This is a genomic window from Pseudomonas sp. WS 5078 (genome assembly GCF_012985745.1).
GTDB classification, from domain to species: domain Bacteria; phylum Pseudomonadota; class Gammaproteobacteria; order Pseudomonadales; family Pseudomonadaceae; genus Aquipseudomonas; species Aquipseudomonas lundensis_A.
Map to the genome: position 1 here is coordinate 57,672 of NZ_JAAQWX010000011.1, position 115,343 is coordinate 173,014.

Sequence of the window (115,343 nt, forward strand, 5' to 3'; positions counted from 1 at the left end):
GCATTAAAAACCAAGTCATTGATTTATATAGATTTTTAAAAGTTGGCACGGCTTCTGCTATCTCTATGGCATAACAAGAATAAAAACCGCAGCAACATAATAAAAACAATACGAAACGACTCTGGCATAACAAAAACAACACGGCAGAGACGCAGCTAACTGATTTTTTTGGAGAAGGTTTACTTTTCCGAGGAGCCAAAAGCCACCTCGCAACCGGGCAGAGAACAATAAAACTACCTTCAGGTAGCACCCGTTCAGGTTGGATCACAGGTTTCAATGCCGGTGATAAAAGTGGATCAGCGCTCAAAAAAATACGTTTGCTCTTGATCCCGGATGGGGATCGCCAAAACAGCAGTGAAGGGCCACGGTTACAAAAACAACAACAGACCGCCCCTCAATAATAAAAAGAGCAGGCAACAACACATTAAAGGGGAGCTTCGGCTCCCCTTTGTGTTGCTCAGGATTTGTCTTGCGCCTGCTTCCCAAGCTCCTGAATGCTGACTTCACGCATTTTGAATTTCTGGATTTTGCCGGTCACGGTCATCGGGAACGTGTCGACAAACTTGAAGTAACGCGGGGTTTTGAAGTGCGCAATACGGTCCTTGCACCAAGTCTGCAACTCCAGTTCGTTGGCGCTGTGGCCGGGGTGAAATTTGATCCATGCGACGATTTCTTCACCGTACTTCTCATCTGGAATGCCCACAATCTGCACATCCGCCACCGCCGGGTGGGTGAAGAAAAATTCTTCCAGCTCACGCGGGTAAATGTTTTCGCCGCCGCGAATAATCATGTCTTTGTTACGCCCCACGATGCGCACATACCCCTGCTCGTCCATTTGCGCCAGATCCCCAGTGTGCATCCAGCCTTCGCTGTCGATAGCGTCCCGCGTGGCGGGCGGGTTGTTCCAGTAGCCGAGCATCACGCTGTAGCCGCGTGTGCACAGCTCACCGATCTCACCTCGTGCAACGATCTGTCCTTGAGCGTCAATTAGCTTGTTCTCCAGGTGCGGTTGAGTGCGCCCGACAGTGGTCACGCGCAATTCCAGCTCGTCTGCAGGACCGGTCTGAATGGATACAGGGCTGGTTTCAGTCATGCCATAAGCAATTTGTACCTCGCTCATGTGCATGTCGCTAATGACGCGGCGCATCACTTCAATCGGGCAGGTGGCGCCCGCCATAATGCCTGTGCGCAAGCTCGACAGGTCAAAACCGGCACGCTGCGGGTGATCAAGCAGGGCAATAAACATGGTGGGCACCCCGTAAAGCCCGGTCGCACGTTCATGCGCGATGGCCTGCAGGGTCAGGCCGGGATCAAACGCTTCGCTGGGGTAAATCATCGTGGTGCCGTGGGTGATGCACCCCAGGTTGCCCATGACCATGCCAAAGCAGTGGTACAGCGGCACCGGGATCACCAGCCGGTCATTGGCCGTCAGCCCGAGGCTTTCGCCTACCATAAAACCGTTGTTGAGAATGTTTCGATGGCTGAGGGTCGCGCCCTTGGGAAAGCCCGTGGTGCCTGAGGTGTATTGAATATTCACTGGCTGCTCGGGCATCACCGTAGCCTTGCGCGCCTGCAATTGTTCAAGCTTGACACCTGCCCCCAGCGTGGCCAGTTGCGCCCAAGGCAAAAAGCCGGGCGCCGGGGCTGCGGCGAGGCTGATTACCCCCCGCAAATCCGGCAGGTTCGCACTGCATAGGTGGCCAGGCGAGTGCGCACTCAGCTCCGGTACCAACGCCTCAATCATTGCGTGGTAGTCCGAGGTTTTGAACGCCCCTGCGCACACCAGCCACTGACATGCCGATTGCTTGAGCACGTAGTCCAGTTCTGAAAGTCGATACGCCGGGTTGATGTTGACCAGAATCACGCCGATCTGGGCGCTGGCAAATTGGCAGATAAACCACTCAAGGCAATTGGGCGCCCATATCCCCAGCCGATCCCCGGCTTGCAGGCCCAGCGCCATGAAGCCACGGGCATGCAAGTCGACGGCACGGGACAATTGCGCCCAGCTCAGGCGCTGGTCTTGATGGCGCACAATCAGCGCCTCGCGCTCGGGGTAACACGTGGCCGTGCGATCGAACGCCTGGCCGATGGTCAATGCCAGCAGGGCTTTGTCCTGTGCCCCGCGGCTATAACTGGGAACGGATTGCGACGTCATGACAACTCCTCTTGTGATTGTTGTTGGGAGTATGGGAAAGCGCACGCACGCGCCCTCTTCATCAGAAGAATAGCAATCACTCTGGCTCAAGTTGACGTTAACGTAAAGGTCATTGACAGGCTCAGGTGCCAAGTTTACGTTTACGTAAAGCTTCTCCCGGGGCGACGCCGTCGCCGCCTCTTACAAGAACAATGAACAAGGTGCCCCATGAGCTACCCGACTTTGAACTTCGCCCTGGGCGAAACCATCGACATGCTGCGCGAACAGGTCCAGTCATTCGTCGCCGCTGAACTGGCGCCCCGTGCAGCGCAAATCGACAAGGACAACCTGTTCCCGGCGGACATGTGGCGCAAGTTTGGCGACATGGGACTGCTCGGCATCACGGTCCCGGAAGAATACGGCGGCACCGGCCTCAGCTACTTGGCCCATGTGGTGGCGATGGAAGAAATCAGCCGTGGCTCGGCGTCGGTTGCGCTGTCCTACGGCGCACATTCAAACCTGTGCGTGAACCAGATCAACCGCAACGGCAGCCACGCTCAAAAACTTCGCTACCTGCCCAAACTGATCAGCGGTGAACACATCGGCGCGCTCGCCATGAGCGAACCCAACGCCGGTTCTGACGTGGTTTCGATGAAATTGCGCGCCGACAAGCACGGCGACCATTACGTGCTCAACGGCAGCAAAACCTGGATCACCAACGGCCCCGACGCCGACACTTACGTGATCTACGCCAAGACTGACATCGAAAAGAAGGCCCACGGCATCAGTGCCTTTATCGTCGAGCGCGACTGGAAAGGCTTCAGCCGCAGCAAACATTTTGACAAGTTGGGCATGCGCGGCTCCAACACCGGCGAGCTGTTTTTCGACAACGTCGAGGTGCCTGAAGAAAACCTGCTGGGCCCTCTGAACGCCGGGGTCAAGGTGTTGATGAGCGGCCTCGATTACGAGCGCGTCGTACTGTCGGGCGGGCCGACCGGCATCATGCAAGCGTGCATGGACTTGGTAGTGCCCTACATCCATGACCGCAAACAGTTCGGCCAAAGCATCGGCGAGTTTCAGCTGATCCAGGGCAAAGTGGCTGACATGTATACCCAGCTCAATGCCAGCCGTGCCTACCTGTATGCGGTTGCGGCCGCCTGCGAGCGTGGCGAAACCACCCGCAAGGACGCCGCCGGGGTGATTTTGTACAGCGCCGAGCGCGCTACGCAAATGGCGCTCGATGCCATCCAGATCCTCGGCGGTAATGGCTACATCAATGAATTCCCGGCCGGACGTCTGCTGCGCGACGCGAAGTTGTACGAAATCGGAGCGGGCACCAGCGAGATCCGCCGGATGCTGATTGGCCGCGAACTCTTTAACGAAACCCGCTAAGGAGTGGCCCATGTCTATCTTGCACAGCACCATCAATCCGCGTTCCCCGGAGTTCGCCGCCAATCGCGAGGCCATGCTCAAACAAGTGGACGCCCTGCACAGTTTGCTCGCCCATGTGCAACAGGGTGGCGGCGCCCGCGCTCAGGAGCGGCACACCGCCCGAGGCAAGCTGCTGCCGCGCGAGCGCATCGACAGGCTGCTCGACACGGGCTCGCCTTTCCTCGAACTGAGTCAGCTGGCGGCGTACGAGGTGTACGGCGAAGACGTTCCGGCAGCCGGCATTATCGCCGGGATCGGTCGAGTTGAAGGTGTGGAATGCATGATTGTGGCCAACGACGCTACGGTCAAAGGCGGTTCGTACTACCCGCTGACGGTCAAAAAGCACCTTCGGGCACAGACCATTGCCGAGCAAAACCGGCTGCCCTGCATTTACCTGGTGGATTCGGGCGGCGCCAACTTGCCGCGTCAGGATGAAGTGTTCCCGGACCGCGAGCACTTTGGGCGCATCTTCTTCAATCAGGCCAACATGAGCGCCGCGGGGATTCCGCAAATCGCCGTGGTCATGGGCTCGTGCACAGCGGGCGGCGCCTACGTGCCCGCGATGGCGGACGAAGCCATCATGGTGCGCCAGCAAGCCACCATTTTTCTCGCCGGGCCGCCGCTGGTCAAAGCGGCGACCGGAGAAGTGGTCAGCGCCGAGGACTTGGGCGGCGCCGATGTGCACTGCAAGATCTCCGGGGTGGCCGACCACTACGCTGAGAGCGACGAGCATGCACTGGCGCTGGCCCGGCGCAGCGTTGCCAACCTCAATTGGCGAAAGCTGGGTCAAGTGACCCGGCGGACGCCGGTGCCACCGCTGTATGCCAGCGACGAGCTGTACGGCATCGTCCCGGCCGAGGCCAAGCAGCCGTTTGATGTGAGAGACGTGATTGCCCGGCTGGTGGACGGCTCGGTATTCGATGAGTTCAAAGCACTGTTCGGGACCACGCTGGTGTGCGGGTTTGCCCATTTGCAGGGGTATCCGGTGGCGATTCTGGCCAACAACGGCATTTTATTTGCCGAGGCGGCGCAAAAAGGCGCGCATTTTATTGAGCTGGCCTGTCAGCGCGGGATCCCGTTGGTGTTCCTGCAAAACATCACCGGTTTTATGGTCGGGCAAAAATACGAAGCTGGCGGGATCGCCAAGCATGGCGCCAAGCTGGTTACCGCCGTGGCGTGCGCCAAGGTGCCGAAATTCACAGTGATCATCGGTGGCAGTTTTGGCGCGGGCAACTACGGGATGTGCGGACGGGCCTATGACCCGCGCTTTTTGTGGATGTGGCCCAACGCCCGCATCGGCGTGATGGGAGCGGAACAGGCCGCTGGCGTGCTGGTGCAGGTCAAACGCGAACAGGCGCAACGTACCGGCGATGCCTTTAGCCCTCAGGACGAGGCCGATATCAAGCAGCCGATCCTCGACCAGTACGAACATCAGGGCCACCCCTACTACTCCAGCGCCCGGCTGTGGGATGACGGCGTGATCGACCCGGCACAAACCCGTGACCTGCTGGCACTGGGGTTGTCGGCAGCCTTGAGCGCGCCCATCGACACGACGCGCTTTGGCGTGTTCCGCATGTAACCCGCTACCGGGGCAGGCCTCTGTCGGCGCGAGACCTTGAACCCGCCGCGCCGCTGCCTGCACCCCATGCGCACTCATCTACACGTACAGCCATCCAAGGACTGACGGACATGATCGATTTCAACACCCTTGAACTGCACACCGACCCCCGGGGTTTCGCCACCCTGTGGTTGAGTCGCGAAGCGAAAAACAATGCCTTCAATGCCGAGATGATCCGCGAGCTGATCCTCGCGCTGGACGCCGTGCAAAGCGATGCCAGCCTGCGGTTTCTCGTACTGCGCGGACGCGGCAAACATTTTAGCGCCGGGGCCGACCTGGCCTGGATGCAGCAGTCGGCCGAACTGGATTACAACACCAACCTCGACGACGCCCGGCATTTGGCTGAACTGATGTACAACCTGGCCAAGCTGAAAATGCCAACACTGGCCGTGGTGCAAGGCGCGGCCTACGGCGGCGCGCTGGGCCTGATAAGCGCCTGCGACATGGCCATCGGCACGGATGACGCGCAGTTCTGCCTGTCGGAAGTCCGCATTGGCATCGCGCCTGCGGTCATCAGTCCGTTTGTGGTGCAAGCCATTGGCGAACGCGCCGCGCGCCGCTATGCACTGACCGCCGAACGCTTCAGTGGCGAACGCGCCCGTGAGTTGGGGTTGCTGTCCGAAAGCTACCCGGCGTGCGAACTCGATCAGCAGGTCGCTCGCTGGATCGACACGCTGCTGCTCAACAGTCCATTCGCGATGCGTGCCTGCAAAGACCTGCTACGCGAAGTCAGCCATGGCGCACCGACGCCAGCCATTCGCCGCTACTGTGAAAACGCTATTGCGCGCATTCGGGTCAGCCCCGAAGGCCAGGAAGGTCTGCGGGCGTTTCTGCAAAAGCGCGCGCCCAGTTGGCAGATCGACTCACCCCAACAGGAGCCGCGCCCATGAGTGCCTCGACCATTACAACCGTGTTGGTGGCCAACCGTGGCGAAATTGCCTGCCGTGTGATGCGCACTGCCAAGTCCCTCGGCCTGACCAGCGTTGCCGTGCACAGTGACACCGACCGCGACGCCCGCCACTGCCGCGAAGCCGACAGGTGCGTGAATTTGGGGGGCAACAAAGCGGCCGACAGCTACCTGCAAATCGACAAAATCATTGCCGCGGCCAAGGCCAGCGGCGCGCAAGCGATTCATCCAGGTTATGGATTTTTGTCCGAAAACGCCGGGTTCGCCCGAGCGGTTGAACAAGCCGGCCTGATCTTCCTTGGCCCCCCTGCCTCGGCCATTGACGCAATGGGCAGCAAGTCCGCCGCCAAAGCCTTGATGGAAGTGGCCGGAGTGCCTCTGGTGCCGGGTTATCACGGCGAAGCGCAAGATCTGGAAACCTTTCGCACAGCGGCTGAGAAAATCGGCTACCCGGTGTTGCTTAAAGCTACCGCCGGGGGTGGCGGAAAGGGCATGAAAGTGGTGGAAGATGAAAGCCAACTGCCCGAAGCACTGGCTTCGGCTCAGCGTGAAGCGCGGTCGTCGTTTGGCGACGCACGCATGCTGGTCGAAAAATACGTGCTCAAGCCCAGGCACGTCGAGATTCAGGTGTTTGCTGATCAGCACGGCCATTGCCTGTACCTCAACGAACGGGATTGCTCGATTCAGCGCCGTCACCAAAAAGTGGTCGAAGAAGCCCCCGCGCCAGGACTCAGTGCCGAACAGCGGCGCGCCATGGGCGAGTCGGCCGTGCGAGCTGCGCAGGCCATTGGCTACGTGGGCGCCGGTACTGTGGAGTTTTTGCTGGATGCGCGCGGCGCGTTCTTCTTTATGGAGATGAACACCCGGCTGCAGGTGGAACACCCGGTCACGGAAGCCATCACCGGGCTTGATCTGGTGGCCTGGCAAATCCGCGTCGCACGCGGCGAAGCGCTGCCCATCACCCAGGCGCAGGTGCCACTGCGAGGGCATGCCATCGAAGTGCGCCTGTACGCCGAGGACCCGAGTCATGATTTCCTGCCCCAGACTGGCCGTCTGGCGCTGTATCGCGAATCGGCGCCGGGCCCGGGCCGGCGGGTAGACAGCGGGGTCTGCGAAGCCGATGAAGTCTCGCCGTTTTATGACCCGATGCTCGGCAAGTTGATCGCGTGGGGTGAAGACCGCGAACAGGCACGTTTGCGCTTGTTGGCGATGCTTGATGAGTTCGCTATAGGCGGCTTGAAAACCAACCTGAGTTTCTTGCGCCGAATCATCGCTCACCCTGCGTTCGCGGCGGCCGAACTGGACACGGGCTTTATCCCGCGCTATGAGGCGCAATTACTGCCAAAAGCTGAACCCTTGTCTGACGCGTTTTGGTCAGCGGCAGCCTCTGCATTCGTACAAACCCTGCCGCCCGATTTTCGCGAAGACGATGCGGGCTCCCCGTGGGCGCAGCGCAACGGGTTTCGCAACGGATTGCCCGCGCAAACACTGCTGGCCTTGAACTGTAAGGGTGAACACAACGTTGTTGCCCTGACCGCAGAGCAGCCTAAGGTGCAGGACGATCTTCTGGTGATTGAGCAACACGGCGTACGCACTCGGCATAGGGCCATTCGTCGCGCAGAGACGGTGTATGTGCAGTGGGACGGCGAACTGCAGGCCGTGAACGCTTGTGATGCGTTGGCGTTGGCCTCGACCAGCGCCCGGCAGACGCAGGAAGGCGGATTGAGCGCGCCCATGAATGGCAGCATTGTGCGCGTGATGGTGGCCGTCGGGCAAAACGTGGCAGCGGGTGCACAACTGGTCGTGCTCGAAGCCATGAAGATGGAACACAGCCTGCGGGCGCCACGCGACGGGGTTGTCAAAGCCGTATTCGGCCAGGAAGGTGACATGGTTGGAGAAGGCGCGGTCCTGATCGAACTGGAATAACATTGCGCGCATGAAAAAGGCGGCTACCGGTTTCGGTCGCCGCCTTTTTAGTGGATGTCTGGAAGCTGCGCTTCAGAACTTGGTTGTGGCCTGCACCACTACGCCAAGAATGCGGCAGTCTTCATCAAACAGGATTTTGGGATAGGTCGGGTTAAGCGGCTTGAGGTAACGCTGGCCACTGTCTTCGATTAGCTGACGGAACATGGCGCTTTCAGAATCCGGGGTGCGTACAACCACCATTTTGCCGGGTTCGACCTCGATATCCGGGTCTACCAGAATCATCATGCCCTGAGAAATGCTGAGGCCCATCGGGGCAGTCATCGCATCCCCTGTGACCTGCAACCAAAAGGCATCGCCTTTGGCGTAGTGATCACTCATTTCAAATACCGTGGCGGCCGAGTACCCCTCCTGGGGCGTCTCATTGATCTCGCCTGCCTTGTCCCACTCCCGCACGGGATAGCGGAATGCTGAGGTGATGACGTATGTGTTTTCTTCAGGGTTGTGGTCGTCGTTACTGGCCTTGCGTTCACGCACGACCAACGCCACCTCAAGGTGCCCAAGCCCAAGGGCATGCAGCACTTTGTTCATGGTTTCGAGGTCGGGTTGACGACGTTTGTTAAGCCAATGACCAACGCCGCCCTGGGAAGCCCCCACGCGTTCGGCGAGTTTTTCTTGCGTGAGCTTGAGCTCGCGCAATTTCGTTCTGACTAAAGCGATCCATTTATCCATTCGCCGAACAATACGGATTGCCCGCCACGCAACAATACACATGTTGTATTATTTATTTCTGTAGATGAAATACTATCTGTACTAATCTGCAGCCTGCTGATTCGATTAACCCCAGAAACGCAGACAAATCATGACTCCAATAACAAAAATACCGCTCAAGATTGAAGCTGATACAGAGCTTGAAGCCCTCAAAGACAGCGCCGCAACCCAGCGCGCGCTGGACTATTATTTGAAACCATCTGTAACTCAGCGCTGCAATGAGCAAAAAGTGTTCAATGTCAGCGACGATGTGAGCCAGGAAGAAGCCTTGGTACACGCGTCCGAGTTGCTACGATTTGCATTGACTTACTCCCAAAACGGCGCGGGGAATGTACAAGGCCCTCAACTGGACCTTATCAGGGGCATGGCGCACTTTGTGGAAATGGCCAAAGACCTGATCGACAAGACTGTCGACAAGCAAAAAGTACCCGCTCACTGAGCGCACGACCGGGTTGATTTGCGACAGGCTGCGCCCGAAGGTGCAGCCTGGGGTGATGTGTTACATCAAGCGTTGAGCCGTTCGTGGGCAAGGCTGTCGGCAATCAGCGTGGTGTTGCGATCTTCAGCCTTCGCTCGCTCAAAAATCTGACGTAGTGTTTCCCCAATGCCTTGAACGTGCTGACGCACCTGCTCAGGCGTCCCGCCGTTGTACTCGTAAGACACGTCGATAATGCCCCCGGCATTGATTGCGTAATCAGGTGCATGCAGGCAGCCCCGGCGCCACAGCATGTCGCCGTGTTCGGGACGGGCCAGCTGGTTATTGGCTGCTCCGGCAATTACCGGGGCGCGCAGCAATTGCAGGGTCTCGTCGTTGATCACCGCGCCCATGGCGCAGGGCGAGAACACATCGACATCAAGTCCGTAGATGTCCTGTGCACTGACCGCGTGGGCCCCCAGCTCTTCCACGGCGCGGCGAACGTTGGCCTCCTGAATATCGTGCACCCATAACTCGGCACCGGCTGCCTTGAGCTGTTGGGCCAGATTGAACCCGACTTGCCCGAGGCCTTGAATCGCAACGCGCAGGCCACTGAGGTCGGATCGCCCCAGACGCTGGCGCACCGCCTCGCAAAGGCCGATGTACACACCCAGCGCCGTGGCAGGCGACGGATCACCGCTGCGCGTGCCGCCGCCCAATTGTTCGCGCGTACCGGCACCCACCACGTGGCGGGTGCGTTGGCCCATCTGCGCCATTTCAGTTACACCGGTGCCCGAGTCTGCGGCGGTGATGTAGCGACCGCCCAGGCTTTCGACAAAGTCGCCCATGGCCTCAAACAACGCCTCGGTCTTGTCCTTGCGTGGATCGCCGATGATCACGGCCTTGCCGCCACCCAAGGGCAAGCCGGCCAGTGCCGATTTGTACGTCATGCCCCGTGACAGGCGCAGCACGTCATTCAGCGCCTGTTGCTCATCGCCGTAGGGCCACATCCGGCAACCGCCCAGAGCCGGGCCCAGACGCGTATTGTGCACCGCGATAATGGCTTTGAGGCCGCTGGCCTTGTCATTGCAGAACATGACCTGTTCGTGTTGATCAAACTCGGGATGAGCAAATATCGGCATTTCATTTCTCTCTTGTTGTTAGCGCGTAGGGCGTTAGACCAGAAGGTCAGTTTTCGACCCGCTGAAGGGTTGCGAAGTCAGTCTCAAGAGAGTGAAGGGTTGCAGGAGGATTTTTCTTTCTAATTTTTAGGAAATGCAGTGCTACGCTGCATGAATCATTCAACAAAAATAAGAAATTCGAAAAAGTCATGCCGATTAAATTAAGCCCCATCGACCGTAAGATTCTGCGCCTGCTGCAACATGATGCCGACCTGTCTGCCGCCGAGGTCGCCGAACGCGTCGAACTATCCCAATCGCCCTGCTGGCGAAGGATTCATCGCTTGCAGGAAGAAGGCTTGATAGAGCGCAAAGTCGCCCTGCTCAGCCCGAAGAAACTGGGGCTCAACGTCGTGGTATTCGTCAATGTGCGGTTATCGGGGCACGGGCGCCGTCACCTGACCGAATTCGAAGAAGCCATCACCCATTACCCAGAAGTCATCGAGTGCTACACCATGGCGGGAGATATGGATTACCTGCTGAAGGTGGTCACCCACGACATCGACAGTTACGAGCGCTTTTTGCGCGACCATCTCTTGCAGAAACCGCACGTGCAAGAAGCTCACTCCAATATCGCCATGAGCGAAGTCAAACGCACCACTGAGTTGTTGCTCGATTAGCGGGCTAGAGCCTTGGGCGGGGAAAAGAGAGCAGAATTCAGAAAAACGCAGAAAAAAACACTTGCTTTGCAAATGATAATGATTACTATTGCATGCAGCTGGTCGCGAGATCAGCCGATCATTCAAGGGACCTTAGGTCGGTGCTTTGAATAATCTCCTCATCAGGCTAATCACGGTTATTTGACCCGGCTTATGGCCGGGTCTTTTTTTTTGTGGCCAGTTATCTGGCTCAGCTTGCTTCAGGCTAATGAAGTCGGGTGTGCGACCGGTTTTTTTTCGGTGGTCGCTACGATGCCGGCGATGATAGCAAAAGAACATCGACCGAAGAAAGCCTGAAGCCTATGACTATAGGGTAATGGCAATTTAGCACTTGAGAATCACTCGCAAAAACACTAAAATTGCGCCGCGTCAGGGATGACGCCCCCCCTCCGCTTATCTCCCCCCCTTCTCTCTTCAAATACCTGCATTTTCGTATTGGCCACACGCCATGGCGAGTTAGAGTAACGCCCACAATTCTCAACTCAGGGATCTGGACGATGACTGTGGCGCCCTCTTCACTTCACATCAGCAGTGACTTCGACAGCGGCAATATTCAGGTGCTGGATGCCAGCGATCCGTTCGACGTGAAACTGGCGATCAAATCCGATACTAAAAGCCCACACTTCCAGTGGTTTCATTTCAAGGTCGACGGCCTCACGCCCGGGCAAACCAAACCCATCACTTTCATCTGACCAACGCCAGCCAGTCTTCCTACAACAAAGCGTGGGACGGCTACCGCGCGGTCGCTTCTTACGACCAGGAACACTGGTTCCGAGTGCCTACAGACTTTGATGGTACTGCGCTCAATTTCAGCCTTGAACCTCATCAAAGCACAGTCTGGTTTGCCTACTTCGAACCCTACAGCCGCGCGCGTCACGAGACGTTGATCAGCGAGGCGAAACAATGGGCCGGTTGCGAAGTGCTGGCGGTGGGCAAAAGCGCCGAAGGGCGTGACATTCCATTGTTGCGCAAAAGGAACGGCCCCCCCCATAAACGCGCAATCTGGATCATTGCGCAGCAGCATCCCGGCGAACACATGGCCGAGTGGTTCATGGAGGGCATTTTCAAGCGCCTGGAGCAAGGCAGCGACCCGCAACTGCGCAAGCTACTCGATTACGCCGATTTGTACCTGATTCCTAATATGAACCCGGACGGCGCGTTCCACGGGCATCTGCGCACCAATGCAAACGGCCAGGACTTGAACCGCGCCTGGCAAAACACCAGCCCCCAGCTCAGCCCTGAGGTGTTCTTCGCGCTAGAACAAATGAACACATACGGCGTCAGCCTGTTTCTGGACATTCACGGCGACGAAGAAATCCCCTATGTCTTCACCGCAGGCTGCGAAGGCAACCCGGGCTATACCGACCGGATTGCCAGGCTCGAAGAACGTTTTCGTTCGCACCTGAGCCAGCTGACAAAAGACTTCCAGACGACCCATGGCTACACTCGCGACGAACCCGGCCAGGCCAACATGACCTTGGCCTGCAACAGTGTTGGTCAACGCTTCGACTGTTTGTCACTGACGCTGGAGATGCCGTTCAAGGACAACAACGACGCGCCCGACCCCATCACGGGCTGGGATGGCAAACGTTCGAAGCAACTGGGCATGGATGTACTGACCACACTGTCAGCGATGGTCAGAGAGCTGGATTAAATAGCGCGATGCACACAGGCCGGGGCAGTGGCTGCGGCCTGTTACGCAAAAGCCGGACAGCCGCCGCGACAAAGGCTGTATTGCCTGAATCTTGCGAGCGATAAATCGCTATCATGCACGGCACTTCTACTGATCGACACGAGTGCACATCGCCTGCTTATGGACACCCTCGCTAAACTGCGCGCCGGTCAACTGACGGGGCTGAAACGTCTGGATCTGTCCTGTGGGCTGACCGAGTTTCCTGAAGAAATCTTTCAACTGGCGGACTCGCTGGAAATCCTCAATCTGAGCGGCAACGCCCTGCGCAGCCTGCCCCACGACCTGCATCGCCTGACGCATTTGCGGGTGCTGTTCTGTTCCGACAATCTGTTCACGACCCTGCCCGAATGCCTGGGCCAATGCGCGACACTGAGCATGATCGGCTTCAAGGCGAATCAGATCTGCGAGGTGCCAGGCAGCGCGTTGCCACCGCGACTGCGCTGGTTAATCCTCACCGACAACCACATCAGCCAGCTGCCGGATGAACTGGGCCGCCGTCCCTTGCTGCAAAAATTAATGCTGGCGGGCAACCGTTTGCAGGCGTTGCCGCGCAGCCTGGCTGGCTGCGAGCGTCTGGAGCTGATTCGTCTGGCCTCCAACCAACTCCGCGAACTGCCGGACTGGTTACTGGCGATGCCCGGCCTGAGCTGGCTGGCTTATTCGGGCAATCCGTTGGCGGACGAACTGAATGCCGAACACACCCCTGACAGCACGGCACACATCGACTGGTCAGAACTGGAACTGGCGCAGCAACTGGGCGAAGGTGCATCCGGGGTGATTTACCAGGCCAACTGGCGGGCACCGGGTCAGCCGGTACGCCCGGTGGCAGTCAAACTGTACAAAGGCACTATCACCAGTGATGGCTCGCCGCTTCACGAAATGCACGCCTGCATTGCTGCGGGCCAACATCCAAACCTGATTAACGTATTCGGGCGTGTGGTGGGCCATCCGCAACAACAGGCCGGGTTGGTGATGGAGCTGATTGCGCCCTCTTTCCGCAATCTGGCCGGGCTGCCGAGTCTCGACAGCTGCAGCCGTGACGTCTACGCCGATAGCACAGGTTTCAATGCTCAAAGCGCACTGCGTCTGGCACGTGGCATTGCATCGGTCGCCGCGCACCTGCACGCACAAGGCATCTGCCACGGCGATTTGTACGGGCACAATATTCTGTTCAATGAACGGGGGGACTGCTTGCTGGGCGACTTCGGGGCCGCGTGCTTCCACGCCACCGACAACAGCCCGCGCACACGCGCCTTACAGCGTATCGAGGTGCGCGCGTTCGGCATTCTACTGGGGGAGTTGCTGCACAGGATCCACTCGGGGTTGAGCGATCAACAGCGTGCAGAATTGCAAGACTTGCAAACGCGCTGCATTCAGCCTGACGTCCTCGCCCGGCCGGACTTCATTGAAATCTGCAGCGCCCTGGGCTGAGGTCAGCCCGATCGCCACCTCGTACCTCGTCAGCAACACACTCATCGGCAGTCGTTGACGAGGCACGAGGCCAAGCCCGACGACATACTGCGTCGTAAACGGGCCAATTAAATGACGGGCTCGGGTTCAGGCCAGCGCTACAAACATATCCTGCACGTCGTCCTGCTCTTCCAGCTTCGCCAGAAACTCCTCTACTTCGACCATTTGCTCGTCAGTCAGCCCCGTCACCGGGTTTTTAGGTGTGTAGCCCAACTTGGCCGACAACACGGTAAAACCCTGCTCAGGCAGCGCTTTTTGCACGGCATCCAGGTCAGTGGTCTCGGTGATGAACAAGGTCGTGCCTTCTTCTTCACCGTCTTCAAAATCCTGGGCGCCCGCTTCAATTGCCGCCATTTCAGGATCAGCATCCGGGGTATCAGGCTTGGCTTCGATCAGGCCGACATGGTTAAAGTCCCAGGCCACGGAGCCCGACGCGCCCAATTGCCCCTTGCGGAACGCCACACGGATTTCAGCCACGGTACGGTTGACGTTATCAGTCAGGCACTCGACGATCAGCGGCACCTGGTGCGGGGCAAAACCTTCGTAGGTCACACGGTGGTATTGCACAGCCTCAGTGCCGATCCCCGCGCCCTTGTTGATTGCACGCTTGATGGTGTCAGCCGGCATGGATGCTTTTTTGGCTTGTTCGTACACCAGACGCAGGTGCGAGTTCATATCAGGGTCGGCGCCGTTACGGGCTGCAACGGTCAGCTCTTTGGCCAGTTTGCCGAAAACCTTGCCGCGGCTATTGGCGGCTTCCGCTTTGTGTTTAACCTTCCACTGTGCGCCCATTTCTCACTCTCTCAATCGTGTGTGTCGCGGCACGCGGGCCGTCGAAAGTGCGCCAGTTTATACGCCCGCAAGTTCTCAATCGACCAAAAAATCCAATCCTGCCCGGCTCAACTGCTATCGGCCCGGTGCAGTGCTACGAACGCGGCGACTGACGCCTACGCGGCGGACGACGGCGCCAGTGACATGAACGCCTTTATCAGCCGCAATTGGGCACGTCGCTCCATACAGCCAAGCATGTGCCGATTGGTCAGGCCGTGCCCGTTGATCGGTACGGCGCACACCCGCGGGTCCTGACTGACTTCCGCCGACGAGACAATGCCCACCCCGAGCTGTGCTGCCACCGCTTCGGTCACCGCTTCGCGACTGTCCAGCTCCAGCAACACACGAGGGCTTACCCCTGCCTGCTTGCAGGCTTGGTCAAACGTGCGACGGGTCGTGGACGCGGGTTCGCGCAAGACCATGATCACCTGATCCAACTGCGCCATCTCAACCCCGCCCGTGAGCGCCTGCCAAGGATGACTGGACGGCACTAATGCACAGATATGCGATTGCTTCAGCGGCCGTAACATCAAGCCATTGCGCGGTTCGACCTCGGTCAGCACGGCCACGTCCGCGTGCTCTGACAGCAAGGCGGCCAGGGTTTCCTGTGCATTGCCCAAGCGTAAATTCACGGTGATACCGGGGTAACGCTCGCGCAGGCTCGCCAGCATGGGCATCACCAGATGCGGGCCATCTGCCGCCACTTCGAGGCGTCCGGTGAGCAATTGGCGATTGGCTTCAAGCATGACCTGCGCTTCATCCACCAAACCAAACATGGCACGGGTGATAGCCGCCAGTTTGATGCCCTCTTCGGTCAATTCCACACGCCGGGCTGTGCGGCGCAATAAGGTGATCTGGTAATGCTCTTCGAGGGTTTTGATATGCCCGGTGACCGCTGGCTGGCTGATGAACAACCGGGCGGCTGCCCGGGTGAAGCTGCCTTCACGTGCCACCGCATCGAAGGCCCGGAGTTGGAACAGGTTCATGAATAACTCCTGCTGATGGCTGGCATAACAACAAACAATTTGAATGATGATACATCAACCTGCAATTTAGCCGGTGTATCCAGTTGCTATCTCACCGCTTGCGAGGAACCCCGAATGAACACCGTCGCGCCGATCCTGCTGACCCCCGGTCCCCTGACCACCTCCGCGCGAACGCGTAAGGCCATGATGGTTGACTGGGGTTCCTGGGATGAGCGTTTCAACCAATTAACGGCGAGTGTGTGCGAGCAACTGCTGGCCATCATCAACGGCGCCAGCAGCCACCACTGCGTCCCGTTGCAGGGTAGCGGCACCTTCGCCGTTGAAGCGGCCATCGGCACATTGGTACCGCGTGACGGCAAGGTGCTGGTGCTCATCAACGGCGCCTATGGCAAGCGCCTGGCGAAAATCTGTGCGGTGCTGGGTCGCCGTTTCAGCACGTTTGAGACCGCCGAAGATCAACCCACCACAGCCGCTGATGTAGAACGCCTGCTCAAGGCTGACCCCGAGATTACCCATGTGACGTTGATCCACTGTGAAACCAGCACCGGGATTCTCAACCCACTGCCAGACATTGCCGACGTCATCGCCAAACAGGGCAAGCGTCTGATCATCGATGCCATGAGCGCCTTCGGCGCACTGCCCGTTGACGCTCAAAAAGTACCGTTCGACGCGCTAATCGCTGCCTCTGGCAAATGCCTCGAAGGGGTGCCGGGCATGGGCTTCGTGTTGGCCCGTAAAGAGTCTCTGGCCCATGCAACGGGCAATGCCCACTCACTGGCGATGGACTTGCAGGATCAACACGCCTACCTGGCAAAAACCGGGCAATGGCGCTTCACCCCGCCCACCCATGTGGTCGCTGCCCTGCACGAAGCCTTACTGCAATACAACGAAGAAGGCGGCCAACCCGCCCGTTTGGGCCGCTACGCCAACAACTGCCAGACGCTGCTGGATGGCATGGCCATGCTGGGAATTCGCAGCTTCCTGCCTGCAGCCATTCAGGCACCGATCATCGTCACCTTCCACGCCCCGAAAGACCCGCGCTACCAGTTCAAGGAGTTCTACGAACGCGTCAAGGCCAAAGGTTTCATTCTGTACCCAGGTAAATTGACCCAAGTCGAAACATTCCGCGTGGGGTGCATTGGCCACGTCACCTCCGTCGATATGCAGGCAGCGGTCGATGCCGTGGCGCAGGTACTGCAAGAAATGGAAGTGCTGGTCATCTGACGGCACAGACGCAAGTTGAACGTAAATTTCTCCGTGCGGTTACGACCGCCCTCACAGGATCCAACGACATGAACTACACCAACCCCACCACGCTTCAAGCCGCCATTCTCGACTGGGCGGGCACCGTGGTCGACTTCGGTTCTTTCGCCCCGACGAAGATTTTCGTTGAAGCGTTTGGCGAGTTCGATGTGCAAGTATCAATCGAGGAGGCGCGCGGCCCCATGGGCATGGGCAAGTGGGATCACATTCGAACCCTGTGCGATCAGCCGCAGATTGCCGAGCGGTACAAAAAAGTCGTTGGCCGCACCCCGACCGACGATGACGTGACCGCCATTTATGAACGCTTCATGCCGCTGCAAATCGAGAAAATCGCCGAGCACTCGGCGCTGATCCCCGGTGCGCTTGAGACGATTGCCGCACTGCGCGCCCAAGGCATCAAGATCGGCTCTTGCTCGGGCTACCCGGCGCAGGTCATGGCCAAGGTCGTTGAATTGGCAGCCACCAACGGCTACGTCGCCGACCACGTGGTGGCAACCGATGAGGTGCCCAACGGGCGCCCGTGGCCTGCACAGGCACTGGCCAACGTCATCGCGCTGGGCATTGATGACGTGGCCGCCTGTGTAAAGATTGATGACACCGTGCCGGGCATTCTTGAGGGTCGCCGCGCAGGCATGTGGACAGTGGCGTTGGTGTGCTCGGGCAACGCACTGGGCCTGTCATGGGAACAATACAAAGCGCTTGATGCGCAGGCACTGGCGAGCGAACGAACGCGCATTCATGCCCTGTTCGAGGGGGCACGCCCGCACTACCTGATCGACACCATCAGCGACTTGCCGCAGGTGATTGCAGATATCAATACCCGCCTGAAAAACGGGGAAATGCCACAAAGCCACTGACCCAGCGCCACTGAGGACAGCTGCCAATGGCGCCGCTGCCCTCAACCTCATCGACGTTCACACGTGCACATTCAGGCGGGCTTGGTTAGCTCGACCCACTGTGCGTACGCATCAATAAAGGCTTGCAGGAAGGGACGTGTTTTTTCCGAAAGCGCCCCTGAGGCATCGAACGCATTGCCCGCCCCACCCAGATAGGCTTCAGGCTGCTGCATGCACGGAACATTCAGAAACACCAGCGACTGGCGTAGGTGATGGTTAGCGCCAAAGCCGCCGATCGCGCCGGGCGAAACACTGATCACGGCGCCGGGTTTACCGCTGAACACACTTTGACCGTATGGGCGCGAACCTACATCGATGGCGTTTTTCAGCGCACCCGGCACTGACCGGTTGTATTCGGGGGTCACAAACAGAACCGCATCGGCCTGGCGAACTTGATCGCGAAATGCTGTGTAGGACGCAGGCGCCGGGGTGACATCAATGTCCTCGTTATAAAGCGCCAGCTCGCCAATTTCGACGATGTTCAGCTTTACGTGGGATGGCGCCAGTTCTGCCAGGGCGTGTGCCACTTTTCGATTGAGCGAGTCCTTTCTCAAACTGCCTACCAGTACTGCAACGTTGTAGACCTTGCTCATGGAAACCCCCGAGGGTGCTGTAGGAAAGCGCTTAGAACGTTAGTTATAGATGATCGGACGCCTTTCTTGCAGCCCGGTTCACCCTATCGACCGCCAAGCCTGTAAAGTAGCCGGACTATTTTTTCCACAGCGTTAAACTTCCCCGGCTGATCAACGGTCTACAAGAACCGCAAATTGGGTGTTTATCTCCAGAGGTTCTCTACAAATGGCAGCAGTGCTCGTTGGGCAGTTTCATGCAAGAGACGCGGAAGGCCGTGTTTATTCCGTGCATGAGTTTCAAGACTCCACCCCTGGAGCAGACGGTCAGCCGGTTTTCACGTACAAGTTGGCGATCGGCGACCGCGTCACCAAACTGAGTGATACCGAATTCCAGCTGGTGCAATCAGGCATTGCCCTGCTTCGCGATCCTGAACCCGCTCACTCGGTTTAAGGCATTTTTTGTTGGGGCGCGCATGTCTGGTGATGCTCGATCCTGCGTATTGGCTGAGAAGTCGCTGCGCACTGCGAGTATCGCAAGACACGCTCAACCCGGCGTTGACTGAAGTGCCTGTCAGCTCATTCCTGTTTTTCAAATAACAGGTACCAGAAGATCGCCACCTCGGCTGTCTGCGGGTCAATCCCGCGATAGCGCAAATGATCGACCCCGCCTACCTGATACCCACAACGTTCGTACAAGCGGCATGCGCCGATGTTGTTGTTCTGGGTTTCCAGCATGATGCCCGGCAGTTTTTTCTTGTGGCTCCAGAACCTCGCCACCTCCAGTAATGATCGGGCGACGCCATGGCGACGTGCGCCTGCAATCACCGCCAATTCATCGACGTGGGCAAAACCGTTCCAGTTGGTACTGACCACTACGTGACCAACGGCCTGCCCATCGAGATAAGCCATGAACACGGCGCTGTCGGGCGCACCGCGATAGCTGGCGAATTCATCAGGATCGATCCCGTAACACTTGCGGTACGGTGTGATCCTTTCTAAAGGCCATTCATCGACGCTCTTGTGCAGCTCCACCTGGGAGTAAGCGCGCACTTCAAAACTGAAATCGTTGCACCACACATAAGGCGCGAAGCCTTCATCCGCCAGGCGTACAGAAACTTCAGGGTTTTGCGGGTTGATGACCAGATGCATGGGTGAGCAAGTCCTTGTGTGCGGGCACCTCTCACCCAGGTGCCGCCGATGGCGGCAAGGGCCGACAGCCCTTGCCGAGACCTCCAACGGGGTCGTTTATTGCAGCGTCTGCTGCTTGGCTTCAAGCAATTGCGCCCATAACGAAGGGGCGCCTGCAGACTTGGCAATCGCTTCGAGTCTCGCTGCGTGCTCAGCCATATCGCTTTCACTTGCACGAATAATCCGGCCCGGCTGACGATCCGCGGGTAAACGACGAATTTCAGTGGCCTGGTTACCCGAGCCTTCGCCCGAGCCATTGCCGTCAGACGCGTTCCCGGCCAACGACAGGCTGGTCTGCCCGCCCGTCATGGTTAGGTAAACGTCTGCCAGAATCTCGGAGTCGAGCAAGGCGCCGTGCAGCTCACGGCCCGAGTTGTCGACGCCATAGCGCTTGCACAAGGCATCCAGGCTGTTGCGCTGCCCCGGGTGACGGGCACGCGCCATCATCAAGGTATCGAGAATGGTGCAATGCTGAGTGAGGTCGGCGCGGTCGGTTTGCCCGATCAAGGCAAACTCGTTGTTCAGGAAGCCGATGTCGAACGCAGCGTTATGAATGATGAGCTGAGCGCCCTCGATGAACGCGAAGAACTCATCGGCCACTTCGGCAAAACGCGGCTTGCCCACCAGAAATTCGTTGGTAATGCCGTGGACGCCGATCGCGCCCTCATCGCTTTCGCGATCGGGTTGCAAGTACACGTGAAAATGCCGCCCGGTCAGGCGGCGGCCCATCAACTCGACGCAACCGATTTCGATAACCCGGTGGCCATCGGTAACCGGCATACCGGTGGTTTCGGTATCGAGGACAACACTACGCATGCTTGAGGCCCCTCATTTCATCCACACCCCGGTTGGCCAACTGGTCGGCACGTTCATTGCCCGGATGGCCGATGTGGCCACGCACCCATTGCCACTTCACGGTGTGACGACTGACTTGTTCATCGAGCAACTTCCACAGGTCGGCATTTTTCACCGGCTCTTTGGACGCGGTTTTCCAGCCGCGTTTTTTCCAGTTGACCATCCATTCAGTGATGCCTTTCATCACATATTGGGAGTCAGTGACCAGCAACACGTCGCACGGGCGCTTGAGTTCTTCAAGGCCACGAATAGCCGCCATCAGTTCCATGCGGTTGTTGGTGGTATTGGGTTCGCCGCCCCAGAGTTCTTTCTCGACACCCTGACAAACCAGCAAGGCACCCCAGCCGCCAGGGCCAGGATTGCCCTTGCAGGCACCATCGGTGAACATTTCAACGCTATTGCTCATTACAACCTATCCGGAAAAGGGTGTTGTGGCCTGCCCGTCAAGGACGGGCAGCACCTGAGGCCGGATCGCTCCGGCCTTTCGTTTATTCAAGCGCAACTACGGTTGGCTGTGACGCCGGTTGACCTTGGCCATCGGCAAAGGGATCAGCTTGCCCATAGGCTCGCGTCGTAACGGATTGACCGGCCGCAAGCCGACCACCATCTTGCGCGCCACCAATATATAGAAGCCGCCACCGGCCAATTGCCAGTTACCTGCTTTGTGTTCCCAGCCTGATAAACGACGCTGCCAGGCCGGGGACGCGAGCGGCGGACGATAGCACCCGAAGCGGCGTTTCTCCAGCGCAAAGCCCAGCAGGTTCAGCCAATCGGCCACACGGGAGGGCGAAATACAACGCGCCTTGCTTAACCCGTCCTTGGCAAACACATGGCGCAGGCCCCAGGTGCTCCAAGGGTTAATGCCGACGATCAACAGGTGCCCTCCGGGCCGCACACTGCTGGCGGCTTCGCGCAACAAACCATGGGGCGACAGGCAGAAATCCAGACCGTGTTGCAGCACTACGACGTCGGCTGCGTGCTCGCACAGAGGCCAGGCCTGTTCTTCGCAAAAAATTTCTACACCCGGCAATGGCGCACCCAGACGCACGGTGCGCTGGACTTGAGCGGCGTTGGGCGGTGTCTCGGCGCCTGGCCCGTAATGCACCAGATAGCCGCCAAAGAACCGGCCAAGCTCGTCTTCCAGTACACGTTGTTCATCCTCCAGCAACAACTGCCCGTGGGGACCGGACAACCATTCGCGCGCCGAACGGATCAGCGCCAGCCACTCAGGGTCAGCCTGAGCCAATGCTTTATCGGTCATTGCTCCTCCAACTCGCCATCTACCCATCACAAGCCCTAAGATGCGCCATTGTTTCGCACTTGGGAATTGCGCCATGCTACAGATCGATGCACTGCCTGCCTTCAATGACAACTACATCTGGTTGTTACAGGACACTGCCAGCAAACGCTGCGCCGTCGTTGATCCGGGCGATGCTGCGCCGGTCGAAGCCTGGCTGGCTCAACACCCGGACTGGACCCTGAGCGACATCCTGATCACCCACCATCACTTTGACCATGTCGGTGGGGTTGAGCAGTTGCACAAAAAGACCAACGCCAAGGTCTGGGGTCCTGCCCAAGAAACCATCCCCGCACGCGACGTGGCCCTGAATGACAACGATCGCATCGACGTGCTGGGCTGTACGTTCGAGGTCTTCCTGCTACCCGGCCATACCCTTGGGCATATCGCCTACTATCACGCGCAGCCAACAGCCCCGTTGCTGTTCTGTGGCGATACATTGTTTGCGGCGGGTTGCGGCAGGCTGTTTGAGGGCACACCCGAACAGATGCATGGCTCTTTGAGTCGCCTCGCGGCGTTGCCGGGTAACACCGCAGTGTATTGCGCCCACGAATACACCTTGAGCAATTTGCGCTTTGCCCAAGCCGTCGAGCCGGACAATGCCGATATCAAGGCACGAATAGAACAAGTGACTGAGTGGCGAAGCAATAACCAGATCAGCCTGCCCTCCGATATCGCACTGGAACTGCGTACCAACCCTTTTCTTCGGGTTAACGAAACATCCGTTAAAGAAAAAGCAGACGAATGGAGCAAGCAGGACAATGCCTCGCCGGGCGCGGTGTTTGCCAGCTTGCGCCGCTGGAAAGATAAGTTCTAATCAGGGTCGCGGTTGGCACAAAAATTCTGAACAGTTGACCGCGTCCCACCTGCTTTCTAGAATCGCCCGACATTTTTGCCCGGAACTTACTTCCAGCCAATGTCGTCATCTATACGTAACTCCATCAAAACAGACGCATTGACGCGCCTTGCGCAAGCCATCGCGCTGGCCGTGTCCGCTGTACTTGCAGGTTGTCAAAGCATGGACCATTCGGCTCAAACGGCCGAAAGACCCACACTGAAACTGACTAAGCGCATTCCTCAAGAGCCGATCTGGCTCAGTGAAAAACCCGGCCCGACTGCCCCCCAAGATGTGTGGGAGCGGATGCGACAGGGATTCAAGCTGCAGGAAGGCGCGGACGTTAACCCGCGAATCGAACAACAGCGCCTCTGGTTTGCCAGCAACCCGTCGTTTCTCGAAAACGCCGGCGAGCGTGGCAGCCTTTATATCCACTACATCGTTGAGCGCCTCGAAGAACGCAACATGCCGCTCGAACTGGCCCTGCTGCCAGTGATTGAAAGTGCCTACAACCCAATGGCGTATTCACACGCCAATGCCGTCGGTCTCTGGCAGTTCATTCCCTCGACCGGCCGCTACTTTAACCTGCGTCAAACCCGCGCCTATGACGGCCGCAAAGACATTACTGCCTCGACATTGGCAGCCATGAATTACTTGACCCGCCTGCATGACATGTTCAATGGCGACTGGTTGCTGGCGCTCGCAGCGTATAACGCGGGCGAAGGCACAGTGAGCCGTGCGATCGAGCGCAACGAAAAACTGGGCCTACCGACTGACTACTGGAACCTGCCCCTGCCGCAGGAAACCAAGGACTACGTGCCAAAATTACTGGCCTTGTCCCAAGTGGTGATGGCCCCTGAAGCCTACGGCATCAACCTGAACCCCATCGCCAACGAACCTTACTTCGAGATGGTTGAAATCAAGCAGTCCATGGATTTGTCCCGTGTGGCTGCGCTGGCCGAGATCGACGAAGACGAAATGTTCCAGTTGAACCCCGCCTACAAGCAGCGGGCTACCACTGATGGCCCTCAGCATTTGCTGGTGCCAACCTCCAAGGCTCAACTGCTGACAGCCAGCCTGTCCAACCTCAAGCCTGAAGAACTGGTCAGCCTGCGCCCTAAAAAGGCAGTCTTCGACACGGTCGCCAGCAACACCCCACGGCTTAACCGCAAGTACCGGGTTAAAAGCGGTGACAACCTGACCACCATTGCCAAAGCCAACAAGGTCAACGTCCGCGACTTGCAGCGCTGGAACAAGCTCACCGGCAAAAACCTCAAAGCCGGCCAGATGCTCGTCATGCATGACACGCGCAAGCCTGTGGCGAGCAAAAAGCCCACTCAATACAAGGTGAAAAAGGGCGACTCGTTGTACATCGTCGCCAAGCGTTTCAACGTTGAGATGCAACACCTTAAACGCTGGAACCCCAACAGTGCCAAGGCCCTCAAGCCGGGGCAGATGCTGACCGTTTCCAAACCTCGGTAAGCTTCACGCAGTCAACGCAGCGGGCAATCCGGCTCCTACATAAATGTGGGAAGCAGATTGCCCGTTGTGCTTTCCAGCACAGTCTTTTTCCTACAGATACAAGCTGTTACTGTACAGAAACCCAAGCCCAATGCCCGGATCGGATCTCTGACTTGATGCGTCCCCTCCTCCCGTTACTTCTCTGCCTGGCCTTGAGCTCTCCCGCCTGCGCAACCCTCAGCGAAAGCCACGGTTATGCCCAGTTCGGCACCCTCAAATACCCGGCCACGTTTACCCACTTCGATTGGGTGAACCCTGACGCGCCCAAGGGCGGCACGCTCAAAGTCATGGCCTTCGGCACGTTCGATACGCTAAACCCTTACACCTTCAAAGGCACCAGTCCGGTTTCGACGCCCAATTTCCTGCAGTACGGGGTCAACGAACTGAATGAAACCTTGATGGCGGGCACGGGCCAATACGCGCATTCCGGGGACGAGCCGACCGCCAGTTATGGCTTGATTGCGCAATCCGTTGAATACAACGAAGACCGCAGTTGGGTCGTCTTTAATCTCAGGCCCGAAGCACGCTTTCATGATGGCGCCCCCATTACAGCCTACGATGTGGCGTTTTCGTACAACCTGTTGCTCAAAGAAGGTCACCCGCAATACCGCACCAACCTGCAAGAAGTGCAACGGGTGGACATTCTGGGGCCCAGGCGGATTCGCTTTGTGTTCAAGCGTTCAGGTAATCCGCTGCTGATCCTGCGTCTGGGCGAGCTTCCCGTATTGCCCCAGCATTACTGGGCCAAGCGCGACTTTAAAGCCACGACTTTCGAACCGCCGCTGGGCAGCGGTCCCTACCGAATCACAAAAGTCACGCCGGGGCGGCAACTGGTGTTTGAACACGTCAAGAACTGGTGGGGCGCCAACCTGCCGGTCAACCGTGGCAAATACAACGTTGACCAGGTTGAAGTCGAGTTTTATCGCGACAGCGACGTGGCATTCGAAGCCTTCAAGGCCGGTGAATTCGACATTTATATCGAGCATCAGGCCAAAAATTGGGCCAACGGCTACAACTTCCCGGCAGTGCGCCGGGGCGATGTGATCAAAGCGCAGATCCCCCACCACATCCCGACTCAAACCCAGGGGCTATTTATGAACAGCCGGCGCAGCACATTCAGTCAGACTGGCGTGCGCGAAGCCATGGGCTTGATGTTCGATTTTGAATGGACCAACCGCACGCTGTTCAATGGCGCCTATGAACGTGCGACGAGTTTCTACCCTAACAGTGATTTTTCGGCCAGTGGCATTCCACAGGGGCATGAGTGGCTGATGCTGTCACCCTGGCGCACGCAGCTGCCCCCGGCGTTGTTCCAAAAAGCATTTAGCCTGCCTCAAACACAAGGCCAGGGTATCCCGCGCGAAACCATGCGCCGAGCGTTGGCGCTGCTGGCCGAAAATGGCTGGACGCTCTCGAATCAACGCTTGATCAATAGCGAAGGTAAACCACTGACCTTCGAAATATTACTGGTAAATCCAAACCTTGAGCGCATCCTTCAACCGTACGTGGAGAACCTGGCGAGCATCGGCATCGCAGCGCGCCTGCGTACGGTGGACCGGGCTCAGTACAAACAACGTCTGGATCAGTTCGATTTCGACATGATCCTCATGACCCTTGACCAGACCCTGAGCCCTGGCCTTGAACAGTGGCAGTACTTTCACTCCAGCCAGGCCAACGTCAAGGGCAGCAAAAACTATGCAGGCGTGGCCAGTCCGATTGTCGACCAATTGCTCGAAAAGCTGCTGGCCGCGCAAACCCGTGAAGAGCAATTGGCCGCTGGCCGGGCACTGGATCGTGTCCTGTTGTGGCAGTACTACAGCATTCCCAACTGGTATCTGAATTATCACCGCCTGGCGTACCGCAATCGGTTCGCCTTCGTGACTACGCCGCCCTACACATTGGGCCTGAGTGCGTGGTGGCTAAAGCCTACGGAGAAATCCCAATGATGCCTTTGCGTTCCTTGCTTAAGCCCCTTGGCGGCCTGTTATTGGCCGGTGTCAGCTGCCTCGCGCTGGCCGCCCCGCAACATGCCCTCACCCTGTACGACGAACCGCCCAAATACCCGGCCAACTTCAAGCACGTCGATTACGTGAACCCGGACGCGCCCAAAGGCGGTACCTTCCGCAAATCCGCCCTGGGCACTTTCGACAGCCTGAACCCCTTTATCAACAAAGGCGTTCCCGCCGATGACATCGACCTGACCTACGACACCCTGGCCCGCCAAAGTCTCGACGAGCCCTTTACTTCATACGGCCTGATCGCAGAAAAAATCGAAAAAGCTCCGGATAACAGCTGGGTACGTTTTTACCTGCGTCCCGAAGCCAAATTCAATGACGGCCACCCGATACGCGCCGAAGACGTGGTGTTCAGCTTCGATACCCTGATGAAAAGCGGTTCGCCGCTGTTCAAGGGCTATTACAGCGACGTAGAAAAAGCGGTCGAAGAAAATCCTTTGCAGGTCAAATTCGTCTTCAAACACAACAAAAATCGCGAATTGCCGCTGATTCTCGGGCAACTGCCGATTTTGCCTAAACACTGGTGGGAAACCCGCGATTTCAGCAAAGGCAATCTTGAAATACCGATAGGTAGCGGCCCTTACACCATCACCGAGATCAAGCCGGGGCGCTCGATTCGTTATGAACGCAACAAGGACTACTGGGGCAAAGACCTGCCCATCAACAAGGGCTTGTACAACTTTGATGCCATCACCATTGACTACTTCCGCGACAACAGCGTGGCGTTCGAAGCCCTCAAGGCCGGTCAGTTCGATTACTGGCTGGAGATCAGCGCCAAAAACTGGGCAGGCGCCTACAACGTACCTGCCGTCAAACAGGGCCGTTTGATCAAAGAAGAAATCCGCAACGCCAACCCCACCGGCATGCAGGGTTTCATCTTCAACCTGCGCAGACCGATGTTTAAGGATGTGCGGGTGCGTGAAGCCCTAAACCTGCTGTTCGACTTTGAATGGGCCAATAAACAGCTATTCAACGGTTCGTATGTGCGCACCAGCAGCTATTTCGAAAACTCCGAAATGACCGCTAAAACGCTACCGACTGAAGAAGAACTGGCGATATTGGAGCCTTTGCGCGGAAAAATACCCGAAAAAGTGTTTACCGAGGTGTACAAACCTGCGGTCACTGACGCCAGTGGCATGATTCGCGAGCAGCAGCGCCGCGCCTATCAGCTGTTACACGATGCCGGGTGGCGCATCGTCGACGACAAAATGGTGGACACTGAGGGCAAGCCGGTAAAAATCGAATTTCTGCTGGCGCAGACCGAATTCGAACGCATCTTGCTGCCGTTCAAACGTAACCTCAGCGATTTGGGCATCGACGTACAGATTCGCCGTGTCGATCCTTCCCAGTACTTGAATCGCCTGCGTTCGAGGGATTTCGACATGATCATCGGCAGCTTCCCGCAATCCAGCTCGCCAGGCAGTGAACAACGCGAGTACTGGGAGTCTGAAAGCGCCGAAAAACCGGGAAGCCGCAACTTTATGGGGCTCAAAGACCCGGCCATTGATCAACTTACCGAGGGGCTGATTCATGCCGACTCGAGGCAGAGCCTGATCACTCATGCCCGCGCACTGGATCGCGTGTTGCAGTGGGGTTTCTATGTGATTCCCAACTGGCATATCAAAACCTGGCGCGTCGCGTATTCCAACCATATCGGCCACCCCGCCGTGACCCCTCTGTATGACATCGGCACCTCCACCTGGTGGGTCAAGCCTGAGGTCGAGCCGGTTACTTCCACTCAACCCACAAGCGAAAGCCTGGAGCCCTAGATGCTGGCGTATATATTCAGGCGACTGCTGCTGATCATTCCGACACTGTTCGGGATTCTGCTGATCAACTTCGTCATCATTCAGGCCGCCCCGGGCGGTCCTGTTGAACAGATGATTGCCAAGCTCGAAGGGTTTGACGGCGCCACCAGTCGCATTGCGGGTGGTGGCTCTGAAGTGTCGGTGGCCGGCTCCAACTACCGCGGCGCTCAAGGACTGGACCCCGCGCTGATACAAGAAATCGAAAAGATGTACGGCTTCGACAAATCGGCTCCTGAGCGCCTGTGGATCATGATCAAGAATTACGCCCATCTGGACTTCGGCGAAAGCTTTTTCAGGGACGCCAAGGTCATTGACCTGATCAAGGAGAAAATGCCCGTCTCGATCTCGCTCGGACTTTGGAGCACGTTGATCATGTACCTGGTGTCGATTCCGCTGGGGATCGCCAAGGCCACGCGTCACGGTAGCCATTTCGATGTCTGGACCAGTTCCGCAATTATCATCGGGTATGCGATTCCGGCCTTCCTGTTTGCTATTTTGCTGATTGTGGTTTTCGCGGGCGGCAGCTATCTGGACTGGTTTCCATTGCGTGGTCTGACGTCCAACAACTTCGATGAGCTGAGCCTGGGCGGCAAGATTCTGGATTACTTTTGGCATTTGGCACTGCCCGTCACCGCGCTGGTGATCGGCAACTTTGCCACGATGACCCTGCTGACCAAAAACAGCTTTTTGGACGAGATCAACAAACAATATGTGGTGACGGCAAAAGCGAAGGGGCTGACCAATCACCGGGTGCTGTATGGCCATGTGTTTCGCAACGCGATGTTGCTGGTGATTGCCGGTTTCCCGTCTGCCTTTATCGGCATCTTTTTTACCGGCTCGTTACTGGTTGAGGTGATTTTCTCGTTGGACGGGCTGGGACTGATGAGTTTTGAAGCGGCGATAAACCGCGATTATCCCGTGGTTTTCGGCACCCTGTTCATCTTCACGCTGGTCGGCCTGCTGGTGAAGCTGATTGGCGACCTCTCATACACCCTGGTTGATCCGCGCATCGACTTTGAAAGCAGGGAGCATTGAGATGACCTTATCGCCCCTTAACAAGCGACGCTTCGCACGCTTTAAGGCCAATAAACGTGGCTGGTGGTCGTTGTGGATTTTTCTGGTGCTGTTCGTTCTCAGCCTCGGCGCCGAACTGATCGCCAACGACAAACCACTGGTGATCAGCTATGACGGCGAGCTGTACTTTCCCGCCCTCAAACGCTACCCCGAGACCGACTTTGGCGGTGAGTTCCCGCTGGAGGCCAACTACAAAAGCCCGTACATCCGTGAACTGTTGGCAAAAAAGGATGCTTGGGTGCTGTGGCCTCCCATTCCGTATAGCTACCAGAGCATCAACTACGACTTGAAAGTCCCGGCACCCGCACCGCCATCAGCTGAAAACTGGCTCGGCACCGATGACCAGGGGCGTGATGTGCTGGCGCGAGTGATCTATGGCTTCCGGATTTCCGTGCTGTTCGCCCTGACCCTGACGGTTTTGAGCTCCATCATCGGTGTGATTGCCGGCGCGCTGCAGGGCTTCTATGGCGGCTGGGTCGATCTGGCCGGTCAGCGTTTTCTGGAAATCTGGTCGGGCTTGCCGGTGCTGTACCTGCTGATCATTCTCGCCAGCTTTGTACAACCCAACTTCTGGTGGCTGCTGGGCATCATGCTGCTGTTTTCATGGATGAGCCTGGTGGATGTTGTGCGGGCCGAATTCCTGCGGGGGCGCAATCTGGAGTATGTGCGGGCAGCCCGTGCACTGGGGATGCAAGACATGGCGATCATGTACCGGCACATTTTGCCCAACGCAATGGTGTCGACCATGACGTTCATGCCATTCATTTTGACCGGTGCGATCGGCACCCTGACCGCGTTGGACTTTCTGGGCTTCGGCCTGCCGCCGGGAGCACCGTCGCTGGGCGAGCTGGTTGCGCAGGGCAAATCCAACCTGCAAGCGCCGTGGCTGGGGATCAGTGCATTTGCCGTGCTGGCAATCATGCTCAGCTTGCTGGTGTTTATTGGTGAGTCCGCTCGCGATGCCTTCGACCCGAGGAAATGACATGACGCAGGACAATCTGATCGAAGTGCGCGATCTTTCCGTCGAATTCATCGCCGGGGAGCAACCCCAGCGTGTGGTACAGGGCATCAGTTTTGACATCAAACGGGGCGAAACCCTGGCGCTGGTAGGCGAAAGCGGTTCAGGCAAATCGGTAACGGCGCACTCGATCCTGAGGCTGCTGCCCTACCCCATCGCCCGTCACCCCAGCGGCAGCATCACCTATGCAGGGCAGGACTTACTGACGCTGGACGAGAAAAAACTGAGGCATATCCGCGGCAACCGCATTGCCATGATTTTTCAAGAACCGATGACGTCGCTAAATCCCCTGCATAGCATTGAAAAACAGATCAATGAAGTGCTGGGTCTTCATAAGGGTTTAACGGGCAAGGCAGCCACTGAGCGGACGCTGGAGCTGCTGGACCTGGTAGGCATTCCCGAGCCACGGAAACGACTGAAAGCCCTGCCACACGAGCTCTCGGGCGGCCAGAGACAGCGCGTAATGATTGCTATGGCCTTGGCCAATGAACCTGAGCTGCTGATTGCCGATGAACCCACGACGGCCCTGGACGTCACCGTGCAACTCAAAATCCTCGATTTGCTCAAAGATTTGCAGGCCCGGCTGGGCATGTCGCTGTTACTGATCAGTCACGATTTGAACCTGGTTCGACGAATTGCTCACAGAGTATGTGTCATGCAGCGCGGTTGCATCGTCGAACAAGCATCGTGCGAACAGCTGTTCCGTTCGCCGCAACATCCTTACACCCGGGAACTGCTCAGTGCAGAACCCAGCGGAGGCCCCGCTGATACCGTCGCGGGCCCGCCGTTGCTGAAGGTCGAAGACTTGAGAGTCTGGTTTCCGATCAAAAAAGGGCTGTTGCGCAAAACCGTTGATTACGTAAAAGCGGTCGATGGCATCAACTTCAGCCTGCCCCGTGGCCAAACGCTGGGCATTGTGGGGGAAAGCGGATCGGGCAAATCGACATTGGGTCTGGCTATTTTGCGGCTGATTGCCAGTCGCGGCACGATTCATTTTGGGGACAAGCAGCTAGACTGCCTGTCGCAGAAAGACGTCAGGCCGTTGCGGCGACAGATGCAGGTGGTGTTTCAGGACCCGTACGGCAGCCTCAGCCCGCGCATGAGCGTCAGCGAAATTGTCGGTGAAGGTTTGCGCATTCACGGCATGGGCACCGCTCAAGAGCAGGAAGTGGCAATTATTGAGGCGTTGCGTGAAGTAGGCCTGGATCCTGAAACCCGGCACCGTTACCCTCACGAGTTTTCAGGTGGACAGCGGCAGAGAATCGCCATTGCCCGCGCGTTAGTGTTGAAGCCAGCGTTGATTTTGCTGGACGAGCCAACCTCTGCGTTGGACAGAACAGTCCAACGCCAAGTCGTCGAGCTCTTGCGTGCTCTGCAAGCCAAGTACAACCTGACGTATTTGTTTATCAGCCATGATTTGGCGGTAGTCAAAGCGCTGAGCCACCAATTGATGGTGGTCAAGCAAGGCCAAGTGGTCGAACAAGGTGAGGCATCTTCTATTTTTGCCTCACCGCAACATCCATATACACAGCAGCTGCTGGAAGCCGCCTTTTTGGCGCCAGTGGCTGTCGATTAATCTGATAGAGGAACAACACATGGGTTTTCTCGCCGGTAAGCGCGTCCTGATCGTCGGTGTCGCTAGCAAATTGTCCATCGCTTCTGGCATTGCTGCCGCCATGCACCGTGAAGGCGCTGAACTTGCTTTCACTTATCAGAACGAAAAGCTGAAAGGCCGCGTTGAAGAGTTTGCCGCAGGTTGGGGCTCAAGCCCTGAGCTGTGCTTCCCTTGCGACGTTGCCAGCGATGAAGAAATTGCCAAGGTTTTCGAAGACCTGAGCAAGAAGTGGGATGGTCTGGACTGCATCGTTCACTCCGTAGGCTTCGCTCCGGGCGACCAGCTGGATGGCGACTTCACCGACGCCACCACCCGTGAGGGTTTCCGCATCGCTCACGACATCAGCGCCTACAGCTTCGTGGCCCTGGCCAAGGCTGGCCGCCCGATGATGAAAGGCCGCAATGGCAGCCTGCTGACCCTGTCTTACTTGGGCGCAGAACGCACCATGCCTAACTACAACGTTATGGGCATGGCAAAAGCCAGCCTGGAAGCGGGTGTTCGTTACCTGGCTGGTAGCCTGGGCCCGGAAGGTACACGCGTTAACTGCGTATCGGCTGGACCAATCCGCACCTTGGCTGCTTCCGGCATCAAGAACTTCCGTAAAATGCTGGCCGCCAACGAAGCTCAAACGCCTCTGCGTCGCAACGTGACCATTGATGAAGTCGGCAATGCCGGCGCCTTCCTGTGCTCCGACCTGGCGTCGGGCATCAGCGGCGAAATCATGTACGTAGACGGCGGCTTCAACACCACCGCAATGGGCAACATCGAAGAATAAGTCTTCGCTGTCACTGCCTTTAAAACGCCCGGTGCAGCCACTGCATCGGGCGTTTTGCGTTTAAGGCAGGAACGCTTCCTACTCGGCCCAAGCATCATGCGTCGCAATGCGGCAGCGCCCTGATGACGGGATGATCCCACTCCCCTCTCTGAATCCAGTAGCGAAGACAGGCCTGTTTTAAGGCTAAAAAAATGGCCGCTCGATGAGCGGCCATTTCAATTGAGGCTAAATGCTTGATCTCACGCCTTAGTAGCGCTCGACTTTGGCCTCGTTTTCCAACTGCTTACGGAAGGCTGCGAAGTCCTGCTGACCAGCCCGCGAAGCAAGAACGCGACGATACGTAGCTTTCTCTTCTTCTGTCGGCTGGGCACCGTCATTCACACCATTCAAGCGCAGCACGACAACACTGCCATCAGCCAGGGTGACGCTGCTGAAGGTCGGCTTGTCCTTAGAGGCTGGTTTAGGCATGCGGAACACGGCTTGCAAGACAGCCGGATCGATACCTTCCTGACCTCGGGCAACCGCTTCCTCGACTTTCCAGGAGTGACCATCAATCGGCTGATTCAACGGCAACTTACCATCACGCAGACCTTTAATGATTTCCTCAGCCTTGGTTTTGGCCTCAGCACTGGCGTGCTCTTTCACCAGTTGTGCACGAATGCTCAAAGCGACAGCTTCCAGAGGCAATTGCTCCGGTTTGCGGTGCTCCTTGACGCGCAACACAACAACGGTTTCAGGATCAAGCTCAATGGCAGAGCTGTTCGCTCCCTCATCCATCACTTCAGTACTGAATGCGGCCTGGACCACAGCGCGGTTGGCTGCAACACCCTCTCCGCCTTCACGACCAAACGGTGCGGATGTGTGCACGGTCAACTTCAGCTCCTGGGCTGGCTGAGCCAGATCAGAGGCTTCAAATGCCGAATCTTCTAGCTGCTTGCTGGCATCGACAAAGCGTTGTTCAACCTGTTGTGTTTTCAGGTCACGCGTCAGCTTGTCTTTGAGGCTGGCAAAGGTCGGAACCTCGGGCGCTTCCACATCCAACAATTTGATCAAGTGGTAGCCAAAGCTCGTACGAACCGGCTCGGACACCTGGTCTTTGCTCAACGCATAAAGGGCTGTCTCGAATACCGGGTCGTAAACACCCGGACCTGCGAAACCAAGATCACCGCCATTGGCAGCCGAACCCGGATCCTGAGAGAACTCCTTGGCCAATACCTCGAAGCTTTCGCCCTTGGCCAGACGTTGTTGAATCTCAGTGATTTTGGCCTTGGCTTGCTCGTCGCCGACCTTGTCGTTGACTTCAATCAGAATGTGCGCGCCACGACGTTGCTCGGCCAAGTTGGCGATTTCTTTCTGATAAAGCGCTTGGAGCTCGTCATCTTTAACCGCCACCTGATCAAAGAAAGAGGATTTCTTCAATTCGATGTAATCGATCACGACCTGATCCGGCGTCATGAACTCTTTGGCGTGCTTGTCGTAGTAGGCCTTGATCTCGTCATCGCTCAATTTCACCGCAGCCGGATCGGCCTTGATGTTCAGCGAATCGAAATCGCGGGTCTGCTTTTCAAGACGGGCGAAGGCGTTGACTTGCTCATCGGTCACGAAACCACTGCCTGCCAAACCGGCACGCAACTGACCAATCAGCATTTCTTCGGCCAGCATGCCGCGGAATTGCAGACGGCCGTAACCCAACTGTCGGATTACCTGATCGAAACGCTCAGGGCTGAATTTGCCATCCACCTGGAACTCAGGCGTTTGCAGAATCACTTGATCCAGAGCGGCTTCAGAGAAGGAGAACTTCGACTGGTTGGCACCTTGCAACAACAGCTTGCGGTCGATCAACCCTTTGAGGGCCGATTCGCGCAGCATTTTCTCGTCCAAAAGCGATGCGTCAAAATCCTTGCCAAGTTGCTGCATCAGCTGACGACGTTGCATGTCGACGGCCTGGCTCAGCTCGGTTTGAGTGATTTCTTCACCGTTAACCTTGGCTGCATCCTTGCTGGTCGAAGTGGCTTGAAAAATGGCATCGAAACCGGTCAACGCCATTAACGCGACGATGACACCGATGATGGTCTTGGCAATCCAGCCTTGTGAATTGTCCCTGATATTTTGCAGCATGCTTCCCCCAGAAACGGTCTTGCTTAATGAACAACCGTGGAGCGTGGGTAGAGTCCGGATAGAAGAAAGGCGCATCCGAGGATGCGCCTTCTCGTAACTGGCGGAGCGGACCGGGCTCGAACCCGCGACCCCCGGCGTAACAGATCGATGTTGCCACCGACCGCACTACCGCTCCGCTGCCAAGCCTGGCGTGCGCCTGACCCGGTTGGGTAAAAGGTGTAACAGAAACTCAGTTAACGGCTTCTTTCAGCGCTTTACCGGCTTTGAAACCTGGCTTTTTAGCAGCTGGAATTTCCAGCGTTTTACCGGTCTGTGGGTTACGACCAGTACGAGCAGGACGATCGGTTACAGAAAAAGTACCAAAGCCAACCAGTACCACAGAGTCGCCAGCCTTAAGAGCGCCAGTGACGGATTCGATTACTGCGTCCAGCGCACGGCCAGCAGCAGCTTTCGGGATATCAGCAGATGCAGCGATAGCATCAATCAGTTCCGACTTGTTCACTCTAAGTCCCCTTATATCTATCTGAGTATGTTTCTAAAGTTTTTGGTAAAAGCAAAACGACTGCTTAAGCACTTACGGACACTTATAGAGCCGCTTTATAACAAGGGCTCTAAAAAGCGTCAAGAAAGCCCCTCAGGCGAATCCGTATTAATGCGTGCTAATTCTTTCCTTAGAGTCAGACTCTCGTTTGTCTTCCTTGGCGACAATCTCGGAAGCCACATCCGGCAAGGGCTCCGGCGCGTATTGCAGCGCAATTTGCAGGACTTCGTCAATCCATTTAACCGGTTTGATTTGAAGATCCTGTTTGATGTTGTCAGGAATTTCCTTCAGATCACGGACATTTTCTTCTGGAATAATTACTGTCTTGATCCCACCGCGGTGAGCAGCCAATAGTTTTTCCTTCAAGCCTCCAATGGCCAATACCTGACCACGTAGAGTAATTTCACCCGTCATCGCAACATCTGCGCGCACTGGAATCAGCGTCAGGGCGGAAACCAAAGCGGTGCACATCCCGACACCCGCGCTTGGGCCGTCCTTAGGCGTAGCACCTTCGGGCATATGGATGTGAATGTCGCGTTTCTCGTGAAAATCCAACGGGATACCGAGACTTTTAGCGCGACTGCGCACGACCGTAAGTGCTGCCGTAATCGACTCGACCATTACATCGCCAAGCGAGCCGGTCTTGATCAGTTGACCTTTACCCGGCACCACAGCGGCTTCAATCGTCAACAGTTCGCCACCAACCTGAGTCCAGGCAAGACCGGTAACCTGACCAATCTGATCTTGCTGCTCGGCCAAGCCATAACTGAATTTTCTTACACCTAAAAAGTGCTCCAGCAAATCAGACGTCACCACAACAGAGAAGCGTTTCTCCAATGCATGCTCTTTGACCGCCTTACGGCAGATCTTGGCAATTTGACGCTCAAGCCCCCGCACACCCGCTTCACGGGTGTAATAACGGATGATGTCGCGAATGGCCTCGTTGTCGAATGCCAATTCGCCTTTTTTAAGACCGTTGGCCTCGATTTGCTTGGGTGCAAGGTATTTGACAGCGATGTTGATTTTTTCGTCTTCGGTATAACCCGGCAGACGAATCACCTCCATCCGGTCCAGCAAGGCTGGCGGAATGTTCATGGAGTTGGAGGTGCACAGGAACATTACATCGGACAGGTCGTAGTCAACCTCGAGGTAATGGTCGTTGAAGTTGTGGTTTTGCTCAGGATCGAGTACTTCGAGCAATGCCGAAGCGGGATCGCCACGCATATCACTGCCCATTTTGTCGATTTCATCGAGCAAGAACAGCGGATTACGAACCCCCACCTTGGTCATCTTTTGAATCAATCGACCGGGCATCGAACCGATATAGGTACGACGATGACCACGAATTTCAGCCTCGTCACGCACACCACCCAAAGCCATACGCACGAACTTACGATTGGTTGCGTGGGCAATCGATTCGGCAAGCGAGGTTTTACCGACACCCGGAGGCCCCACCAGGCACAGCACCGGTCCGCGGATTTTCTTCACCCGCTTTTGCACGGCGAGATATTCAAGAATCCGCTCTTTAACTTCCTCTAGACCATAATGGTCAGCATCAAGGATGTCTTCAGCACGCTTGAGGTCCAGGCGTACTTTGCTCTGAGCTTTCCAGGGCACCTGAACCAGCCAGTCGATGTAAGAGCGAACTACGGTGGCTTCTGCCGACATCGGAGACATCTGCTTAAGCTTATTAAGCTCAGCCTGGGCTTTGGCCATGGCATCTTTTGGCAGCCCGGCTGCATCGATGCGCTTTTTCAGCTCTTCAATTTCGTTGTGGCCTTCGTCGCCATCACCGAGCTCTTTCTGAATGGCCTTCATCTGCTCATTCAGGTAGTACTCGCGCTGACTGCGCTCCATCTGCTTTTTGACACGGCCGCGAATGCGCTTTTCGACCTGCAGCAGATCAATTTCGGCGTCCAGCAAAGCAAGTACATGCTCAACCCGGGTTTGCAGATCAATAATTTCGAGAATTTCCTGCTTCTGTTCGATCTTGAGTGCCATATGGGCAGCCATCGTATCGACCAGACGGCTAGGCTCATCAATGCTGTTAAGCGATGACAACACCTCAGCCGGTACTTTTTTGCCCAACTGCACATACTGCTCAAATTGCGAGAGCAGGCTGCGTACAAATACTTCGGACTCACGCTCAGGCGCAGCCGCTTCTTCAATCAAGGAAACTTCGGCGCTCAAGTAGCCATCAGCTTGCCCAAATTTTTCCACAGCGCCACGCTGCTCTCCCTCGACCAGAACCTTAACGGTACCGTCTGGCAGCTTCAGCAACTGCAAAACAGTGGCAATCGTACCTACGCCATAAAGTGCATCGGCACTGGGATCATCGTCAGCAGGATTTTTTTGAGCCAACAGCAGGATTTGCTTGTCGCCCGTCATCGCAGCCTCGAGGGCCTCGATCGACTTCTCGCGTCCCACGAACAGTGGGATCACCATGTGCGGATACACAACAACATCACGCAACGGCAGGAGAGGCAATTCGATGGTTGTCTTCATGATTTCGCCTCTACGGCGGCCATACGGCCGTAATCAGATGGAAGTAAGCTTGAAGCCAAGATGGGGGCAGTCTCTAAAAAAAACAAGCGTTGATAGGCAGTAAAAACAAAGGGGCCCGAAGGCCCCTTTGTTAAACACGCACCATGTAACAAAGAGCTACACATTTACGCGTCTGGTGCAGCCTTGGCAGTCGCATCGTTGTTTTCATAAATCAACAATGGCTTGGACTTGCCTTCAATAACGCTTTCATCGATCACCACTTTACTCACCTCGGACTGCGAGGGGATTTCATACATGGTGTCGAGCAGTACGCCTTCCAGAATCGAACGCAGACCGCGAGCACCTGTTTTGCGTTCAAGTGCACGCTTGGCGACAGCTTTAAGCGCATCGGCACGAAATTCAAGATCAACACCTTCCATCTCGAACAACTTGCCATACTGCTTGGTCAACGCATTTTTAGGCTCAGTGAGAATCTGCATCAGTGCAGCTTCGTCAAGCTCATCAAGCGTCGCCAGAACAGGGAGACGACCTACGAATTCCGGAATCAGACCAAACTTGACCAAATCGTCAGGCTCGACCTCACGCAGGGATTCACCCACCTTCTTGCCCTCTTCCTTGCTGCGAACTTCAGCACTGAAGCCAATACCGCCGCGCGTGGAGCGAGCCTGAACGACTTTTTCCAGACCGGAGAAAGCGCCGCCACAGATAAAGAGAATGTTGCGGGTATCAACCTGCAAAAACTCTTGCTGAGGATGCTTGCGACCGCCTTGGGGCGGAACGGAGGCCACTGTACCTTCGATCAGCTTCAAAAGCGCCTGCTGCACGCCTTCACCGGAAACATCCCGGGTAATGGACGGATTGTCAGATTTACGCGAGATCTTGTCGATTTCGTCGATGTAGACAATGCCCATCTGAGCTTTCTCTACATCGTAATCGCACTTCTGCAACAGCTTCTGAATGATATTTTCAACGTCTTCACCTACGTAACCCGCTTCAGTCAGCGTGGTCGCATCTGCAATGGTGAAAGGTACATTCAGCAAACGAGCCAAGGTCTCTGCCAGCAGGGTTTTACCCGAACCAGTAGGACCGATAAGCAGGATATTACTCTTGCCCAATTCGACGTCGTCGTTCTTTTTGTCACGTTGGTTAAGACGCTTGTAGTGGTTATAAACCGCTACAGCCAAAACCTTTTTGGCACGTTCCTGACCGATTACATACTGATCAAGGATGCCGCTGATTTCTTTTGGCGATGGTAATTTATGCGCGCTGCTCTCGGCCTGGGCTTCCTGCACCTCCTCACGGATGATGTCATTGCACAGGTCAACGCATTCGTCGCAGATAAAGACCGAGGGGCCGGCAATCAATTTGCGCACTTCATGCTGGCTTTTGCCACAGAAGGAGCAATAGAGCAATTTGCCGTTGTCCTCGCCGTTGCGGGTGTCAGTCATTCGATCGATCCAAATCCGATAGGCTTGCAACACAAGATGAAGGCAACTGCAGGCTTTTTCAAGCCCACAGGTGACCGGAAAAACCAGCCACCTACATTTGAGCTGCTTAAGCGGGCATTTGACGCTTGCTGAACACCGAGTCGATCAAGCCATATTCGGCTGCACGCTCGGCACTCATGAAGTTGTCACGCTCGGTGTCACGCTCGATGGTCTCGAGGGATTGACCCGTGTGATGCGCCAACAGCGAGTTCAAACGATGACGGATGTTGAGGATTTCCTTGGCATGAATGTCGATATCCGACGCCTGACCCTGGAAACCGCCCAGTGGCTGGTGAATCATCATTCGCGAATTTGGCAAGCAATGACGCTTGCCCGGCGCACCACCAGCCAGCAGGAATGCCCCCATGCTGCATGCCTGACCGATACAAATGGTCGACACGTCAGGCTTGATGAACTGCATGGTGTCGTAGATCGACATACCTGCGGTTACCGAGCCACCAGGGGAGTTGATGTAAAGATGGATGTCCTTGTCCGGGTTTTCGGCTTCAAGGAAGAGCAGTTGCGCCGCTACCAGGTTGGCCATGTAGTCTTCTACAGGGCCCACCAGGAAGATGATTCGCTCCTTCAACAGGCGCGAATAAATGTCATAGGCGCGCTCGCCACGGGCGGACTGCTCAACAACCATCGGGACCAAGCCGCCAGCGGCTTGAATGTCAGAGTTCTGCTGCATATAAGAATTGCGGGACATGTCCTGCAGTCACTCCCAAATAGTTCTGTCTTGAATACGCATAAGCCAGCTCGAGGCTGGCTTATGGTTGTGTTTTCAAACGAATCTGAAATCAGTCGGCTTGTGGAGCTTCCACCGGCTTGACCGCTTCTTCGTAAGAGACCGACTTGTCGGTCACCTTAGCCTTCTGCAGAACAGTATCCACAACTTGTTCTTCCAGCACAACCGAACGAACTTCGTTCAATTGCTGGTCATTTTTGTAGTACCAGGCCACAACCTGCTCCGGCTCTTGGTAAGCAGAAGCCATTTCCTGAATCATTTCACGAACGCGATCTTCGTCTGGCTTCAGATCGAACTGCTTAACCACCTCGGCCACGATCAGACCCAGTACAACGCGACGCTTGGCTTGCTCTTCGAACAGCTCGGCTGGCAGTTGATCCGGCTTGATATTGCCGCCGAACTGCTGAACGGCCTGAACGCGCAGACGGTCAACTTCGCTCGACAACAGCGCCTTCGGCACTTCGATCGGGTTGGCAGCCAGCAGGCCTTCCATCACCTGGTTCTTAACCTTGGACTTAATCGCCTGACGCAGCTCACGCTCCATGTTCTTACGAACTTCGGCGCGGAAACCTTCAAGGCCTGTCTCTTTGATACCGAACTGAGCGAAGAATTCTTCATTCAATTCAGGCAGCTTTGGCTCAGAAACGGTGTTGACCGTCACAGTGAACTCGGCAGTTTTGCCTGCCAGATCAAGGTTCTGATAATCCTCAGGGAATGTCAGGGTCAGAACGCGCTCTTCGCCCGCCTTAGCGCCCACCAGACCTTCTTCGAAACCCGGGATCATACGACCCGAACCCAGAACCAGCTGAGTGCCTTTGGCAGAACCGCCAGCGAATACTTCGCCGTCAACCTTGCCAACGAAATCGATATTCAGTTGGTCTTCGTTTTGTGCGGCACGCTCAGTGACTTCAAAACGAGTGTTCTGCTTGCGCAGGACTTCCAGCATTTTGTCCAGATCAGCATCAGCCACTTCAGCACTGAGGCGTTCGACAGCAATAGTATCCAGACCGGTCACTTCGAATTCCGGGAAAACTTCGAAAGTGGCGATGTATTCCAGATCCTTGCCTTTTTCAAAGACTTTAGGCTCTACCGATGGCTGACCCGCCGGGTTCAGCTTTTGCTCAACCACTGCTTCATAAAAAGAAGCCTGGATGATGTTGCCCAGTGCTTCTTGACGTGCATCAGCTTCGTAACGCTGACGGATCACGCTCATTGGCACTTTGCCTGGACGAAAGCCCGGGATCTTGGCCTTTTGGGCAGTCTGTTGCAGACGCTTGTTGACTTCAGCCTCAATTCGCTCAGCTGGCACGCCAATGGTCATGCGACGCTCAAGAGCGGAAGTATTTTCAACAGAAACTTGCATGGATATTCCTCGTTGCACAGACGTTAGCCGGCCGTTTCCGACCCCATAATCAAGGGCATGCATTCTAGTGGGTCAAACTCAAGAAGTCACCCTACCGCATTTGTACATGGAAACAGCAGGCGTATTAAGAAGGAGCAGCAAGCATTCGCTTACTCCCGGAAACACAACTTTTAACCCTAATTGCTGAACCAGAGCCTTCTGTCTATATAGAGGGCTCCATCCAGCCATACATCCGGACTCAACAAGCTCGACTCTTTAGCACGACTGCTAGCGTTTGAAAATTGAAAACGCAAAAACGAAAAAAGCGCAGCCCTTTTCAGGTGCTGCGCCTTTTTCAGCAAGTGGACGAACCACTAATTTGGTGCGGACGGAGAGACTCGAACTCTCACACCTTGCGGCGCTGGAACCTAAATCCAGTGTGTCTACCAATTCCACCACATCCGCATTTCAAACTTTTGAAGCAAAGACGCCAGACTATTAATCTGGCGTCTTTCTAAATATGGGGTGGACGAAGGGGATCGAACCCTCGACAACGGGAGTCACAATCCCGTGCTCTACCAACTGAGCTACGCCCACCATATTGCCTGTACCGCTTACTTGTGCCAAAGCTGCCTAATGGCGCACCCGGCAGGACTCGAACCTGCGACCATCCGCTTAGAAGGCGGATGCTCTATCCAGCTGAGCTACGGGCGCCTTATTAATCTGTACTCTGTGACGACTACAAACTAAGTGCTTTCAGTATCACCAAGCTAGACATCAACTTCGCTCTACCTTCTTAACCAGTGCTAGGCTGTGCCCGACAAGTGCGACGAATGTTATAGGTGAGTCGGTAAGTCGTCAACTCTTTTTTGAAAAAAGTTTAGAAATATAAAGGGGTTAGGGGAATAAGCAGACCAAGCGCCTTTGCCCTCACGCCATGGCATGCGAGAATGCACGCCCTTTTTCCACCCTTTTCGATGGTTAATCACGCGTAATGACTGCACAACTAATCGACGGCAAAGCGATCGCCGCCAGCCTGCGCCAGCAGATTGCCAAACGTGTTGCCGAGCGTCACGAGCAAGGCCTGCGCACTCCGGGCCTGGCAGTGATTCTGGTCGGCAGCGATCCTGCCTCCCAGGTTTATGTTTCGCACAAGCGTAAAGACTGCGAAGAGGTAGGCTTTCTTTCACAAGCCTATGACCTGCCTTCTAACACCACTCAGCAAGACCTGACCGATTTGATCGACCGTCTTAATGAAGACGCAAACATCGACGGTATCCTGCTGCAACTACCACTCCCTGAGCACCTGGATGCTTCCAAACTTCTGGAACGCATCCGCCCGGACAAGGACGTGGACGGTTTTCACCCTTACAACGTCGGTCGCCTGGCACAACGCATCCCGCTGCTACGCCCTTGCACCCCCAAAGGCATCATGGCCCTGCTGGAAAGCACAGGTCAAAACCTGTACGGCATGGACGCTGTAGTCGTAGGCGCCTCCAACATTGTGGGCCGTCCGATGGCAATGGAGTTGTTGCTGGCAGGCTGCACGGTGACGGTAACCCACCGCTTCACTAAAGATCTGGCTGGCCATGTCGGTCGAGCCGACTTAGTGGTGGTGGCAGCTGGCAAACCAGGCCTGGTCAAAGGCGAGTGGATAAAAGAAGGCGCTATCGTGATCGACGTCGGGATCAACCGCCAGGCTGATGGCAAGTTGGTGGGCGATGTGGTTTACGAGACTGCCCTGCCCCGCGCAGGCTGGATCACCCCCGTTCCGGGCGGCGTAGGCCCGATGACGCGTGCCTGCCTCCTTGAGAACACGCTCTACGCCGCAGAATCGCTGCACAGCTAAGCGCTCAAGCAATTCTGTCCGACGGCACCTGCGGGTGCCGTTTTTGTTGGCACTAAATATCCAGACAAACAAAAGCCCGCACGGAGCGGGCTTTTGTTTGTGCGGCGATTAATCAGTCAGCCAAACGCCAGGTGGTTGCGCCCTTACCGTCTTCGAGCACAACGCCCATTTCGGTCAACTGATCACGAATACGATCGGATTCAGCCCAGTCTTTCGCTGCACGCGCCGCCAAACGCGCCGCGATCAGCGCCTCTACCTGAGCTGCGTCGACCTTGCCCTCAGCACCTGCCTGCAAGAAATCGTCTGCTTCAAGCTGCAAGACACCCAGCACATCCGCCAATTGCTTGAGACGGGCAGCGAGGCCAGCCGCCGCGTTCAGATCAGCGTCACGCAGACGATTGATTTCACGGACCATCTCAAATAAGACCGCGCACGCTTCCGGCGTCCCGAAATCGTCATTCATCACCTGAGTAAAACGCTCTACAAACGCCTCACCACCCGCAGGCTCAGCTTTCGGCAAGCCTTTGAGCGCATGGTAGAAACGCTCAAGAGCGGCTTTTGCGTCTTTCAGGTTGTCTTCCGAATAATTGATCGCGCTGCGGTAGTGACTGGACACCAACAGATAACGCACCACTTCCGGGTGATATTTCTCCAACACGTCGCGAATGGTGAAGAAGTTGTTCAAGGATTTGGACATCTTCTCGCCATTGATGCGGATCATCCCGCAGTGCATCCAGGCATTGGCATAGGTCTTGCCCGTAGCCGCCTCACTCTGGGCGATTTCGTTTTCATGGTGCGGGAACTCAAGATCGCTGCCGCCACCGTGAATATCGAACGTTTCACCCAGGCAGCAAGTGGACATCACCGAGCATTCAATGTGCCACCCCGGACGCCCCGGCCCCCACGGCGACTCCCAGCTCGGCTCACCCGGCTTGACGCCTTTCCACAAGACGAAATCCAGTGGATCGTCCTTGGCTTCGTCGACTTCTATGCGCGCACCGATACGCAGGTCTTCAATCTTCTTGCGCGACAACTTGCCGTAGCCCATGAACTTGGCCACGCGGTAGTACACGTCACCGTTACCCGGCGCGTAGGCAAAGCCCTTGTCGATCAAGGTCTGAATCATCGCGTGCATGCCAGCAATGTGGTCAGTCGCACGCGGTTCCATGTCCGGCTTGCGGATATTGAGCCGCGCTTCATCCTCATGCATTGCAGCAATCATGCGCTCGGTCAGCGCAGTGAAGGATTCATTATTTTGGACCGCACGGTTAATAATCTTGTCGTCGATATCCGTGATGTTGCGCACGTAGGTCAAGTCATACCCGCTGAAGCGCAACCAGCGGGTGATCAGGTCGAAAGCAACCATGCTGCGACCATGACCCAAATGGCAATAGTCATAGACGGTCATGCCGCACACGTACATGCGCACTTTATTGCCGTCCAGCGGCTTGAAAACTTCTTTGCTCTTGGTGAGCGTGTTGTAGATCGTTAGCACGACGACTTCCTTAAAACTGACTCACTGACCCCAAGAATCGCGCAGGGTCACAGTGCGGTTGAATACCGGGCGACCAGGTTTCGAGTCCTTGATATCCGCGCAGAAGTAACCTTCGCGCTCGAACTGGAAACGGTCTTCAGGCTGTGCATTACCAAGAGAAGGCTCAGCACGACAGCCGGTCAGGACCTGCAACGAGTCAGGGTTGATGTTTTCAAGGAAACCCGCACCGTCCTCAGCCTTTTCAGGGTTCGGCGAACGAAACAGACGATCATAAAGGCGCACTTCACACTCAACGCTGGCAGCTGCTGGCACCCAGTGCACGACCCCTTTGACCTTGCGGCCCTCCGGGTTTTTGCCCAGGGTTTCAGGATCGTACGAGCAGCGAAGCTCGACGATATTCCCCGCTGCGTCCTTGATCGCTTCATCTGCGCGGATCACATAGCTGCCACGCAAACGCACTTCGCCCGCAGGCTCAAGGCGCTTGTACCCTTTAGGCGGCTCTTCCATGAAGTCATCACGGTCGATATAGATCTCGCGTGCGAACGGCAGCACACGGATACCCATGTCTTCTTTGGGATGGCAAGGCAGCTCAAGGTTTTCAACCTGACCTTCCGGGTAGTTGGTAATCACGACCTTCAGCGGACGCAAAACGCACATGGCACGCGGCGCGCTACGATCCAGGTCGTCGCGGATGCTGAATTCCAGCATGCCGAAATCGACCACTCCGTCGGACCGGTTGGTGCCTACCATGTCGCAGAAGTTACGGATCGACTTGGGCGTGTAGCCACGGCGGCGGAAACCCGACAACGTGGACATGCGCGGGTCGTCCCAGCCATTGACATGCTTTTCATCAACCAACTGCTTGAGCTTGCGCTTGCTGGTGATGGTGTAGTTCAGGTTCAGGCGCGAGAACTCGTACTGACGAGGCTTGCTCGGCACCGGCAAGTTGTCGAGGAACCACTCGTACAGAGGGCGGTGACCTTCAAACTCCAGCGTGCAGATCGAATGGGTAATCCCTTCGATGGCGTCAGATTGACCATGGGTGAAGTCATAGTTCGGGTAGATGCACCACTTATCGCCAGTCTGATGGTGATGAGCATGGCGAATGCGATACAGAATCGGGTCGCGCAGGTTCATGTTCGGCGAAGTCATGTCAATTTTGGCGCGCAACACACGCTTGCCATCTTCGAACTCCCCCGCCTTCATGCGCGCAAACAGGTCGAGGTTTTCTTCGACGCCACGATCACGGAACGGGCTGTTTTTACCTGGCTCAGTCAAGCTACCGCGGTACTCTTTGGCCTGCTCGGGAGTCAGGTCGCAGACGTAGGCCTTGCCCTCTTTAATGAGGTAAACCGCCCACTCGTGCAACTGGTCAAAATACTGAGAGGCATAGCGCACTTCGCCGGACCATTGAAAGCCCAGCCATTTGACATCACTTTCGATGGCATCAATGTATTCCTGGTCTTCCTTGGCCGGGTTGGTGTCGTCAAAACGCAGGTGCGTGACACCACCAAACTCTTCAGCCAGCCCGAAGTTCACGCAAATGGATTTGGCGTGACCAATGTGCAGGTAACCGTTGGGCTCAGGCGGGAAGCGGGTCACGATCTGTTTGCATTTACCCGAGTCAAGGTCAGCCTGAACGATTGGACGCAGGAAATTGGCCGGGACAGCTGGGCCAGCCTTTGGATTCAGAGTGGGGTCGACAGTGGGCTTGCTCATAGGATCCTTGAACATAACGAGTGCGCGGCCTGGGTCGGCCGACTAAATCAAAGCGCCTATCATAGCCGATGCTGTCAAGCCACCGACAGAGCAGGCAGTCAATCAAAGCATTTGAAATCGCCGCTTTTAGTACCCATATCGTAAAAACCGCATCGAAATGGCGCGCGAGCACGCTAAACTCCGCCCCGCGGCTGTATCTACCCAGCCAGCTCAGGGGTTGAGACGCAAGATGCCACCTCCGGGCCCAACGAATTCTCTGATAGAGCGATAACCCCATGTCAAAAGTAAAATTGAGCACCAACCACGGCGATATCGTGATCCAGCTAAACGCTGAAAAAGCGCCGATCACGGTTGCCAACTTCATCGAATACGTAAAAGCCGGCCACTACGAAAACACCGTTTTTCACCGTGTAATCGGCAACTTCATGATCCAGGGCGGCGGTTTTGAGCCTGGCATGAAAGAAAAGAAAGACAAGCGCCCAAGCATCCAGAACGAAGCCGACAACGGCCTGCCGAACAAGAAGTACTCGGTTGCCATGGCCCGCACCATGGAGCCGCATTCTGCTTCTGCTCAATTCTTCATCAACGTGGCTGACAACAGCTTCCTGAACCACAGCGCTAAAACCGTTCAGGGCTGGGGCTACGCGGTATTTGGCGAAGTCGTAGAAGGTCAGGACGTTGTCGACAAGATCAAAGGTGTCGCAACCACTTCCAAAGCCGGCCACCAGGACGTACCTGCAGACGACGTGATCATCGAGAAAGCCGAGATCATTGAGTGATACTGCTGATTTCAGATTTGCATCTGGAAGAGGAGCGCCCGGACATTACCCGGGCGTTTCTGAATTTCCTGACCGGGCGCGCGCGCTCGGCTCAGGAGCTGTACATTTTGGGCGACTTTTTTGAAGCCTGGATCGGCGACGATGCAATGACGCCCTACCAGCGCTCGATTTGTGACGCACTGCGAGCCCTGAGCGATAGCGGTACCGACGTGTTTCTCATGCATGGTAACCGTGACTTCTTATTAGGCCGGGCCTTTTGCAAAGCGGCCGGCTGCACCCTGCTTAAAGACCCTAGCGTTGTGGACTTTTACGGCGACCCCGTGCTCCTGATGCACGGCGACAGTCTTTGTACCCGCGACGAAGCTTACATGCGCTTGCGACGCTACCTGCGCAACCCTGTGACTTTGTGGGTTTTGCGGCACTTGCCATTAAGCGTCCGCCATAAACTCGCACGGAAACTGCGCAGCGAAAGTCGCGCCCAAACCCGCATGAAAGCCAACGACATTGTCGACGTGACCCCTGAAGAAATTCCGCGGATCATGACCCAGTTTGGCGTGCACACCTTGATTCACGGCCACACTCATCGTCCGGCGATTCATAAATTGCAAATTGGTGAGCAGGCCGCCAAGCGGATTGTGCTCGGCGACTGGGACCGTCAAGGCTGGGTGTTGCAAGTGGATGAACAAGGGATGCAACTGGCCCCGTTCGATTTTCAGCTGACATTGCCCTCCGCCACGACCCCCTGAACGAGCCCAGCCACCTCGACACGGCATTTACCGGGCATCACCAAAGGCTCAGACCCTGATAAGTCGCGGCCTTCGGCAATCCCGGAATGTGCTTTGGTACGTGCGCCTCAATGCCCGCTGGCCGCTGGGCCCGCCTTGGCAGCGAAGGGCGGTTTGGCCAGCCATACCAGCAGAATCAAGCCCATGAAGATCCAGCCCATCATCGTGAAATAGTCCACGGTCGACAGCATATACGCCTGACTGGTCAGGATTTGATCCATCTGCGCGTAGGCCTTGGTACTGGCCCCTCCCAGATTTTCGAGGGTATGCCGGGTGATCGGATCGTACGTACTGATGCTTTCACTCATGTAAGCATGATGCTGATCTGCACGACGAATCCAGATCCATGTGGTCAATGAGGCTGCGAAACTCCCGCCCAATGTACGCAGGAATGTGGCCAGTCCTGCCCCGTCGGCAATTTGATGTGGCGGCAAATCCGACATCAAAATGCTCAAGGTCGGCATAAAGAACAGCGCCACACCAATCCCCATGAACAGCTGCACCATCGCAATGTGCTGGAAATCCACCTCATTGGTGAACTCAGCGCGCATAAAGCAACTCAAGCCAATCGCCAAAAAAGCCAACCCCGCCAAAAGCCGCAAATCAAACTTATGCGCGTACTTGCCCACGAACGGGGACATCACGACAGGCAGGATACCGATGGGTGCAACGGCCAGGCCGGCCCAGGTTGCGGTGTAGCCCATTTGGGTTTGCAGCCATTGCGGCAGAATCAGGTTGATACCGAAGAAGCCGGCATACCCCAACACCAGCACGATTGTTCCGATACGGAAGTTGCGATGGGCGAACAAGCGAAGATTGACGATCGGGTGTTTGTCGGTCATTTCCCAAATCACGAAAGCCGCCAGCGCCACCACTGACAGGGCTGTGCCCATCAGAATAAAGCTGGATTCAAACCAGTCCAGATCATTGCCTTTGTCGAGCACAATTTGCAGGGCGCCCACCCCGATGATCAGCGTAATCAACCCCACATAATCCATGGGCTGACGCGTGATGACGACCGGACGCGCTTTCAGTTGCTGACGCACGACCATGACCGCGAAGATCCCGATCGGGATATTAATAAAGAAGATCCATGGCCAGCTGTAACTGTCCGTGATCCAGCCACCCAAAATCGGCCCGGCAATGGGCGCAACCACCGTGACCATCGCCAGCAATGCCAATGCCATCCCCCGTTTTGCGGGCGGGTAAACCGCGATCAGCAAAGTTTGCGTCATGGGATATAAAGGCCCCGCCACCAACCCTTGCAGAACCCGAAAGCCCACCAGCTCAGGCATGGAGGTGGATATTCCGCACAAAAAAGACGCCAGCACGAACAGAATCGTCGCCCACAGAAACAGTTTCACTTCTCCGAAACGTCGGCTCAGCCAACCGGTCAGTGGCAACGCAATCGCATTGCTGACAGCAAAAGATGTGATAACCCACGTCCCCTGCTCCGAACTCACACCCAAGTTGCCGGAAATAGTGGGCAGCGCAACGTTGGCAATAGTGGTATCGAGCACTTGCATAAAGGTGGCCAGCGACAGGCCAATAGTGGCAAGCAGCAGGCTGGGCGGCGTAAAAGACGCGTTTGTACTCATCGCAAATCCTTTAAAACAGGGCGCGCAGCCCCGCCGCAGTGGCGGGACCAGTGGATTGGCGAATCAACGCGCAGCAGCAGAATTGCCTACAGCAGCACTGTTACTGTCAATCAGCCGCGCGATCAGGGCTTCTGCATCGGCCAGTTGTTTTTCGTACACATTGGTTGTGAACATGGCTTTTTGCGGTGGCTGTTGCGCCAGCACCGGGCCACTTTGATCGTGCAAATTCACATCCACCACCATCGACAATCCCACCCGCAACGGATGCTCAGCCAGTTGATCGGCATTGATGTGAATGCGCACTGGCACGCGCTGGACAATTTTGATCCAGTTACCGGTAGCGTTTTGCGCGGGCAGTAAGGCGAACGCGCTGCCCGTCCCGGCACCGATGCTGTCGATAGAGCCGCTGTACTTCACCTCACTGCCGTAAATGTCCGATTCGATCTCCACCGGCTGACCAATGCGCATGTTGTGCAACTGGGTTTCTTTGAAGTTGGCATCGATCCAAAGCTGGTTCAGCGGAATAACCGCCATCAGCGCCGTACCCGGCTGAACTCGCTGACCCAACTGAACCGTGCGTTTCGCCACATAACCGGTCACCGGGGCGATCAGCGTGGTGCGCGCATGCTCCAGATAGGCTTGGCGCAGTTGCGCAGCGGCCGCGAGCACATCTGGATGGTTAGCGACTGCAGTGTTATCCACCAAGGCCGTGGTGGTATTTAACTGTTGCTCGGCATTGCGCAACTCACTCAACGCCGAAGACAGATCGTCCCGCGCATGAGACAGCTCTTCCTGCGAAATGGCCCCCCCAGCCGCCAGACTTTTACGACGGTTATAGTTGTCCTGAGCTTTTTGCACCTCGGATTTTTGCGCCGCCACTTGAGCCTTCATGCCGCTCACATTGCTGAACAAACCCCGCACCTGACGCACTGTTCGCGCCAGATTGGCTTCAGCACTTTGCAGCCCGACTTGAGCATCGCTCGGGTCAAAATTGAGCAGCACCTGACCTTCGTGAACCAAGTCGCCATCATCGGCCCCAATGCTCACCACCGTACCAGTCACTAACGGCGTAATTTCAACCACGTTGCCATTGACGTATGCGTCATCAGTGCTTTCACTCCAGCGACCGTACAACTCGTGCCAGGCCCAGACGCCCAAGATACCGAGTACGACCAGCAGCGCGAGGGCACCCAGCCAGCGTTTGCGTTTACGCGAGTTAGGCGCGTCTTCGTTGTGTTGTGTTTCATTCGGTGTTTGCACAGAAGCCATGACGAGTACCTGAAATTATTCTGCCAGCGAGGCTTGGGAGGGAACGGCCAACGCCGTGTGAGCGGGCTCGAAGCCGCCGCCCAAGGCCTGCATCAATTGAATCGAGAGGTCGATCTGTTGCGCATTCAAGTCAGCCAACTGGCGTTGGGCCTGAAGCAGTTGCTGTTCAATGCTCAGCACGTCCAGATAATTACCGACACCCGAGCCATAACGTTGCAATACCGTGTTGTAGGAGTCCTGCGCGATATCGGCTGCACGCTGTTGAGCCGTAATCTGATGGCCCGTCGCCGCCAATTGCCCGAGGGTGTCGCTGATTGCACCGAGAGCGCCCACCACTGTTTTGTTGTATTGCGCCACCGCCAAATCGTAACGGGCATCTTCTGCATCCAGCCCGGCGCGTAAACGCCCGCCATCAAAAATCGGCAGCGACAGCGCTGGCGCAATGTTGAAGAAGCGACTGGCCGACCCGAATAAAGCATCCCCCAGTAATGATTCGGTGCCAGCGACGGCCGTCAAATTCAGATTGGGATAGAAACGGGTTTTAGCTGCTGCAATGTTTTTGCTGGCCGCTTCAACACGCCAGCGCGCTGCGACCACGTCTGGCCGACGCCCCAGCAAGTCGGCTGGCAATGTACTGGGCAACGCCACGGCGCTCGGCGCCAGAACATTGGGCCGCGTGATTTCATCACCGCGATCCGGCCCCTTGCCAAGCAGCACTGCGAGCGTAATACGCGCCGAATTGAGCTGTTTCTCAGCGTCGATCAGTTGCTCTTGAGCAGTGGCCTCAAGGCTTTCGGTTTGCTGAAACTGGTAATGGCTGTCGATACCTGAAGCCAAGCGACGCTTGCTCAGGTCCAGCATCTTTCGTGTGCGTTGCAGATCCTCTTGTGACAGATCACGCACTCGGAAGGCATGTCCCAAGTTGCTGTAAGCGCGCGCCACATCGCCCGCCAGCGTCAGACGCGCAGCCTGGCCATCCACTTCCGCTGCACGCGCTTCGCCCAACGCAGCTTCCCACGCATCGCGCTGGCCGCCCCACAAGTCAAAGGTGTAATTGAAGGTCAGATTAAGGTCACGTTCCGTGCTGTAACGCCCACCCTGCCCGCTGGGATCTTGCGATCGCGACAGGCGCGAGCGTGTGACAGCTCCATTAGCGTCCAGCGTTGGCATCCGCGCCGCATTGGCCGAACTGGCGGCTGCCGTGGCCTGACGGATGCGGGCGCTGGCCACTTGCATATCCGGACTGTCACGCAAGGCTTGCGTAACCATGCGGTTGAGTTGCTGATCGCCCAACCGCGCCCACCATTGCTTCTCGGGCCAGGCGGCCGGAGTGACGTTGGCGCCCTTGAAAGATTGACCGGGTTTCAATTGATCGGCTTCAAGGCTGACGCCTTGAGGGGTTAGCCCGTGGTCATTGGCACAGCCGGCCAACACCATTGACGCAAATACCAGGCTCAAGCCTGTACGCAAGGTTTTGTTGCTCATTTTTCACCCAGGCGCTGCACCGTGATCGCGTCACCGGCTGCGAGCAATATTTTTTTCAGGATATGTTCAAGGCTTTGTAATTCTTGCGGGGTTATCGCGCCTGCCAACTGATTCATGGCAGCTGCGCCGATGGTCGGAAGTTGATCGGCCAGTGCCTGCCCCTCGCCTGTAAGCACCAGGCGCACCTGACGCCTGTCCGCATCTGAGCGCTGACGCACCAACAGATTTTTTTGCTCAAGGCGATCGAGCATCCGGGTCATCGAACCGCTGTCGATACACAAGTGCCGACAAAGCTCAGCCGGGGTATCCACCTCAAACTGCGCCATGATGATTAGTACTTTGAACTGCGCAGCCGTGATGCCATACGGCTCCATGTGCGTGTCAATGATGCGGTCCTTGAGCAACGCAGCGCGACCAAGAAGCAAACCCAAGGTGCAGTTTTGAAAGTTATCGGGGGAGAAATGCTTCATCGGCCACCAGGAAGCTGCTTAAACAGTAATGTTTCAAAATATTACTGTCTAGGCAGCTAATGTCAAGGCGATAAATAGCCAGCTATCTATTTGAACCCATGTAGACCGCGTCACGAGGTTCGCCTGATAGCGCTAAGCATGGGCCATGCAATAAAAAAGCAGACGCTGACGCAAGGTATGCCTGCGTCAGCGATAAGCTACGCCTGAGCCGGCACGCCACTGTGGAAGCGAAACTCAACGTCTGGGCTTTCAATAAGCGCTTGCTCGGCGACGCGCACGCGCTCAATTACCTGAGCAATGTCCTTGGCGTCACCGTATTGATAGGCCAATTTCAAATAACCCTGAAAATGCCGCGCTTCGCTTTTAAGCAATCCGAAATAGAACGTGCCCAGTTCTTCGTCCAGATGCGGCACCAGCGCCTCGAAGCGCTCACAACTGCGCGCCTCGATAAACGCCCCGACCACCAGCGTGTCCACCAGCTTTACGGGCTCATGGTTACGGACCACTTTGCGCAAACCAGAAGCGTAGCGCCCTGCTGACAACTGGCGAAGTTCGATTTTGCGCTTTTTCATCAAACGCATGACCTGCTCGTGGTGCACCAGCTCTTCACGGGCCAGGCGCGACATCATATTGATCAGGTCAACATGGGAGTGATATTTGGCAATCAGGCTCAGCGCCGTGCTGGCAGCCTTGAACTCACAGTTTTTGTGATCGATGAGCAGGGTTTCCTGATCGGCCAGCGCTGCCGTGATCCAGCCATCAGGCGTTCGGCAACCAAGAAACTCGTTAATTTCAGGAAGAATCACGCGAACGCCCCCGATATAAGAAGGTTGCGCGACGAGTCGACAGTAGGCAGAAAAGTGACAGGCATGGGGCTCACACAGCTGGAGTGACAAAGCCGCCGATTATACGGGGCGCACAGCACAGCACCAGCCTGACGGATTGATATGCATCAAGGCGCGGGCAACCCGTGAGCAACTATAGTGGTTGCACTCAATCCTCCATGGAGCCTCTACCATGCAAAAGATCAACAAGCTGCTGGTGGTGATCGAACCCGAGTTAATGGAAAGCCTTGCCCTCAAACGCGCCAAACAAATCGCTGAAAAGACCCAGGCCGCCCTGCACCTCTTGATTTGCGACAAAGAGGATAAACACGCGGCATTGCTCAGCGTGCTCGAGAATGCATTAAGGGCACAAGGCGTTGTTACCACCAGCGAACGGTCCTGGCATGAGAGCAAGCACCAGACCATCATTCGTGTGCAGCAGGCTGAAAATTGCGGGCTGGTGATCAAGCAGCACATTCCCGACAACCCCTTGAAAAAGCTCTTGCTCACACCCGAAGACTGGAAGCTGCTGCGCTTTTGCCCAGCCCCGGTATTGCTGGCTAAAAGTGCGGGGCACTGGGAGAACGGTGTCGTACTGACCGCCGTCGACGTGGGTAATGACGATGCCGATCATAGGGAGCTGCACCAGAGCATTGTTGACGCTGGTATTGAGATCGCCAGCCTGGTTAAAGGCCAGCTTCATGTGGTCAGCGCTTACCCGGCCCCCATGCTGGCCGCTGTAGAAGCCGCTTACCCCATTGAGACTGAATACGAAGCGAAGTATCGCCAGGCGTGCGAAGCGCTCATGGCGCATAACCCCATTGACAGCAAGTGCTTTCATGTCGAAGAGGGCCCGGCCGATGTGATTATTCCTCGGGTCGCCGGCGAGCTACACGCTGCTGTGACAGTCATGGGCACCGTGGCGCGCACAGGCTTTTCAGGTGCGCTGATCGGTAATACCGCAGAAGTCGTCATCGACAAGCTCAAGAGTGACATTTTGGTGCTCAAGCCTAAAGAAATGACGCATCATCTGGAGAAATTGGCGTCCGGAGGTTGATCCTTCATCAATTGCCCAATGCATCTTTTAAGAAACTGGGGGCGATATAACGCTGATAGTGAGCTTCAGACAGCAGGAAAAACTCCCGATCAATGGCATCACGCAGTTCGGGCAAATTCCAGTCGCGAAACTCGGGCAACAGGACCATCCCGTACGCTTCCAGCTGATTGATCACCCGCGCCCCGCGGGCAATCAGCTGGTAGGCCCAGCAATATTCGGACTGATGGGGCACAAATCGAATTTGCCGCGCCAGCAACTGGCCACGCAGCTTTTCGGGATCAAATATTTCAACCTTGCCCGCCATCACCTGCACGAGCAACTGCTCCAGACGCATCCACACTGCGCGTTTTTCGTCATCGTTGTAACCGTTCCAGTGGATCACTTCATGATGGAAGCGCTTGCATCCACGGCACACCAGGTCGCCGTAAACCGTCGAACACAGGCCGATGCAGGGAGTCTTGATGGTTTGGTTGGGCATGGCGAAATAGAGCACTGCAGAGCGAAACAGGCGGGCATGTTAGCCCTTTGTCTAACGCAGATCACCCCTCAACCTTCAGGGGTTAACTTACCTTTACCAAGTTTTTCCCGTAGAATCGGCCTGCCTTTTAAGGCGCCAATGTCCGTTAGAAGCTGTTTTCAAAGCGTCACGAGCACAGTTGATCCTGAAGAACGGTGTTGGTGATGGGTACTTGCCAGGCAACTGCCCGCACCAACATGCACCATCCCTCCGTTCAGAAGGCGTAAAACTTTGAAAACAGCTTCTGTTGGGAATCTCTGCAACTCTGGCTAAGCGGCTCATAAAGCCCCGCAGCGCATGAGTGTCTTGCATTCCTGGATGAGCGTCCCGGACACCCATTTGGGACCAATGATGAGGGTAATAACTGTGCTTGAAGCCTACCGCAAACATATCGAAGAGCGCGCAGCACTGGGTATCGTTCCCCAGCCGCTTAACGCCGAACAAACTGCAGGCCTGGTTGAGCTGCTGAAAAACCCGCCTGCTGGCGAAGAAGAATTCCTCGTTGACCTGATCACCAACCGCATTCCACCTGGTGTTGACGAAGCGGCCTACGTAAAAGCCGGCTTCCTCGCCGCCATCGCGAAAGGTGAAGCCACTTCCCCCCTGATCAGCAAAAAGCGCGCTGTTGAACTGCTTGGCACCATGCAAGGCGGCTACAACATCGTCACGCTGGTTGACCTGCTGGACAACGCAGAGCTGGCTCCGGTAGCTGCCGAGCAGCTCAAGCACACCCTGTTGATGTTTGACGCCTTCCACGACGTGGCTGAAAAAGCCAAGAATGGTAATGCCCACGCCAAGGCTGTGGTGCAATCCTGGGCTGACGGCGAGTGGTTCAAAAACCGCCCTACCCTGGCAGACAAAATCAGCTTGCGCGTATTCAAGGTCACCGGTGAAACCAACACCGACGACCTGTCGCCTGCCCCTGACGCCTGGTCGCGTCCTGATATCCCGCTGCACGCACTGGCCATGTTGAAAATGGCCCGTGACGGCATCGTGCCAGATGTCCAGGGCTCCATCGGTCCGATGAAGCAAATCGAAGAAATGCGCGGCCAGGGTTTCCCTATCGCCTACGTCGGTGACGTGGTCGGCACGGGCTCTTCGCGTAAATCGGCCACCAACTCGGTACTGTGGTTCTTCGGCGACGACGTTCCTTACGTGCCGAACAAGCGCGCCGGTGGTTTCTGCTTCGGTAGCAAAATTGCTCCGATCTTCTACAACACCATGGAAGATGCGGGCGCACTGCCTATCGAGTTTGACGTCAGCAACATCCATATGGGCGACGTGATCGACCTGTACCCGCACGCAGGCAAAGTCTGCAAGCACGGCACTGACGAAGTCATCACCACCTTTGAATTGAAAACCCCGGTTCTGCTGGATGAAGTCCGCGCTGGCGGCCGTATTCCGCTGATCATCGGTCGCGGCCTGACTGAAAAAGCCCGCGCCGAACTGGGCATGGGTCCATCTGACCTGTTCAAGAAGCCTGAAGCACCGATTGAAAGCACCAAGGGTTTCACCCTGGCGCAGAAAATGGTTGGTAAGGCATGCGGCGTGACCGGCGTTCGTCCGGGCACTTACTGCGAGCCGAAGATGACCACCGTAGGTTCTCAGGACACCACCGGTCCAATGACCCGTGACGAACTGAAAGACCTGGCGTGCCTGGGCTTCTCCGCTGATTTGGTGATGCAGTCGTTCTGCCACACCGCGGCTTACCCCAAGCCGATCGACGTGACCACCCACCACACCTTGCCTGATTTCATCATGACCCGCGGCGGCGTTTCCCTACGTCCGGGTGACGGCATTATCCACAGCTGGCTGAACCGCATGCTGCTGCCTGACACCGTCGGCACCGGTGGCGACTCTCACACCCGCTTCCCGATGGGCATTTCGTTCCCCGCCGGTTCGGGCCTGGTGGCATTCGCCGCAGCCACTGGCGTCATGCCACTGGACATGCCGGAATCGGTTCTGGTTCGTTTCAAAGGCGAAATGCAACCGGGCATCACCCTGCGTGACCTGGTACACGCCATTCCTTACGTGGCGATCCAACAGGGCCTGCTGACAGTAGAGAAGAAAGGCAAGATCAACGAGTTCTCGGGTCGCATCCTGGAAATCGAAGGCCTGAACAACCTGAGCATCGAGCAAGCGTTCGAACTGTCCGACGCATCGGCAGAACGTTCGGCTGCTGGTTGCACCATCAAACTGTCCAAAGAGTCGATCACCGAATACCTGAATTCCAACATCACCCTGCTGCGCTGGATGATCGGTGAAGGTTATGGCGATGCTCGCACCCTTGAGCGTCGTGCTCAGGCGATGGAAGCCTGGATTGCCAACCCTGAATTGATGGAAGCCGATGCTGACGCCGAATACGCGCACATCATCGAAATCGACCTGGCTGACATCAAGGAACCTGTACTTTGCGCCCCTAACGACCCGGATGACGCCCGTCTTCTGTCCACCGTTGCCGGCGAGAAAATCGACGAAGTGTTCATCGGTTCGTGCATGACCAACATCGGCCACTTCCGCGCTGCGGGCAAGTTGCTGGACAAGGTTAAAGGCCAGCTGCCAACCCGTCTGTGGCTGTCGCCGCCGACCAAGATGGACGCTCACCAACTGACCGAAGAAGGCTACTACGGCATCTACGGCAAAGCTGGCGCGCGTATGGAAATGCCGGGCTGCTCGCTGTGCATGGGTAACCAGGCGCGCGTAGAGCCGAACTCGACTGTTGTGTCGACTTCGACCCGTAACTTCCCGAACCGTCTGGGTGATGGCGCCAACGTATACCTGGCTTCGGCCGAGCTGGCGTCGGTGGCTTCGATTCTGGGCCGCTTGCCTACTGTAGAGGAATACATGGCATACGCAGCAGAGATCAACACCATGGCCCAGGACGTGTACCGCTACCTGAGCTTTGATCAGATCGCTGAATTCCGTGAAGCGGCAGCCAATGCCAACATCCCGGTGATTCAAGCGTAAGCTGACGTTGTAACGAAAAAGCCCCGACTCGCAAGAGCCGGGGCTTTTTCATGATCGCCGCAATGCTGCACTAAAGCAGTGGCGCCACAACCTGCTGCTTGCGTGGCCAGGCATCCAGCACTGCCTTGAACAGCGTAGCCAGCGGGATGGCGAAAAACACACCCCAAAACCCCCACAAGCCTCCGAACAGCAGCACCGCGCAAATGATTGCCACCGGATGCAAGCTGACGGCCTCAGAAAACAGCAACGGCACCAGCACGTTGCCGTCCAGCGTTTGAATGATTCCGTAGACCGCCATCAGATAGATGAACTGATCGCTCCAGCCCCATTGGAACAAAGCTATTAGGCACACCGGCACGGTGACGACCACGGCCCCCACGTAAGGCACGACAACCGACACGCCCACCAGCAAGGCCAGCAATGCCGCGTAATTAAGATCCATGACCACAAACGCAATATAGGTGACGCTACCGCAGATGATGATCTCGATGACCTTGCCGCGTATGTAGTTGGCAATCTGACGGTTCATGTCATGCGCCACGCGTGTAATCAGCGCCCGCTCGCGAGGCAAGTAGCCGCGCACCCAGCGACTGATCATGGCCCGGTCCTTGAGGAAGAAGAACACCAGGATCGGCACCAGCACCAGGTAAATCATTATGTTGACCAACAGCGGCAGACTGGACAGCGAGAACGTCAGCGCCAACTGGCCAAACTTGCCAATCTCCCCCCGCGCCACTTCGATGGCCTGCAACACTTGCTCATCCGACACCAGATGCGGATAGCGTTCCGGCAGCAGCAACAGCAGCGACTGCCACTTCGCGAGCATGCCCGGCAGTTCATTGAACAGGGTGATCAATTGATGCCACAACAACGGCACCACGACCACGATAAAAAGCAGCAGCACTCCCATAAACAGTGCGAAAACCAGCCCGACTGCCACAGCCCCCGGCAAGCGCAAGCGCTCCAGTGCCACCACCAGCCCTTGCATGAGGTACGCCAGTACCATGCCCGCCAGCACCGGCGCCAACATGCCGCCCAAGGTCAAGACTACTGTAAACGCCAGCACCAACAACACGGCCAGCACCACGGCTTCCTCATCGGAAAAGTAGCGCTGTATCCAGTTACGCAACACGTTGAACATCAAGATTCCTTTTAAAAAGGCGACGCCAGGGATTCAGGCCTTGCGCAGCCAGTAGCGGTAGATGCCGACACCCTCTTCTTCACGCAGCAAATCATGCCCCGCCAGACGTGCGAAGGTACGAAAGTCACGTTGAGAGCCCGCATCCGTGGCAATCACTTTCAGCACGTCACCCGAACCCATCTGATTAAGTGCCATCTTGGCCTTGAGCAGCGGCAACGGACAATTCAGGCCGCTGGCGTCCAGCTCCGCGTCATGTTCCAACACATCTGTCATTTCCCGTTCCTCAGGCATTTTTTATGCGCACTAGAATACCCCAGGCTGACCCGCCTCTGGTCGCCAGCCAACTGTGCAGCTACAGTAAGCCCTTTATCGACTAGAGCTTCGTGCATGAATTTTCTGCGCCCGACCCTGTTGACGCTCGCCTGCCTGCTCGCATCACCGCTTTTCGCCGATGATTTGCCGTCTTTGGGTGATGCCAGCTCCTCCATTGTTTCGCCTCAACAAGAGTACAAACTGGGGCGCGCCTGGCTGAGCATGTTGCGCGGCCAGGTCTCGCAGCTCAACGATCCTCAGCTAAAGGACTACGTTGAAACCAGCGTTTATAAATTGGTCGAAACCAGCCAGGTTCAGGACCGGCGGCTTGAATTCATTTTAATCAACAGCCCACAGCTCAACGCGTTTGCAGCCCCCGGTGGAATCATCGGTGTGAATGGCGGCCTGTTCCTCAATGCACAGACCGAGGGCGAGTATGCTTCAGTTCTGGCACACGAACTGGCGCACTTGTCACAGCGGCACTTCGCACGTGGCGTAGAAGCGCAACAACGCATGCAGTTGCCCATGATGGCCGCGTTGTTAGCGGGCATCGTCATCGCAGCCTCAGGGGCGGGTGATGCCGGGATAGCGGCTATTGCGGGCACTCAGGCAGCGGCATTTCAGGAGCAGCGACGCTTTTCCCGACAAAACGAGCAGGAAGCGGACCGCATTGGCATCCTTAACCTGGAAAAAGCGGGTTACGACCCGCGCTCCATGCCGACCATGTTCGAGCGCTTGATGCGCCAGTATCGGTTCGACGCCAAACCACCAGAATTCTTACTGACTCACCCAGTGACCGAATCGCGTATTGCGGACACCCGCAACCGTGCTGAGCAAGCCCGCCCCGGTGGCGCCGAAGACAGTCTGCGCTATCAACTGATTCGCGCCCGGGTGCAACTCAACTACGAAGAGACGCCAGGGCTTGCCGCCAAGCGCTTTCGGGTCCAACTCGATGAAAACCCTAAAAACGACGTGGCCCGCTACGGCCTGGCTATCGCGCAGATCAAGGGCAGTCAATTTAAGGAGGCTCGGGAAAACCTGAAGCTGTTACTGGATAAATCGCCCAACGACATCACCTACAACCTGGCCCAGATCGAGCTCGACATGGCCAGCAATCAACTCGACGACGCGCAAAAGCGGGTCGAAAGGATGCGCACGCTGTATCCGGGCAATTACCCGCTGAATCAGGCACGTGTCGATCTGTTACTCAAACAGAACAGAGCCGCCGAAGCAGACAAGGCACTGGAAGCCTTGCTCAAGAGTCGCCCAAATGACCCGGATGTCTGGTACTCGGTGGCCGAGACCCGAGGGCTTTCGGGGAACATTATCGGCTTGCATCAGGCACGAGCGGAGTATTTTGCACTGGTGGGTGATTACCGTCAGGCCCTGCAACAGCTGGACTTGGCGAAAAAACTGACCAATAACTTCCAGCTGTTATCGCGCATTGATGCGCGTCAACGTGATTTGCTGGATGAAGAGCGATCCATCAAAGACATGATGAATTGAGATCACGCCTGAAGGCGGTAACTTCACCCCAGTGAGTTACTGCCTTCAGTGTTAGGCCCGAGACCAAAGCTCAGGCGTTGCCCGCCAGCTTCAAACGGGCAGCCTGCGTGAAGTCCAGCATGCGCTTGAGCGGACGAACCGCTTGCGGCACAAGCGCCGGGTCGACAAAGATCTCGTTCGACCCCATTTGCAGACCTTGCAGCATGCGCTCCAAGGTGTTCATTGCCATCCACGGGCAATGGGCGCAGCTGCGGCAAGCGGCGCCATTGCCCGCCGTAGGCGCTTCAATGAAAACCTTGTCAGGACATAACTGCTGCATTTTGTAAAAAATGCCGCGATCAGTGGCCACGATAAATGTCTTGTTGGGCAGGTTCTGCGCGGCGGCAATCAGTTGACTGGTCGAGCCGACCGCGTCGGCCAGATCAATCACGGACTCGGGCGATTCGGGATGAACCAAAACCGCCGCGTCCGGATAGAGCGCCTTCATGTCTTCGAGCTGCTTGGACTTGAACTCTTCATGGACGATGCAAGCCCCATCCCAGAGCAACATGTCAGCTCCGGTCTGGCGCTGGATATAGCGCCCAAGATGCTTGTCGGGGCCCCAGATGATCGTTTCACCGTTATCCATCAGGCTTTCAACGATTTCCAGCGCACAGCTCGACGTCACTACCCAATCTGCACGGGCTTTAACCGCGGCAGACGTGTTGGCGTAAACCACAACGGTGCGCTCGGGGTGTTTGTCACAGAACGCAGAAAACGCTTCGACCGGACATCCCAGATCCAGCGAACAGGTGGCTTCGAGCGTCGGCATCAGCACGCGTTTTTCAGGCGTGAGGATTTTGGCCGTTTCGCCCATGAAACGAACGCCGGCCACCAATACCGTTTTTGCGGGATGCGCCGCACCAAAACGGGCCATTTCCAGAGAATCGGAAACGCAGCCGCCTGTTTCTTCAGCGAGCGCCTGAATCACGGGATCGCAATAAAAATGAGCCACCAGAACCGCATCCTGCGCCTTGAGCTCGGCAGCGATGGCTGCACGTAATGCAGCCTCTTCTTCCAGAGTCAGGGCTTTAGGCTGCTTGGCATCAAGGTGGGCTTGAACCAGAAGTCGTTCAGAAATATGCGTCATGTTCGCAAGACCTGCAGGCGCTACTGCGCGAAAGTCGAGTGTACCACCGGCTCCGGACCGTCGAGTCCCGCCGGGAGAGTGTGTGTTATCAGGCACGGACCAGCTATTCAGCTCGCCAAGGCTACAGAATATGCTTGCGATTCAAAAGTTTAATGTTTCAGGGGAGGTCCAGCGCTACATGGGCAAATCTGCCGATGACTGGCAGGCCACCAGACATCGGCCGCAGCACTTACTTAACTCACTGGCTCAACGCTTTAAGCACAAGCTCAGCCACAGCGCCACCTGACGCAGGGTTCTGACCCGTAATCAAACGCCCATCTGCAACAGCATAGGCCGCCCACGGCTGGCTGGCCTTTTCATACTTGGCTCCACGCTTGACCAGTTCGCTCTCAGTCAAATACGGCACGACTTTGTCTAAACCGGCCAGCTTCTCTTCCTCATTGGAGAAGCCCGTGACTTTTTTCCCCTCAATCAGCAGCTTGCCGTCGCTGAGCATGATATTCAGCAGCCCGACCGCCCCGTGACACACCGAGGACACGACTCCACCGGACTCATAAATCTCGCGACTGATGGTTTGCAGTTCAACGTTGTCCAGAAAATCCCAAATGACCCCGTGGCCCCCTGCAAAGTAGATAGCGCAGTAGTCTTCAGGCTTGATATCACTCGGCTTGAGCGTTACGCCAAGGCGATTCATGAATGACTTGTCTTGATACCACTTCCAGTCAATGTCAGCAGCCATGTCCTTGGCCAGGCTGTGAGGGTCAATCGGCGTATAACCACCTTTAGGGCTGACAAAGTCCACGGTATAGCCTGCCGCTTCAACTTTCTGTACAAAATGCACAGCCTCCCCAAACCACAACCCAGTAGCACGAGGCATGTCCGGGTACTTTTCGACACTGGTCAAAACCACCAACATTTTCTTGCTCATCGTAAGACTCCTGAAAATACCGGATATGTACGGAACTTGGGCTGTCCAACACAGCAAATGGTTCAGCCGCAGAACGAGGCGTGAGCATAGACCACAGGGGTTGCCATGCCGACTTGCGCATGGGGCTGGCGCTATGCTGCCTTCACAATCTGTGTCACATCCACTGGAGACTACCGGCACCACGTTGGAGGAAGCAGATCACCCGAGGCCCCCTGATTGGCATGCCGCCATTTCAAATACTGGACTGCCCCCGCTCCCGTAGACATTTTCCAGCCTCAAAGTGAGGCACTTTCAAAGGCCTAAGGACTGACGCCGCCCAGGTGACTGTGACGCGTTCGGTTGTAAAACGCCTCAATGTAATCGAATACGTCGGCACGGGCCATTTCCTCGGCGGCTCATACTCGGCTCGAGGTGGTGGGCCTGACAAAAACGTTTCCAGTCATCGCTACCATATTGGCTCCCCTGATCCGAATGCACGATGACTCTGATTTTGGGTTTACGGCGCCATACCGCCATGAGCAGCGCGTCCAGCGCCAGCTCCTTGCCTCGCGTTGGCTTCATTGACCAGCCGACCACCTTGCGAGCGTACAGATCCAGTACGACAGCCAGATATAGCCATCCCTACCACGTTCGGATGTAAGTGATATCGGTCACCCAAGCCTTATTCGGGGCATCGACAGTGAAGGCCCGGTTGAGTCGATTGGGGGCAATGATCGATGATCTGCCTTTGATTGCGCGCGGGGCTTTATAGCCTCTGAGCGCCTTGATTATATTGGTGCGCATCAATGCCGCGACACGGTGCTTGCCGCAACTTTCTCCAGCCTCGCGCAAGTCAGCAAACACCCTCCGTGCGCCATACACACCTCGACTGGCCGCATAGGAGTCGCGGATCAGCCCTAACAGCCGACTATTCTCTTTTTCGCGATCAGAAACAGGCTTGTGTAGCCATTGATAGAACCCGGCACGAGCAACTCGCAAAACCCGACACAGCGTAGTGATCGCGTATTGATGTCGGTGCTCGTTAATGAAGCGGTATTTCACTCGGGTTCCCTGGCGAAGTATCGCGCTGCTTTTTTTAATATGTCGCGCTCTTCTTCCAAGCGTCGCATTTGGGCTCGCAGCCGCAAAATCTCGCTTTTGGCTACGAGCAACTCGCTGGCCTGTTTCTCGGTTTTGTCAGGCGTCACAGCTTTGACCCATTTGTAGAGGCTGTGGGTCGAAACGCCGAGGCGCTCGGCTGTTTCCGCAACGGAGTATCCGCGTTCAATAACTTGCCTCACGGCTTCTGCCTTGAATTCCGGCGTGAATCGTTGGGTGCTCATAGACTTCCTCCTATGCTCAAAGCATAGGCTGGAGATGTCTATTGCGCCGGGGGCAGTCCAATGAGCTTGCAAGGTGCCTAGAGAATCCGGGGCGATTCGGTACGGGCACGAACCGGGAAAACGCTCGCTCAGAGAAACGCCATTAGCACGCTGCTACGCATGCGAAATCACGCACAAGAAAAGTACTTCTACGCTCAGAACAACTTTCCTTCATAGCGCAAAACCCAAATCTGACACGCACTTCGTATTTTTATAGAAATTGCCTCCAATGTGCTAGAACCACATTGAGATCATGAAAAGCCTAAAAACCAATAGTCGAAAATTGATGATTTCTGGCCCGAATGGAGGAATATGCGTTTTCGCCTTTAGCCCGCACGCTCGCCAAATGACAGACACAAAAAAGCCGGTAGACCCTGAGGTACTGACCGGCTGTTTTGATGTAGCGATATGGTGGGTCGTGTGGGATTCGAACCTACGACCAATTGGTTAAAAGCCAACTGCTCTACCAACTGAGCTAACGACCCGCTTCGTTGTGGGACGTATAATACTGATTTTTAACGAGAATTCAACACCCGATTAAAAATAAATATGAAATAAGTCAAAAATAACGGGTTGGATCTTTGATTCCGGCAGCTGCGAAGCCATCTGCACGCAAACGGCAGCTATCGCATTTGCCGCATGCACGACCTTGGTCGTCGGCCTGATAGCACGAAACAGTCAGCGAATAGTCGACACCCAACTTTGCACCCGCCTGGACAATCTGCGCTTTGCTCAGGCTTTGCAGAGGAGCCTTGATACTGAACGGCTTACCCTCGACACCCGCTTTGGTAGCAAGATTTGCCATGACTTCGAAAGCCTCTACAAACTCTGGACGACAGTCCGGATAGCCTGAATAGTCCACAGCGTTCACACCGATGAAAATATCTTGCGCCTCCAGCACCTCGGCCCAACCCAATGCCAACGACAGGAACACCGTATTACGCGCGGGGACATAGGTGACCGGAATACCTTCACTCGGGGCCTCAGGCACGTCAATCGAGCTGTCAGTTAGCGCTGAGCCTCCGATACCGTCCAGGTTCAGCCCAATGACCTTGTGGTCAATGACGCCCAGATCACGGGCAACACGCGCAGCGGCATCAAGCTCCGCACGATGGCGCTGACCGTAATCAAAGCTCATGGTGTAGCAGCTGTAACCTTCGGCGCGGGCCATGGCGACAACAGTCGCCGAATCCAGACCGCCCGACAATAGAATGACTGCTCTTTTCTCTTGTACAACCGATTGTTCTGTCATTTCAGCGCCCCGGCTCATCGTTCCATAAGTATTTGTGCAACTGCATTTGCAAACGCACCGGCAAGTTGTCGGCAACGATCCAGTCGGCCAGTTCACGGGCCGACAAATCATGATGGCTTGGCGAGAACAGCACCTCTCCGGCTCGCCGCTCTAACCCATACTCGATCAACTTCGAAACCGCCCAGTCGTAGTCATCACGCGAACAGATCACAAACTTGACCTGATCATTGCATGTCAACAACGCGATATTTTCGTAGAGATTACGATGGGACTCTTTAGAGCCAGGAGTCTTCAGATCAAGCACACGACTGACGCGGGGATCCACTGCCGAAATATCCAGCGCACCACTGGTCTCGATGGAGACTTCATATCCGGCATCGCAAAGCTGCGTCATCAAAGGAATTACATTGGGCTGGGCTAGCGGCTCCCCCCCTGTAACACATACATAGCGCGGACGATAACTCGCCACCTGCTCAAGTATGTCCTTCAGAGGCCTTACAGTGCCGCCACTGAATGCGTAAGCGCTGTCGCAATAACCACAGCGTAAAGGGCAACCGGTTAGGCGAACAAAAACGGTAGGCAAGCCAGCCGTTCGCGTTTCACCCTGCAACGAGTAAAAAACTTCGGTAATTCTCAATGTGTCTTGCATATCCGCCACGGGCGTAACAGCTAAACAGGCTGTCCGCCTCCGTCAGGCACTCCAAGGAATCTGCCAACGCAGTACTCAGAAGAGCGTATTTCATAAAAGGGCGTGGATTCTAACGAAAAAACCCGCGACAGGCGCGGGTTTCTCGATGAAAACACTCGATAGCTTACATGCGCTGCAAATCGCGCTGGGCCAATTGCGCTGCAGAGGTGCCCGGGTATTGGGACACCACTTGCTGGAGGATGCCTTTAACCTTATCGGCATGCCCCAAACGGCGCTCAACATCAGCCAACTTATACAACGAGTCAGGCACTTTCCCATGCTTGGGATAAAGCTGACTGACTTTGGCGAACGCCTGGCCTGCAGCCTGCAAATCACCTTTAGCCAGATTCACCTCACCCAGCCAATATTGAGCGTTACCGGCATACTGACTGTTAGGGTATTTACGCAAAAAGGCACTGAACGCCTGGCTGGCCTTGTCGAAGTCTTTAGCCTTGATCAAGTCAAAAGCAGCATCGTAATAGAGCTTTTCTTTCGCCGGATCACCCGGTTCAGAACTGGCAGCAGCCTGAGGAGCAGGTGCAGCCGTATTACTGGCGGTCGTACTGGCACCACCAGATGAAGAATTATCAGGCGCGGCAGCAGGAGCAATGCCAACACCAATACGCCGATCAAGTTCCTGGTATCGCTCCAGGCTTTCTTGCTTCATGCGCGAAATATCATTCTGCAGAACTTCGATTACACCCTGTTGGCGTGCAATCTGTTCCTGCATTTGTTGCAACTGGTTGAACAGCTCGCCCTGTGCCGAGACAGGGGCCGAAACCCCTCCCCCGGCATAGGCGCCGCTCGCACCGTAACCCGTTGACGGATAACTCCCCCCGCTATTGTTATAGCCAGAGTTGTCATCGACCACAGGAACCGCAGCCCAGGCCGCAAGCGGCATAAAGCTGAGAGTCAGAATAGTTACAGCACGGCGGCACGTTCGCATGACGAATTACTTACGCAGTTCGACGCGACGGTTCTGAGCCCACGACTGTTCGTCGTTGCCAGTAGCGATCGGACGCTCTTTACCGTAGGACACCAGCTCCAGCTGTGCTGGAGAAACACCTTGCAGAACCAGGTAGCGTTGAACGGCTTTCGCACGACGCTCGCCCAGTGCCATGTTGTACTCACGAGTACCACGGGCGTCAGTGTTACCTTCCAGAACAACGCGAGCGCCGTTAGCTTTCAGGTCTTTTGCGTGAACGTCCAGAGCGCGCATAGCTTCTGGTTTCAGGTCCGAACTGTCGTATTCGAAGTAGAAAACAGTGATAGCACGCAGAGCAGCTTCTTCGCTCAGGGAGCCATCAACAGCGCCTGTGTTTGCGCCATAACCAGCGTTTGGATCAACAGCAGCGCCTTCACCGGCATTGTCGCCGCCTTTAGACGAGCAACCTACAGCTACAGCCATGGCCAGTGCCAGCGCAGCAAATTTACCAAACTTCAGCATTTCCATCGTAAAACTCCTAATGAACCCCAAGTGTTAAGTGCAACGTAAAGCTATCACCACGTCAGTTCAGGTAAGGGGACCAGGAAGGTTCTCTGACTTCGCCTTGAGCGGTAGGAAGAGGGAGCCTTACGCGTCCATTAATGGACACGAGCATCAAGACTCCCCGGCCCTGCTGGCGGGTGGCGTAGATTACCATGGTGCCGTTGGGCGCAACAGTAGCTGACTCATCAAGGTTGGTATCTGTGAGGATTTTCACGCTTCCACGCTGCAAATCTTGCGCTGCCACACGGAAATTGGTGAAGCCATCCTGACGATGAATCATTACCAGGGTCTTTTCGTCTGCCGAAAGCTTCGGACTGGCGTTGTAGTTCCCGATAAATGTCACGCGCTCTGCATTACCGCTACCAACTGTGGTTTTGTAGATTTGTGGTTTACCGCCGCGGTCAGAGGTGAAGTAGATGGTTGACCCATCCTTGCCCCAGAACGGTTCGGTATCGATAGCCGGGCTGTTAGTCACGCGAGTCAGCTGACGGGACGCCAGATTCATTACGTAAATTTCAGCGTTACCATCTTTAGACAACACAAATGCCAGCTTCGAACCGTCCGGAGACCACGCAGGGGCACCGTTAAGGCCTTCGAAGTTGGTGATTTGCTCACGACGACCGGTATCAATGTTCTGCATGAAGATACGCGGACGTTTTTGCTCAAACGAGACATAGGCGATGCGCTTGCCGTCTGGCGCGAAACGAGGCGACAGAATCGGTTCACGCGATTGCAGCAGCGTGACAGCACGTGCACCGTCGTAATCCGAACGCTGCAAGGTATAGCGGGTGTTATTGGCACTGGCGCGCTCAGCCGTTACGTAGAGTAAACGGGTTGAGAATGCGCCTTTAATACCGGTCAGTTTTTCAAATGACTGGTCGGAGATGTAATGCGCCATATCACGCAGCTGCTCAGCAGTACCGGAGACACTACCGGTCAGAACCGGTTGCTCGGTGGCCACATTGAACAGGGCATATTGAACCTGCAAACGACCGCCGGCCGGGACAATATTGCCGACCATCACGTACTGGGCACCTAACGCTTTCCAGTCACGGAAAATGACTTCGCTGGCCTGGGTCGGCAAGCTGATCATGTTCTGCTTTGGAATCGGTGCGTAGTAGCCCGAGTTACGCAGGTCATTGCCAATGATTTCAGCCATGTCATCCGGCAGAACGGAACCGCCCTGCCAGCCAAATGGAACCACGGCAATAGGTGTGGCCCGGTCGCTACCGCTAGTGACCAGAATGTTCTTTTCTTCTGCCATTGCCATCCCTGCGAAGCAGCAGACGACGACGAGCAGTCCTCGAAAAAAGTTAATCACAAGGCTAGATCCTCAGGTGTGAATGTCATCTTGAATGATCGATAAGGATTGAATTCGCTGGGCTTCAGGCCCTGCATCTCCGTTAAACGGCCAATGTTCTTGACCGCCGCCACAGCCGAACTGTCAAAAGGTCCGTCACCACTGGATCTGGCAACCGTAACCGAAGTTACCGTGCCATCCGGCAACATGCCAATTTGCAGCACCACTGTCATGTTCTTGCGAGCCGAAGGAGGACGAGCCCAACCTTCTGCTGCCCGGGCACGAATCAGGTCATCAAAACTGCCGGCGACCTCATCGCCCTGCTCCTCTGCCAAGGCTTGTTGACGTTGAGGCGTATCGGAAAGCAAATCTGCCAAGGCTTGCGCCTTTTTCTCTTCGGTCGATTTACGTGCTGCTTCTACTGCCTTTTTCTTGGCAGCATCAGCAGCCGCTTTTTTCTTGGCGTCTTCGGCGGCTTTCTTCTTCGCCTCATCCGCTACGGCCTTTTTCTTGGCATCTTCAGCAGCTTTCTTCTTCGCATCTTCGACAATCTTTTTCTTGGCTTCTTCGGCGGCCTTTTTCTTCGCCTCTTCTTCAGCGGCTTTTTTGGCCTCTTCCTCAGACTTTTTCTTGGCTATATCAGCCAACTTTTTCTCTTCGGCTTTTTTGGCTTCAGTGGCTTTTTTAGCGTCGTCTGCTTTCTTGGCTTCGTCAGCCTTTTTAGCTTCCTCAGCCTTCTTCGCTTCACTGGCCTTGGCTTCGTCAGCCTTCTTGGCCTCTGCTGCTTTCTCGGCAGCCTCTTCTTTCTTTTGTTCCGCCGCTTTCACGGCCTCTTGCTCAACCTTTTTTTGCTCCATCTGCTCAACTTCGGTCTGACGTGCGGCAGATTTCTTTGCCTCACCCGCAATCTTTTGATTGGTCTGGGTGGTCGCCTGACTTTTTGACTTCAGTTGATACAAGGTTGCTTGAACAATCGGCTTCGAGGGAGGCAGTTCCGGCGTCATGGCAAAACTGGCGAACAGCATGCCAAAAATCAGAACGTGCAGCCCTACGGCCCAAACTGTAGGCCAAAAATAGTTTTCAGAGGCGGACGGCTCCCGCTGTTCGCGCATCAGGGAGCCTCTGTGATCAAGCCAACATTACCGACGCCGGCTTTCTGCAAGCCCCCCATGGCTCCCATCACCGCGCCATAATCCACAGACTTGTCGCCGCGAATGAAGACCTGAGTATGCTTGCCGCCTTCGTTGCCAGCACGAATGATTTTGGTGACGGCATCTGTCATTTGCGGCAAGGTCATGGCCTTGTCCATCTGTTTTTCAGTATCGACTTCGCTGCCAAGGTTCCAGAAGTAGGTCTTGTCAGCCTTGATCGAAATAGTCAGAACCTGAGTGTTGTTGTCTTGCGGCAAAGCCTCACTGGAGACTTTGGGCAAATCCACTTTCACACCCTGATTGAGCATGGGCGCAGTCACCATGAAAATGACCAACAGTACCAACATCACGTCGATGTAAGGCACCACGTTCATCTCGGCGACCGGCTTGCGCTTCTTGCGAGCTCGAGCGATTAAAGCCATTGGAAAGTACCTGCTTATTCTTCGCTGGTGTGCACTTTACGGTGCAGGATCGCCTGGAATTCATCGGCGAAGGTGTAGTAGCGACCGATAAGGGTTTCACTACGCGCAGCAAAGCGGTTGTAAGCGATAACGGCTGGAATTGCAGCAAACAGACCGATTGCCGTAGCGACCAGCGCTTCGGCAATACCTGGCGCCACAGTCGCCAGCGTGGCCTGCTGAGCCGTCGCCAAACCGCGGAATGAGTTCATGATGCCCCACACCGTACCGAACAGACCGATGTAAGGGCTCACAGAACCAACTGTCGCGAGGAACGGCAGGCTTTGCTCCAGTTTTTCTTCTTCACGGGAAATTGCTACACGCATGGCACGGGCCACACCTTCCATGACAGCCTCAGGATCTACACCTGGCTGCTGACGCAGACGGGAAAACTCCTTGAATCCTGCACGAAAGATCTGCTCAACGCCCGAATCAGGATCCGGATTGCTACCTGCCTGGCGGTACAACTTGGACAGATCGATACCCGACCAGAAGCGCTCTTCAAAGCTTTCCAGGGCACGTCGACCGGCGCGCAGCATGGTGCTGCGCTGAAAAATCATGACCCACGAGGTAACCGATGCGGCCAGCAGGGTCAACATTACCAATTGCACAACAATGCTGGCATTGCTGACCAAGCTCCACATGGAGGAATGGTCGACGACGTTAGCTTCCACGCTTTATCTCCTGCTCTAAATGTTTACCCGCGCCGCTCACGTCGGCAAAGGCCGTACGTAAAGCTTCGGGAATGGCCCGGGGTTTGAAACTATCGGCGCGCACACAGGCCACCAAAAACTGCCCTTCGCAGAGCAACGTTGAGTCCGCAGCCCGCCAGACCTGCTGTTTGAAACGCAGGCTGGCACGGTTGAGTTCTATTACTTGCGCAGTTACCAACAGTTCGTCGTCCAGTCGCGCCGGTGCGTGATAACGCGCCTCGCTGGAATGCACGACAAATAACAGGTTCTCCCCTACCAGCTCGGACTGGGCAAACCCCAGTTCCCGCAGCCTTTCGGTTCGAGCCCGCTCCATAAACTTTAGATAATTTACGTAATACACGACGCCACCCGCATCGGTGTCTTCGTAATAAACGCGACAGCGATGTGCGAACGGCTCAAGCCTGTTTTGCGCGCGCATACTCTAGTGCTTACTCCTCAGGTTGCCAATCCGCCAGACCACTGTTTTTCACTCTTCTTAGACTTTAAGACTCAGGATTTTCAGCGCCAGCCCTTGTGACATCAAAAACGGCAAAAAAATCGACTCATTACGGCTTAATTAATCATCCTGCGCATTCGAGAATTCATCTGCGCTCGGCATTTCGCCCAAACGTGACGGAATATTCAGACCAAAGTGCAAATACGCATGCCGGGTCACTACACGCCCTCGCGGCGTACGCATGATATAGCCTTGCTGAATCAAGTACGGTTCCAGCACATCCTCGATGGTATGGCGCTCTTCACTGATCGCTGCCGCAAGACTGTCGACCCCCACCGGCCCCCCATCGAATTTCTCGATCATGGTCAACAGCAATCGCCGGTCCTGATGATCAAAACCGTGTTCATCCACATCCAGGAGATTGAGCGCCAGATCTGCCACAGATTTGGTGATATGCCCCTTGGCCCGCACTTCGGCAAAGTCGCGCACACGGCGTAGCAACCGATTGGCGATACGCGGTGTACCGCGGGCCCGCCGCGCAATTTCATATGCACCTTCCGGATCCAGCGGCAAACCGAAGATTCCCGCAGAACGACTGACGATCGTCGCCAGGTCATCAATGCCATAAAACTCAAGACGCTGAACAATGCCGAAGCGGTCGCGCAAAGGATTGGTCAGCATCCCGGCACGGGTTGTCGCCCCAACCAGCGTAAACGGCGGCAAATCCAGCTTGATCGAACGCGCAGCAGGCCCCTCGCCGATCATGATGTCCAGCTGAAAATCTTCCATGGCCGGGTACAAGACTTCCTCGACAATAGGCGACAACCGGTGAATTTCATCAATGAACAGCACATCATGGGGTTCCAGATTGGTCAGCAGGGCTGCCAGGTCCCCTGGCCTCTCAAGCACCGGGCCCGACGTACTTTTAATCGAAACACCCATTTCCTGCGCAATGATGTTCGCCAGGGTAGTTTTACCCAAGCCCGGCGGCCCAAAAATCAGCGTGTGGTCCAACGACTCTGCACGGCCACGCGCAGCCTGGATAAACAACTCCATCTGCTCGCGCACTGCCGGCTGACCAATATAGTCGGCCAGACTCAATGGACGGATCGCGCGATCCTGAACCTCTTCGCGGTCACGTCCGCTGGAAGCGGTTATCAAACGATCAGCTTCAATCACTTAAATCATTCCCTTCAGGGCTCGGCGGATCATGTCTTCACTGCTCAACGTTTTATCCTTGATGGCCGACACTGCTTTACTCGCCTCTTGAGGTTTATAGCCCAAAGAGATCAACGCGCTGACCGCATCGCTTTCAGCGCTGGCGACTTGCGCAGGGGCATCCGGCTGATTGGGCACCAGCGCAAACATGCTCGGCACCTGCTCCCATGCTTTGAACCGATCCTTCAGTTCGACCAACAGGCGCTCGGCGGTTTTCTTGCCAACCCCCGGCACCTTGGTCAGCGCCGATGTATCCTGGGCCTGTACACAACGCACCAGCTCATCGACTTCCAGACTGGACATCAGTGCCAATGCCAATTTAGGGCCCACGCCATTGAGCCGAATCAATTCGCGAAAAAAATCGCGCTCTCGCTTGCCACTGAAACCATAGAGCAACTGCGCATCTTCGCGAACCACTAAATGGGTGTGCAGGGTCAACGGCTCACCGATTGAAGGCAGGCGGTAAAGTGTAGTCATCGGAACCTCCACCTCATAACCCAGGCCATTCACATCCAGAATCAGGTGAGGCGGCTGTTTTTCAGCGAGAGTACCGCGCAAGCGTCCAATCACGTTTCAGATCCTTTTTCAGGCCAGATCAATGGCTAACTAATAAGACGGGGCGCTGCACGATTGCACGGGCAAACACCCAAATCGCTCAACACCAGAGACACCCGCCCCCTATAGACGCAGACGACCACCCCGACTGCGCGCAGCACCCAACCCGTGAGGCAGCAAACTGGAGCGCGTGTGCGCATGGCACAACGCAATTGCCAACGCATCAGAAGCATCAATTTGCGGTTTTGACGTCAGCTTGAGCAAATGCATGACCATCATCATCACCTGCTCTTTATTAGCGCCCCCGGTACCCGCAACCGCCTGCTTGATTTGAGTCGCCGTGTACTCGGCGATTTCCAGACTTTCCTCACCGCCAGCAACGATTGCTGCGCCCCGGGCCTGACCCAGCTTTAACGCCGAATCCGCATTACGCCCCATAAATACTTTTTCAATGCCCATCGTAACCGGGCCGTACGTCTGTATCACTTCGCGCACGCCGCGATAAACGATCTGCAGCCGCTCATGCATTTCGCCGTTGCCTGTACGAATACACCCCGAAGCCACGTACACACAGCCACGACCGGTGTCCTGCACCACGCCATAGCCGGTAATGCGCGAACCGGGATCGATACCAAGAATAAGAGTCATAACGCCTGCAGCTTTAGAAGTGATGCCCTCGGGCATGAACCCGGACAGCTTAAAGGCAGAAGCCGGAGGTGCACAGCCTGCGATCATCGCAGCGTTGCACCTCCGGCTTCCAGGATTACAGCGAGGTATCAGGCAAGCTGTTCCAGCACAGCCTCGGGGATCTCGGCGTTGGAGTAAACGTTTTGCACGTCATCCAGATCCTCAAGCATGTCGATCAGCTTGAGCACCTTCTCAGCACCCTCCAGATCCAGCTCGGCACTCGTGGTGGGCAGCATTACGATTTCGGCATCAGCCGGCTTGAAGCCTGCAGCCTCCAATGCGTTGCGAACTGCGTAGAAGCTCGAAAATGATGTGAACACATCGATCGACCCGTCTTCATTGGTCACAACGTCATCGGCATCTGCTTCCATAGCCGCTTCGATCAAGGCATCTTCATCAACACCCGCGGTATACGAAATCTGGCCTTTACGCTCAAACAAGTACGCCACAGAGCCATCAGTGCCCAGATTGCCGCCGCATTTGCTGAAAGCATGACGCACAGCTGCTGCAGTCCGGTTGCGGTTGTCGGTCATGCACTCAACCATCACCGCCACGCCACCAGGCCCGTAGCCTTCGTAACTCAGCTCAACCATGTCATCGGTATCAGCCGCACCGGCACCACGGGCGACAGCACGATCAATGACATCACGGCTCATGTTTGCTCCAAGCGCTTTGTCCAGCGCCAGACGCAGCCTTGGGTTGGACGCCGGGTCACCACCACCCTGACGCGCCGCGACAGTCAGCTCACGAATCCACTTGGTGAAAATTTTGCCTTTTTTGGCATCCTGACGCTCTTTGCGGTGCTTGATGTTCGCCCACTTAGAATGACCTGCCATAACCTACTCCGAATCCTTGTCTGAAACCTTGCCAACTTGGCCCGAAGGGCCAGCCAGCAATAAAATTTCCGGTCCAACGAGAAAGGCGCATCCGGGGATGCGCCTTCGGTGTTCCGTATTACTCAGCCTTAGGCTGTTCACGCAAACGAATATGCAGCTCTCGCAACGCCTTAGCGTCCACCATGCCCGGAGCTTGAGTCATGACGCAGGCAGCACTCTGGGTTTTAGGGAATGCAATCACTTCACGAATCGACTGGGCGCCAGTCATCAGCATGACAAGGCGGTCCAGGCCGAATGCCAGACCACCGTGCGGCGGCGCACCGTACTTCAGCGCGTCCAGCAGGAAGCCAAACTTCTCTTCCTGTTCCGCCTCGTTGATGCCCAACAGACGGAAGACCGCTTGCTGCATTTCTTTACGGTGGATACGGATCGAACCGCCACCGAGCTCGGTACCATTCAACACCATGTCATAAGCACGAGAAAGAGCGGTTGCCGGATTGGCTTCCAGCTCTTCAGGCGAACACTTCGGCGCAGTGAACGGGTGATGCAAGGCGCTGAAGCTACCGTCTTCGTTCTCTTCGAACATCGGGAAGTCAACGACCCACATCGGGGCCCACTCACAGGTCAGCAGGTTCAGGTCGTTACCTACCTTGATACGTAGCGCACCCAGTGCCTCACTCACGATCTTGGCTTTATCGGCGCCAAAGAACACGATATCGCCATCCACAGCGCCTACGCGATCCAGGATGACATTGAGGTTGGCTTCCGGAATGTTTTTAACGATCGGCGATTGCAGACCCTCAACACCCTTGGCGCGCTCATTGACCTTGATGTACGCCAGGCCGCGAGCACCATAAATGCCAACGAACTTAGTGTAATCGTCGATCTTGCTGCGCGGCATGCTCGCTCCGCCCGGTACGCGCAACGCGGCAACGCGGCTTTTAGGATCGTTGGCCGGACCGCTGAAGACCTTGAATTCAACGTCTTTGAGTTGATCGGCAACATCTACCAGTTCAAGCGGGTTACGCAAGTCAGGCTTGTCGGAGCCATAACGGCGCATGGCCTCTTCAAACGTCATGTGCGGGAATTCGCCGAATTCCAGATCCAGCACTTCCTTGAACAGGGTGCGAATCATGCCTTCGGTCAGGCCCATGATGTCTTTTTCATCAAGGAAGCTGGTCTCAATGTCAATCTGAGTGAACTCAGGCTGACGATCTGCGCGCAAATCCTCGTCGCGGAAGCACTTGGCGATCTGGTAGTAGCGATCAAAACCCGCAACCATCAGCAGCTGTTTAAACAGCTGTGGCGATTGAGGCAAGGCAAAGAAGCTGCCTGCATGAGTACGGCTTGGCACCAGATAGTCACGTGCACCCTCTGGGGTTGCGCGGGTCAGAATCGGTGTTTCGACATCCAGGAAGCCGTTTTCGTCGAGATACCGACGGATGCTGGTGGTCATGCGCGAACGCAGGCGTAGCTTCTCGAGCATTTCTGGGCGACGCAGGTCGATAAAGCGATAACGCAGACGGGTCTCCTCGCCTACATCAGAGAATTCGTTAAGCGGGAACGGAGGGGTCTCTGCTTCGTTCAACACTTCCAGTTCGTAACCCAGCACTTCGATCATACCGGACGCCATGTTGGCGTTGCCCGCACCTGCCGGACGCAGACGCACCTTGCCGGTGACTTTGACGACGTACTCACTGCGCACACGATCCGCGGCAGCGAAGGTTTCAGCACGATCCGGATCGAAAACCACTTGGGCCAGACCGTCACGATCACGGATATCGAGGAAAATCACCCCACCGTGGTCACGGCGACGGTGAACCCATCCGCAAAGGGTAATTTCCTGGCCTTCCAGGCTTTCGTTCAGTTGGCCGCAATAATGGCTGCGCATCATGGTCGTAGTTTCACTTCTCGTAATTCGAAATTCGGTGGAGGCCTTGCGCACCATTACCAGTGGTTAGTGACACGCAAGACCCCGCTCATATTCAGACTGCTTTCGCTCGATCTCAGTCGGATTTGTCGCCGCCTGCCAGATTTTTTTTCGAGCCTGTCTTGAAATCTGTTTCATACCAGCCCGTGCCACTCAAGCGAAAGCCAGGCATGGACAGCAGTTTTTTCAACTCAGGCGCCTGGCAGGCAGGACAATCAATCAGCGGTGAGTCACTGATTTTTTGAATGGCTTCCAACTGATGACCGCAGGAAGCACATTGATAATCGTACATGGGCATTGGCGTATCTCGACTATCCGATAGCGGCACCCTCCTACAGAGGGCCACAAAGGGCGAGATTATATCTGGTAAATCGTGCCTTTGCAGCCGCGCGAACGGCCATATGAAGCTAAAGGCACCATAAATATTGAGCGGTTACAAGCAGCTGAACACCCGCACTCGCTTGGCTTAAAGGTCACTCACCCCCAAAAGAACTGCTTTTGTGGAGCCTCAGCCGATCCCCGTACAGCATTAGAGAGGTGCATCACACACACAACCCGAATCAGCCCGCTGAAGTTTTTCACCCCGCCATGCCGCAGATGAACCTCCCTGTCTACATACGACAACAACGCATTTATTGAACAATCATTATTGCGAGCAATGTCCGACAACACCTTCCAGTACACCTCTTCAAGACGCAGACATGTTGCAAATCCATTTAACCTGACCGAACGCGATAACGGTCGCGCCAACGACATCCCAAAATCGAGAATAGCAGGATCAATCTTGACTCTTTGAACGACTCTGCCACCCACCCCTTCATGCCTGATTAATCGCCCCATATTTAGAGCACTCCATCGCAACACCATTTAAGTTAATTAATATTCTTTGAAACACCCTTACATAAAACATTATGTAAAAGTTCTTATCCAGCGGATCTCACCCGCAAATACGTAGGAGCTCTCCCGCTGCACCGGATGAATTCTTGAACGCTCAGCCTCAAGCCCTCAAACGCCAGCCACACGGAGCCATCACCACTTAAATCCGGGCAAGCCTGATGCCTCGCCCCAGTAATAAAATAAAATACAGCATGGACTTACAGCCAACTTTTACGCCGCGCCATATATATGTGTACTGCTGTGCCTAATACACCCTCCCGCCAGCCCACCAACCCTCAAACAAATATATATAGCCTTTATGTCAAAACAACCCAACTTCAAAGCGAAACAAAATTCATCACACATAAGGAAATCCAAAGTATCCCGCCCCCTCTTAAATATAGCCATAACACAATCACAACAAATCAAACGCCGTCCCCAGACAAAAGCATTGTTAGAAAACGACGATTCCTACCGACTCAAAGGAAGCACCTTTATTTACCGTTCAGAAGGCATAATTTGAGAAGCTTCACGCTTTACTGTTAAATAGGCAGCGTGTCGCCTCCACCGAGGCTTGGTGAAGGCGCATAGGCTGATCACCGCACGTGTCCAACGCCTTCATTTTTTTCAGAAGCGAACCGTGCCCAATCAGCTCTTCCTTGCGATCCGTCTTAATGTGAGTTAATCGAAATGTTGAAAATCGTCCACTTGGTGACAGGAGCAGCGGCGTTGCTGCTGTCCTTTATACCCAGCCTACAGTCTGAAGCTATCCCTTACCTGCAACACGCCGATGCCCTATACCTGGCTTTTCTCGGCTTGCTCAACCTGACCCTGGCCCCTGTCATACCGTTCTGGAATAAAGGTGCGCGCCACCAACTGCAAAATCTGGTCAGCGCCTTGCTTGTCCTGTCTGTGGTTCTGCAAACCCTGACCCTGTTTGGCCTGCTGTTGCCGATCGGCGATCAACCTGCAGTTTTGTTAAGCCTCGCGCCTGCCTTTTTGGCCGTATTGCTACATCTGGGGGTTAGCTTTTACAAATCCTCCCCGTCGTCAGCTTCACCAAACTACGACATGACTAACCGCGATACCGGCACCGTGAAGTGGTTTAACACATCAAAAGGGTTCGGCTTCATTTCCCGCGACTCCGGCGATGATATTTTCGTGCACTTTCGTGCCATTCGCGGCGAAGGCCACCGCGTTCTGGTAGAAGGCCAGCGCGTGGAATTTTCGGTAATGAACCGTGATAAAGGCCTCCAGGCTGAAGACGTGATCGCGGCACTGCCACGCCGCTGATTTAACCGCCCAATAAAAAACCGCGAGCAGCCTGGCTGATCGCGGTTTTTTATCATCTGTCTGAAGGATCAATAATGTGGTGGGGGCGCCTCGTCCTCAAACGACTCAAACTGCCCCCCCATCTCTTCCTGGCGCTTAAGCAAAGCAGCAATCTGCATCTGCAACCGATCTACGGCATTTTGCTGGGCCACCAGCACATCATTCAGCGCCTGGATGGTGTCATCCTGAAAAGCCAAACGGGTTTCAAGATCTGTCACACGAGCTTCAAGCGTCACAGCACGCCCTCCGAAATTATCAACGCTTCACCGAGAACCGCTTTCAACCTGCTGCGCAAACTAAGTACCTCTTCGCGAGCATAAGGCTTTGCCGGGTGTTTACCCCAAACCGGGCCGGGCCATGCAGCATCCGTGACGTACCGCACGATTACATGCATGTGCATCTGTTTGACCACATTACCCAATGTGGCCACATTCATTTTGTCCGCTGCAAACAGATCCTTCAGCACGCGTGCCAATGCGGTGGTTTCACGCCACATCAAGTGCTGATCATCATCATTCAACTGAAACAACTCACTGATACCCTCGCGTCGCGGCACCAGAATGAACCAGGGGTAATTGGAGTCATTGGACAGCAGAAGGCTGCACAACGGGAAATCTCCCATCAGCCACGTATCCTGTTTGAGACGAGAATCCAAAACGAACACTGAATGTTCTCCTGTGCGACGGTAATTTTACAGGCAGCCAGACTCATCAACTGCCCGCCAGCGAAGTGCAGGATACCCCTGATCCAGAGTTGCTTCACGCCCCAAGGCAACAGTGATTCAACAAAGATGCACCAAAATTGCACAGCCCGAATGATTTCAGTGCAGTCAAACGTCACCGCTCGCGCGCCGGGTGTTAACCGGTAACATTTTTCGCTCTCACAATTTAAATAACTGGAGGTTGGGTAACACAAATACGGAAACGCCTGCTCCTGACGTCCATAGCCCTCGGCTTCAGACCGCACGAACGCTGGATATCCTCGATGAATATTTTTTTTCTAAAGATGTCGAGCTTTGAGCATGCTTGTTGCATAGAGCATGTCCATGTCGATGATGCGCGCTCAAGGATGTAACAGGGCTACGATAATCAACAATAGACCAGCCGCAGATAAGTGGCGGTTTAAATCCGTGGTTCCATGACAGAACCCACCACACCAACCACCCAAAACAGTTTCAACAACATGTACGAACACCCCTGGCAGCAGCACATTTACGACTTAAAAAACGTGTTTTGCGACACAGCTGTAAAGAAGCTGAAAGCTTATGAGGGTAAGTATCGCCAATAGGGCCGGCGTGATATAAGTTTGCGCCGACACAAAAAGAAAGAGCCGCCCCAGATAAAAATTCAGGTGGGACGGCAGTACTCTTCCTAAAACCAAAGGAGCAAATCACGATGCGCGTGATGAAGTGGAGCATGATCGCACTGGCTGTATCAGCCGGGACTACGCAGTTCGCAATGGCATCGTCTCAGGACGAAGCCAAGGGTTTCATTGAAGACAGCACCCTGACTTCCAAAACCCGCATGCTGTACATGAACCGTGACTACCGCAATGGCGCTGGCAACATCGCGAAAGAAGGTGGCGGCTTCAAAAACGGTTATCGCGAAGACTGGGGCTTGAGCGAACTGCTCAACTACGAATCCGGCTTCACTCAAGGCACCGTAGGTGTGGGCGTGGATGCTTTCGCAATGGGTACTGTGCGCCTGGACGGCGGCGCAGGGCGTCAAGGTAACGGCCTGTTCGCCACTCGGGGCAATGGCGATCCGGAAGATACCCAGTCGAAAATGGGCGGAGCGGTAAAATTCCGCATCTCCGACACCGTTCTGAAGTACGGCAACCAATTCGTAGCCAGCCCGGTATTCTCCACAGATGACAGCCGCTTGCTGCCTGAAGTAGCCACCGGCACCCTGATTACCAGCAAGGAAATCAAGGGACTGGAATTGAGCGCCGGTCGCTTCACCGCGCTGAGCTCCCAGACTGGCATGGGTCGTGACAGCATCAACGGTCCGGGTGAACCCGGCCTGACGGCTGCCAATATTGCTGGCGCAACCTACCAGTTCACCGACAATTTTGTCGGCGGCGTAGCAGCGTCGGACGTTGATGATTACTTCAAAAAGCAATACATCAACCTGAACTACACCCTGCCGATTGCTGAATCTCAGGCCTTGAACTTCGACTTCAACGGCTACCGCACTTCTAGCCAAGGCAAAGAGCTAGCGGGCGACGTCGACAACAAAATCTGGAGTTTGGCAGCAGCCTACAGCTTGGGCGCACACAAGTTCACCCTGGCCTACCAGCGCTCTACCGGTGATAGCGGCTACTACTACGGCGTAGACGGCGGCGGCTCTATTTTCCTCGCCAACTCCGTGCAGTACTCCGACTTTAACGGCAAGGACGAGCGCTCCTGGCAGGGTCGTTACGACCTTAACATGGCCAGCTACGGCGTACCCGGCCTGAGCTTCATGGCCCGTTATGTCAACGGTGACAATATCTCCACCTCCGAAGGCGAAGGCAAAGAGCACGAATTCAACTTCGAGAGCAAATACGTGATGCAAGAAGGCCCGGCCAAAGACCTGTCCTTCCGCCTGCGTAGTTCGGTTTATCGCACCACCAGCAACTACGGCGTTGATACCAACGACGTTCGCGTGATCGTTGAGTACCCGCTGAACATCTTGTAATAAGTGCGTTAATGCCTTAACTGCATCGTGTTCAAAAAAGCCATGCCCTTCAAAGAGGGCATGGCTTTTTAATGTCCGGGCTCAGCAATATAGCAAGCTAACTAACTTCCTACCGTTAGCGCAATGTAGCGCTGACTACTGAAAAGTGAAGACCAAAAACAATTAAAGAGGCTCACGCCCCTTTAATTGATCAATCACACACGTGTCTGACTCAGGCTATTCACGGCCACTTATTCTGCCGCCGACTCCTGAACCACGCGAATCACACGCTGCGGAAACGGAATATCGATATTTGCAGCCTTCAGACGATCACGGGACTGTTCGTTGAACATGAACAGCACATCCCAGTAATTCGGGGTATCAACCCACACGCGTAATGACATGGTGATAGCACTGTCACCCAACGTGGTCACGACAACCACCGGGGCAGGATCTTTGAGTACGCGCGGGTCATCCGCCAACGCCAGCAACACCTCACGCACCTTCTGCAGATCCGCTTCGTAATCAACGCCAACATCAAACACCACCTTGCGCGTCGGCTGACGGTTGTAGTTAGTGATGATGCCGTTGGACAAATTGCCGTTGGGCACGATGACAGTCTTGTTGTCGCCGGTACGCAGAACGGTATGGAAGATCTGAATGCTGTCGACGGTACCACTCACGCCCTGCGCTTCAATCCAGTCACCAATCTTGAACGGACGGAACAACAGTATCAGCACCCCTCCAGCAAAGTTCGCCAGGCTGCCCTGCAACGCCAAACCGATCGCCAGACCCGCCGCACCGATCGCCGCCACAAATGAGGTGGTCTGAATGCCGATCATTGAGGCAACACTCACCACCAGCAGCACTTTGAGAATGATGTTGGCCAGACTGCTGATAAAGCCTTGCAGCGCCAGATCAGCCTTGCGCAGCGCCAGTAAATTACCCAGCTTTGCGGTCAGGCGATTGATCAACCACCAGCCTACAGCCAACGTAATCAAGGCCAGCAGCACGCGGCTACCGTATTCCATGATCATCGGAATCCAGGCTTGCGAAGCCTGGATCAAGTGATCCATTTCAGCGTTCAAGTCCATTTATATCTCCTTGTACCGATACCCGGCGACGTCATTTACTCAGCGAAACGACTGAACGCTACCCGCTCAATCGTTTCTGCAGTGCCCGAAAAACTCGGACGCCGATGATCGCCAGAGGTTCCCCCATGGCCAATGATCATTAATCAATCGCGGAAATTGTTGAACTGCAATGGCAGATCGAACGTCTTGGCGCGCAAGGCAGCAATGGCTTCTTGCAGGTCATCGCGTTTCTTGCCGGTAATGCGTACCTGCTCACCCTGAATGGCGGCCTGAACCTTGAGTTTGGCGTCTTTGACGTGAGCGACGATTTTCTTCGCCATCTCCTTGTCGATACCTTCCTTGAGCACTGCTTCTTGCTTCATCAGCTTACCCGACGCGTAAGCTTCCTTGACCTCAAGGCACTGCACATCGATCTTGCGCTTGACCAGGGCCAGCTTGAGAATTTCGATCATTGCTTCCAGTTGGAAGTCTGCTTCGGCAGTCAGGTTGACCGTCAGGTCTTTTTCCTTGAACTCAAAAGAGCCTTTGCCTTTTAAGTCGTAACGGCGGTCCAGCTCTTTGACAGCGTTCTCGACTGCGTTGGTGACTTCGTGCTTGTCCAGTTCGGATACCACGTCGAACGACGGCATGTGTTTTCTCCAATAATAAAGGGCGCGCTCAACACAGATGGAGCACGCCTGACCTGACAGTTAAAATGCGCGGGCATTATAACGGTTCTTCGACTTCATTCACGGGCGAGCACTCATGTCTGCACAAACCGATAGCGGCACCTCACGGTTGGCTTCAACGCCTTGGCACATTCTGGGGGCTGGCAGTATGGGTTCGTTATGGGCCACCCGCCTGGCACGGGCAGGGTATGACGTACGGCTGATTTTGCGCGATGAGGCGCGATTACACGCTTACAAAACGGCGCAAGGTTTGACCCTCGTCGAAGGAAACAAAGCCACTCTGTGGCCCATTGCAGCGCAAACCCTCGACACCGCAGAACCCATCATACGCCTGCTAGTGGCGTGCAAAGCGTATGACGCAGAGCATGCCGTCGCTCGTATCGCTCACCGTTTGAGCCCTGACGCGCAACTCATCCTGCTGCAAAACGGACTGGGTAGCCAACAAGCCGTAGCCGCTCTGGTTCCACGGGCGCGCTGCCTGTTTGCCTCCAGCACGGAGGGGGCGTTTCGTGAGGGCGACTGGCGCGTGGTCTTTGCCGGGCAGGGTCATAACTGGCTAGGTGACCCTCAACAGGGCGCCGCGCCCTCATGGCTTGACGAGCTACAACACAGCGGCATCAGTCATGAGTGGAGCCCGAACATTCTGAGTAGGTTGTGGCGCAAGTTGGCGCTCAACTGTGCAATCAACCCGTTGACCGTGCTGCATCAATGCAGAAACGGAGGACTGAAAGCACATGCGCACACAGTGGATGCGCTGTGCAGTGAACTCGGCGCCCTGCTTGAAATCTGCGCACAACCAGAAGCAGCGGCAAATTTGAGCACTGAAGTGCACCGGGTGATTGACGCCACAGCTAACAATTACGCCTCGATGTATCAGGATGTGGCACAACGCAGGCGCACAGAGATTAGCTATTTGACCGGGTATGCCTGCCAGGCGGCGCAACGCAGTGGCCTGGACACACCTCACTTACATGCTATCCACCAACAGTTGACAGCCCACCTGAAGCACCTCGGTTTGCCCTCTCACTGAACGCCGCGCTAACCTGCCCGTTCACGCACTCACTAGGGCCCCTCATGTCTTTGCGCCAGCGCCTCGAAAACCTGCCGGTCGGCCAAAAGCTGCTGGCCGCCCTGCTTGTGCTGCTGGCAACCGTGCTGCTGGTGGCCAACCTGACATTCATCAGCGTGGCTTACTGGATTTCCCACGAAAGCACCGCGCCGCAAGCGTTGCAGACCTTGGGCAGTCTGGTATCCAACCCCGCGCTGATGGAGCATGCGCTGGATTCCCCTGAGAGCGCCAACGCCCTGCTTAAAGAAATTGGCACCTACGCCCCCCTCCGAGCCGGTGCTATTTATGACCCGTCTGGCCATTTATTGGCACAGTTGCAGCACGGCGATCGTCTGGCGCTACCCGAACACTTTGACCAAGTTCAAGCCTGGGGCCTGACTGAGCTGCGCAGCCATCACACTTCCCGGCTTCCGAAGGGCGGGCATCTGTTGCTAGTGGCCAGCAGTGAACTGCCCATGGCGTTTTATACCGGCACGTTCACCGCCAGCCTCGGAATTCTGGTGTTCAGTGTCTTGCTGTGGCTGTTGATCGCGCGCCAGATCAAGCGCCTGATCACACAACCCATCTATCAGCTCGAAGAGCTGTCACGCCAGGTCACGCGCGAGGAGAACTATTCGCTACGGGCCAAACCGGGCAATAACGATGAAATCGGCAGCCTCGCTGAAGCGTTCAATACCATGCTCTCGCGTATCGAAGCGCGTGAGCAGGAGCTCAAACGCGCCCGAGATGAAGCACAGGCAGCCTACGATCAAGCCCAGGCGCTGGCAGAAGAAACCCGCCATACCAATCGCAAGCTCGAACTTGAAGTGCAGGTAAGAAGCAAAATCGAGAAAAAACTCACCGGTTTTCAGATTTATCTCAACAGCATTATCGATTCCATGCCCTCCGCCCTGATCGCACTGGACGAACAGCTCTACGTCACGCAATGGAATCAGGAAGCCAGCGCCCTCTCCGGCACGCCGCTGGATGAGGCCCTGAATCAACCGGTTTATCTGGCATTTGAACCTCTGAAACCTTTCTTGCCGCAAATCAAAGACACCATCGCCCACCATCGCGTCGTCAAAATAGAGCGCGTGACCTGGCCTCAAGGTGATGAGCCCAAACATTACGCACTGACTTTCTATCCATTGATGGGGGGTGGCGGACGCGGCGCCGTGATCCGCATCGACGACATCACCCAGCGGCTATCCATGGAAGACATGATGGTTCAGTCAGAGAAGATGCTCTCTGTGGGCGGTCTCGCGGCGGGGATGGCCCATGAGATCAATAATCCATTGGGCGCCATTTTGCATAATGTGCAAAACATCCGGCGGCGCCTGTCCAACGACCTGCCCAAGAATAGTGAGCAAGCCGCGCTGACAGGCGTTGACCTTGATGCGATAAACCGTTATTCGCAGGCCCGAGAAATCCCTAAGCTACTGGATGGCATTCAACAGGCGGGGGCCCGCGCAGCCAAAATCGTGACCCACATGCTCAGTTTCAGTCGCCGCAGTAATCGCCAAATGAGCCCTTGCGACCTGTCGGCGCTGATTGATCAGGCGGTCGACATCGCAAGCAATGACTTCGACCTCGCCATCGGTTTCGACTTCAAGGGCCAGGCCATCATTCGTCAGTTTGACCCTCACCTCGGGCCCGTACCCTGCATCCCCAACGAGCTGGAACAGGTGCTGCTGAACTTGTTGAAAAACGCCGCCCAGGCGATTCATCAGCGCCAAGGCAACACCGAACCCGGGCGCATCGTCCTGCGCACGAAACTGAATCCACCCTGGGCTGAGATCCAGGTGGAAGACAACGGCGCAGGCATGCCTGAAAACGTGCGCAAACGTATTTTTGAGCCTTTCTTCACCACCAAGGAAGTTGGCCAAGGCACAGGGCTCGGTCTTTCCGTGTCCTACTTCATCATTACCAATAACCACAAAGGGCAAATGGAAGTGCACTCAACCCCGGGTCAAGGCACGTGCTTCACGCTGCGTCTGCCATTGATGCCCGTCCACGAAACTACCAAGTCGGAACTGTAACCATGGGCTTTCGCTTATCAAAGATTTACACCCGCACCGGCGACAAGGGCGAAACAGGCCTGGGCGATGGCCGGCGCGTGTCCAAAGATCATCCTCGGGTCGAGGCGATTGGAGAAGTGGACGCGCTTAACAGCCAACTGGGGCTCTTGCTCGCCGGGTTACACGAGCAAAGCGTCCGGACGCCGGGCCTGGACGAACTGATCGAGGTGCTGACGCCCTGCCAACACCGACTGTTTGACTTGGGAGGCGAGCTGGCCATGCCGGCTTATCAGGCGTTAAACCTGAGCGAAGTCGAACGGCTTGAAGCGGCGATTGATCGCTGGAACGAGGAGCTGGGACCACTGGAAAACTTCATTTTGCCAGCAGGCTCTACCCTGATCGCCCAAGCGCATGTGTGTCGCTGCCTCGCGCGCAGTGCCGAGCGTCGCTGCCAACATCTCAATGCAGTCGAGCCGCTCAACGGCCCTGGACTGGCCTATATCAACAGGTTGTCAGACCTGCTGTTTGTGACGGCACGCTTGATTGCCAAGCGCCAAGGGGTTGCAGAAGTGTTGTGGCAGGCCGCAGATAAACCCGCTGATTGAGGCGCAAGCGCTCGTCAGTGCGCTTGCACGGGAGAACACAGATTACATTTCGGGCACACGCTGTGACGTCAGGTCATGCGTGGGGCCAGAACGCGCGAATGCCCGATACACCTTGCGCGCCGACGTCCCACGCCTGCTGACGATCATCAGGCCCCAACCCACCCAGCAGAAACACCGGCTTGTTAAAACCAGCAATCAGTTGCTGCGCCTGCTCCCAACCCAAAGGCTCCATATCTGGATGAGTCTCTGTGGGCAAGACGGGTGACAGCGTCACGAAGTCAACGTCCATCTGTTCTGCCAACGCCAATTCCTCAGCGTTATGACACGACGCCGCCAACCAGCGATCTTTAGGAAACGGCCGGCCTTTGGCGGCGTATTTACGTAGTTGCGCCGCCGTCAAATGCCAACCGGCCGACGGAAAATCACCCAGCCACTCCAGCGGCCCTTTGAGCATCAGCTGCGCCTTGCCTGCGCACAGCCCCGTGGCGTCTACCGCCAAATCCCGGTACTTAGGGTCATAGCCTTTGGGCGCGCGCAAGGAAACCAGTTTGATACCGCCCGCGATGGCTTTCTGTAAGCCCCGTAGCAACTCTGGCCCTTCAAAACCGTCAGGCGTGATGAGGTACTGATCAGGCAAACGCGCCGCTGCCACAATCGGTCTATTGGCTTCAGGAAATGCGTAACTCGCCAGATCCCGCTGGCTGACCCACGCCAAAGGCTGGCCTTCCACGCCGCAAGGCTCACCGGTAAACGCCGAGACTTCCCACACATCCAGCAACACGTGCTTGTCGGGATAATCGTGCTTCACGGTGATCAATGGACGAGCCGAGGTCACGTCGATCCCAAGCTCTTCTTTCAGCTCACGGCTCAAGGCCGCGCTGACAGACTCTCCGGCTTCAACCTTGCCGCCGGGAAATTCCCAAAGACCGCCTTGATGCTGTGTATCAGCACGACGAGCAATCAGAATTCTGCCGTCAGTGCCTCGAATGACGGCCGCAGCCACATGAACTCGTTTCACCCTTGAACTTCCTCTAATCCCGCCTGTTGCCAGGCTTTGAACGTGGACTACCGAATCAGCAGCCGCTCACGTGCGCTGGTAAGTCGTTAGCGCGCCCATCAAGCCAAACAAGCTTGCCTGACTGGCACGCGATGTCGAGACGACTTAGGTCCGGTACTCCGCGTTGATTTTGACGTACTCGTGGGACAGGTCGGTGGTCCAGATGGTTTCGCTGCATGCACCGCGGCCCAACTCGATGCGGATGGTGATTTCTTCGCGCGCCATCACTGCCGAACCTTGCTCTTCGGTGTAGGTCGCCGCACGGGCACCGCCACTGGCGATACACACTTCGCCGAGGAACACGTCGATCTTGCTGACATCCAGCTCCGGTACACCGGCACGGCCCACGGCTGCCAGGATCCGGCCCCAGTTGGGATCGGACGCGAACAGTGCGGTTTTGATCAGGGGCGAATGGGCCACGGTATAACCGACGTCCAGGCATTCCTGGTGATTGGCGCCGCCATTGACTTCAACGGTCACGAACTTGGTCGCACCTTCGCCATCGCGCACGATGGCCTGCGCCACCTCCATGCACACGTCCAGCACCGCCTGTTTCAGCGCGTCGAACAAAGGGCCGCGGGCTTCGGTGATTTCAGGCAGATTGGCCTTGCCCGTGGCAATCAACATGCAGCAATCGTTGGTGGACGTATCGCCATCGATGGTGATGCGGTTGAACGATTTGTTGGCGCCGTCGAGCAACAGATCTTGCAGCACCTGGCGCGACACCTTGGCGTCCGTCGCGATGTAACCGAGCATGGTGGCCATGTTCGGGCGAATCATGCCCGCGCCCTTGCTGATCCCGGTAACGGTAACGGTCACGCCTTCATGCTGAAACTGACGACTCGCCCCTTTGGGCAAGGTGTCGGTTGTCATGATGCCGATGGCCGCCTCTGCCCAGTGATCCTCAGCCAGATCGTCCAGCGCCGCGTGCAGCGCGCCTTCGATTTTTTCGACCGGCAATGGTTCGCCAATCACACCGGTGGAATACGGCAGCACAGCGCTGGCGTCCACACCGGTTAATTCGGCCAGTTTCGCACAGGTGCGGGTAGCCGCTGCCAGGCCTGGTGCCCCGGTGCCTGCGTTGGCATTGCCGGTGTTGGTGAGCAAATATCGCACAGGACCTTGCACGCGCTGTTTGGCCAGAATGACCGGGGCCGCGCAAAACGCATTCAGGGTGAAGACGCCCGCCACGCTGGAGCCTTCGGCACAGCGCATCACTACCACATCCTTACGCCCGGGACGCTTGATACCGGCTGAAGCAATCCCCAGCTCAAAACCCGCAACCGGGTGCAAAGTGGGCAAAGGACCAAGACCAACTGCCATGATGCGCTCCTCAATAAGCTGTCTGCGCCGCCCTTAAATGGCGGGAATTCAATGGTAAAACGCCGCGACGGCTAATGCCGGTCGCGGCGCAGGTGTTTCAGCAGATGAAACGGGTTATCAGTTGATTTGCCCGTGACAGTGCTTGAATTTTTTGCCCGAACCGCAGTAGCACAGCTCGTTGCGGCCGAGCTTCTGTTCGTTACGAACAGGGTCGGTAGCAGGCGTGACGTCTGAGACCTCTACGCCTTCCAGCTCTTCGGTCAAGGCCTGCGGCTGATCCAGACCCGGCGCCTCTGCATGCTGGAACTGCATGCGCGACGCCAGCTCTTCAGCTTCCTGACGCAGACGTGCCTCTTCTTCGATTGGGTCTTCGCGACGCACTTGAACATGCGACAGCACGCGGATCGAATCGCGCTTGATCGAATCAAGCAGCTCGGAGAACAGGTTGAAAGACTCGCGCTTGTATTCCTGCTTCGGGTTCTTTTGCGCATAACCGCGCAAGTGAATGCCGTGACGCAGGTGATCCATGGTCGACAGGTGGTCTTTCCACAGGTCATCCAGTACGCGCAATACAATCTGCTTCTCGAACGTGCGCAGCGCTTCAGCACCCGCCTGCTCTTCTTTCTCGTTGTACGCCGCAATCAGCTCAGCCAGCAGCTTCTCGCGCAGGGTTTCTTCGTACAGGTGATCGTCTTCGTCGAGCCATTGCTGGATTGGCAACTTCACGCCGAAGCCGCTTTCGATGGCGGACTCCAAACCTGCAACGTCCCACTGCTCCGGCAGCGACTGTGGAGGGATGTGTGCGCTGATCGTGCTGTCGAGGACATCTTTGCGGAAGTCAGCGATGGTTTCGCCAATGTTGTCGGCGGCCAGCAACGTGTTACGCATGTGATAAATCACTTTACGCTGTTCGTTGTTGACGTCGTCGAACTCCAGCAATTGCTTACGGATATCGAAGTTGCGACCTTCAACCTTACGCTGGGCCTTTTCGATAGCGTTGGTCACCATGCGGTGCTCGATCGCTTCGCCGGACTGCATGCCCAGGGCCTTCATGAAATTCTTCACCCGGTCAGAGGCGAAGATGCGCATGAGGCTGTCTTCGAGCGACAGGTAGAAACGGCTGGAACCCGAGTCACCCTGACGGCCGGCACGACCGCGCAGCTGGTTGTCGATACGGCGCGATTCGTGACGCTCGGAAGCAATTACGTGCAGGCCGCCCGACTCCAGGACTTGCTGGTGACGTTTCTGCCAATCGGCCTTGATCTGGGCAATCTGCTCAGGAGTAGGGTTCTCGAGAGACGCCACTTCCACTTCCCAGTTACCGCCCAGCAGGATGTCCGTACCACGGCCTGCCATATTGGTGGCGATGGTCAGCGCGCCCGGGCGACCGGCCTGTGCAATGATTTCAGCTTCTTTTTCGTGGAACTTGGCGTTCAGAACTTTGTGCTCAATGCCTTCCTGTTTCAACAGGTTGGACATGTGCTCGGACGTTTCGATGGTCGCGGTGCCCACCAGTACCGGACGGCCTTTGGCCATGCAGTCCTTGATGTCGGCCACAATGGCTGCGTACTTCTCGTCGGCCGTCAGGAACACCAGGTCGTTATAGTCTTTACGTGCCAGCGGCTTGTTCGGCGGGATAACCATCACCGACAGACCGTAGATCTGGTGGAACTCGAACGCTTCAGTGTCAGCCGTACCGGTCATGCCGGACAGCTTGTTGTACAGACGGAAGTAGTTCTGGAAGGTGGTCGAAGCCAGCGTCTGGCTCTCTGCCTGGATGTTCAGGCCCTCTTTCGCTTCGATAGCCTGGTGCAGGCCTTCGGACAAACGACGACCCGGCATGGTACGACCGGTGTGTTCGTCAACCAGCAGCACCTGACCGTCTTCAACAATGTATTCAACGTTGCGGTGGAACAGTTTGTGAGCGCGTAGTGCAGCGTACACGTGGGTCAGCAGGCCCAGGTTGTGCGCCGAGTACAGGCTTTCACCTTCAGCGAGCAAACCGATCTGGGTGAGCATCTCTTCAACAAACTGGTGACCGGCTTCGTTCAGCTCGACCTGACGGGTCTTCTCGTCGATGGTGAAGTGACCCGGCTTGGTTACTTCGCCCTCTACTTCTTCGATGTGCTGTTCGAGACGCGGAATGAGCTTGTTGATTTCGGTGTACAGTTTGGAGCTGTCTTCAGCCTGACCGGAAATGATCAGCGGCGTACGGGCTTCGTCGATCAGGATCGAGTCGACTTCGTCGATTACAGCGAAGTTAAGCTCACGCTGGAATTTTTCTTCCATGCTGAAAGCCATGTTATCGCGCAGGTAATCGAAGCCAAATTCGTTGTTGGTGCCGTAGGTGATGTCAGCGGCGTAGGCTTCACGCTTTTCCTGTGGTGGCTGGAACGGCGTAACCACGCCGACCGTCAGGCCCAGGAACTCATAAAGCGGACGCATCCAGTTGGCATCCCGGCGCGCCAGGTAATCGTTCACCGTCACAACGTGCACGCCCTTGCCGGACAACGCGTTGAGGTAAACGCCCAGGGTCGCTACCAAGGTCTTACCTTCACCGGTACGCATTTCTGCGATCATGCCTTCGTGCAAGGTCATGCCACCGATCAGCTGGACGTCAAAGTGGCGCATGCCCATGACGCGCTTGCCTGCTTCACGGCAGACCGCGAAGGCTTCAGGCAGGAGTTGATCGAGGGTCTCACCTTTTGCTATGCGGGCCTTGAACTCTTCGGTCTTGGCACGCAATTGCTCGTCGGTCAGAGCAACCATCTGCTCTTCGAGGGCATTGATGACCTGAACCTTCTTGAGCATGCGTTTAACTTCGCGCTCGTTCTTGCTTCCAAAAAGTTTCTTTAACAAAGGCGCAAACATATCGGCAGGATCTTCCACACATAGGGATGGAGGGCGGCCCCGAGAGTCGCCCGAGCAGCCCTGATGGCCGCATGCGAGCGAGCATTCTACCCGGAAACGGCGGTGAGGAAAGTGGCGTTATTCCACGATACTGGTACAGCGTTGTGACGGGGCTTCACTAAAATAAGGGCTTTTTGCTGAACTTCAACCCATAAGAGCAAGAAGTTACTCATTGATTTTGCAGCCAAAGTCTTCAGTTAGCGGATCAAGCGCAGCCACACGGCCGGTTTCTGCTAAGATTGCGCCTCAGTTTTCTCAGGTGTTTGAACATGGCATTTCGCCCACATCCAGCACGGGCACCCTCTGTCCTGCTGCGCGAGGCTAAGCCGTTAAAAGCCATCTTCGGCCACGCCAAGCGCTTGGCCCACCTGCAACGCTTGCTTGAAAGCCAGCTCCAGCCCGCCGCCCGCGAACACTGCCATGTGGCGTCGTGGCGTGAAGGCAGCCTGCTACTGATTGTCACGGATGGCCACTGGGCGACGCGGTTACGCTACCAGCAAAAACGCCTGCAACGTCAATTGCAGGCGTTTGATGAATTTGCCAGTCTGACCCGCATTTTATTTAAAGTGCAGCCGCCTACCGTGTTAGCCAAAGTGGCTGGCCACACCCTGGACTTGTCACAAGACGCCGCCCAGACCATCCAGGCGACTGCTGACGGAATTACCGACCCCGCACTGCGAGCCGCCCTTGAACGGCTCGCCAGTCATGGCAAACCAAAATCCGGTCCGGCGTAGCCGCTGCTTTATTTACGCTTGCTGCCACCCAGTAATGACCCGAGCAATCCCCGAACCAACTGGCGCCCCATTTGATTGACGGCCTGACGCGCCATCGACTGCAATGCCTTGCCTGTCGACGTCCCGAGGAACTCCCCAGCCTGATCCAGAAATCCGGGTTCTTTGGGCTCGGCCGGGGCTTGCTCCGCAGAGACACCGCCTTTGCGCGCCATGAGCACCTCGTAAGCAGACTCTCGATCTATCGGCTTGTCGTACCGCCCCTGCAGGGGTGAGGTGGCAATCAGCCCGGCGCGTTCCGCGTCACTCAAAGGACCGATGCGCGACTGAGGTGGCGCAATCAGCACCCGCTGCACCATCGCCGGCGTGCCCTTATCCTCCAACATGCCGACCAAAGCCTCGCCGGTGCCCAGCTCCGTTAGCACCGCGAGCGCATCGAACGCCTGGTTGGGTCGGAACCCGTCGGCCACGGCCCTGAGGGACTTCTGCTCTTTGGCCGTGAACGCCCGTAATCCATGCTGAATGCGCAGCCCCAATTGCGCCAACACGGTGTCAGGCAAGTCCGCTGGCGATTGCGTGACAAAGTACACGCCCACACCTTTGGAGCGAATCAAGCGCACCACTTGCTCCAGTCGATCCTGAAGCGCTTTCGGTGTATCGGCAAACAGCAGATGCGCCTCGTCAAAGAAAAGCGCCAATAAAGGCTTGTCCGAATCACCGCGCTCGGGCAACTGCTCAAACAATTCGGCCAGCAGCCACAACAAAAAGGTCGCGTAGACCTTGGGCGCTTCATGCACCAACCGGCTCGCATCGAGCAAATGAATGCGCCCGCGTCCGTCACTGTCCGGCTGCAAAATGTCTTCCAACTGCAACGCAGGCTCACCAAACAGCGCCTCAGCGCCCTGCTGCTCCAGGGTCGCCAGTCGTCGCAGTAGCGCCTGGCTGGAACCGGTGGTCATTAGCGCCGCGTCGTCGCCCAGCACTTCGGGATGATCCCGCAGATGATTGAGCAACGCTTTGAGGTCTTTGAGATCCAGCAGCAACAGGCCTTCGCGATCCGCCACTTTGAACGCCGCATACAGCGCTGATTGTTGGCTGTCCGTCAGTTCCAGCAGACTGCCTAGCAAAAGCGGCCCCATTTCACTCAGGGTTGTGCGTAATGGATGCCCAGTCTTGCCCTGAATATCCCACAGCGTCACTGGATAAGCCGTGGGCTGGAAATTAAGCCACGGCATGCCCGCGATCCGCTCTGCAATTTTGCCCTGAGGATTGCCGGCGGCCCCCAGACCACACAAATCGCCTTTGATGTCGGCGGCAAACACTGCCACGCCCGCATCACTGAACTGCTCTGCCAGGCGTTGCAGCGTGACGGTTTTACCTGTCCCCGTAGCGCCCGCAATCAAGCCGTGACGATTGGCCAGACGCAATGACTGGGCGACGGGCTGACCCGAAAGGTCGGCACCGAGAACTAAAGCTGAGGAATCAGGCATTTTTCCACCTTAAATTAATCTTTCGCGGTAACACGTCGATACAACGTTAATGCTAGACCAGAAAATTCCGAATTTAATGTCGGAAAGAGCGCAAATAAATGTAGGAATCGCTCAGGTTCTGTCAGTGGTTTCTATGTTGGGCGCATTTCATGTCAGCAGGCATCACACTTTTAGACCTTAGCGGACCCTTCAAGCCATGAACAAAAATCTGCGTTTCAGTCATAAAATCCTGCTTGCCGCGTCCCTGATCGTAATAGCCGCTTTTTCGCTATTTACGCTTTACAACGACTACCTGCAGCGCACTGCCATTCGCGACGATCTGGACAGCTATCTGCGTGAGATGGGTAGCACAACGGCCAACAATATTCAGACATGGCTCGGCGGGCGCATCTTGCTCACTGAAAACCTGGGCGAGACCATCGCTATTAATCCCGCGCCTGACTATGTAGCCCAGTTGCTGGAGCAAAAAGCCCTTAGCAGCTCATTTATGGCGGTCTACTTCGGTGACACCCAAGGTGCATTCACCATCCGCCCCGATAGCAAAATGCCGGATGGCTTCGATCCGCGCAGCAGGCCTTGGTACAAGGATGCACTGAACAGCAATGCCGCCAGCCTGACCGAACCCTATATTGATGCGGTCACCGGGCAGATGATCATTTCCATTGGGACCGCCGTAAAAAAAGGCGGGCAAACCCTCGGAGTCGTCGGCACTGACCTGACACTCAAAACCATCACGGACACGATCAATGCCCTGGATTTTGGCGGCATGGGTTACGCCTTCCTGATCAGCGCAGACGGCAAGATCCTGGTTCACCCGGATAACACTCTGGTCACCAAGAACCTGAAAGATATCTACCCTCAAAACACGCCTCCCATCAGCACGCTCATCAGCGAAGTCAAGCTCGACGGCAAAGAACGCATCGTGACGTTTGCTCCGGTCAAAGGCTTGGGGTCGGTCAACTGGTACGTCGGCCTGTCGATTGATAAAGAGCAGGCCTATACCATGCTCAGCACCTTCCGCACGTCGGCAGTCATTGCCACGCTGATCGCGGTGATCTCGATCATAGCCCTGCTCGGCTTGCTGATTCGTCTACTGATGCAGCCGCTGCACGTCATGACCCGCGCCATGCAAAACATCGCGGAAGGTGAAGGCGACCTGACCCGCCGCCTGGTAGTCGAATCCAAAGACGAATTCGGCACATTGGGGAGCGCGTTCAACCAGTTTGTGGAGCGTATTCATACTTCCATGACGGAAGTGGCCTCGGCCACCGAACACGTCAATGAAGTCGCCTTGCGTGTCGTCAGTGCATCCAATTCGTCCATGGTTAACTCTGACGAACAAGCCAGCCGCACCAACAGCGTGGCCGCAGCGATCAACGAGCTGGGCGCCGCAGCGCAAGAAATCGCGCGCAATGCGGCACAAGCCTCGCATCAAGCCAGCGATGCACGCGGCCTGGCCGAAGAAGGCCAGCAAGTGGTGGAGCGCAGCATCGGCTCGATGCAGCAACTGTCGCAGATGCTCAGCACGTCCAGCAGCCACATTGAGTCACTGAATGACAAGACCGTGAACATCGGTCAGATCCTGGAGGTCATCACCAGCATTTCCCAGCAAACCAACCTCCTGGCTTTGAACGCCGCGATTGAAGCAGCACGTGCCGGGGAAGCAGGACGTGGCTTTGCGGTGGTGGCAGATGAAGTCCGCAATCTGGCGCACCGCACCCAGGAATCAGCGCAACAAGTGCAAAAGATGATCGAGGAATTGCAGGTCAGCGCCCGCGACTCGGTCAACACCATGGAAGAGAGCCAGCGTCACAGCAAAGACAGCGTTGAGATCGCTAATAGTGCAGGTGCGCGTCTTACCAGCGTTACGGAACGTATTGGGGAAATTGACGGCATGAACCAGTCGGTCGCCACTGCCACCGAGGAACAGACCTCGGTTGTGGAATCGATCAACATGGACATTACTGAAATCAACACCCTCAATCAGGAAGGCGTTGAAAACTTGCAGGCGACATTGCGCGCCTGTTCCGACCTTGAGCAACAAGCCGCTCGCCTTAAACAACTGGTTGGCAGCTTCCGCATATAAATGAACGCATGATCTGTGGCCGCCTGAGCGGCTACAGATCAGGTTCCTCTTCAGCCTCTTGCTGTAAGTGATCCCACAGCCTGGCAGCGTCAGGAAACTCCGTTCCGTCTTCGGGGCTCAGTGCGTCCGGATCGTAACGACTCAAACACCCCTCACCTACTGTAGCCGGTGCGCTGGACGTGGCCTTGTCGAGTGGATCGGTCATGGCACCTCCCCCTGTTCAGAACCCGAGATTGCGTTTTCATTGACGAACAACGCAAAGCTGCAATCGACGATCGACAGCGCGTTATTCATCAATGAGCACACAGAGACGCTTGCTTAAAAGACCACCGTCTTGTTGCCGTGCACCAGCACGCGATCTTCCAGGTGATAACGCAGGCCACGGGCCAGCACCATCTTCTCGACATCACGGCCGAAACGCACCATGTCTTCGATACTGTCACTGTGACTTACACGTACCACGTCCTGCTCGATGATCGGACCTGCATCGAGTTCTTCGGTCACGTAGTGGCACGTCGCGCCAATCAGTTTTACGCCGCGCAGCGAAGCCTGGTGGTAAGGCTTGGCGCCAACGAAGGAAGGCAGGAAGCTGTGGTGAATGTTGATGACCTGACCTGCGTATTCTTTGCACAGGTCCGGCGGCAGGATTTGCATGTAGCGCGCCAGGACCACTACTTCAGCATCGTGCTGCTTGACCAGACGCGAGACTTCAGTGAACGCAGGCTCTTTATCCTTGGGATCAACCGGCACGTGGTAATACGGAATGCCGTGCCACTCCACCATGCTGCGCAAGTCATCATGGTTGGAGATCACACACGCGATCTCGCAATCCAGCTCATCGCTGTGCCAGCGGTGCAGCAGGTCCGCCAGGCAGTGCGACTCGCGGCTGGCCATCAGCACAACGCGCTTCTTTTGCGCCGTGTCAGTAATGCGCCACACCATCGAAAATTCTTCAGCGATAGGAGCAAATGCTTCGCGAAACGCCTCGATGCCGAATGGCAGCGAATCCGCACGGATTTCGTGACGCATAAAGAACCAACCGCTCTGGTCGTCCGAGTGGTGGCTCGCTTCAGTGATCCAGCCATTGTGTGAGGCCAGAAAATTACTGACCTTGGCGACAATGCCGACGCCATCGGGGCACGCAATCACCAGTCGAAAAGTGCGCATGTAGGGCAAACTCCAAAAACTTTACTAAGGCCGCCATTCTAGCGAGTGCGCAGCAAAACGACAGTATTCGTTGAGACTGATTACCCACGCCCCGGGCCTCGCTGCCAGAGGTCCGCCTCAACAGTACTGCGGCCTGCATCGCGTTTATTGCAACCTGAATTCGCCTAATTAATCGTTTTAATAGGGTTGATAGCGACGCCTCTATTTAATAGCGCTTATTCAAAACAGCGAAGTTAATGAATAAAAATTTAACTAAATCTGCGCAGACAGGTTTACTTGATCAAAGTGTCTGACTATTATTGCCGCACTGTGTCCCTGTTAACCCTTTTCAACATAAGGTTATCCTCATGTCCCTGATCAACGAATACCGCGCAACCGAAGAAGCCATCAAAGAGCTGCAAGCTCGCCTGAAGAACCTGTCGGAAGACGACAAACTTCAAACTGAGCTGGAATTTGAAGGCAAACTGCGCACGCTGATGGGCGAATACCAAAAATCGCTACGCGATATTATTGCGCTGCTGGACCCAGAGTCCAAAGTAAGCAAAACACCACGCGGTGTTGTGAAAACGACCGGCACCAAACGTGCCCGCAAGGTTAAACAATACAAAAACCCGCACAACGGCGAAGTGATTGAAACCAAAGGTGGCAACCACAAAACACTGAAAGAGTGGAAAGCCAAGTGGGGCGGTGACGTGGTTGAAGGCTGGGCAACTTTGCTCGACTAAGTAATACCCGCACGCAGCTTATTTGCGATGCTCAAAAAAAAACGCCAGCTTGCTGGCGTTTTTTTATTGACGCCCGTTACTCCTCTCTTCCCGGTTCGCCCTCCACAAACACGCGACGACTTAAACCTTCTGCATACCGGCGCCACTCATTCAACAACGTCAATTGCGCGGGCGTAGCGCTGCGCGACAGCTCTGCAACGCTGTGCTGGAAAGCAGCCAGGGTCAGCGGTGCGCCCATCTGCGGATCGGTCAATCGTTGCTGGCAGAAGACGCGCCAGCGTTCGCGCTCTTGCTCATTCAACGTATGAGCAAAGTTTCGCGCCCGGTACCGGAACAATAATTCAGGCAAGCGTTCATCATCAAAAGGCCAGGTATCTTTAGCCAATGCCTCAGGGTCACTGAGTCTTACTTGTTCACACAGGCGACGGTCACGGTCACCGATAAAGCCATCATATAACTGCTGCTCCGGATCCGCGCTCGGCACGAAGTCTTCACGGGCATAAATAGCCGTTAATTTATCCCGCCATAGTTCTTGCGCCTCGATAAGTGTTTGCGCCCGTTCCTGGCATTGGCCAACGTCCAATTGCAAACGCTCTTGATCCTGTGCGCGCACTACATTCATCGGCGCCACCACCGGACAACGATTAACGTGTATTAGCTTGAGCGGCACCGGTAATTGCCCGTCGGGCAAATCTTCTCGACGTGTATAGAGCTGTGCGCGGAGTGACTCAGCATCCAGTTCCAATAATGGCCGCGGATCAAAGTGCAAATCGCAGACAATCAGTGCATTGCGATTTTTCGGATGCCACGCCAACGGCAGTACCACCCCCAAATAATGACGCGCCGCCGAAAACCGTCCTGAAATATGCACCATCGGCTCTAACAGCCGAACCTGATCAAGCACACGTTGTTTCGTGCGCAACTGGAAAAGCCAGTCATATAACTTAGGTTGTTTGTCGCGAATCAATCGGGCCAGGGCAATCGTTGCGCGCACATCCGACAACGCATCATGGGCCTGACCGTGATCAATGCCATTAGCCGCGGTCAGACGTTCTAGCTTAAGAGTGACGCGCCCCTCCTCTTCAGGCCACACAATCCCTTCAGGGCGCAAGGCATAGGCAGTGCGCACCACATCGATCAAGTCCCAGCGACTGTTACCTCCCTGCCATTCACGGGCGTAAGGATCGAAGAAGTTGCGATACAGACTGTAGCGCGTCACCTCGTCGTCAAATCGCAAGGTGTTGTAGCCTGCGCCGCAGGTGCCGGGCAAGGACAGGTGCGCGTGGGTACGCGTCATGAATTCGGCTTCGACCAGCCCCCGATCTTCCAGGCGACTGGGCGTAATGCCGGTGATCAGACAGGCCATGGGGTGCGCAAGGATGTCGTCGCTTGGCAGGCAGTACAGATTGAGCGGCTCGTCAATCTCGTTCAATTCAAGGTCAGTGCGAATGCCGGCGACTTGTACTGGCCGGTCACAACGCGGATTGATGCCGGTGGTTTCGTAGTCGTACCAGAAGATAGTGGTCACGGGGTGTTCCTGAACAGTAGACCCTGCAAGTCTAGGCGTTCAGCCCCGAGCAAGACCAGCCCGGATCTCGGCCTCAGGCAGACGCTGGCAAGGGATAGAAGCTGAAATACTGACGCAGGGCCGTGATCAGGGCGGTGTACTCGGGAGGCGGCTGGTAGAGGATGAAGCCAGCGTCGTAGTAATGCGGCGTGACATCTTCATGGCACCACAGGCAGCGTGCAGTCAGGTCGACCACCTGCACACGACCGTCAGCGTCGGGCAGCTTGAGTCGCAGCTCAAAATTGGCGTCGACCAATAACGGGAGCTGGCTGATGAGCATCAGCCCCTCTTCGCAGACATTACCCAAATACCCCAGGGGCTTGTCCGTGAATCGATTGAACACATTCAAGAAATACGGCAGTTGATGACGCTCGATACGGCGATCAGTAAACATGCTGAATATCACTTTGAAAGGCCATTAAGCATGACCGCGCTAGTACCTGGACTTCCCGCACTGCACGACCCACGGGAACTGGAATGACCACTGAAGTGGCTCGCTAAGGCTTTTGGTTCTCACGGTGAAACTGTGCAGACACACAACTGTCACTTCGCGTATCGCACAGCAATATTAGTAAAAGCAAGGCAAATGGCCAGCTCGGTGTTAAATTTTTGCCGGGATGGCCTGTGTAGTGGCATTCCCGGGAATGAACTTGAGGATGCGCAACGTTTCAATACGCGCCTTTGCCCGATACGCCCACTCGCTCTGCGGGAACTCCTTGATGATCCATTCGTAGGTCTGGGCGGCATCCAGGTAAAACTTCGTACGTTCCAGGCACAAGCCACGCAGCATGGCCGTTTGAGGCCATATATAAGGACGGCTACGGCTGTCGCGATCAACCTCCGACAACTCCAGCATGACCGCCTCGCAATTGCCCCGGTCGTAGGCACGATAGGCATTGTTCAAATGATGATTCATTGACCAGCGGGTGCAACCGACCACACTGGTGGCCAACAGTACAACGAGCAAAATTCGCATGGGTATCTCCTGTTCTCGGCAGGGTATCGACCCGGCGAGCGAATTCTTCAACCAATGACCGTATGCACCACAACTTAAGTCGAAAGTAGTGCAGAGGAACAATGACTACAACTTGAGACCATAGTAGCCTTTGGCAGCGCTTGAACTCAGGAGTCTTTGCATGTCCGTTCGTCGAACCAAAATCGTTGCCACCCTTGGCCCTGCCAGTAACTCACCGGAAATGCTGGAGCAGCTGATCCTGGCTGGCCTGGACGTTGCCCGTCTGAACTTTTCCCACGGCACGCCCGATGAGCACAAGGCCCGCGCCAAGCTGGTACGTGACATCGCCGCCAAGCATGGCCGCTTCGTTGCCCTGCTGGGTGACCTGCAAGGCCCGAAAATTCGTATCGCCAAATTCGCCAACAAACGCATCGAACTGAAGATCGGTGATCGTTTCACGTTCTCCACCAGCCACCCGCTGACGGAAGGCACTCAAGAAATCGTCGGCATCGACTACCCGGATCTGGTCAAGGATTGCGGCGTGGGCGACGAACTGCTGCTCGACGATGGCCGCGTGGTCATGCGTGTCGATACCGCCACCGATGACGCCCTGCACTGCACCGTGCTGATCGGCGGCCCGCTTTCTGACCATAAAGGCATCAACCGTCGCGGTGGCGGCCTGACAGCTCCGGCGCTGACTGAAAAAGACAAGGCAGACATTAAGCTCGCAGCCGAGATGCAGGTCGACTACCTGGCCGTTTCGTTCCCGCGTGATGCGGCCGACATGGAATACGCCCGTCAACTGCGCGACGAAGCAGGCGGCACCGCCTGGCTGGTAGCCAAGATCGAACGTGCCGAAGCCGTGGCTGACGACGAAACCCTCGACGGCCTGATCAAGGCCAGCGACGCGGTGATGGTTGCCCGTGGCGACCTGGGCGTCGAGATCGGTGACGCCGAGCTGGTAGGCATCCAGAAGAAAATCATTCTGCACGCACGCCGCCACAACAAGGCTGTGATTGTTGCGACCCAGATGATGGAGTCGATGATTCAGAACCCGATGCCAACCCGTGCTGAAGTGTCCGACGTGGCCAACGCCGTGCTCGACTACACCGACGCCGTGATGCTCTCGGCTGAAAGTGCTGCCGGCGCCTACCCACTGGAAGCCGTGCAAGCCATGGCGCGCATTTGTGTCGGCGCTGAAAAGCACCCGACCAGCAAGACCTCCAGCCACCGCATCGGTAAAACCTTCGAAAGCTGTGACCAGAGCATCGCACTGGCGGCCATGTACACCGCTAACCACTTCCCGGGCGTCAAGGCGATCATCGCCCTGACCGAGAGTGGTTACACGCCACTGATCATGTCGCGTATCCGCTCGTCGGTGCCGATCTACGCGTTCTCCCCGCACCGCGAAACCCAGGCCCGTGCTGCCATGTTCCGTGGCGTCTACACCGTACCGTTCGACCCGGCATCGTTGCCGCCAGAACAGGTCAGCCAGGCTGCCATTGACGAGCTGCTCAAGCGCGGCGTTGTCGAGAAAGGCGACTGGGTCATCCTGACCAAAGGCGACAGCTACCACACCATCGGTGGCACCAACGGCATGAAGATCCTGCATGTCGGCGACAAAATGGTTTAAGCCTTAACCGGCCCGAACCCGAAGCCCCGTCCGAGCAATCCGGCGGGGCTTTTTGCATCAGGGAGCGGTTTTGTTGATAAATCCGGATAACGCCGCCAACGCCTCAGGCGAATTCAAGCGTTGAATAAACAGCCAGCTTTCTTCTTCAATCACCCGCTGCAACTGCTCACGCCCCGGAGCCCTGATTAGCCGCTTGCTGTCCTGCACCGCCGCCGGGGCCAGCGCCGCCAGACGATGTGCCGCCGCATGAGCTTCGCGCAGCACCGCCTCCCCGTCTTCCAGTGCCGCATTGGCCAACCCCCAGGACGTCGCCTGCTCACCACTGAATCCCTCACCCAACAACAACAGCCGGGCGGCCCTCACCTGCCCCAGTCGTTGCGGCATCAGCAGGCTCGAACCGAATTCCGGGCTCAGGCCCAAGTTGACAAACGGCATGCGCAGGCGGGCATCGCCGGTCACATACACCAGGTCGCAATGCAGCAACAGCGTGGTGCCAATGCCCACCGCAGCGCCAGCGACCGCTGCCACCACCGGCTTACGACAGGCCAGCAGGCTGCGCATGAAACCAAACACCGGGCTGGACATGTCCACGGGCGGGACTTCAAGAAAGTCGACAATGTCATTACCGCTGGTGAAACACTGCGCGCTGCCGCACAACACGATGGCATGCACTGATGCATCTGCATCCGCCTGTTGCAGTGCGGTGGCCAAGCAACTGTACATGTCGCGGGTCAGGGCGTTTTTCTTCTCGGGGCGGTTCAGGCGCAAGGTCAACACCGCACCGTCACGTTCGATAACAATGGCTTGAGTCATGGGCACGCTCAACGTGTGGAAAGACAGCGCTCAACCCCGACTTAAAAAAGCATCCGCCAGCAGTTGATTGCGCGACAACCCTGCCAGGAACAACCGTTTGGCAAACGCCTCCACCGTGTCAGGGTGCCCACAGACTAGGGCACGCGTCTGACGTGAAACAAGGCGCATCCGGACTAGAAAATCCGCCAATTCATCTTTCTGTACGTACTCGACCAGCAGCTGAGGATGCACTTGTGCCAATTGATCCAATTCGGCCTTAAGGTAATGCCCGGCCTCATCACGGGCCACATGCACCACGCGAATCGGCCCGTGGTGGGCGTGGCGCAAGGCTTCACGTAATACGCCGTATAACGGGCCCAGCCCGCTACCCGCCGCCAGTAACCACAGCGACAGCTCCTGCCAGTCCGGGTCGTAATGCAGCGCGCCGCCGCGCAACTCGCCCAACCGCAAGGCATCCCCCACCTTGAACTGACACGCTACGCTGATAAAGGCACCGGGCCGGGTGCAATCGAGATGAAACTCAAGAAACGGGTCTTCTCCCGGCAAACTGGCCAATGAGTAAGGCCGCGCCACCCCGTCGGCTGTCCACAGCACCAGATGCTGCCCGGCGCGATAGCGCAGCGGGCGCTCGGGCACGAGCCGAAGCCGCAACAGCGTCGGACTTAACCAGTCAAGCGCTGCCACTGTGGCTGGCACGCCATCGCGCATCGGATCAAACGCTTCAACCTGCAAATCCCCAACCACCTGACACTGACAAGCCAGACGCCAGCCTTGTTCGCGCTGAGTGCGGGTCAAGGCATCCGGCTTCAAGTCCAGCGGCTCGCCCTGCACGCAACGCACCAGACACGCATGGCAACTGCCCGCGCGGCAACTGTAGGGCACGCGCACCCCGGCCTGATTCAGGCTGTCGAGCAAATTGCTGCCGACGGTAACTGGCCAGCACTGATCGGCGACGTGTAACTCGGGCACTTCGGGGCTCCTGTGGGCAATTAGTCTTATAGACGCTACCGGGTTGTGAAGGCCGCGCGGCCCCCTATGCCCGCAAACCCGCGCAATTAATAGGAAATGCAGGCTCCGCAGGCCCTTATCGCAGTCTTGGGCAGCGACTACAAGTTTTGCCTGCTCAGGTGTATCAAAGAGAGGGCCGGGTTATACTGCCGCGCCTTTTTTGTGCCGGTCATGCGTGCCCGGTGCATCCCTGCAAAGATGTTTACGACAGACCGAAGCACCCAGGTCGCAAACACCTTATTGAATGTTCCCGTCTTATAGAGGAGCGCGACCCATGACCGTGATCAAGCAAGACGACCTGATTCAGAGCGTTGCTGACGCCCTGCAATTCATTTCCTACTACCACCCCGTGGACTTCATCCAGGCCATGCACGAGGCTTACCTGCGCGAAGAATCGCCAGCGGCCCGTGACTCGATGGCACAAATCCTGATCAATTCGCGCATGTGTGCCACCGGCCACCGCCCGATCTGCCAGGACACCGGCATCGTCACCGTGTTCGTACGCGTGGGCATGGACGTGCGCTGGGATGGCGCCACCATGGGCCTGGACGACATGATCAACGAAGGCGTGCGTCGCGCTTACAACCTGCCGGAAAACGTCCTGCGTGCTTCGATCCTGGCCGACCCGGCCGGTGCCCGCCGCAACACCAAGGACAACACCCCTGCGGTCATCCACTACTCCATCGTCCCGGGCAATACCGTGGAAGTGGACGTAGCGGCCAAAGGCGGCGGTTCCGAGAACAAGTCGAAAATGGCCATGCTCAACCCGTCCGACTCGATCGCAGACTGGGTACTCAAAACCGTTCCGACCATGGGCGCTGGCTGGTGCCCACCGGGCATGCTGGGCATCGGCATCGGCGGCACGGCTGAAAAAGCGGCCGTCATGGCCAAAGAAGTGTTGATGGAATCCATCGACATTCACGAGCTGATCAAGCGCGGCCCGTCCAACCGTATCGAAGAGATGCGTCTGGAGCTGTTCGAAAAGGTCAACCAATTGGGCATCGGCGCTCAAGGCCTTGGCGGCCTGACCACCGTGCTCGACGTAAAAATCATGGACTACCCGACCCACGCCGCTTCGCTGCCGGTGTGCATGATCCCGAACTGTGCTGCCACCCGTCACGCCCACTTCGTGCTGGACGGCTCCGGCCCTGCAGCGCTGGAAGCGCCACCTCTGGACGCCTACCCGGAAATCGTCTGGGAAGCTGGCCCGTCGGCCCGTCGCGTCAATCTCGACACCCTGACCCCGGAAGACGTGCAGAGCTGGAAGCCGGGCGAAACCGTCCTGCTGAACGGCAAAATGCTCACCGGTCGTGACGCTGCGCACAAGCGCATGGTTGAAATGCTGAACAAGGGTGAAACCTTGCCGGTCGACCTCAAGGGACGCTTCATCTACTACGTGGGCCCGGTTGATCCAGTGGGCGACGAAGTGGTGGGTCCAGCGGGTCCGACCACCGCAACGCGGATGGACAAGTTCACACGCCAGATCCTCGATCAGACCGGCCTGCTGGGCATGATCGGCAAATCCGAGCGTGGCCCGACCGCCATTGAAGCGATCAAAGAACACAAAGCCGTGTACCTGATGGCGGTAGGCGGCGCGGCTTACCTGGTTGCCCAGGCAATCAAGAAGTCACGCGTGGTTGCCTTTGCCGAACTGGGCATGGAAGCGATCTACGAGTTCGACGTGAAAGACATGCCAGTGACCGTGGCTGTCGACAGTAAAGGCGAGTCGGTGCACATCACTGGCCCGGCGATCTGGCAAAAGAAAATCAGTGAAAGCCTCGCGGTAGAAGTGCAGTAAGCACTTTTAAGTCAGGCACAAAAACGGCCGGGTTAAACCGGCCGTTTTTTTATGCGCGAGATTTGAAAGCCTCTGGCCTGACTCAAAACGCGTTTCGAAAGATCTCTTCAATCTGCGCCTGATCGGCCTTGCGCGGGTTGGTCAGACCACAGGCATCTTTCAATGCGTTGGTCGCCAGAATCGGGATGTCATCCAGCTTGGCGCCCAAGTCCCGCAGACCTGCCGGGATCTCGACATCCTTGGCCAGCGTACGTATCGCCGCAATCGCCGCCTGAGCACCCTCTTCCGGGCTCAAACCGCGGATATCCGCGCCCAGCGCATGGGCCACGTCAGTCAGGCGCGAGGCGCACACGCTGGCATTGAAGGTCTGCACGTGGGGCAACAGCACCGCGTTACAGACACCATGGGGCAAGTCATAGAAACCGCCCAATTGGTGAGCCATCGCATGCACAAACCCAAGCGAGGCGTTGTTGAACGCCATGCCAGCCAGAAATTGCGCGTAGGCCATGTTCTCGCGCGCGGTCAGGTCTTTGCCGTTTTGTACCGCCTGACGCAGGTTGTGGCTGATCAGCTCCATTGCTTTGATCGCACAGGCATCGGTAATCGGGTTGGCCGCTGTGGACACATACGCCTCAATGGCATGGGTCAACGCATCCATGCCAGTGGCTGCGGTCAGGCCTTTAGGCATGGCCACCATCAACGCCGGGTCATTGACCGACAGCAGCGGCGTCACGTTGCGGTCGACGATGGCCATTTTTACGTGACGCTCTTCATCGGTAATGATGCAAAAACGCGTCATCTCACTGGCCGTGCCCGCGGTGGTGTTGATGGCCACCAGTGGCAATTGCGGCTTGGCCGAGCGGTCTACGCCTTCGTAATCACGAATATGCCCGCCATTGGTGGCGCACAGCGCAATGCCCTTGGCGCAGTCGTGGGGCGAACCGCCGCCCAGTGACAGTACGAAATCACATTGATGCTGCTTGAGCACGGCCAGACCGGCTTCCACATTGGCGATGCTCGGGTTGGGTTTGGCGCCGTCGAACACCACCGAATTGATGTCCTGCGCGGCCAGTTTTTCGGCAATCATGGCCGCCACGCCTGCCTTGGCCAGCCCGGCGTCGGTCACGATCAACGCGTTGCGAAACCCATAGTTGCGAATGGCAGTCATGGCTTCATCCAGACAACCGTTGCCCATGATGTTCACGGCCGGGATAAAAAAGGTACTGGTCATGGCGAGTCCTCTTTGCGGGCGCACCCGCGACGCTGATGAAGTCAATGAGCATAGCTTCAACTCATCTGCGCATCAGGATGTTGATCTGGCTCAATACTGGGTCGTGATAAAGTCCTGCACCGCCCACGCTTTGAGATGACCGACGCCATGACCCCCTTCCAGGAATTTGATGCCGAACTAGAAGACTGGAACGCTTTACGCACCAGCACCCCGTGCAGCGGTTTGTTGCTCGGCAATGGCGCCAGCATGGCTGTGTGGCATGACTTTTATTACGACTCGCTGTTTGAAAAGACCAAAAGCGTGGCCGAAAAGCCCCTGAGCCAGACGGAACTCAGCGTGTTCGATGCTTTGAACACGCGCAATTTTGAGCACGTCCTCAGCGCCCTGAAAACTGCGAGCAAGGTCAACAAGGCGCTGGCTATCAGCTCGGCATCACCGCGCAAACGTTACTACGCCATCAAAGAAGCCCTGATCAACAGTACTCAGGATGTCCACATTCCCTGGCGCTTGATGCCCGCCGCCACGCTGGCGTGCTGGCAGGAAGAACTGGCCCGATACAGCACGGTGTATTGCTCCAACTATGACTTGCTGGCGCCTTGGGCCGTGATGCAGGCACCCAAGCATTTCAACGATTTATTCCAGGCAGCGGGCGCCACCTTTGACCTGGCGCTGGGCGCGGCCAAAGGCAAAGCCACCCGTGTGCTGTACCTGCACGGAGCGTTGCACCTGGTGAAAAATCAGGAAGGCAAGGCGCGCAAATCCGTGGGTGATGAAGCAGCGCTGCTCAGCAACTTCGCCATTAATCATTCCATCAGCGCACTGGATGACGTGCCGCTGTTTGTCAGCGAAGGCACCAGCGACGACAAGCGCAAGTCCATCCGGCATTCGGATTACTTGTCGTTTTGCCATGAACAGTTAATGGCTCACAAAGACACGCTCTGCATCTTCGGCCATAGCCTGGGTGAGCAGGATCAACACCTGATTGACGCCCTGCGCCTGGCGCCGTTGAAAACCCTCTGCATCTCGATTTACCCGCGCAGCGAGGCCTTCATCCGCTTTCAGAAAAACCATTACACGCAGCTATTTGCAGAGAAAAAGGCGTCATTACGCTTCTTTAACGCTAAAACCCACCCGCTGGGTGACACCCGCCACTCGGTGCCAGTCGAACGCTAAGGCCTTCCCCCTCATGCCCGCCCGCTGACCAAGCGTCGTCAGCGCGCGGGCAAGCCGGCTTGAGCCTTGAACGGCCCCGGCTCAAAGCTTCTCTTTGATCACCGTGGTGGGGCCGTTGTTTTTCACACTGGCAATGCCCTTCTCCCGCGCCGCTTCGGTGTTGTATTGCTCACTGGTGCCGATGATCTGGTGGTTCGCGGCCTTCAGGTTGAAATACGGCTTGCCGTCTTTCGCCACTTTCCTGTCGTAACGCTCATCCAGCGGGCTGTTGACCTGAACCGAAGCAATGCCCTTTTTCGCCGCCTCGTGCGTGGTGTATTGCTCACTCACCAAAATGGTTTCGGCATTCGCTGCTTTCAATACGAATCGGAACTGCCCACTGCTGGTCTTGCTCAATTCATACCAACCCGACATAGCGTTTCTCCTGGAAGCTGATCGTGATTTCCACATTCAGTAAAGCGCTCACCCAGTAATTAGCCATTTATCCGTAGGAAAAAGCGAAAGATCAACGTCCATAGAGACAAACGACAATAATTCTCGATACCATTCGCAACTTATTGTGCATCGCTGAGTCCACAAGGATTTTCATGTCTCGCTTAAAACCCGACCCCGCGTTGGCCGAATCCTTTCGCGAGTTCTATACGCAGATTCTGCATTTCCTGCGTAAACGCACCGACAACGCCAGCGATGCAGCTGACATGACGCAAGACGTTTTCACCCAATGGCTGGGCTATCAGGACCGGGCCAAGGTGCAGCAACCCCGGGCATTTTTATTTCAGATGGCGCGCAACCTGCTGCGCGATCACTGGCGACGCCAGCAGGTTCGCCAATCCGTTCATCCGGATCAAGGCGAGCGTGAAGACGAACCTTTAAGCGATGAGAGGGATGATCCCATGCTGGCCGCACAACGCCTGCAACGGCTTGAACAGCTCAAGACCGTGCTCGCAGAGCTCTCGCCTCGGCGCCGTGAAGCCCTTATGCTGCACCGCTTTGAAGGGTTGAGTCAGGCGCAGATCGCACAACGCATGGGAATTTCGGTCAGCATGGTGGAAAAGCACATTGCCTTTGCGTTGTTGCACTGCAAGCAACATTTACACCGGGACAGCGGCAAGGAGCAGCCAGAATGAGGCCTATTCAATCGGACGACTACGGCAGCATTGAGGCTGAAGCCGCCAGCTGGTTTACCCGTAATCGCAACCGACCCGATGAACAGACCCGTGCGCAATTTGACGCCTGGCGCGCCGATCCGGCGCATGCCCGGGCATATGCCGAATTTGAATCCCTGTGGGCAGACCTGGGCGAACTGCACCACCTGAACACACCACAGCCGCGCCCGCACACACCTGTGATCAAACGTCGCTCGACGGTTGCGCTGGCCACTGCAGCCGCCGTGTTGTGCGCCGTGCTGGCATTGAATATCGGCACCCCTGTCGTGCTGCACCGGCAACACATCACGACCCACGCCCAAGGCGCAAAAACCCTGACGCTGCCCGATGGCAGCACCCTGTACGTGAACGCCAATACACAACTGCGCATCAACTTCAGTGCGCATCAACGCGACCTTTTTCTGGAGCACGGCCAGCTCTACATCGAAGCGGCGGCCAATAAAGACCAGCCACTGGTGGTGCACGCTGGCGATGCACGGGTCCGCGTGGTGGGCACCGGCTTCGATGTGCGCCGCAGCCCTCGCCAACTGGTGGTCAGCGTCGCCCACGGCCAAGTGGCATTCACGCCTGACGGCACGCACTCTGCCTTGCTCGGCGCCGACCAGCGTGCCACGTACGACTTCGCGCATCAGGCGTTGACGGAGCAGACCCTGACTGCTGGCGAGGTCGCCGATTGGCGCAGCGGGCATTTGGCCTTTCGCAATCGTGCGTTGGCCAGCCTGATCGACGAATTGGACCTCTATCAGCCTGACGTCATCGAACTGGCTAACGGCCCGCTCGGGCACTACAAAGTGTCCGGCAACCTCGATGTCACGGATCCGTTGGCGCTGGTCAAGGCCTTGCCTGCCTTGATTCCGGTAAAAACCGTGTGGCTGGACAACGGAAAAGTCCGCATCGAACCCCGCTAAAAAAACATATGCGAATATTTTGCATTCGCATATGTGGATTTTTATTCGCCCCGCGTCTTCCTTCGGTCTGCGTTACCAACGCATGTCTTTTTGGCCTTTGTTGCCGCACGGGGGGATTTCATGTTTCGCGCACCACATCACGTCTCACAACTCTGCACACGCCCGATTCTGCTGGCCGCTTGCATGGCGTTCAGCCTGCACGCCCACGCCGAATCGATCCAGCTGCACTTGCCTGCGCAGTCGCTGGCGAGCTCCTTGAGTGCCGTGGCCCAACAAGCCGGGATCACGTTGCTGTTTGACGAAGAACTGTTGCGCAACATCAAGGCCCCGGCACTGAGTGGCGATTACAGCGCCCAAGACGCCATCACTCAATTGCTGCGCGGAACCGACTTCAGCCTGATCCAGGTCGACCGCACCTACGTCGTGCGCCCCAAGGAAGAAGGCACCACCACCAGCAATAGCTTGCAACTGGGCGCACTGAGCGTGATCGGCAATGGCAATGAGGTGGACTCCAGCAGTGTCGGCAAATCCACCATGGATCAGGCCGAAATCAATCGCTACCAGTCCAACAACATTCCCAGCCTGTTATCGAAGTTACCGGGCATCAACCTCGGCGGATCGCTCAAGCCTGGCGGTCAGACCATCAACATTTGGGGGTTTGGTGAAGCCGAAGACGTGCCAATGACCGTCGACGGCGCGACTAAAAGCGGTTTTGAGCGTTACAAGCAAGGCACGATTTTCATCGAGCCGGAGCTGATCAAAAGCATTGAGGTGGAAAAAGGCCCACACGATGTCCGAACCGGCAACGGCGGCTTCGGCGGTGTGGTGCACATGGAAACCAAAGACGCGCCCGACCTGCTGGAAGACGGCAAAAATGCGGGTGCAATGCTCAAATACGGTTACAGCAGCAACGACCATCAGCAGGTGTACACCGGCGCAGCCTATGGCCGCAGCGAAGACGGGCGCGCCGATGCGCTGGTGTATTACACCAAACGCGACGGCGGCGACATGAAGTTGGCCGGCCACATGCCCAATCCAGACAACGTCTACCCGGTCAACCCCAAACGCCTGCCCAACACCGCGCAAGACATGGATGCGCAGTTGCTCAAACTGAACCTGCACCTCAACGACGAACACAGCGTCGGCCTGTCGTACTCGCGCTCCAACAACTACCTGTGGGTGCCGTTCTCAGCGGTCAGCTACCCGGCCCCGCCGAACAAAGACACCATCAACAAAATTGGCTATGACGCGGCCACGCGCAAGTACTTGTCGAACCGCTCGACCGTCGACACCACCTGGTCGGGTAAATACGCCTACCAGCCTTTGGACAACCCGTTGATTGATCTGGAAGTGAAGTTCTCTCACTCCAATACCGAGCAAATCGACGAGCGCGGCCTGAATGCTTACGTACAGCCCACCACGGGCGGTCGCAAAATGGAAACCGGCTACACCGATAACATGCTGCAACTGACCAACATCAGCCTCTTCCCGACCGGGCCTTTGGACCATGTGTTCACCACCGGGCTGCAATTTCGCAAGCACCAGCGTGAAGTCGACATGTGGATGCCGGGCAAAACCTACGATGTGCCCAAATACAACTACGGCCATTACCAACCGGCGTTCATGCCCAAAGGCAAAGTCGACACCAATAGCTTCTATATTCAGGACGCAATCACGCTGGGCGATTTCACCCTGACCCCTTCGTTGCGTTACGACCATGTGCGCAACCGTGGCGAAGAAAATGATGCGCCGTACTATAACCACCCGCAGATCGGTCACGATTACAGCGACCAAACCTACGTCGGTTGGTCGCCACGCCTGTCCGCATTCTGGAAAATCACCCCCAACACCGCGCTGTTTGCCGACTACAGCAAAACCTGGCGGGCGCCCGTGATCGATGAGCAATACGAGGTGCAAGCCCTGGGCAACCGCACAGCCAGCGCTGTCAACCTCGACCCGGAACGCATGACGGGTTGGCGCGCCGGCAACATCACCACGTTTGATCGTATCTTTAGCAAAAACGACAAGGCCTTGATTCGCACCACCCTGTTCCGCAACAAGGTCGATGACGAGATTTTCAAGGCCACGGGTGTGGGCTGTGCCGCCCAACAAACAGTCGGCGGCATGGGCGATGAATGTGCGGGCCTGTTGCCGATGGCCAACTACCGCAACATCGGCAGCCTGACCATTAAGGGCTTCGAAGTCGAAAGTTTCTACGACTCCACTTACCTGTTCGGCTCACTGTCGTACTCGTGGATGACAGGTAGCCACGAAGGCGCCTACACCAACCCCTGGGGCCCGAATGTCTGGGCGCGGGACATTCCCGCACCAAAATGGGTGGCCGTGCTCGGCGTGAAAATTCCTGACTGGGACGCGCGCATTGGCTGGCAGGGTGAGTTCGTGCGCAAAACCGACCGCTTGCCCAGCGACAAATATGCCGAGGGCCCTGCCAGCTCCGTGGGTGACACGTTCTACGACCACTACGCCAACGACGCATACAACGTACAAAGCGTATTTGCCAACTGGACGCCGCAGCATCGCTACCTCAAAGGCACCGAAGTCAACTTCACCGTGGATAACCTGTTCAACACGAGCTACCGACCGATGCTCAGCGGCCTGAATGCCTACAGCCCCGGGCGCAACGCTAAAATCAGCGTGACACGCTTCTTCTAGCGCCGGAAACCCGCGGGCTTGGTCAGCATACGCGTGCTCGCGAAGCGATCAATCCAACGCCTCAAACCGAGCGCAGGGAGGGCCTGGGCAGCAGGTGCTCACTGGCCTCAGGCACACCCGCCCCCCGGCCCTGACTCAGGTAGCGGGTGCAACTGACCCGCAGGAACGAGGCGAAGTTAACCACTTCGCCCCGGTAATCCATCACCTCTTCGTAGAGCTTGGCCACCAGCTGATTGGTGGTCATGCCATCGGCTTCGGCAATTTCACTGAGGATGTCCCAGAACTGGTTCTCCAGACGCAATGTCGTGACCACGCCACAAATACGCAACGATCGCGAGCGCGACTCGTACAGAATCGGATCGGCTTTAACGTAAAGCTCACACATGGTCACGCCCTCCCTTACAACGTAATGGTTGTACCCAGCAGGCCCACAAACGCCGCCAGCCACGCCGGGTGCGCAGGCCATGCCGGCGCAGTCACCAAATTGCCCTGCACGTGGGCTTTGTTGACATCGATATCAATATACGTACCGCCCGCCAGTCGCACTTCTGGAGCGCACGCCGGGTAGGCGCTGCATTCACGGCCTTCAAGGATCCCGGCAGCCGCCAGCAATTGCGCGCCGTGGCACACCGCAGCAATTGGCTTACCGGCCTTGTCGAAGTCGCGCACCAGCTCCAGCACTTTTTCATTCAGACGCAAGTATTCCGGGGCACGACCACCCGGCACCAACAGGGCGTCGTAGTCGCCAGCCTTAACCTTGTCGAAATCAAAGTTCAGGCCAAACAGATGACCAGGTTTTTCGCTGTACGTCTGATCGCCCTCAAAGTCATGAATGGCGGTGCGCACCGTCTGCCCCGAGGTTTTGCCCGGACACACCGCATGCACGTGATGACCGAGCATCAACAGCGCCTGGAACGGCACCATCACTTCGTAGTCTTCGACGTAATCGCCAACCAGCACCAGAATTTTTTTTGCCGCCATGTCGTGTACTCCTGTGAGTGAGGACTGCTCCTGCAGGCGCTACCGGAGGCCGGCTGCAGGTCATTCGTTGGTTTTCGAAACCCCGTAAACCCCACCAGAGTAGCTACTGAGTGCCTACACGGGTAATAACCCGGTACTACACAAACTTACTTCAATAACCCATCGGCCTGGAGCAAGGTCTCCAGGCAGTGTTCCTGAATGTTGTAGAACGCCTTGAGTTCCTGAATCTTCACCAGCAGCTGTGCCGGGTCCACAGG

The 115,343-nt window shown here is 56.3% G+C and carries 102 protein-coding genes, 4 tRNA genes and 2 pseudogenes (1 of these 108 only partly in view); 39 read left to right on the top strand and 69 right to left on the bottom strand.

The window, feature by feature from the left end; genetic code table 11:
- Positions 1–457 precede the first annotated feature (457 nt).
- Positions 458–2,155, bottom strand: coding sequence for an AMP-binding protein (locus tag HBN68_RS15530; protein WP_169965165.1), 1,698 nt, complete (start codon positions 2,153–2,155; stop codon positions 458–460).
- Between the two features lie 207 nt (positions 2,156–2,362).
- Between HBN68_RS15530 and HBN68_RS15535 the strand changes: the two genes are divergently transcribed.
- From HBN68_RS15535 to HBN68_RS15550, 4 genes are all read left to right on the top strand, one after another.
- A complete protein-coding gene (locus HBN68_RS15535) occupies positions 2,363–3,526 on the top strand; it encodes an isovaleryl-CoA dehydrogenase (RefSeq protein WP_094993453.1) in 1,164 nt (387 codons plus the stop codon).
- 10 nt (positions 3,527–3,536) lie between these two features.
- Entirely contained in the window at positions 3,537–5,144 is a 1,608-nt protein-coding gene (locus tag HBN68_RS15540) for a carboxyl transferase domain-containing protein (protein WP_094993454.1), read from the top strand.
- Between the two features lie 110 nt (positions 5,145–5,254).
- Positions 5,255–6,073 carry a gamma-carboxygeranoyl-CoA hydratase gene (locus HBN68_RS15545; RefSeq protein ID WP_094993455.1) on the top strand — a complete coding sequence of 273 codons (819 nt, stop codon included), beginning with the start codon at positions 5,255–5,257 and terminating at the stop codon, positions 6,071–6,073.
- Complete coding sequence (locus tag HBN68_RS15550; protein ID WP_169965167.1) at positions 6,070–8,016, top strand: acetyl/propionyl/methylcrotonyl-CoA carboxylase subunit alpha; 1,947 nt, start codon at positions 6,070–6,072, stop codon at positions 8,014–8,016. Before HBN68_RS15545 ends, HBN68_RS15550 begins: the two co-directional genes overlap by 4 nt.
- 72 nt (positions 8,017–8,088) lie before the next feature.
- Here HBN68_RS15550 and HBN68_RS15555 read toward each other — a convergent pair whose 3' ends face one another.
- Positions 8,089–8,745, bottom strand: a complete 657-nt coding sequence (locus HBN68_RS15555; RefSeq protein WP_094993457.1) for a LexA family transcriptional regulator — start codon at positions 8,743–8,745, stop codon at positions 8,089–8,091.
- Between the two features lie 130 nt (positions 8,746–8,875).
- Between HBN68_RS15555 and HBN68_RS15560 the strand changes: the two genes are divergently transcribed.
- Positions 8,876–9,223 carry a DUF3077 domain-containing protein gene (locus HBN68_RS15560; protein ID WP_169965169.1) on the top strand — a complete coding sequence of 116 codons (348 nt, stop codon included), beginning with the start codon at positions 8,876–8,878 and terminating at the stop codon, positions 9,221–9,223.
- A 65-nt stretch (positions 9,224–9,288) separates the two neighbouring features.
- On the opposite strand, the gene HBN68_RS15565 is transcribed toward HBN68_RS15560, so the two are convergent.
- On the bottom strand, positions 9,289–10,341 hold the full coding sequence (locus tag HBN68_RS15565; RefSeq protein ID WP_169965171.1) for a Glu/Leu/Phe/Val dehydrogenase: 1,053 nt from the start codon (positions 10,339–10,341) through the stop codon (positions 9,289–9,291).
- 188 nt (positions 10,342–10,529) lie between these two features.
- Between HBN68_RS15565 and HBN68_RS15570 the strand changes: the two genes are divergently transcribed.
- From HBN68_RS15570 to HBN68_RS15580, 3 genes and pseudogenes are all read left to right on the top strand, one after another.
- Positions 10,530–10,997, top strand: a complete 468-nt coding sequence (locus tag HBN68_RS15570; RefSeq protein WP_047276552.1) for an Lrp/AsnC family transcriptional regulator — start codon at positions 10,530–10,532, stop codon at positions 10,995–10,997.
- 536 nt (positions 10,998–11,533) lie between these two features.
- A pseudogene (locus HBN68_RS15575) lies at positions 11,534–12,690 on the top strand (M14-type cytosolic carboxypeptidase).
- Positions 12,691–12,849: 159 nt separating this feature from the next.
- Positions 12,850–14,160 (top strand): protein kinase, encoded by a 1,311-nt coding sequence (locus tag HBN68_RS15580; protein ID WP_169965173.1) that lies wholly within the window; start codon positions 12,850–12,852, stop codon positions 14,158–14,160.
- Between the two features lie 126 nt (positions 14,161–14,286).
- On the opposite strand, the gene HBN68_RS15585 is transcribed toward HBN68_RS15580, so the two are convergent.
- Positions 14,287–14,991, bottom strand: a complete 705-nt coding sequence (locus HBN68_RS15585) for a YebC/PmpR family DNA-binding transcriptional regulator (RefSeq protein ID WP_094993461.1) — start codon at positions 14,989–14,991, stop codon at positions 14,287–14,289.
- Between the two features lie 155 nt (positions 14,992–15,146).
- Positions 15,147–16,016: a LysR substrate-binding domain-containing protein gene (locus HBN68_RS15590; RefSeq protein ID WP_094993462.1), complete on the bottom strand. Its 870-nt coding sequence runs from the start codon at positions 16,014–16,016 to the stop codon at positions 15,147–15,149.
- Between the two features lie 114 nt (positions 16,017–16,130).
- Here HBN68_RS15590 and HBN68_RS15595 point away from each other — a divergent pair, with 114 nt between their 5' ends.
- Together HBN68_RS15595 and phnX are read left to right on the top strand one after the other, a co-directional pair.
- Positions 16,131–17,240 (top strand): 2-aminoethylphosphonate--pyruvate transaminase, encoded by a 1,110-nt coding sequence (locus HBN68_RS15595; protein WP_094993463.1) that lies wholly within the window; start codon positions 16,131–16,133, stop codon positions 17,238–17,240.
- Positions 17,241–17,308: 68 nt separating this feature from the next.
- Positions 17,309–18,136, top strand: coding sequence for a phosphonoacetaldehyde hydrolase (phnX, locus tag HBN68_RS15600; RefSeq protein ID WP_169965175.1), 828 nt, complete (start codon positions 17,309–17,311; stop codon positions 18,134–18,136).
- Positions 18,137–18,207: 71 nt separating this feature from the next.
- Here the strand turns inward: phnX and HBN68_RS15605 are convergent, their stop codons facing one another.
- Complete coding sequence (locus HBN68_RS15605; RefSeq protein WP_094993465.1) at positions 18,208–18,768, bottom strand: NAD(P)H-dependent oxidoreductase; 561 nt, start codon at positions 18,766–18,768, stop codon at positions 18,208–18,210.
- A 205-nt stretch (positions 18,769–18,973) separates the two neighbouring features.
- Here HBN68_RS15605 and HBN68_RS15610 point away from each other — a divergent pair, with 205 nt between their 5' ends.
- The gene (locus HBN68_RS15610; RefSeq protein ID WP_094993466.1) at positions 18,974–19,198 is read left to right on the top strand and encodes a hypothetical protein; all 225 of its coding nucleotides are present in this window, start codon (positions 18,974–18,976) and stop codon (positions 19,196–19,198) included.
- A 125-nt stretch (positions 19,199–19,323) separates the two neighbouring features.
- On the opposite strand, the gene HBN68_RS15615 is transcribed toward HBN68_RS15610, so the two are convergent.
- From HBN68_RS15615 to HBN68_RS15630, 4 genes are all read right to left on the bottom strand, one after another.
- On the bottom strand, positions 19,324–19,896 hold the full coding sequence (locus HBN68_RS15615) for a GNAT family N-acetyltransferase (RefSeq protein WP_169965177.1): 573 nt from the start codon (positions 19,894–19,896) through the stop codon (positions 19,324–19,326).
- Positions 19,897–19,992: 96 nt separating this feature from the next.
- Positions 19,993–20,751, bottom strand: a complete 759-nt coding sequence (gene dnaQ / locus HBN68_RS15620; protein ID WP_094993468.1) for a DNA polymerase III subunit epsilon — start codon at positions 20,749–20,751, stop codon at positions 19,993–19,995.
- Positions 20,744–21,196, bottom strand: a complete 453-nt coding sequence (rnhA, locus tag HBN68_RS15625; protein ID WP_094993469.1) for a ribonuclease HI — start codon at positions 21,194–21,196, stop codon at positions 20,744–20,746. Before rnhA ends, dnaQ begins: the two co-directional genes overlap by 8 nt.
- A gap of 96 nt (positions 21,197–21,292) precedes the next feature.
- A complete protein-coding gene (locus tag HBN68_RS15630) occupies positions 21,293–22,051 on the bottom strand; it encodes a class I SAM-dependent methyltransferase (RefSeq protein ID WP_094993470.1) in 759 nt (252 codons plus the stop codon).
- Between the two features lie 73 nt (positions 22,052–22,124).
- Between HBN68_RS15630 and gloB the strand changes: the two genes are divergently transcribed.
- From gloB to fabI, 8 genes are all read left to right on the top strand, one after another.
- Positions 22,125–22,904, top strand: a complete 780-nt coding sequence (gene gloB / locus HBN68_RS15635; protein WP_094993471.1) for a hydroxyacylglutathione hydrolase — start codon at positions 22,125–22,127, stop codon at positions 22,902–22,904.
- Between the two features lie 99 nt (positions 22,905–23,003).
- On the top strand, positions 23,004–24,404 hold the full coding sequence (locus HBN68_RS15640) for a transglycosylase SLT domain-containing protein (RefSeq protein WP_169965180.1): 1,401 nt from the start codon (positions 23,004–23,006) through the stop codon (positions 24,402–24,404).
- A gap of 155 nt (positions 24,405–24,559) precedes the next feature.
- Complete coding sequence (locus HBN68_RS15645; RefSeq protein ID WP_169965182.1) at positions 24,560–26,389, top strand: extracellular solute-binding protein; 1,830 nt, start codon at positions 24,560–24,562, stop codon at positions 26,387–26,389.
- Positions 26,386–28,227 (top strand): extracellular solute-binding protein, encoded by a 1,842-nt coding sequence (locus HBN68_RS15650; protein ID WP_169965184.1) that lies wholly within the window; start codon positions 26,386–26,388, stop codon positions 28,225–28,227. The genes HBN68_RS15645 and HBN68_RS15650 overlap by 4 nt, the downstream gene beginning before the upstream one ends.
- Positions 28,228–29,301: a microcin C ABC transporter permease YejB gene (locus HBN68_RS15655; protein ID WP_094993475.1), complete on the top strand. Its 1,074-nt coding sequence runs from the start codon at positions 28,228–28,230 to the stop codon at positions 29,299–29,301. It abuts the gene before it with no gap.
- Position 29,302: 1 nt separating this feature from the next.
- Positions 29,303–30,322 (top strand): ABC transporter permease, encoded by a 1,020-nt coding sequence (locus HBN68_RS15660; RefSeq protein WP_094993476.1) that lies wholly within the window; start codon positions 29,303–29,305, stop codon positions 30,320–30,322.
- Between the two features lies 1 nt (position 30,323).
- Entirely contained in the window at positions 30,324–31,934 is a 1,611-nt protein-coding gene (locus tag HBN68_RS15665; protein ID WP_169965186.1) for an ABC transporter ATP-binding protein, read from the top strand.
- A 19-nt stretch (positions 31,935–31,953) separates the two neighbouring features.
- Positions 31,954–32,748, top strand: a complete 795-nt coding sequence (gene fabI, locus HBN68_RS15670; protein WP_047276587.1) for an enoyl-ACP reductase FabI — start codon at positions 31,954–31,956, stop codon at positions 32,746–32,748.
- A gap of 246 nt (positions 32,749–32,994) precedes the next feature.
- On the opposite strand, the gene HBN68_RS15675 is transcribed toward fabI, so the two are convergent.
- The 9 genes from HBN68_RS15675 to HBN68_RS15715 form a co-directional block, all read right to left on the bottom strand.
- Positions 32,995–34,866 (bottom strand): SurA N-terminal domain-containing protein, encoded by a 1,872-nt coding sequence (locus HBN68_RS15675; RefSeq protein WP_094993478.1) that lies wholly within the window; start codon positions 34,864–34,866, stop codon positions 32,995–32,997.
- 229 nt (positions 34,867–35,095) lie between these two features.
- A complete protein-coding gene (locus tag HBN68_RS15680; protein WP_003183171.1) occupies positions 35,096–35,368 on the bottom strand; it encodes an HU family DNA-binding protein in 273 nt (90 codons plus the stop codon).
- 147 nt (positions 35,369–35,515) lie between these two features.
- Positions 35,516–37,912 (bottom strand): endopeptidase La, encoded by a 2,397-nt coding sequence (lon, locus tag HBN68_RS15685; protein WP_094993479.1) that lies wholly within the window; start codon positions 37,910–37,912, stop codon positions 35,516–35,518.
- A gap of 164 nt (positions 37,913–38,076) precedes the next feature.
- Positions 38,077–39,360 carry an ATP-dependent Clp protease ATP-binding subunit ClpX gene (gene clpX / locus HBN68_RS15690; RefSeq protein WP_047276597.1) on the bottom strand — a complete coding sequence of 428 codons (1,284 nt, stop codon included), beginning with the start codon at positions 39,358–39,360 and terminating at the stop codon, positions 38,077–38,079.
- A 106-nt stretch (positions 39,361–39,466) separates the two neighbouring features.
- On the bottom strand, positions 39,467–40,108 hold the full coding sequence (gene clpP, locus HBN68_RS15695; protein ID WP_094993481.1) for an ATP-dependent Clp endopeptidase proteolytic subunit ClpP: 642 nt from the start codon (positions 40,106–40,108) through the stop codon (positions 39,467–39,469).
- Positions 40,109–40,199: 91 nt separating this feature from the next.
- Positions 40,200–41,510: a trigger factor gene (gene tig, locus HBN68_RS15700; protein ID WP_047276601.1), complete on the bottom strand. Its 1,311-nt coding sequence runs from the start codon at positions 41,508–41,510 to the stop codon at positions 40,200–40,202.
- A gap of 359 nt (positions 41,511–41,869) precedes the next feature.
- Positions 41,870–41,954: transfer RNA gene (locus tag HBN68_RS15705), tRNA-Leu, on the bottom strand.
- Between the two features lie 56 nt (positions 41,955–42,010).
- Positions 42,011–42,086, bottom strand: a tRNA-His gene (locus HBN68_RS15710).
- A gap of 40 nt (positions 42,087–42,126) precedes the next feature.
- Positions 42,127–42,203, bottom strand: a tRNA-Arg gene (locus HBN68_RS15715).
- Between the two features lie 280 nt (positions 42,204–42,483).
- Here HBN68_RS15715 and folD point away from each other — a divergent pair.
- On the top strand, positions 42,484–43,338 hold the full coding sequence (folD, locus tag HBN68_RS15720; protein WP_094993482.1) for a bifunctional methylenetetrahydrofolate dehydrogenase/methenyltetrahydrofolate cyclohydrolase FolD: 855 nt from the start codon (positions 42,484–42,486) through the stop codon (positions 43,336–43,338).
- Positions 43,339–43,450: 112 nt separating this feature from the next.
- Here folD and cysS read toward each other — a convergent pair whose 3' ends face one another.
- Together cysS and HBN68_RS15730 are read right to left on the bottom strand one after the other, a co-directional pair.
- Positions 43,451–44,833: a cysteine--tRNA ligase gene (cysS, locus tag HBN68_RS15725; RefSeq protein ID WP_169965188.1), complete on the bottom strand. Its 1,383-nt coding sequence runs from the start codon at positions 44,831–44,833 to the stop codon at positions 43,451–43,453.
- Positions 44,834–44,854: 21 nt separating this feature from the next.
- Positions 44,855–46,552: a glutamine--tRNA ligase/YqeY domain fusion protein gene (locus HBN68_RS15730; RefSeq protein ID WP_094993484.1), complete on the bottom strand. Its 1,698-nt coding sequence runs from the start codon at positions 46,550–46,552 to the stop codon at positions 44,855–44,857.
- Positions 46,553–46,827: 275 nt separating this feature from the next.
- Here HBN68_RS15730 and HBN68_RS15735 point away from each other — a divergent pair, with 275 nt between their 5' ends.
- Both HBN68_RS15735 and lpxH read left to right on the top strand, forming a co-directional pair.
- Positions 46,828–47,331 carry a peptidylprolyl isomerase gene (locus HBN68_RS15735; protein ID WP_094993485.1) on the top strand — a complete coding sequence of 168 codons (504 nt, stop codon included), beginning with the start codon at positions 46,828–46,830 and terminating at the stop codon, positions 47,329–47,331.
- On the top strand, positions 47,328–48,077 hold the full coding sequence (gene lpxH, locus HBN68_RS15740; RefSeq protein ID WP_169965190.1) for a UDP-2,3-diacylglucosamine diphosphatase: 750 nt from the start codon (positions 47,328–47,330) through the stop codon (positions 48,075–48,077). Before HBN68_RS15735 ends, lpxH begins: the two co-directional genes overlap by 4 nt.
- A gap of 107 nt (positions 48,078–48,184) precedes the next feature.
- Here lpxH and HBN68_RS15745 read toward each other — a convergent pair whose 3' ends face one another.
- The 5 genes from HBN68_RS15745 to miaE all read right to left on the bottom strand — a co-directional run bounded on the left by HBN68_RS15745 (position 48,185) and on the right by miaE (position 53,744).
- On the bottom strand, positions 48,185–49,714 hold the full coding sequence (locus HBN68_RS15745) for a DHA2 family efflux MFS transporter permease subunit (protein ID WP_094993487.1): 1,530 nt from the start codon (positions 49,712–49,714) through the stop codon (positions 48,185–48,187).
- A gap of 63 nt (positions 49,715–49,777) precedes the next feature.
- On the bottom strand, positions 49,778–50,983 hold the full coding sequence (locus HBN68_RS15750; protein ID WP_169965192.1) for an HlyD family efflux transporter periplasmic adaptor subunit: 1,206 nt from the start codon (positions 50,981–50,983) through the stop codon (positions 49,778–49,780).
- A 15-nt stretch (positions 50,984–50,998) separates the two neighbouring features.
- A complete protein-coding gene (locus HBN68_RS15755) occupies positions 50,999–52,468 on the bottom strand; it encodes an efflux transporter outer membrane subunit (RefSeq protein WP_169965194.1) in 1,470 nt (489 codons plus the stop codon).
- Positions 52,465–52,938, bottom strand: a complete 474-nt coding sequence (locus HBN68_RS15760) for a MarR family transcriptional regulator (RefSeq protein WP_094993490.1) — start codon at positions 52,936–52,938, stop codon at positions 52,465–52,467. The genes HBN68_RS15755 and HBN68_RS15760 overlap by 4 nt, the downstream gene beginning before the upstream one ends.
- A 197-nt stretch (positions 52,939–53,135) precedes the next feature.
- Positions 53,136–53,744: a tRNA isopentenyl-2-thiomethyl-A-37 hydroxylase MiaE gene (gene miaE / locus HBN68_RS15765; protein WP_169965196.1), complete on the bottom strand. Its 609-nt coding sequence runs from the start codon at positions 53,742–53,744 to the stop codon at positions 53,136–53,138.
- Positions 53,745–53,955: 211 nt separating this feature from the next.
- On the opposite strand from miaE, the gene HBN68_RS15770 reads away from it, so the two are divergent.
- Positions 53,956–54,819 carry a universal stress protein gene (locus HBN68_RS15770; RefSeq protein ID WP_169965198.1) on the top strand — a complete coding sequence of 288 codons (864 nt, stop codon included), beginning with the start codon at positions 53,956–53,958 and terminating at the stop codon, positions 54,817–54,819.
- Between the two features lie 7 nt (positions 54,820–54,826).
- Here the strand turns inward: HBN68_RS15770 and HBN68_RS15775 are convergent, their stop codons facing one another.
- On the bottom strand, positions 54,827–55,297 hold the full coding sequence (locus HBN68_RS15775; protein WP_094993493.1) for a DUF1289 domain-containing protein: 471 nt from the start codon (positions 55,295–55,297) through the stop codon (positions 54,827–54,829).
- 405 nt (positions 55,298–55,702) lie between these two features.
- Between HBN68_RS15775 and acnB the strand changes: the two genes are divergently transcribed.
- Positions 55,703–58,303: a bifunctional aconitate hydratase 2/2-methylisocitrate dehydratase gene (gene acnB, locus HBN68_RS15780; protein ID WP_169965244.1), complete on the top strand. Its 2,601-nt coding sequence runs from the start codon at positions 55,703–55,705 to the stop codon at positions 58,301–58,303.
- A gap of 70 nt (positions 58,304–58,373) precedes the next feature.
- On the opposite strand, the gene HBN68_RS15785 is transcribed toward acnB, so the two are convergent.
- Positions 58,374–59,444 (bottom strand): AI-2E family transporter, encoded by a 1,071-nt coding sequence (locus HBN68_RS15785; RefSeq protein WP_094993495.1) that lies wholly within the window; start codon positions 59,442–59,444, stop codon positions 58,374–58,376.
- A gap of 33 nt (positions 59,445–59,477) precedes the next feature.
- Complete coding sequence (locus HBN68_RS15790; RefSeq protein WP_094993496.1) at positions 59,478–59,717, bottom strand: sulfurtransferase TusA family protein; 240 nt, start codon at positions 59,715–59,717, stop codon at positions 59,478–59,480.
- Between the two features lie 114 nt (positions 59,718–59,831).
- Between HBN68_RS15790 and HBN68_RS15795 the strand changes: the two genes are divergently transcribed.
- On the top strand, positions 59,832–61,262 hold the full coding sequence (locus HBN68_RS15795; protein WP_094993497.1) for a M48 family metalloprotease: 1,431 nt from the start codon (positions 59,832–59,834) through the stop codon (positions 61,260–61,262).
- Positions 61,263–61,332: 70 nt separating this feature from the next.
- On the opposite strand, the gene nadA is transcribed toward HBN68_RS15795, so the two are convergent.
- From nadA to HBN68_RS15900, 20 genes and pseudogenes are all read right to left on the bottom strand, one after another.
- Entirely contained in the window at positions 61,333–62,391 is a 1,059-nt protein-coding gene (gene nadA, locus HBN68_RS15800; protein WP_169965200.1) for a quinolinate synthase NadA, read from the bottom strand.
- A 238-nt stretch (positions 62,392–62,629) separates the two neighbouring features.
- Complete coding sequence (locus HBN68_RS15805) at positions 62,630–63,319, bottom strand: type 1 glutamine amidotransferase domain-containing protein (protein WP_169965202.1); 690 nt, start codon at positions 63,317–63,319, stop codon at positions 62,630–62,632.
- A gap of 299 nt (positions 63,320–63,618) precedes the next feature.
- Positions 63,619–64,641 (bottom strand): annotated as a pseudogene (locus HBN68_RS15810) (IS3 family transposase).
- 448 nt (positions 64,642–65,089) lie between these two features.
- Positions 65,090–65,165: transfer RNA gene (locus tag HBN68_RS15820), tRNA-Lys, on the bottom strand.
- Between the two features lie 74 nt (positions 65,166–65,239).
- A complete protein-coding gene (gene queC / locus HBN68_RS15825; RefSeq protein WP_094994979.1) occupies positions 65,240–65,932 on the bottom strand; it encodes a 7-cyano-7-deazaguanine synthase QueC in 693 nt (230 codons plus the stop codon).
- Position 65,933: 1 nt separating this feature from the next.
- Positions 65,934–66,581, bottom strand: coding sequence for a 7-carboxy-7-deazaguanine synthase QueE (gene queE, locus HBN68_RS15830; RefSeq protein ID WP_094994975.1), 648 nt, complete (start codon positions 66,579–66,581; stop codon positions 65,934–65,936).
- 163 nt (positions 66,582–66,744) lie between these two features.
- A complete protein-coding gene (gene ybgF, locus HBN68_RS15835; protein ID WP_169965206.1) occupies positions 66,745–67,566 on the bottom strand; it encodes a tol-pal system protein YbgF in 822 nt (273 codons plus the stop codon).
- A 6-nt stretch (positions 67,567–67,572) separates the two neighbouring features.
- The gene (pal, locus tag HBN68_RS15840; protein ID WP_003441254.1) at positions 67,573–68,073 is read right to left on the bottom strand and encodes a peptidoglycan-associated lipoprotein Pal; all 501 of its coding nucleotides are present in this window, start codon (positions 68,071–68,073) and stop codon (positions 67,573–67,575) included.
- Between the two features lie 55 nt (positions 68,074–68,128).
- Entirely contained in the window at positions 68,129–69,379 is a 1,251-nt protein-coding gene (tolB, locus tag HBN68_RS15845; protein WP_213936080.1) for a Tol-Pal system beta propeller repeat protein TolB, read from the bottom strand.
- Between the two features lie 47 nt (positions 69,380–69,426).
- Positions 69,427–70,521 (bottom strand): cell envelope integrity protein TolA, encoded by a 1,095-nt coding sequence (gene tolA / locus HBN68_RS15850; protein WP_094994972.1) that lies wholly within the window; start codon positions 70,519–70,521, stop codon positions 69,427–69,429.
- Positions 70,521–70,973: a protein TolR gene (tolR, locus tag HBN68_RS15855; RefSeq protein ID WP_162199712.1), complete on the bottom strand. Its 453-nt coding sequence runs from the start codon at positions 70,971–70,973 to the stop codon at positions 70,521–70,523. Before tolR ends, tolA begins: the two co-directional genes overlap by 1 nt.
- Positions 70,974–70,996: 23 nt before the next feature.
- Positions 70,997–71,692 (bottom strand): protein TolQ, encoded by a 696-nt coding sequence (gene tolQ, locus HBN68_RS15860; RefSeq protein ID WP_047277996.1) that lies wholly within the window; start codon positions 71,690–71,692, stop codon positions 70,997–70,999.
- Positions 71,682–72,149 (bottom strand): tol-pal system-associated acyl-CoA thioesterase, encoded by a 468-nt coding sequence (gene ybgC, locus HBN68_RS15865; protein ID WP_047277999.1) that lies wholly within the window; start codon positions 72,147–72,149, stop codon positions 71,682–71,684. The genes tolQ and ybgC overlap by 11 nt, the downstream gene beginning before the upstream one ends.
- Positions 72,150–72,287: 138 nt before the next feature.
- A complete protein-coding gene (gene ruvB, locus HBN68_RS15870; protein ID WP_094994970.1) occupies positions 72,288–73,346 on the bottom strand; it encodes a Holliday junction branch migration DNA helicase RuvB in 1,059 nt (352 codons plus the stop codon).
- Complete coding sequence (gene ruvA, locus HBN68_RS15875) at positions 73,347–73,955, bottom strand: Holliday junction branch migration protein RuvA (protein WP_094994969.1); 609 nt, start codon at positions 73,953–73,955, stop codon at positions 73,347–73,349.
- A 108-nt stretch (positions 73,956–74,063) separates the two neighbouring features.
- Positions 74,064–74,588, bottom strand: a complete 525-nt coding sequence (gene ruvC / locus HBN68_RS15880) for a crossover junction endodeoxyribonuclease RuvC (protein WP_094994978.1) — start codon at positions 74,586–74,588, stop codon at positions 74,064–74,066.
- A 128-nt stretch (positions 74,589–74,716) separates the two neighbouring features.
- A complete protein-coding gene (locus HBN68_RS15885; protein ID WP_094994968.1) occupies positions 74,717–75,463 on the bottom strand; it encodes a YebC/PmpR family DNA-binding transcriptional regulator in 747 nt (248 codons plus the stop codon).
- 118 nt (positions 75,464–75,581) lie between these two features.
- Positions 75,582–77,357 (bottom strand): aspartate--tRNA ligase, encoded by a 1,776-nt coding sequence (aspS, locus tag HBN68_RS15890; RefSeq protein WP_094994967.1) that lies wholly within the window; start codon positions 77,355–77,357, stop codon positions 75,582–75,584.
- A 112-nt stretch (positions 77,358–77,469) separates the two neighbouring features.
- Entirely contained in the window at positions 77,470–77,691 is a 222-nt protein-coding gene (locus HBN68_RS15895) for a zinc ribbon domain-containing protein (protein WP_094994966.1), read from the bottom strand.
- Between the two features lie 179 nt (positions 77,692–77,870).
- On the bottom strand, positions 77,871–78,233 hold the full coding sequence (locus tag HBN68_RS15900; RefSeq protein ID WP_094994965.1) for a ribbon-helix-helix domain-containing protein: 363 nt from the start codon (positions 78,231–78,233) through the stop codon (positions 77,871–77,873).
- A gap of 726 nt (positions 78,234–78,959) precedes the next feature.
- Between HBN68_RS15900 and HBN68_RS22400 the strand changes: the two genes are divergently transcribed.
- Positions 78,960–79,562: a cold-shock protein gene (locus HBN68_RS22400; protein ID WP_094994964.1), complete on the top strand. Its 603-nt coding sequence runs from the start codon at positions 78,960–78,962 to the stop codon at positions 79,560–79,562.
- 68 nt (positions 79,563–79,630) lie between these two features.
- On the opposite strand, the gene HBN68_RS15910 is transcribed toward HBN68_RS22400, so the two are convergent.
- Positions 79,631–79,837, bottom strand: coding sequence for a SlyX family protein (locus HBN68_RS15910; protein ID WP_047278009.1), 207 nt, complete (start codon positions 79,835–79,837; stop codon positions 79,631–79,633).
- A complete protein-coding gene (locus HBN68_RS15915; protein WP_169965207.1) occupies positions 79,834–80,265 on the bottom strand; it encodes an HIT domain-containing protein in 432 nt (143 codons plus the stop codon). Before HBN68_RS15915 ends, HBN68_RS15910 begins: the two co-directional genes overlap by 4 nt.
- A gap of 730 nt (positions 80,266–80,995) precedes the next feature.
- Here HBN68_RS15915 and HBN68_RS15920 point away from each other — a divergent pair.
- Positions 80,996–82,279: an OprD family porin gene (locus HBN68_RS15920; protein ID WP_094994962.1), complete on the top strand. Its 1,284-nt coding sequence runs from the start codon at positions 80,996–80,998 to the stop codon at positions 82,277–82,279.
- A gap of 230 nt (positions 82,280–82,509) precedes the next feature.
- On the opposite strand, the gene HBN68_RS15925 is transcribed toward HBN68_RS15920, so the two are convergent.
- Together HBN68_RS15925 and HBN68_RS15930 are read right to left on the bottom strand one after the other, a co-directional pair.
- Positions 82,510–83,352, bottom strand: coding sequence for a mechanosensitive ion channel family protein (locus HBN68_RS15925; protein WP_169965209.1), 843 nt, complete (start codon positions 83,350–83,352; stop codon positions 82,510–82,512).
- Positions 83,353–83,495: 143 nt separating this feature from the next.
- Positions 83,496–83,981 (bottom strand): YajQ family cyclic di-GMP-binding protein, encoded by a 486-nt coding sequence (locus HBN68_RS15930; RefSeq protein WP_094994960.1) that lies wholly within the window; start codon positions 83,979–83,981, stop codon positions 83,496–83,498.
- A 115-nt stretch (positions 83,982–84,096) separates the two neighbouring features.
- On the opposite strand from HBN68_RS15930, the gene HBN68_RS15935 reads away from it, so the two are divergent.
- The 3 genes from HBN68_RS15935 to HBN68_RS15945 are packed head-to-tail and all read left to right on the top strand — an operon-like array spanning position 84,097 to position 87,691.
- Complete coding sequence (locus HBN68_RS15935; protein WP_169965212.1) at positions 84,097–85,050, top strand: putative 2-dehydropantoate 2-reductase; 954 nt, start codon at positions 84,097–84,099, stop codon at positions 85,048–85,050.
- A gap of 44 nt (positions 85,051–85,094) precedes the next feature.
- Positions 85,095–87,107 carry a HAMP domain-containing sensor histidine kinase gene (locus tag HBN68_RS15940; protein ID WP_169965214.1) on the top strand — a complete coding sequence of 671 codons (2,013 nt, stop codon included), beginning with the start codon at positions 85,095–85,097 and terminating at the stop codon, positions 87,105–87,107.
- A 2-nt stretch (positions 87,108–87,109) separates the two neighbouring features.
- Positions 87,110–87,691: a cob(I)yrinic acid a,c-diamide adenosyltransferase gene (locus tag HBN68_RS15945; RefSeq protein ID WP_094994957.1), complete on the top strand. Its 582-nt coding sequence runs from the start codon at positions 87,110–87,112 to the stop codon at positions 87,689–87,691.
- Between the two features lie 73 nt (positions 87,692–87,764).
- Here the strand turns inward: HBN68_RS15945 and HBN68_RS15950 are convergent, their stop codons facing one another.
- The 3 genes from HBN68_RS15950 to secA all read right to left on the bottom strand — a co-directional run bounded on the left by HBN68_RS15950 (position 87,765) and on the right by secA (position 92,942).
- Entirely contained in the window at positions 87,765–88,709 is a 945-nt protein-coding gene (locus HBN68_RS15950) for a Nudix family hydrolase (RefSeq protein ID WP_169965216.1), read from the bottom strand.
- A 144-nt stretch (positions 88,710–88,853) separates the two neighbouring features.
- Complete coding sequence (argJ, locus tag HBN68_RS15955; protein ID WP_169965218.1) at positions 88,854–90,071, bottom strand: bifunctional glutamate N-acetyltransferase/amino-acid acetyltransferase ArgJ; 1,218 nt, start codon at positions 90,069–90,071, stop codon at positions 88,854–88,856.
- A gap of 117 nt (positions 90,072–90,188) precedes the next feature.
- Complete coding sequence (secA, locus tag HBN68_RS15960; protein WP_094994954.1) at positions 90,189–92,942, bottom strand: preprotein translocase subunit SecA; 2,754 nt, start codon at positions 92,940–92,942, stop codon at positions 90,189–90,191.
- A gap of 308 nt (positions 92,943–93,250) precedes the next feature.
- Between secA and HBN68_RS15965 the strand changes: the two genes are divergently transcribed.
- Positions 93,251–93,715, top strand: a complete 465-nt coding sequence (locus HBN68_RS15965) for a DciA family protein (RefSeq protein ID WP_094994953.1) — start codon at positions 93,251–93,253, stop codon at positions 93,713–93,715.
- 8 nt (positions 93,716–93,723) lie between these two features.
- Here HBN68_RS15965 and HBN68_RS15970 read toward each other — a convergent pair whose 3' ends face one another.
- Complete coding sequence (locus tag HBN68_RS15970) at positions 93,724–95,202, bottom strand: helicase HerA-like domain-containing protein (RefSeq protein WP_169965220.1); 1,479 nt, start codon at positions 95,200–95,202, stop codon at positions 93,724–93,726.
- Between the two features lie 196 nt (positions 95,203–95,398).
- Here HBN68_RS15970 and HBN68_RS15975 point away from each other — a divergent pair, with 196 nt between their 5' ends.
- The gene (locus HBN68_RS15975; RefSeq protein ID WP_094994951.1) at positions 95,399–97,288 is read left to right on the top strand and encodes a methyl-accepting chemotaxis protein; all 1,890 of its coding nucleotides are present in this window, start codon (positions 95,399–95,401) and stop codon (positions 97,286–97,288) included.
- Between the two features lie 31 nt (positions 97,289–97,319).
- Here the strand turns inward: HBN68_RS15975 and HBN68_RS15980 are convergent, their stop codons facing one another.
- A complete protein-coding gene (locus tag HBN68_RS15980; RefSeq protein WP_169965222.1) occupies positions 97,320–97,493 on the bottom strand; it encodes a hypothetical protein in 174 nt (57 codons plus the stop codon).
- A gap of 113 nt (positions 97,494–97,606) precedes the next feature.
- A complete protein-coding gene (gene purU, locus HBN68_RS15985) occupies positions 97,607–98,455 on the bottom strand; it encodes a formyltetrahydrofolate deformylase (protein ID WP_094994950.1) in 849 nt (282 codons plus the stop codon).
- Positions 98,456–98,802: 347 nt separating this feature from the next.
- Between purU and mvaT the strand changes: the two genes are divergently transcribed.
- On the top strand, positions 98,803–99,180 hold the full coding sequence (mvaT, locus tag HBN68_RS15990) for a histone-like nucleoid-structuring protein MvaT (RefSeq protein ID WP_047276768.1): 378 nt from the start codon (positions 98,803–98,805) through the stop codon (positions 99,178–99,180).
- Positions 99,181–99,256: 76 nt separating this feature from the next.
- Here mvaT and sbcB read toward each other — a convergent pair whose 3' ends face one another.
- From sbcB to HBN68_RS16005, 3 genes are all read right to left on the bottom strand, one after another.
- On the bottom strand, positions 99,257–100,708 hold the full coding sequence (gene sbcB, locus HBN68_RS15995) for an exodeoxyribonuclease I (protein WP_169965223.1): 1,452 nt from the start codon (positions 100,706–100,708) through the stop codon (positions 99,257–99,259).
- Positions 100,709–100,781: 73 nt separating this feature from the next.
- Positions 100,782–101,141 carry a pilus assembly protein PilZ gene (locus HBN68_RS16000; protein WP_094994948.1) on the bottom strand — a complete coding sequence of 120 codons (360 nt, stop codon included), beginning with the start codon at positions 101,139–101,141 and terminating at the stop codon, positions 100,782–100,784.
- 207 nt (positions 101,142–101,348) lie between these two features.
- Positions 101,349–101,723, bottom strand: a complete 375-nt coding sequence (locus HBN68_RS16005) for a hypothetical protein (RefSeq protein ID WP_094993870.1) — start codon at positions 101,721–101,723, stop codon at positions 101,349–101,351.
- Between the two features lie 160 nt (positions 101,724–101,883).
- Here HBN68_RS16005 and pyk point away from each other — a divergent pair, with 160 nt between their 5' ends.
- Positions 101,884–103,335: a pyruvate kinase gene (pyk, locus tag HBN68_RS16010; RefSeq protein ID WP_094993869.1), complete on the top strand. Its 1,452-nt coding sequence runs from the start codon at positions 101,884–101,886 to the stop codon at positions 103,333–103,335.
- A 57-nt stretch (positions 103,336–103,392) separates the two neighbouring features.
- Here the strand turns inward: pyk and HBN68_RS16015 are convergent, their stop codons facing one another.
- Both HBN68_RS16015 and HBN68_RS16020 read right to left on the bottom strand, forming a co-directional pair.
- Complete coding sequence (locus tag HBN68_RS16015; RefSeq protein WP_169965225.1) at positions 103,393–104,148, bottom strand: enoyl-CoA hydratase-related protein; 756 nt, start codon at positions 104,146–104,148, stop codon at positions 103,393–103,395.
- A 30-nt stretch (positions 104,149–104,178) separates the two neighbouring features.
- Positions 104,179–105,117, bottom strand: a complete 939-nt coding sequence (locus HBN68_RS16020; protein WP_169965227.1) for an iron-sulfur-binding ferredoxin reductase — start codon at positions 105,115–105,117, stop codon at positions 104,179–104,181.
- A gap of 313 nt (positions 105,118–105,430) precedes the next feature.
- Here HBN68_RS16020 and HBN68_RS16025 point away from each other — a divergent pair, with 313 nt between their 5' ends.
- Complete coding sequence (locus HBN68_RS16025) at positions 105,431–106,954, top strand: fumarate hydratase (RefSeq protein WP_169965230.1); 1,524 nt, start codon at positions 105,431–105,433, stop codon at positions 106,952–106,954.
- 82 nt (positions 106,955–107,036) lie between these two features.
- Here HBN68_RS16025 and yiaY read toward each other — a convergent pair whose 3' ends face one another.
- A complete protein-coding gene (gene yiaY / locus HBN68_RS16030) occupies positions 107,037–108,185 on the bottom strand; it encodes an L-threonine dehydrogenase (RefSeq protein ID WP_094993865.1) in 1,149 nt (382 codons plus the stop codon).
- Positions 108,186–108,332: 147 nt separating this feature from the next.
- Here yiaY and HBN68_RS16035 point away from each other — a divergent pair, with 147 nt between their 5' ends.
- On the top strand, positions 108,333–109,358 hold the full coding sequence (locus tag HBN68_RS16035) for a DUF4917 family protein (RefSeq protein WP_169965232.1): 1,026 nt from the start codon (positions 108,333–108,335) through the stop codon (positions 109,356–109,358).
- An 81-nt stretch (positions 109,359–109,439) separates the two neighbouring features.
- On the opposite strand, the gene HBN68_RS16040 is transcribed toward HBN68_RS16035, so the two are convergent.
- Positions 109,440–109,772, bottom strand: a complete 333-nt coding sequence (locus HBN68_RS16040; RefSeq protein ID WP_094993864.1) for a YegP family protein — start codon at positions 109,770–109,772, stop codon at positions 109,440–109,442.
- A gap of 173 nt (positions 109,773–109,945) precedes the next feature.
- Between HBN68_RS16040 and HBN68_RS16045 the strand changes: the two genes are divergently transcribed.
- The 3 genes from HBN68_RS16045 to HBN68_RS16055 all read left to right on the top strand — a co-directional run bounded on the left by HBN68_RS16045 (position 109,946) and on the right by HBN68_RS16055 (position 114,105).
- Positions 109,946–110,485, top strand: a complete 540-nt coding sequence (locus HBN68_RS16045) for an RNA polymerase sigma factor (protein ID WP_169965234.1) — start codon at positions 109,946–109,948, stop codon at positions 110,483–110,485.
- A complete protein-coding gene (locus tag HBN68_RS16050) occupies positions 110,482–111,432 on the top strand; it encodes a FecR domain-containing protein (RefSeq protein WP_169965236.1) in 951 nt (316 codons plus the stop codon). The genes HBN68_RS16045 and HBN68_RS16050 overlap by 4 nt, the downstream gene beginning before the upstream one ends.
- 120 nt (positions 111,433–111,552) lie before the next feature.
- Entirely contained in the window at positions 111,553–114,105 is a 2,553-nt protein-coding gene (locus HBN68_RS16055) for a TonB-dependent receptor (protein WP_169965238.1), read from the top strand.
- Positions 114,106–114,166: 61 nt separating this feature from the next.
- Here HBN68_RS16055 and HBN68_RS16060 read toward each other — a convergent pair whose 3' ends face one another.
- The 3 genes from HBN68_RS16060 to HBN68_RS16070 all read right to left on the bottom strand — a co-directional run.
- Positions 114,167–114,490, bottom strand: coding sequence for a ribbon-helix-helix domain-containing protein (locus tag HBN68_RS16060; RefSeq protein WP_169965240.1), 324 nt, complete (start codon positions 114,488–114,490; stop codon positions 114,167–114,169).
- A 14-nt stretch (positions 114,491–114,504) separates the two neighbouring features.
- Complete coding sequence (locus HBN68_RS16065) at positions 114,505–115,086, bottom strand: DJ-1/PfpI family protein (RefSeq protein WP_094993859.1); 582 nt, start codon at positions 115,084–115,086, stop codon at positions 114,505–114,507.
- A 146-nt stretch (positions 115,087–115,232) separates the two neighbouring features.
- A protein-coding gene (locus HBN68_RS16070; RefSeq protein ID WP_169965242.1) for an SAM-dependent methyltransferase crosses the window boundary here: on the bottom strand, positions 115,233–115,343 show its end. It continues 1,107 nt past the right edge of the window; 111 of the gene's 1,218 nt are visible here — the last part of the coding sequence; its start codon lies off the right edge, out of view; it ends in the stop codon at positions 115,233–115,235.

Bases quoted from the DNA above. Each gene is read 5' to 3' on its own strand.
- clpP (WP_094993481.1), bottom strand. From the start codon at position 40,108: ATGTCCCGCAATTCTTATATGCAGCAGAACTCTGACATTCAAGCCGCT.
- HBN68_RS15655 (WP_094993475.1), top strand. From the start codon at position 28,228: ATGCTGGCGTATATATTCAGGCGACTGCTGCTGATCATTCCGACACTG.
- HBN68_RS15805 (WP_169965202.1), bottom strand. From the start codon at position 63,319: ATGAGCAAGAAAATGTTGGTGGTTTTGACCAGTGTCGAAAAGTACCCG.
- fabI (WP_047276587.1), top strand. From the start codon at position 31,954: ATGGGTTTTCTCGCCGGTAAGCGCGTCCTGATCGTCGGTGTCGCTAGC.
- lon (WP_094993479.1), bottom strand. From the start codon at position 37,912: ATGAAGACAACCATCGAATTGCCTCTCCTGCCGTTGCGTGATGTTGTT.
- HBN68_RS16025 (WP_169965230.1), top strand. From the start codon at position 105,431: ATGACCGTGATCAAGCAAGACGACCTGATTCAGAGCGTTGCTGACGCC.
- HBN68_RS16060 (WP_169965240.1), bottom strand. From the start codon at position 114,490: ATGTGTGAGCTTTACGTTAAAGCCGATCCGATTCTGTACGAGTCGCGC.
- HBN68_RS15660 (WP_094993476.1), top strand. From the start codon at position 29,303: ATGACCTTATCGCCCCTTAACAAGCGACGCTTCGCACGCTTTAAGGCC.
- phnX (WP_169965175.1), top strand. From the start codon at position 17,309: ATGAACTACACCAACCCCACCACGCTTCAAGCCGCCATTCTCGACTGG.
- HBN68_RS15595 (WP_094993463.1), top strand. From the start codon at position 16,131: ATGAACACCGTCGCGCCGATCCTGCTGACCCCCGGTCCCCTGACCACC.
- HBN68_RS16045 (WP_169965234.1), top strand. From the start codon at position 109,946: ATGTCTCGCTTAAAACCCGACCCCGCGTTGGCCGAATCCTTTCGCGAG.
- HBN68_RS15735 (WP_094993485.1), top strand. From the start codon at position 46,828: ATGTCAAAAGTAAAATTGAGCACCAACCACGGCGATATCGTGATCCAG.
- HBN68_RS15665 (WP_169965186.1), top strand. From the start codon at position 30,324: ATGACGCAGGACAATCTGATCGAAGTGCGCGATCTTTCCGTCGAATTC.
- HBN68_RS15760 (WP_094993490.1), bottom strand. From the start codon at position 52,938: ATGAAGCATTTCTCCCCCGATAACTTTCAAAACTGCACCTTGGGTTTG.
- HBN68_RS15770 (WP_169965198.1), top strand. From the start codon at position 53,956: ATGCAAAAGATCAACAAGCTGCTGGTGGTGATCGAACCCGAGTTAATG.
- HBN68_RS15585 (WP_094993461.1), bottom strand. From the start codon at position 14,991: ATGGGCGCACAGTGGAAGGTTAAACACAAAGCGGAAGCCGCCAATAGC.
- HBN68_RS15755 (WP_169965194.1), bottom strand. From the start codon at position 52,468: ATGAGCAACAAAACCTTGCGTACAGGCTTGAGCCTGGTATTTGCGTCA.
- HBN68_RS15570 (WP_047276552.1), top strand. From the start codon at position 10,530: ATGCCGATTAAATTAAGCCCCATCGACCGTAAGATTCTGCGCCTGCTG.
- HBN68_RS15790 (WP_094993496.1), bottom strand. From the start codon at position 59,717: ATGACAGATGTGTTGGAACATGACGCGGAGCTGGACGCCAGCGGCCTG.
- HBN68_RS15530 (WP_169965165.1), bottom strand. From the start codon at position 2,155: ATGACGTCGCAATCCGTTCCCAGTTATAGCCGCGGGGCACAGGACAAA.
- HBN68_RS15920 (WP_094994962.1), top strand. From the start codon at position 80,996: ATGCGCGTGATGAAGTGGAGCATGATCGCACTGGCTGTATCAGCCGGG.
- HBN68_RS16005 (WP_094993870.1), bottom strand. From the start codon at position 101,723: ATGCGAATTTTGCTCGTTGTACTGTTGGCCACCAGTGTGGTCGGTTGC.
- HBN68_RS15630 (WP_094993470.1), bottom strand. From the start codon at position 22,051: ATGACCGATAAAGCATTGGCTCAGGCTGACCCTGAGTGGCTGGCGCTG.
- pal (WP_003441254.1), bottom strand. From the start codon at position 68,073: ATGGAAATGCTGAAGTTTGGTAAATTTGCTGCGCTGGCACTGGCCATG.
- HBN68_RS15545 (WP_094993455.1), top strand. From the start codon at position 5,255: ATGATCGATTTCAACACCCTTGAACTGCACACCGACCCCCGGGGTTTC.
- ybgC (WP_047277999.1), bottom strand. From the start codon at position 72,149: ATGCGCGCGCAAAACAGGCTTGAGCCGTTCGCACATCGCTGTCGCGTT.
- HBN68_RS15580 (WP_169965173.1), top strand. From the start codon at position 12,850: ATGGACACCCTCGCTAAACTGCGCGCCGGTCAACTGACGGGGCTGAAA.
- HBN68_RS15795 (WP_094993497.1), top strand. From the start codon at position 59,832: ATGAATTTTCTGCGCCCGACCCTGTTGACGCTCGCCTGCCTGCTCGCA.
- HBN68_RS15565 (WP_169965171.1), bottom strand. From the start codon at position 10,341: ATGCCGATATTTGCTCATCCCGAGTTTGATCAACACGAACAGGTCATG.
- HBN68_RS15885 (WP_094994968.1), bottom strand. From the start codon at position 75,463: ATGGCAGGTCATTCTAAGTGGGCGAACATCAAGCACCGCAAAGAGCGT.
- rnhA (WP_094993469.1), bottom strand. From the start codon at position 21,196: ATGAGCAATAGCGTTGAAATGTTCACCGATGGTGCCTGCAAGGGCAAT.
- HBN68_RS15675 (WP_094993478.1), bottom strand. From the start codon at position 34,866: ATGCTGCAAAATATCAGGGACAATTCACAAGGCTGGATTGCCAAGACC.
- HBN68_RS15975 (WP_094994951.1), top strand. From the start codon at position 95,399: ATGAACAAAAATCTGCGTTTCAGTCATAAAATCCTGCTTGCCGCGTCC.
- HBN68_RS15935 (WP_169965212.1), top strand. From the start codon at position 84,097: ATGTCTGCACAAACCGATAGCGGCACCTCACGGTTGGCTTCAACGCCT.
- HBN68_RS15940 (WP_169965214.1), top strand. From the start codon at position 85,095: ATGTCTTTGCGCCAGCGCCTCGAAAACCTGCCGGTCGGCCAAAAGCTG.
- HBN68_RS15550 (WP_169965167.1), top strand. From the start codon at position 6,070: ATGAGTGCCTCGACCATTACAACCGTGTTGGTGGCCAACCGTGGCGAA.
- HBN68_RS15745 (WP_094993487.1), bottom strand. From the start codon at position 49,714: ATGAGTACAAACGCGTCTTTTACGCCGCCCAGCCTGCTGCTTGCCACT.
- clpX (WP_047276597.1), bottom strand. From the start codon at position 39,360: ATGACTGACACCCGCAACGGCGAGGACAACGGCAAATTGCTCTATTGC.
- HBN68_RS15750 (WP_169965192.1), bottom strand. From the start codon at position 50,983: ATGGCTTCTGTGCAAACACCGAATGAAACACAACACAACGAAGACGCG.
- mvaT (WP_047276768.1), top strand. From the start codon at position 98,803: ATGTCCCTGATCAACGAATACCGCGCAACCGAAGAAGCCATCAAAGAG.
- HBN68_RS15615 (WP_169965177.1), bottom strand. From the start codon at position 19,896: ATGCATCTGGTCATCAACCCGCAAAACCCTGAAGTTTCTGTACGCCTG.
- queC (WP_094994979.1), bottom strand. From the start codon at position 65,932: ATGACAGAACAATCGGTTGTACAAGAGAAAAGAGCAGTCATTCTATTG.
- tolA (WP_094994972.1), bottom strand. From the start codon at position 70,521: ATGCGCGAACAGCGGGAGCCGTCCGCCTCTGAAAACTATTTTTGGCCT.
- aspS (WP_094994967.1), bottom strand. From the start codon at position 77,357: ATGATGCGCAGCCATTATTGCGGCCAACTGAACGAAAGCCTGGAAGGC.
- HBN68_RS16055 (WP_169965238.1), top strand. From the start codon at position 111,553: ATGTTTCGCGCACCACATCACGTCTCACAACTCTGCACACGCCCGATT.
- HBN68_RS15775 (WP_094993493.1), bottom strand. From the start codon at position 55,297: ATGCCCAACCAAACCATCAAGACTCCCTGCATCGGCCTGTGTTCGACG.
- HBN68_RS15535 (WP_094993453.1), top strand. From the start codon at position 2,363: ATGAGCTACCCGACTTTGAACTTCGCCCTGGGCGAAACCATCGACATG.
- HBN68_RS15900 (WP_094994965.1), bottom strand. From the start codon at position 78,233: ATGGGGCGATTAATCAGGCATGAAGGGGTGGGTGGCAGAGTCGTTCAA.
- HBN68_RS15645 (WP_169965182.1), top strand. From the start codon at position 24,560: ATGCGTCCCCTCCTCCCGTTACTTCTCTGCCTGGCCTTGAGCTCTCCC.
- HBN68_RS15555 (WP_094993457.1), bottom strand. From the start codon at position 8,745: ATGGATAAATGGATCGCTTTAGTCAGAACGAAATTGCGCGAGCTCAAG.
- HBN68_RS15965 (WP_094994953.1), top strand. From the start codon at position 93,251: ATGGCATTTCGCCCACATCCAGCACGGGCACCCTCTGTCCTGCTGCGC.
- HBN68_RS16065 (WP_094993859.1), bottom strand. From the start codon at position 115,086: ATGGCGGCAAAAAAAATTCTGGTGCTGGTTGGCGATTACGTCGAAGAC.
- tig (WP_047276601.1), bottom strand. From the start codon at position 41,510: ATGCAAGTTTCTGTTGAAAATACTTCCGCTCTTGAGCGTCGCATGACC.
- HBN68_RS15560 (WP_169965169.1), top strand. From the start codon at position 8,876: ATGACTCCAATAACAAAAATACCGCTCAAGATTGAAGCTGATACAGAG.
- pyk (WP_094993869.1), top strand. From the start codon at position 101,884: ATGTCCGTTCGTCGAACCAAAATCGTTGCCACCCTTGGCCCTGCCAGT.
- HBN68_RS15970 (WP_169965220.1), bottom strand. From the start codon at position 95,202: ATGCCTGATTCCTCAGCTTTAGTTCTCGGTGCCGACCTTTCGGGTCAG.
- HBN68_RS15945 (WP_094994957.1), top strand. From the start codon at position 87,110: ATGGGCTTTCGCTTATCAAAGATTTACACCCGCACCGGCGACAAGGGC.
- HBN68_RS15605 (WP_094993465.1), bottom strand. From the start codon at position 18,768: ATGAGCAAGGTCTACAACGTTGCAGTACTGGTAGGCAGTTTGAGAAAG.
- yiaY (WP_094993865.1), bottom strand. From the start codon at position 108,185: ATGACCAGTACCTTTTTTATCCCGGCCGTGAACATCATGGGCAACGGT.
- HBN68_RS15640 (WP_169965180.1), top strand. From the start codon at position 23,004: ATGTCGTCATCTATACGTAACTCCATCAAAACAGACGCATTGACGCGC.
- HBN68_RS22400 (WP_094994964.1), top strand. From the start codon at position 78,960: ATGTTGAAAATCGTCCACTTGGTGACAGGAGCAGCGGCGTTGCTGCTG.
- HBN68_RS16035 (WP_169965232.1), top strand. From the start codon at position 108,333: ATGACCCCCTTCCAGGAATTTGATGCCGAACTAGAAGACTGGAACGCT.
- secA (WP_094994954.1), bottom strand. From the start codon at position 92,942: ATGTTTGCGCCTTTGTTAAAGAAACTTTTTGGAAGCAAGAACGAGCGC.
- HBN68_RS16000 (WP_094994948.1), bottom strand. From the start codon at position 101,141: ATGTTTACTGATCGCCGTATCGAGCGTCATCAACTGCCGTATTTCTTG.
- HBN68_RS15930 (WP_094994960.1), bottom strand. From the start codon at position 83,981: ATGCCGTCGTTCGACGTGGTATCCGAACTGGACAAGCACGAAGTCACC.
- nadA (WP_169965200.1), bottom strand. From the start codon at position 62,391: ATGACGCATATTTCTGAACGACTTCTGGTTCAAGCCCACCTTGATGCC.
- HBN68_RS15980 (WP_169965222.1), bottom strand. From the start codon at position 97,493: ATGACCGATCCACTCGACAAGGCCACGTCCAGCGCACCGGCTACAGTA.
- HBN68_RS15650 (WP_169965184.1), top strand. From the start codon at position 26,386: ATGATGCCTTTGCGTTCCTTGCTTAAGCCCCTTGGCGGCCTGTTATTG.
- HBN68_RS15590 (WP_094993462.1), bottom strand. From the start codon at position 16,016: ATGAACCTGTTCCAACTCCGGGCCTTCGATGCGGTGGCACGTGAAGGC.
- HBN68_RS15785 (WP_094993495.1), bottom strand. From the start codon at position 59,444: ATGTTCAACGTGTTGCGTAACTGGATACAGCGCTACTTTTCCGATGAG.
- HBN68_RS15895 (WP_094994966.1), bottom strand. From the start codon at position 77,691: ATGCCCATGTACGATTATCAATGTGCTTCCTGCGGTCATCAGTTGGAA.
- HBN68_RS15730 (WP_094993484.1), bottom strand. From the start codon at position 46,552: ATGAGCAAGCCCACTGTCGACCCCACTCTGAATCCAAAGGCTGGCCCA.
- HBN68_RS16050 (WP_169965236.1), top strand. From the start codon at position 110,482: ATGAGGCCTATTCAATCGGACGACTACGGCAGCATTGAGGCTGAAGCC.
- HBN68_RS16015 (WP_169965225.1), bottom strand. From the start codon at position 104,148: ATGACTCAAGCCATTGTTATCGAACGTGACGGTGCGGTGTTGACCTTG.
- folD (WP_094993482.1), top strand. From the start codon at position 42,484: ATGACTGCACAACTAATCGACGGCAAAGCGATCGCCGCCAGCCTGCGC.
- purU (WP_094994950.1), bottom strand. From the start codon at position 98,455: ATGCGCACTTTTCGACTGGTGATTGCGTGCCCCGATGGCGTCGGCATT.
- queE (WP_094994975.1), bottom strand. From the start codon at position 66,581: ATGCAAGACACATTGAGAATTACCGAAGTTTTTTACTCGTTGCAGGGT.
- HBN68_RS15540 (WP_094993454.1), top strand. From the start codon at position 3,537: ATGTCTATCTTGCACAGCACCATCAATCCGCGTTCCCCGGAGTTCGCC.
- HBN68_RS15610 (WP_094993466.1), top strand. From the start codon at position 18,974: ATGGCAGCAGTGCTCGTTGGGCAGTTTCATGCAAGAGACGCGGAAGGC.
- gloB (WP_094993471.1), top strand. From the start codon at position 22,125: ATGCTACAGATCGATGCACTGCCTGCCTTCAATGACAACTACATCTGG.
- ybgF (WP_169965206.1), bottom strand. From the start codon at position 67,566: ATGCGAACGTGCCGCCGTGCTGTAACTATTCTGACTCTCAGCTTTATG.
- ruvC (WP_094994978.1), bottom strand. From the start codon at position 74,588: ATGACTCTTATTCTTGGTATCGATCCCGGTTCGCGCATTACCGGCTAT.
- tolB (WP_213936080.1), bottom strand. From the start codon at position 69,379: ATGGCAATGGCAGAAGAAAAGAACATTCTGGTCACTAGCGGTAGCGAC.
- dnaQ (WP_094993468.1), bottom strand. From the start codon at position 20,751: ATGCGTAGTGTTGTCCTCGATACCGAAACCACCGGTATGCCGGTTACC.
- argJ (WP_169965218.1), bottom strand. From the start codon at position 90,071: ATGGCAGTTGGTCTTGGTCCTTTGCCCACTTTGCACCCGGTTGCGGGT.
- HBN68_RS16040 (WP_094993864.1), bottom strand. From the start codon at position 109,772: ATGTCGGGTTGGTATGAATTGAGCAAGACCAGCAGTGGGCAGTTCCGA.
- HBN68_RS15925 (WP_169965209.1), bottom strand. From the start codon at position 83,352: ATGGACTTGAACGCTGAAATGGATCACTTGATCCAGGCTTCGCAAGCC.